Here is a 113,266-nt window from a genome sequence, read left to right as displayed (position 1 = left end):
AAAGGGATGGGTCGGACCCATCGGTTGCCGAGATTTTTCTCGATGAGGGATGGGTCGTACCCATCGGTGGTCGAGAATTTTCTCGATGAGTGATGGGTCGGACCCATCGAGATCGAGATTGGAGTCGGTCGTGATGGGTCGGACCCATCGAGATCGAGCTTGGAGCCGGTTGGGATGGGTCGGACCCATCGGGATCGAGATTGGAGTCGGTCGTGATGGGTCGGACCCATCGAGATCGAGATTGGAGTCGGTGGGGATGGGTCGGACCCATCGGGGGCTAGCGTCGAACGCGGGCTTCGTTCGCACGATCAGCGTCGTGCCCATCGACGGTCTATCGCGGGTAGCGCCGCGTCGGAGAACGGTCTCGACGACGCAGGCCACGACCGAACCGTGTACAGGCGCGCCGCAGTTCACGGGGTAGGAGGCGTTTCTGACGTATGCGAGCCCCAGAGGGTCGTGCGTGCTGAACGCTTGAGCTGCTCGCGCATCAGGCCGCCCCGTGGAAACGAGGTTCCCGACGCACCGTCGTCCTGTCCCCCGCCGGGGACGGATCGGCGCGAGTCACAGCCATTGCGGCAGATTCTTTGGTCGCGGTACGCTCGCCGCATGTCTACCGGGCCTGTTGGCATTGCGAAGCTCGCCACCGCTCCTGCCCCAGTCCTACGCGGCGACGGCGCATGTCTGAACGGGACGTTGCAAGCGCTCGGCGCCGGGCCGAAGCCGATGTCGGGCGCCGCGCTGGACAAGATCCGTCAAGACGCGCTCGCGCTACTCGGCCGTGTCGTGCAGACGTACGAGGCCGAGGTCGCGCCGGGTGAGGTCGGTGCTGACGGCTCGGTCTGCGCGAGCCCGCAGCCGCCGACGAAACCGTGCACCGGCCTGCTCTACGGTCGCATCCAGAGCGGCAAGACCGTCGCGATGATCGCGCTGGTCGCGGCTGCGATCGACAACGGCTTCCGTGTTGTCGTCGTGCTTACCTCCGACAACGTCACGCTCGTCGACCAAACGACGAAGCGGTTTGCCGCGCTCGAAGGGCCGATCCCGCTGGATGCGCTCAATCCGAGCGCGTGGTCGAGCGACCACAAGCACATCGGGAAGCACCTTGCGCAGGCAGGCGTGGTGTTCGTTTGCTCTAAGAACAAGACGCGACTGGATGCACTGATCACCTTCCTCGAGAAAATCGGTGCACCGGAGTTCCCTGCGCTGATCCTCGACGACGAGGCCGACCAGGCGACTCTGGACGCGAACCTTGCAAGGAACGTCCGGAAGCAAACCAAGGGAGAGGTGCCCGGAGACCCGACGGCGATCTATACCGCCGTCGTCGACGGACTCCGTAAGACACTTCGTCACCACGTCTTCCTTCAGGTCACCGCAACGCCGTACGCGCTGCTGCTGCAGAGCGTGGGGACCGAGTTGAGGCCGAGCTTCACACGGCTGCTCGAACCTGGCGACGGGTACACAGGCGGCGAGTACTTCTTCGAGTCACATCACGTAGACGGCCCCGAGCCACCGCTCGTGTTCGTCGATCCGAACGAGTCCGTGGAACTCGCGCAAGGCAGTTCAGATGCTCCCGACGGACTTCGGCGCGCGATCGCCTACTTCCTCGTCGCGGCTGGCGCCCAAGCTCTCACGGATCCGGCGACCGCGCGCTCCGGGCAGAATTTCCTCTGTCACACGAGCCAGCTCAGACAACAGCATCGGAACCTCGAAGAGCTGATTCGTACGTATGTGGACAGAGTCAGTGATGACATCGATGCAGGCTCGGGCGATGGGCTGAACAAGCTGCACACCGCATTCGACGAGCTGAAGCGCACCTTCCCCAGCGTCCCTTCTGTTGACAGCGTCATCACCGAAATTCGACGTCGGCTCGTCACCCGCAAAGTGATCGTCGTAAACTCCGAAGCCGACGCAGAACCCGGCCGGGGTCTGAATCTGATTATCGGGGGGAACATCCTCGGCCGCGGTGTGACGATCGATAACCTCATTGTCACCTACTATCTGCGTCAACCGAAGGTCGGCCAGATGGATACGATGCTGCAGCACGCGAGAATGTACGGTTATCGCTCCCCGCTCATGCATCTCACACGAGTGTTTCTTCCGCCACAGCTCGCCGTCCGGTTCCACGAGATTCATCGCATCGAACAGCGTTTGCGTCGACAGCTGGCCGCGGCTGACCTCGGCAAGCCGATCGTAATCGAGAGAACGGGATCCCTTCGACCAACACGCAATGCGGTCCTGGATCCGACCTACATCGATGCCTTCGACGCCGAGGACCAGGTCTATCCGATCCATCCGGATCTCACGCTCAAGCGATCCGAGTACGAGGCGATCGCCGGTCGCATCGAGGCGCTCATCGGGGACAGCCTGAGCACAGAGCCCCAACTCGTACCGATCGAGTTCGATGTCATGCTCGAGCTCGTCGAGACCTTCCCCTACAACCGGAAGGAGCTGTCGAGTAGTTGGGTTCCGGCGGCGATCGGGCGAGTACTCGAGCGACAACGCGATCGATGCAAAGGCAGAGCGTATCTGTACACGCGCAGGATGAACCGGAGGCGGAGCATGCTCACGACGGGCGCTGTCTCCGGCAAAGAACTGGAAAGGCTGCGAAATCAGGATGGGCCGGTCTTCGCTGCATTTCGCGATGATGGAAAGCAGATCGCTGACAGGCCCGCGAACGAGTTCTGGTATCCCACGGTCGTCTTCGACCGCCAGATGCCCAGCGTGATCGTCAACGTGACTTCCGATGACGCGTGAAGCGACGCAGCTACGCGCGGCCTGGCACTCGGCGGGACACGCCGGCGCAGATGCCCGGGGAGACTACATGCTTCTCGAACCGATATCCTTCGCGTACGCAGCGGTGACGAGGAAAGGCCTCCCGGCCCTCGTCCTGCCGCTTCCATCTCTCGGCGCTGGCGTGGTTGGCCGGCGCGCCTCCGGCTGCGAGCTACTCGCTCATCCCAACCTGTGCTTCGAGCACGAGCGGCGAGCGTGGACCAGCCCTGCGGCTGTGCTTGTCTGCACCGACCTGGAGTTGCTCGATGCGTTCTCCATCCTTGCGGGCGACGTTCTGCGGCGCGCGGCGTCGCATGGAACCGACTGGGCGCGTGTCCTCTTGCTCGTGGAGGAATGGCAAACACTGCTTGCGCGCCGCGGGCGGCCGAGTTCGGAGGCGGAGATTGGGCTCTGGGGCGAGCTCTGGTTCTTGGAGCACAGCAATGACGTGAATCGCGCCATCGCGTCATGGCGTGGTCCCGAGAAAGATGCAGCCGACTTCTTCGCTGACGGCGTGAGCGTCGAGGTAAAGGCGTCCCGGAACCGTCGTCAGCATTTTGTCTCGCTTTCCCAAGTCGATGCGCCTTCAGGACGACACGACGCGTGGCTGTTGTCCTTGTGGCTCAAGCCGGATCCAGACTCTCACGAGACTGTCGCGAGCCTTGTCGAACGACTGCTCGAGCGATGCGACGAGCCGCGTGAGCTGCTCGGGTGCCTACGGCGCGCGGGCTATTCGCATGCAGACCGCGCGGCGTACTGCACCGGGTACACGCTGCTTGACGAGCCCGAGTGGTACGCTGCTGCGGACGTACCCCGGGTGAGAGCGGTCGACGTGGGGATCTCACACTTACGGTATCTGGTGACGCTGGATGAGGCGCGACGAGCCGAGCACACGGTAGTCGAACGTTTGCGCCGGCACTTTTGGGGACACGAATGAGGAGGCAGAAGCGGTGAAACTCGCGGACCTGCTGGCGGGCATGCAGCCCGAGGAGATCGAGCGACTCGCCCACGAGCATGCCCGCACCGACGATCACTTGAGCGGCCCGCAGCTGCTGGAAGCGATCGGTGGCGTGTTGCGGAGCTACCGCTTCTTGCACGACTTTCTCTTCAATCGGCAGCCTCCCGCCTTCTCGATTCTCATCCTTCTGCTCGACGCACCGGACTACTCGCTTCCTACCGCGGGCTTTCGCGAGAGCGTGCTCGCTGAGACGAAACGGATCTGCGACGCTCTCGATGCGTCGGCGATACTCGCTCGCGACGACCAGCTGCGCGTCTATCGCCGCGTTCTGTACCAGGCGCGCAGCAACGACATGCAGATCGATGCCTCCGAGGCTGCGATTCTCTCCGTCTTGCGGCAAGAGCTTGGAATCGCTCAGGTCGAGCACTTTCTCATCGAACACTGTCGGGAGCTTCGCGAGTTCTGGGGTCAGGAGGGCGGATTTGCACGCGCTCTGCACGCGCTCCGCTCCGCCGGTCTTGTCTTCGTTCACGATGGCCGAACCGTCATCGCCGATGATGTCGCACCGGTGGTGAGACAGGTGTTGGGGGTCGACATGGCGAGGACCCAGGCTCGCCGGCTGTTCGGCTATCTAACTTCGGCGGAGCTCCACGAGGCACTGCAGCTCGTCCAGGCTGCCACGAGCGGTACGAAGGATGAGAAAGTCGAACGTCTGATCGCGCATCTGGCGCAGCCCCGGCTTCTGTTGCGCAGTCGTGCTTTCGGCGTCGATCGGCTGCGCGAGATCTGCCGGCAGATGGGCGCAAACACTTCGGGCGCAAAGGAGGAACTCGTCAGTAGGATCATCGCGCACGTAGCGGCGGATCGGGATGTGCGCGGAGAAGCGGAGCCGCCTCCGGCGCCTCCTATTCGAGAGCAGCGCCGTCTCCCGGAAGAGCGCTTCGGACTCTTGTTCGCACAACTGCGTGGTCACGAACTCGCCGCGATCTCCGGCGAGTTCGACCTGAGGCGTTGGGGCACGAAAGACTCGCAGGTCCGCACGCTATGGGAGTCGCATCGCGCCGAGGAGTCGCTCCTCCAGGCGCTCGGGAGCGATGACATCGAGGCGCTTCTGAAACGGCTCAAGTTGCGCAGCTCCGGCTCGAAGAAGGAGCGCATCCTGCGTGCGATCGACCACTTCGCGCAGTCGGATGAAGCGAGTCTTCGGTCCTACTCGGCAGCTTCGGCGAGCGACTTGGAAGGCGTTCCGTCGGAAGGTTGAATCGCAAGTTCCACGCCTGCGACAAGCGAACCGAGATAGCGCACGATTGCGTAGCCGAGCTTGGGCGGCACTGCATTCCCGATGCAGTGCGCCAGTGCCGCTCGGGTCGCCGCTCGTCCAAACGTGAAAGAGTCCGGAAAAAACTGAACCCGAGCCGCCTCGTGGGGAGTCAGCGTACGCAGCCGGGTTGGGTGAAGATATCTCCCCTGGCCCGGAGACCCGAAGCCAGTGGTGATCGTCTGCGCGGGCTGGTCGTACCGCATGCGTCCGTACATCGACTTGTATCGATGGTCGGGTTTGCCTCGGTGACACGTTGGACGCTTTGAGTTCGGCAGATCATAGCGATCGTGCTTGTGCAACCAGCGCACGCGAGCGAGATTCTCATCGGAGAGGCGGGCGGCCATGTCGAACGGCTGCTCCGGATCGACGGACTCCAGGTCTGCGATCGCCCAGTGCAGCGAGCGTTCGGGGCGGCGATGCGTCGCCACGAGATGGTCGACCGACGGCACGTGTGTTCGCGTCGCAAGAAGCAGGTGCCGGAAACGGCGCTGCGGCACGCCGATCTGAGACATCGCGACGACTCCGTCAGCAACGCTGTAACCGAGGCCAACGAGGCGCTCGAGCGCGCACTTCACGACATCTCCACGGTCACGCCGTACGGACGGCACGTTCTCGATGACGATCATGTGCGGTTCGAGAACCTCCGCTGCGCGAACCATTCGAGAATACAGTGCGTTCTTGGGATCCCGGCGGCGTGTATGGTTGTTAAGATTGGAGTGCCCCTGACACGGGGGGCCCCCGACCAGCAGCTCAATCGGCCCGAGCGACTTCGCGAGCATCCGCTCCCCGTCGGACAGGCGGGACCCGAGCGCAGACGGGAACAACTCGACCACATCCCCTTGCGGATGCACGTTCGCCGTCGGGAAGTTATCCCGGTACACCGCACGCACCGCCTTGTCGATCTCGGCTGCGAGCGCGATTTCCCCGACCCGTCCGATTGCCTTTGCACCCTCGACGGCACCTGCCGTCATTCCGCCGCATCCCGCGAAGAGATCGACGATGCGCAGGGGTGGGGAGTGACTGCGTTCCGGACGCGCCGGCGTACGCTGGCCGAGCAGGTACAGGAGGTCGTCGCCGCCTATCTCTGCGGCTGCGTCGAGCCCTTGCTCAGGTCCAGCTGGCGCAGTAGTCGCGGCAGCACTGCCTCGAGATCGTTCTCCAGTTCGCATTGCCAGACCGTCGCAACCTTGTACCCCAGCTCCCGCAGCGCGCGCACCTTCCGAGCATCCCGCTGCCGGTTCGCTTCGAGCTTGGCCACCCAGAACGCCGTGTTCGTCTTGGGCACGGTTGCCAGCTTGCAGTCGCGGTGTCCATGCCAGAAGCAGCCGTGGACGAAGACCGCCCACCGCCGCGACTTGTTCGCCACGTCGGGCCGTCCCGGGAGGTCGCGGGGGCAGATCCGGTAATGGACGCCGGCGCGACGGAGCAACTGACGGAGCATTCGCTCGGGCACGGTGTCCCGCTGGCGGACAGCTCGCATCCGCTGCTTCGTCCTCCATGCGTCCGAGGTGTCAGTCACGCCTGAGGACGTAGCATGTAGGAGTTGGGCCGCGGCGTGGGTCGATGGGCTGAGCAGCGGAACGTGGGCTGTCCGCCATGGCCATTTCGTCAGACACCCAAAGGACCGCATTGAAAGCGCGACTGATCATGCTGTGCGATGAGTCGGATACTTCTGTCCGCTGCAGACACGTTGACGCCATTCTGGCCGTTCTTCGTAGGGCGATCCCAGCTCTCGACCAATGCCACGAGGGCGGCATCGTCATCCTCGTCTCCCACCGAGAGCTTGAAGACTTGTTTCGTTCGGAATCGTCCCGTTCCGACATTTGCATAGCCGATAGTAACGTGAAGCTCCGGCCTTGCGGTGCTGGGCTTGAGGACCAGCCCCGAATGGACCGCGCGAAGACGAGTGGCGGTGACTTGACACTTGATCACGAGCTCCTGAGATGCGTCCCGCCCGCCCAACATGCCGTACTGGACCGAACCCGCGCCAAGACTCTCAATGCCCGCTTGAATGCTCCAGTCACACACCACGTTCAATGCCGGGGATTCTGCGAGACTGGCAACAGCGGCTCTGATTTCAAGCGGCGCTCGTACTTCCACGGCACCATCATCACCCGTCGAAGCGGGCCCGGGGTTGATCGACATGTACTCCCCGGGCTGCAGCATCACGATCGGTTTGTCTTCGAAATGGCGAGCTCGCCGCATCTCCGCAAGCTGCGCTCGGACATCGTCATTCTGCTTCCACAGTGTGACCAACACGGTCGCAAAACCCAGCGCCGAGAACAACGAGTTCAGCGCGCCGTACATGTCGCCGAACTGCCCTCGCGTCTCAGGTGAGTTCGCCTGAGTGCCGACAGCCCACGGGGTCACCAGCCAGGCCACCACGACCACGGCGTAGATCGATACTGCTGCGAGCCAAAAGTTGCGTCGGGAAGGGGGGGTGTTGAGTTCTTCTGCCATGACAGCCCTTTGTTCAGCCCCGTTGCATCTTCGCTTCTGCTTGCTGAGCGAGCAGTTTCGCGCGCTCTTTGAGCAGTTGAGAAGCGGAGTCCAGGCGCAAAGCTCGCCACGAGATCATCTGCGACTCAGCGATCGTCGAGCCGCGGGAGCCCGCTGCGAGCAGATCTTCACGCGCACCGTAGTCACGGCGACGTCGCGGCCCATTCCGCGTTGCGACCATATAGTTCGCAACCACGTCGAGTTGAGGCTCGGAGTCGACGGGGAAGATCCGTGTAGGCTCTGTCGTCGCTCCCGTCGGTGACTGGTGCACAGGAATGCCTTCCTGTGTAAGAGCGCCGTCGGTCGTCAGCATGCAACATATGCCACGCGTCAGCATCTCGTTGCGACGTCGGGAGTCCAGCATGACGTCAGGTGTGACCTCTACGCCGCCAACACTGCGCGGTTCAAGCGTAACCAGCGCCCTAGCATCGACGACGACCTGAGTATTTGCGCCCTGAGCGTAGGACTGTCGAAAGACAGACCGCCACCACCAGCGCTCAATCGCGGCGGAATCCGATGCAAGCGGGTCGCTGATGGTTGCAGTCGCTAGCGGCAGCACCATCGCGCGCGACGGGAGCAAACCAGCGCTGATAGCTCCGAACCGCTGTGAGGCGATCCGAAGGGCGTCTGCATACGCTTGAACGCATCGCGACCAGCGGGCCCGCACGATCTTTGGGCTCAGTCGCAGAACGTCCGACTGGCGGACACCTGGTCTGCCGTCCCCCAAGAGTCCATCGGCGAGTACAATCAGCTTCAGGATCTCAAGAGGATCGACAGAAAAGCGATCCAGGAGCGGATACTCGTCAGTAGCGTCGCTCCATTCCTTGCGGAGGTTGAGGCCCTCCGAGTACACCGAAGCGGTCATGAGATCGAACGTGTCAAGTCGTTCGGTGGTGCGATTCAGCGTTTCGAAGATTTTTGCGAGTGCCGCCAGTTCGATTCCGGGGGACAGATAGATGCAGGGCATTCGGTAGACGTGACGACGGAGCCCCGCGAAGTCGCGGTCCCGTGCGCGCCGGACCTGGGACTGAAAAGGTTCCGCGACATGCTTCAACCAGTCGTAGAACGAATCGTCGTCATACATGACCGAGAACGGCAGAATCAGCGCAGTCGCGAGAGCCTTCGTGTTCGGATACTGAGCGTCAAAAGAACTGCGTTTCGTAAATCGGAAGGCTTCGTCGGGTTCCTCTCCTACGAGCTTCTGTACATCGAGGAAATACACCTCTTCGGCGACGGGGCGGAGGGCGTGATAGAGGGCAGTGATCCGCTGCTGGCCGTCCAGCACCAGTATCCTTGGGCGTTTTGCGGGCGGCGGGGCGCCGTCAATCGGTCGCGTCGCGAATTGCCCGCCGTGTCCTTCAAGCAACAGAAAAGTGCCGGTGGGCCAGCGTCGCGCGATGCTCCGAAGCAGTTCAAGGACATTGCTCGGCGACCAAATGAACTCGCGCTGAAACTCGGGGAGAGCGAGTTGGCCGGCGTCCACGCCGGTGAGAAGCTCATCGATCGGGGTCTCTCTAGAATGGAAATCCATCGCGGTTCCTATTGCAGCAGATTGGAGCACGTCGGCGCGACCGTAACACGCCGCGCCGGCACGCGAATGCTGCGGACGGGGCGCGACGACGAGCTAGCGCGAACTCGGGGTCTTCCCAGTACTGCTCGAAGGTCGCGCGGAACTTGTCGAGGATGGGGCCGTTGTCGACCTGCGAGAGCCGCACGTTCCACTCGAGCCCGTCGAGCATCGCGGCGGCCGAGAGATTCGAGCTGCCGATGCACGCGGTCGAGAAGCCGGAGTCGCGGTGAAAGAGCCACGCCTTGGCGTGCAGGCGGGTGCGCGTGGTGTCGTACGAGACCTTGAGCTGCACGCCCAGCGCGGCGAGCTCGTCGAGCGCGCGGCGATCGGTCGCGCTCATGTACGCGGTCGTCAGCACGCGCACCGAGCCGGGGCGGCGCTGGAGGTGAGCGCGCAGCGCGTCCTCGACGAGGCGGTAGCCGCTCCACTTGAGGAACGAGCAGAGCAGGTCGACGCGATCCGCCGACGCGAGCTCGCGCTTCACCTCGGGCCCCAGCGAGACGTCGTGGCGGCCGTTGACGAGGAGGTCGCTGGTGGCGAGCGGGATCTCGGGGCGCGCCGGCGAGGCGGGGCGGCCGAGCGCGGTGGCCGCGGGGTCGCGCACCGCGAGGAGGCGCGCGCCGGGCGGGACGATGTGATCGTCGGCGCTGGCGCCCGAGCCCGGCACGTCTTCGAGCACCGCGAGCACTCGGTTCGTCAGCTCGAGCTGGCGCTCGAGCGCGTCGTCGCGCGAGGTGGAGAACGCCGCGAGCGCGTGGACGAGCCGCCCGTGGATCAACCGCGCGAGGGTGCGTGGGGAGTCGGCTGGGTCGAGCGGCTCGGTCTCGTGGAGGTCCGGCGGCAGCGAGGATAGCGAGCCCTGCAGCGCGGCCGTGACGGGCGCGTCGTAGACGCCGGGGACGAGTGGGCGCCGAGCTGTCACTCGAGGACAGACCGTAGCGAATCACGAACCGCGTGTACAGAGACGCTGGGCTCGTCCGCTGTCGCTGTTCGCGCCCGCCCTCCGCGATTCGATCCGCTCCGCGCGTCCGTCAGGTCCTTCCCGCGAGGAACGCGCGCAGCTCGCGCACCAGCGCGTCGGGCTGCTCCATCGCCGCGAAGTGCCCGCCGCGCTCGAGCACCGTGAAGTGCACGACGTGGTTCATCTCCTCGGCGACGCGCCGCACCGTGAGGAACCCGTCGCGCGGGAACACCGCGACACCCATCGGCACCTCGCAGCGCGCAGGCTCGCCCCACGCCGCCGAGGCCTCCGCATACACCTGCGACGACGATCCCGCGGTGTTCGTCAGCCAGTAGATCGTCGCGTTCGTCAGCATCTGATCGCGATCGACCGCTTCCTCGGGACGCGCCTCGCAGTCCGTCCACTTCTTGAAGATGTCGACGATCCACGCGAGCTGCCCGACGGGCGAGTCGGCGAGCGCGTACGCGAGCGTCTGCGGCGTCTGCGACTGCACGTACATATAGGCCGAGAGCTCGTTGTCGTAGCGCGTGCGCGCTTCGAGGCTGCGCGCCTCGTGCTCGTCCTGGGGCTCGATGTCGGGCCCGCCGAACGAGAAGATCTGCAGCACGTGCACCGCCGACACGTGCGCCGCGTCGTGCACGCCCATCTCGCGCGCGATCATCGCGCCGGTGTCGCCGCCGTGGATCGCGTAGCGCTCGTAGCCGAGGCGCCGCATCAGCACGATCATCGCGTGCGCCATCCGCGTGACGCTCCATCCCGCCTCGCGCGTCGGTCCCGAGAAGCCGAAGCCCGGCAGCGAGGGCACGATGACGTGGAACGCCGGCGAGCCTTCCGTGAGCGGGCGAATCAGCTGCGTCAGCTCCGCGATCGAGCCCGGCCAGCCGTGCAGCAGGAGCAGCGGCGTCGCGCTCGGCGCGGGCGATCGCACGTGGAGGAAGTGCACGCGCTCGCCGTCGATGCGCGTGACGAACTGCGGGAACGCGTTGAGCGCGGCCTCGTGCGCGCGCCAGTCGTAGGTCGTGCGCCAGTGCTCCACGAGCTCGCGCAGATAGTCCCCCGGCACGCCGCGCGACCAGCCCATGCCGGGCAGCTCCGAAGGCCACCGTGTGCGCGCGAGGCGCGCCCGCAGATCCGCGAGGTCCTCGTCGGGGATCGCGATCCGGAAGGGTCGGATCTGCTCGTCTACGATCGGGCTCGGTTCGCTCTTGGTCATCGCATCGTCTCCTTGGATCGCTCGTGAGGAACCTAGTCGGCATTGCGGACAGGGTGTGTCCGCGATAGTCGAGCGCGATGAAGACGAGCGCGCGCCTGCTCCGCCTCCTCACGCTCCTGCAGTCGCGTCGCGACTGGTCGGGCGCCGACCTCTCGGAGCGGCTCGCGGTCGAGGTCCGCACGCTGCGCCGCGACGTCGAGCGGCTGCGCGAGCTCGGCTACGAGATCAGCGCGTCGTCGGGCGTCGGCGGCGGCTATCGCCTCGGCGCGGGCACGACGCTCCCGCCGCTTCGTCTCGACGACGACGAAGCGGTGACGATCGAGGTCGCGCTCGGCACCGTCGCGGCGAGCATCCCGCACCTGCAGGACACCGCGCTCTCGGTGCTCGTGAAGCTCGATCAGCTCCTGCCCGCGCGCCTGCGTCGCCGCGCGCGCGCGCTGCACTCGATGACGATCGCGATGACCGGCGGACCGAAGGTCGATCCCGCGCTCCTCGCGACCATCGCCACCGCGTGCCGCGACAGCGAGCAGCTGCTCTTCACCTACGAGGACAGCCGCGGGCACACGAAGGCGCGCACCGTCGAGCCGCTCCGTCTCGCGCACACCGGACGCGTCTGGTACCTCGTCGCGTGGGATGTCGATCGCGAGGGCTGGCGCACGTTCCGCGTCGACCGCATCGCGCAGCGAGGCCTGCGCGTCGGACCGCGCTTCGTGCCGCGCGAGCCGCCCGAGGACGTCGCGACCTACGTCTCGCGATCGATCGCCGCGGCGCCGTATCGCAGCCAGGTGCGCCTGATCTTGCGCGGCAGCGCGGCGGAGATGGCGAAGGTCGTTCCTTCGTGGGTCGGCGTGATCGAGCCGCTCGACGACGAGCGCTGTGTCTTCACGACGGGCGGCGACACCGTCGAGGCGATGGTCGCGCAGATCGTGCTCGCGGGCGTCGACTTCGAGCTCCTCGAGCCGCGCGATCTCGCGCCGCGCATTCGCGAGATCGGCCAGCGGTTGGTGCGCGGAGCGCGCGTGCGTTGATCGGCTCCGACACGCGCGCTCCTTTGCTCATCCGCTCACTCCGCGGGCGGCGGCGCTTCGACGGGCGGTGCCTCCGGCGCGCTCTCGACCTCGGGCGGCGCGACCGTCTCGGCCGGCGCGACCGTCTCGGCCGGCAGCTCCACCGGCGCGATCGGCTCCTCGACGATCGCGGGCGCCTCCTCGATCGGCGTGACGGCCGGCTCCATCGCGATCGGCTCCTCGACGACCTCGGGGGGCGCGACCACGAGGCTCTCGCGTGCTCGATCCGCGAATCCGATCTCGATGCCGCCCGTCAGCGTGAGCACCTGGTCATCGCCGAAGCGCTCGAATTGAGCGCCCGACTGGATGAAGTGCGTGAATCGCAGGCTCGGACCGATCGTGACGGGGCCCGCGTCGAAGCCGTATCCCGCCGAGATCCAGTACGCGCCCACGAGCTGCTCGTCGGCGACTGCGATCGACGGCGCGAGCTCGACGTAGAGGCCCGTCGCGCGCCGCAGCGGATCGGCCACCGCCGAGGGGAACGGGCGCAGTCGCACCACCGCGCTGAGCATCACGTAGTCGAGCACGCCCGGGTGCTCGGCCTCCGCGTGGATGCGCTGGCCTTCGGCCAGGAACCCCGCGCGGAGCCGCGCGCCGAGGGCCACACCGTCGGCGAGCGAGCGATAGACGCCCACGCCGAGACTGCCGCCCGGATAGAACAGCCGGCTCATCGGCGCGTTCACCACGCCCTCGATCCCGATGTCCACCGTGCCCATCCACGGCTCGTCATCGATCGTCACCGGAGGCCTCGGCGCCTCCCCCGACTCTTGGGCGCGCGCGACGCTCCCACTCGCGCCGACGCACAGCAGCACACCGAGCACATCCATCATTCGACGAAGTCGCATGGTCTCTCTCCGCCTCAGAAGGTCAGTCGGGCGCTGAGCTGGACGCGCAGCGGCTCTTGGCGCAGTCGCGCCTGTCCGAAGGTGGGATTGACGCTCGAGACCTCGACGTCGTCGATCGACGCGCCCGGCGTGCGGTTCGGCTGGGCGACACCCGTCGTGTATTCCTGATCGAGCTCGGTCGCCTCCTGGAAATTGAAGAGGTTGAACACGGTCGCGCTCAGGTTGAGCGCCATGCCCTGCGTCAGCGGGATGTCGTAGCCGACCGACATGTCGACCTGATGGGTGAACGGAGTCCGTCCCGCCGCGCCGCGCGGCAGGATGAACACCTCACGACGCCCGTAGAGCTCGTGGCGCCCGAGGTAGCTCAGCGGCGTGCCGCTGCGCCCGATGTACTGGAGCCCGACGGTGAGCCCGCTCAGCTCCGGCATCAGACCGCCGAGCTCGTATCCACCGCTGACGCGGATGACGTGCGTGCGGTCGTTGGGGAGCGGCCCCATGCGGTTGTAGACGAGGCTCGGCAGATCGTACTGGCTGCTGATGTTCGGATCCGCCTGGCCGTTGTCGGCCGCGAACAGACCGGTGTAGTTGCCCTCGGCGCGCGACAGCGTGTACGAGGCGCGCATCATCCAGTGATCGGAGAAGTCCTTTCGCAGCGTGAAGCTGACGCCGTAATAGCGCCGAACCGGCGAGCTGAAGACCGTGCTCGTCGGGTCGTAGCTGCCGTCCGGGCCTGCGCACGCGGCGGAGAGCGGCTCGCGGTACTCCTCGGGAACATCGCAGTCGTTCACGCCGGGGTTCGCGATGAAGTAGTGCTGTCCGTCATCGGGCGAGATGTCCTCGATCGCGCGCTCGAGGTTGCGATACGTGGCCTGCGCGCCGACGACGAGGTGCGGAATCAGCTCGTACTCCGCGCCGAGGATGATCTCCGAGTGGTACTGGCCCTGGAGCTGATTGACGGTCGCGGCGTTCGCGCCGCCGAGCACGTGCGGCTCGCCGACGGGCTGCCCGTCCGCGCCGATGTCGTAGAGCGCGGTGCCTTCGGCGGAGAACGCGCGCTGGTTGATGTCGAGCGGGACGGACTCGTAGAACCAACCGTACGACGCGAAGATGCGGCTGCGGCCGACGCCCGTCGGATCGACGGTCACGCCGAGCCGGGGCGCGATCTCGTCGGGGATCGTGATCCCGGGGCGCCCCTCCGAGTCCATGATCATCTCGTAGTCCCAGCGCAGACCGCCGCTGACCGTGAGGTGCTCGTCGACCTCCCAGACGTCCTGGAGGAACGCGGAGAGCGTCACCGTGCTCGCGACCGCGCTGAACGGCGCATTGCCGTCGACGCCGTACAGATGAGGCCCGCCTTCGTCCTGTCGCGCGTAGTACTGACGCTGCCAATTGGCGCCGCCCTCCGCGTCGAACGGATCGGCAGCGAAGTGCTGCTCGAAAGAGCCGCCCGAATAGCCGCGCGTCGACGCATAACGCTTGTACTCGACGTCGACGCCGTAGCGGATCTGGTGGCCTGCGAGCAGGTGCGTGAGCCGGAGGCCCGCGGTGTAGCGATCGGTCGTCTCGTCGAACCAGCTGCCGGTGCCGCCGAAGATGTAGTCGCGCACGGGGCAGTCGACGAACGGAGTGGACGGATCGTCGGGGCACGCGCCCGGCTCGTAGTCGTCGAGCGAGACCTCGAATCCGACGTTCTGAAACGTCGCGGAGTCGACGCGCGGACGGATCACGTCGCGCTCGGTGTGCATCCCCGCGAACGCCTCGACCTGAAGGCTGCGATCGAGGAAATGACCCTGGTAGTTGAGCACGAGGTTGTGCGTGCCGACCTCGCGCTCACCGAGGTAGTAGTCCGCGGAGCCACTGACACCGTTCGCGCTGCGCGACTCCCCGACGGCGCGCCGCACCCCCGAGATGCTCCCCGGATTTCCGATGTACGAGAGCGAGAGCGTGCTCTCCGCGTCGAGCGCGAACGTCAGGCGCCCCACGACGTTGTACGTGATCACCTCGCGACCGAGCGTGCGCCGGCCGACCTCGCGGAACCGCTGATCCGCCGGATTGCCCGGCGCGATGTCCGGCAGTCCGTCCGGCGTCTCCGCGGTCACGTTGCCCTGCTCGTCCTGCGTGACCTCGTCGATGCGCGCCTGCGCGATGCGGTGCACGTCGGTGAAGGTCATCTGCGGGTTGAAGCCGACGAAGAACCAGAGGCGATCGCGGATGATCGGACCGCCCAGGCTCCCGCCGAAGTCCATGTCCATCAGCAGGCTGTCCTGCCTCAGGATGGACTCGCCCGCGCGATAGACACCCAGGCGATCCGCTTGGAGGAACCCCGGCCTGAAATTGCCGAACACGCTGCCGTGGAAGTCGTTGCCTCCGCGGCGCAGCGACAGATTGAAGATACCGCCCGTCGAGCGACCGAACTCGGGCATATACCCGCCGATCTTGAGCTCGATCGCTTCGAAGAAGTCGGGCGGCAGCGCGACCGGCTCGTTCCCGAACCCGACGCCCGTCACGTTGAGCCCGTCGATGATGTACGCGTTCTCGAGGCCGGTGGCGCCCAGCACCGAGATGCCTCGCGCGGAGCCGCGCGGCTCGACCGTCGTGCCCGGCGCGACCTGCTCGATCGCGTCGCTGAAGCGGCGCGGCTGAGGCGCGATGCGCAGCAGATCGTCGTCGAGGCTCGCGCTCGTCTGCGCGGAGCCGCGGCTGATCGTCGGCGCCTCGCTCTGCACGACGATCTCCTCGGCCTCGATGCTCGTCGGCACGAGCCCGAGCCGCACGGGCGTCGTCTGTCCGAGCCGGACCTCGACGTCGGGCACGCTCGCGGGGCGATAGCCGTCTCCCTCGAATCGCAGCACGTACGCGCCGGGCGGCAGGAGCGTGAACGTGAACGTGCCGTCCGACTCCGTCACTGCGATCTGCTCGCCCTGCAGGCTCGGGCTGACCGCATAGACGACGACGTCGGCCACCGCGGCCTCGTCGCCGGCGCGCAGCACGCGGCCGCGGATGCTGCCTCCCGTGCGCTGGGCGAGCGCTGGACCGGGGTCGAGCGCGTGGGCGGCCACGTACGACGATGCGACGAGCGCACAGAGCAGGAGTTGCTCCGTGCGTCGACTCGAGGATTCACTGTTCACGATTGGCTCCGGGGTGAAGGCACGTCGAGGGCGTGAGTCGGCGGCGACGCGCCCCCGAGCGGACTTCCGGGCACACGCCTCCTTCGACCCGAGCCCCGAGTGCGGGAATCGAGCTGGACGGGATCTCTCTCGGATCGCGCGACTCGCGCGCGCTTCGGAATCAGTGCGTGTCGCCGGCGACGGCGGCGGGACGATCGAGCACCGTGCCGACCTGCTCGGCGCCCGCCCCGCGGGCGATGTCCATCGCGGCGATCGCGTCACGGAACATCGCGTCGTCGTGCACGCGCACGAACACCGTCTTCTCGCGTGCCGCGCCCAGCAGTCCGCGCAGCGTCGACGTCGCGGCCTCACGCGCGACGGGCTGTCCGTCGATCTCGAGCGCGCCCGACTCCGTCACTTCGACCACGATCGGATTGGCGTCGGGCGGCGGCCCGTGATCGGTCGGCTCGCTCGGCAGGGTCACGTCGAGATCCGGCGTGAGCATCGGCGCGATCACCATGAAGATGATCAGCAGCACGAGGACGACGTCGACCAGCGGCGTGATGTTGATGTCGGGCGTCGGCTCGCCGCGGCGCCCGCCCCCCGACTGCATCGACATCCCCATCAGTCGGCTCCCTGCCCGTCGGTCGCGAGGGCGACCGCGCGCGCGCCGCGGGCACGCAAGGACTCGAACACCTCGCGCACGCTGCGATAGGCCACTTGCTCGTCCGCGCGCACCAGGATCGGCGCGCTCTGCGACTGCCGCAGGTGACCGTCGACCGCCGCGTGGAGCTGCGCCTCGGACACCTCGTCGCGCCCGAGGAACGTGCGTCCGTCGCGCGTGATCGAGATCGAGAGCGCTTCGTCGGTCTGATCGGCGGTCTCGGAGTGATCCGCGTCGGGCAGCTCGAGCTCGACGCCGTTCTCGAGATACGGCGTGACGACCATGAAGATGATCAGGAGGACGAGGACCACGTCCACGAGTGGAGTGATGTTGATCTCCGGACGCGGCTCGTCGGCGCGGGGTCTCATTCGGCCGCTTCCGTAAGTGAGCGGCCCTCGATCCAGCCGGCCTTGCGCACGCCGTTGATCAGCAGGCTCGACGCGTCCTCGAGCGACGACTCGATCGCGCGCAGCTTCGCCGAGAAGTAATTGAAGAACACCACCGCCGGGATCGCGACGAGGATCCCCAGCGCCGTCGCGACGAGCGCCTCCGCGATGCCCGCGGACACCGCGGTGAGCCCGCCGCCTCCCGTGGCCGCGATGCCCTCGAACGACGTGACGATGCCCGCGACCGTGCCGAAGAGCCCGACGAACGGCGCGATCGATCCGATCGTCGCGAGCGCTCCGAGCCCCTTCCGGAGCTGATCCATCTCGCGCCCGACCGTCTGTTCGAGGCGCGACCTCACGACGTCGATCAATTCGGTCGTCGAGGGCGCGTCGGCGCGCGTGTCGACGTACTCGGAGAGGCCCGCCTCGATCACGTTGCCGATCGGGCTCGGGCGCGCGGCGCGCACCGTCGCGGCCTCGTCGAGCTGGCCCCGCGCGAGGAGCGGCTTCACCTGCGCTTCGTATCCGCCGCTCGCGCGGCGTAGCCCCAGCAGCGCGATCGCGCGCTGGATCGTGATCGACATGACGACGACGGACATCAGGAGGAGAGAGACCATGACCGCTTTCGCGACCGGCCCCATCGTCTCCCAGATTTCGGCGAATCCCATTTCCACGGTTATCTCCCGGTGATCTCGAATCGAAGACGTTGAGTGAGGTAGATCGAGATCGGACGGCCCTGGTACACCGGCGGCGAGAAGCGCCACCGCGACACCGTCGCGACCACGTGCTCGGTCAAGAGCGCCAGTCCGCGCACGACCTGCACCTCTCCCACCGTCCCGTCGGGACGAATGGCGATGCGCAGGATCATCGTCCCTTCCACACGCGCGCTCAGCGCCTGCGGCGTGTGCCCCGGCTGCTCGCCCGAGACGAGGCGCGGCGGAGTCATGTCGCTCGGCATGAAGACGGGCGTGACGGGCCCCGTGCCCGCTCCTCCGACCACGCCTCCGAGCTGCCCGCCGTGCACGCCTCCGACGACGCCGCCCGCGACACCGCCGGGCGTTCCGCCGGGCACGCCGCCCGCCGCGCCGCCCTCGGCAGGCCCGATTTCCTCCGTGCTCGCGAGAGTCTCGACCGGCGCGTCGACGACGGGCTCGGGCTCCGCGGGCTGCGGCTCGGCGGGCGTCTCGCTCGGCGCGACGAGCTCGTCGGGGGCTCGCCGCGGTCGCACCGGTCGCGGCGTCTGCGGCGCTGCGCTCACCGTCGACTGCGGTGCTGGAGATCCTCCGGGCGGCGGTGGTGGAGGCGGCGGTGGGCTGGGATCGAAGAATGTCAGTGTGACCGGCTCATCCAGAGGAGGTGACGTCTGGATTCCAGTCGAAAGCCAGATTGCCGCCACGACTCCCGTCGCATGGACTGCGATCGACGTCAGTGTGCTCGTGAGATTGACGAGGTGTCGCATTCGAGCTCGCGACTCACTAACGGTATGCATTTCATCGAGCGACGAGATTCCTCACATCCGTTTTTGCTCGTGTCACCACGGTTTCGTGGTGATTGACACTGTCGCTCGAATGCGCGCTTTCACTGGAAAGCGCGTAGTCGTGACGGACGTGGTCCTGTTTTCTGGGACGTCTTCGTCGGGCGCGCTGCGCGCGTGATCAGGGCGCGCTGTGCGCGGAATTTTCGGAAACGCGAGATCCGCTTCGCGAGCATCGGTGTTCGAGGCTCCGACTCTTGCGCTGAGCGACTGCGATGCTCGATTGATTCGAGTCGTGTCGTGGTGAGTCGGAGCGCTCGAGTCTGCTCGCTCGTTCGGTGTCGAGCTGCAGCGCTCGCCGCGATGCAGTCGACGTTCACCGCGCTCCTGCGCAGGACCGACGGTACGTCGTCTCGTCCTCCATCACTCGTCCTCTGCACGCGGGCGAACGTGATCGGATCTTGACCACTCGGTGACGAAGCGGTGATCTCCAATCACATATGCGTGCTCACCGACTCGAACGCTCGATTCGTCGATCGAACCGTCGCCGCGGCGCGGCACCACTCGCGACGCTCGCGCTGCTGCTCCTCGCCGGTTGCGGCGACGAGCCGAGCACCGCGGTCGACGCGGGCGCGCCCGATAGCGGCACGCCCGACGCGGGCTCCCAGAGCGTCGATGCGGGGACCGACGGCGGCCCACCGGCGTGCGCCGAGCTGTTCGATCTCGAGCCGCCCGGCACGACGCCGTCTTCGGCGTGGGCCGACGTCGCGTCGCTCGACGCCGTCTTCACGTTCGACGTGGCGGCGCAGCGCACGACGGCCGACGTGACCTGGACGATCCGCACCGGCCCCAGCGCGGACCCGATCGTGTTCGATCTCCTCCAGCAGCCCGCCGAGCTCGAGGTCGATGGAGCCACGATCGCCGGCGACGCGATCGGCACCGCCACGCTGCCCGGCAGCACGCCGTCGACGATCAGGCTCTTGCCCGTGTCGCCGTGCAGCACGCACGTCGTCACCGCGCGCTACGAGCTCGCGCCGACCCCCGCCGGCGCGACGGATGCGCCGCGTCGCGTGCCGCGCTTCGACGCCGAGGCGGACACGGTGATCTGGGCGCCCCGGATGTCCGATCAGCGCCCGGGCATGTACCTGGAGAGCTGGCTGCCCGCGAGCCTGGTGCACGACGCGTTCGAGTCGACGATCCGCTTCGTCGTCGTCGGGGGCGCGCCGCACCGCTTGTTCGCCAACGGCGAGATCGAGACGTCGGCGGAGAACGACTGGACCGTTCGATATCCCGCGACGTTCCGCTCGAGCTCGCACTTCTGGTATCTCGCGCCGTCCGAGGGCATGCGCGTCGTCGAGAGGTCGGTCGGCGACGTCGCGATCACCGTCGTCGCGATGCCCGATCACACGGAGGCGATCGAGCCGCTCGCCGACGAGGTGGTCGCCTCGATCCCGGACTTCGAGCGCTTCCTCGGGCCCTATCCGCACCCCGCGTTCCTCGCGGTGATCACGCCCGAGAGCTACGGGATGGAGCACGCGGGCGCGACGCTCACCGTGCCGCGCCTGCTGCGCCACGAGCTCATGCACTCGTGGATCGGACGCGGCGCGTACCCGCGTCGCGCTCGGCACAACTGGATCGACGAGGCGCTCGTCACCTACTACGAGAACTACGTCGAGCCGAGGCCGCTCGGAGATCGACCGCCGACGCGGCTCGAGGGCACGGGCTGGGTGCGCGGCTGGGCCGACGACGACCACTACTTCCTCGGCGCGGATCTCTTCCGCGCGTGGGCGAACGAGCTGGGCGCGGCGCCGCTGCACCAGCTCCTCCGCGAATTCTTCGTCGCACGCCACGGGCGCGACTACACGACCGAAGAGCTCCGCACGGCGCTCTACTGCGCGTCGCGCTCGACGGAGATCCTCCGCACGTTCGACCGTCACGTGTTCGGGCTCGAGTCGCCGGGACCCGCGCCCGACTGCGAGCCCTGACCTCGAGGTGCGCGCGCTCGCGCGAGCGTCATTCCGGCTGGAAGAGCGGAAGCGCGAAGTGGAACGTGGAGCCCGGTCCGTCGTGGCTCGACACCACGAGCCTTCCGCCGTGGCTCTCGACGATCGTCTTGCAGATGGACAACCCGATCCCCATCCCGCCGGCCTTCGTCGTGTGGAAGGCGTTGAAGATGCGATCCTTGTCGTCGTCCGACACGCCGACGCCGACGTCGCTCACGTCGACTCGAACCCGCCCTGCCTCGAGCTGCGTCCGGAGCCGAACCTCGCGCGGACGATCGCTGACGTCGCGCATCGCGTCCGCCGCGTTGATCACGAGGTTCACGATGACCTGCTGGAGCTGCACGCGATCGCCGAGCGCGGGCGGTAGATCCGGCGCGAGCTCCGCTCGGATCGACGCCCCCGCATCGCGCATGCGGTCCCGCGTCAACGCGATGACCTCGGTCACCGCGTCGTTCACGTCGACGGGCACCTTCGCGCCCGAGGAATTGCCGAAGAGCTCGCGGATGCGCGTGACGACGTCGGCCGCGCGCTTCACGTCGCGCACGATCCGATCCGCGGCCGCCTGCACTTCGTCCATGTCGGGCCGCTCGGCGCGCAGCCACCGCATGAGCGCGCGCGCGCTGAGGCCCACGCCCGCCAGCGGCTGATTGAGCTCGTGCGCGATCGCGGCCGCCATCTCTCCGAGGCTCGCGACCTTGCCGAGCTCGGCGAGCGCCGCGCGCGTGTCGCGCAGCGTCTCCTCGCGCTCTGCGTCGGCCGCGCGGCGATGTGCCTCGAGCAGACGATCGCGCAGCACCTTCATGCGGTGCGCGGATCGGACCCTCGCCAGCAGATCGAGCGGGCTGAACGGCTTGCTCAGATAGTCGTCGGCGCCGCGATCGAGCCCGTCCGCGGCCGCTTCGGCGCCCGCGCGCGCGGTGAGGAGCACGACGGGGATCGTCGCGAGCGCGGGGTCGGCCTTGAGCCGTCGGACGAGCTCGAAGCCATCCATCACGGGCATCATCACGTCGGACACGACGACGTCGGGCTTCAGCTCGCGGATCACCTCGTACGCGAGCTGTCCGTTCGCGACCGCGACGACCTGGAACTCCGCGCTCAAGAGCTGCGTGAGGTACTGCCGCAGATCGCTGCTGTCCTCCGCCACGACGACGCGCGCCGCGTCCGCCGGTGCGCGCGCGGAAGTCGGCGACGCAGGCGAGTCGGCGGGCGCGTCCACGATCAGCGCGCGCGGCGTGAGATCGAGATCGCGCACCGGAGAGCGCGCGCCGCGATCGGCCGCGCGCCGCGGGATGCGCACGGTGAACGTCGCGCCTCGGCCGAGCTCGCTCTCGACGGAGATTGATCCGTCCATCGAGTCGACGAGCCCCTTCACCAACGAGAGCCCGAGCCCGACTCCTCCGTGCGCGCGCGCCGAGCCGCCTTCGATCTGCTCGAAGCGCCGGAACACGCGCTCGTGATCGGCGGGGTCGATGCCGATGCCGGTGTCGCGCACGGCGAGCACGATCGTCTCGTCGACGAGCGCTGCCGACACGGTGATCTCGCCGCCTGCGGGCGTGAACTTCAGCGCGTTCCCGAGCAGGTTGATCAGGATCTTGTCGAGCTTCGCGATGTCGACGAGCGCGACGCCGAGCGCCGGATCGAGCGTCGTCGCGCGGAGCTCGAGCCCACGCGCAGCGGCGGCGGGCGCGAGATCGAGCACGAGCTGTCCGACGTGCGCCGCGACGTCGAGAGGTCGTGGATCGAGCGCGAGGTGCCCGGCTTCTCGTCGGCTGAACTCGAGGATGTCCTCGGTGAGGATCCGCAGGCGCTGCGCGTTCCGATGGACGCTCTCCAGCGTGTCGACGACCCGCGCCGGCAGCTCCCCTCGCGCCTCGGACAGCAGCGACTCGAGCGGGCTGAGGATGAGCGTGAGCGGAGTGCGCAGCTCGTGGCTCACGACCGCGAGGAAGTCGGACTTCGCGCGCGCCGAGACCTCGGCGGCGTCCTTCGCCTGGCGGAGCTGTTGCTCGAGCTCTTTTTGCTCGGTGATGTCGGTGAAGATTCCGAGGATGCCGATGATCCGATTGGACTCGTCGCGCAGCGGGACCTTGCTCGTCAGAATCACGCGCTGACGGCCATCGGCCTGGACCTGCGTCTCTTCGATGTCGAGCTCGGCCTCGCCCGACTCCATCACACGGCGATCGACGGAGCGGAAGAACTCGGCCTCTTCCCTCGTCCACGGCATCGAGAAGTCGTCGCGACCCACGATGTCGTCGGGGCTCGCGAGGCCTCCGATCCGCGCCAGCGCCGCGTTGCATCCGAGATAGACGGAGCGGACGTCCTTCCAGAACACGACGTACGGAATGTGGTCGATGATGTTCTTGAGGACGCTCGAGCTCTCGCGGTCGTGGTCCCGCTTCGCGACTGGCGTGGACTGCGAAGCGAGCCGGGCGATCGCCTCCAGCGCCGCCGATGCCTCGGTACGACCGTCGAGCGCCGCGCGAGCGTGCTCTTCGATCCGTGTCAGCAGCTCGTGAGGATCCGAAGTCATCGATGACGGCGAGTGGGCCGCGACTCTACCATTCGGTGCTACGGCGTTCACTTCTTCCGGCGAGGGCGCGTCGCCGCGAGGTACGCGCGCCCGCGCGGCGAGATCTCGTATCCGACCTCGAAGCTCTGGGTGAGCCCGAGCTTCTTCAGCTTCCGCACGTCGGTCTTGAACGGCAGCGTCTCTCGCCGGAGCTTCTTCGCGAGCTGCGACGCCGCGACGCGCGGGTGCTTCTCGATCAGCGCGAGCGTGCGCGCCGTCCACGGGCCGCCCTCGTCCATGCGCGCGAGCTTCGCGCGGATCGTCGCGATCTCATCGGGTGTCGGCTCGGCCTCGAGCGCGAGCTCCACGCGATCGCCGTCACCGCCGTGATGGAGCTCGATGCGATAGAGCTCGCTCGTCGCGTCGAGCGTCGCGTCCCGCGCGGTCCGCACGTACTCGATCAATGCGTCGCGCGAGTCGAACCCGGCGCGCGTCGCGTCCGCTTCGGTGATCTCGGAGACCCGCACGCGCTCGATGCGATCGACCTCGAGCACGCCGATCGGATGACAGCGATAGCGCCCGCCGACCTTCACGTGCGGCTTGTCCCACCGGCGGAACGTGAGCGTGATCGCACCGCTCGTGAGGCCCTCGTGGAAGCGCTTCTGGAACAGCAGCATGCGCCGCGGAAGATGCCACGCAGCGCGCGCGACCGCCCTCGGCGCGCTCGTCGCCGGCGAGGACTGCGGACGAGAGCACCCGCAGTCCGCGCGCCGGCGTAGGCACCCGCGTCTGCTCCGTCTCGCGAACATCCCGCGGGGTGATCGCGCGCGCTCCGTCGGTCGCGCGCCCGCGCGTGCGGCCGCTCACGAGCGCGACGCTGCGTCGAGGCGGTCGTCGCCAAGAGGGCGAGCACCCGGCCGTGGGGGTCGGGACAGGAACGTTCGGAATGACGACAGGTCGCGCTCTCTCGCTCGTCTCGATCTCTTCTCTCGCGCTCTGCGCGCTCGTCGCGGGCTGCAGGCCCGCCGACAACAGCGATCTCGACGCGGACGGCGGCACCGGGGCGTGCGCATCGAGCAGCGAGTGCGACGACGGCAACGAGTGCACGCGCGACGTGTGCCTCGACGGCCGATGCGAGAACACCGCGCGCGATGCGTCGTGCGACGACGGTATCGTCTGCAACGGCACCGACGAGTGCGTCGACGGCGAGTGCGTGCACTCGGGCGATCCCTGCGAGGCGCCGCTCGAGTGCGACGAGCAGCGCGATCTCTGCGTCGGCTGCGAGCGTGACGACGACTGTCCCGCCGCCACCGAGGGCGACTGGAGCGACTGCGAGTACGCCGAGGCGTGCGACGTCGCGGGCACGCGCGAGCGCCACTCGCGCCGCTTCGTGTGCACCCAGGGCGCGTGTGTCCCCGACGAGCGCATCGAGTCCGAGGAGTGCACGCGCGACACCGACGGGACCGCGTGCGCGCCGGCCGGGTGCGGCGCGTGGTCGGAGTGCGGCGGGTTCGAGGGCGCGTGCGACGCCACCGGCGTGCAGACGCGCGTCTGCGCCGAGAGTGTCTGCGCGGGCGGCGCGTGCTCGGTGACCGAGCGCACCGAGACCCAGGAGTGCGTGCGCGACACCGAAGGCGACTCGTGCGGTGACCCCGAGTGCGACGCATTCACCGAGTGCGCGTACGACCACGCGTGCGACGACCTCGGCACGCGCTCGCGGACCTGCCGCGCCCGCGTCTGCGCGGCAGGCGCGTGCGTCGTGGGCGCGCCCTACGCCGACGCTCAGACGTGCAATCGAGTGACGGAAGGAGCCCAGTGCGCGCCCGACAATTGCGGCGCGTACGGTGAGTGCGACTACAGCGACGACTGCGACGACGACGCGAGCCGCCAGCGAACGTGCCAGTCGACGCACTGCCAGGCGGGCGCGTGCGTCCAGGTCCGCACCCGCGTCGACGTCGAGGCGTGCTCGCGCGATCAGAACGGCCGCGCGTGCGACGACGGCGACGCGTGCACGATCATCGATCGCTGCCGCAACGGCTGGTGCGAGGGGCAGGACTGCGCGAGCTGCTGCGGCGGCAATCCGTTCTGATCGCGCGCGACGTCGCCGCTGGCTCATCTCCGTCGTATGAGACGGCGATGAGCATCGAGCCGACGTCGTTCGAGTCTCGCGGCGAGCGCTGCGCAGCGACCTGGTACTGGCCCGACGGTGGTGGCGAGCGCTGGCCCTGCGTGGTGCTCGCCAACGGCTTCTCGGGCACACGCGACTGGATCCTCCCGGACTTCGGCGCGCGATTCGCCGGGGCCGGCATCGCGGCGCTGACGTTCGACTATCGCCATCTCGGTGAGAGCGGCGGAGCGCCGCGGCAGATCGTCGACGTCGGCGAGCAGCGCGCGGACCTGCGCGCGGCGCTGGCACACGCGCGGCGCGATGCGCGCATCGATCCGCGCCGCGTCGCGCTGTGGGGCACCTCGCTCGGCGGGAGCCATGCGCTCGATGCGGCGGCGGGTGATCCGGAGGTCGCGGCGTTGATCTTGAACATGCCCGCGCTCGACGCGGTGTCGGGCGGGAACGTCGAGGAGAAGCGGAAGCGCGTCGGAGTGAGCCGCGCGCGCACCGCGGCGATCACACTGCGGCTGATCGGGCTGGCGCTGCGCGACCTCGCGCGTCGCGCGCGGGGCGCGGACCCGCTGTACCTCGCGGTGTACGGCGCGCCGGGCGAGGCATTCTTCACGGACCCCGAGCTCGCGCCGCGCTTCCGCCGCGTCGCGGAGGGGAGCCCGACCTGGCAGAACCGCGTCGCCGCGCGCTTCTTGCTCGGCGCGCCGCGCTATCGCAGCGGCACGTTCGAGCGCGTGAAAGCGCCCATCCTGATCTGCCTGGCGGAGCACGACATCGAGGTCTCCACGGACTTCATCCGCGCGAAAGCGAAGGGCGCGGCGAGCGCCGATGTCCGCACGTACCCGGTGGGGCACTTCGACCTCTATCACGGCGACGCATTCGAGAAGGTCGTGAGCGACCAGGTGGCGTTCTTGCGCGCGCACTTGAAGAGCGCATGAGTCGGTGCGGTCTCGTCAGCGCTCGACCGCATGAATCGGCAGCCAGCGTCGACTCGAGGGCGCGGAGAGAGCTCGACGCGAAGCTGGTGTCTACCGCGGGCTTGTCCGACCTACGTGACAGCTCATCAACGGACGCACGCGCAACCACCGTAGCCGTCGTCTTTGCACTCCCCGCGACAACCGTTGTTCTTGCAGGTGCCACCCTCAGCGAGACAACCATTGCTCGGCATGCGGTCCGCGGTCCCTCGACGGGAAGCATGTTCTCGTATCGCCGCGTCGCGCTCGGCATCGGTTCGCGCCAGAGCTTGGACCAGCTGGGAGATCGCAGCGTTCCGCGGATCGTCCTCGCCCAGGACAATCCATACGTCAGCGTGTGTGTGTTCCTCGCAGGTCACTTCACCGACGATTTCGACCTCTGCGATCATCTGCTTCGGCAAATCGACCCAGAGGCCGCAGCGGCTCAGCGGAGCGAACGCGATGCAGTCCGCAACGTGCGACTCCTTCGCCCATCCACGAAGGCGGCGCCTCAAAGGCTTCTGACCCGCGGACAGAGCCCTATCGAACGCGTCGGCGCTCATTTTCCCAGCCATGAAGCCGGCCGCCTTCTTCTGCCTATTGTCTTCTGCCACGGTGCCTCCTGTCGTACTTGATTGTCTTCGCTACCGTAGAATGAGGCGGCGCACGACAGCAAAGAACGGGCATTGGCGGATTGCCTGCGCGCACCCCATAGCGACGTTGGCGAGTTGCGCCAGTTATCGCTGCCGCGCCCCGCCGTCGGCGTAGAGGACGAGACGGGTCGACGGACCTCGAAGACGAGCCTGCGGGCGGCGGTGGTGGCGCGAACGTCGCGCTCGTTCGTCCACCCGACGTCACGCCCCTGCCAGCACCTGGGTCGTGATCGTCGCGCCTTCCGACAGCACGCGCGTGACCGGCGTGTCCTCGCATGCGCGCTCGAGCTCGGCGCGCTGCGCGTCGTCGAGCGTCGCGTCGACGTGCACCAGGCGTCCGATGCCCGTCCTGCCGTCGCGCTCGACGTGCGAGATCTCGATCGCGACGTCGCCGAGCTCCCATGCGCGCCGTCTCGCGAGCGCCTCGATCGCCCGGCGCGTGCACGCGCCGAGCGCCGCGAGCAGCAGCTCGCGCGGGCGCGCCTCGCCGTCGGTCCAGGGCTCGTCGCCGAACAGGTGCGTTCGCACGAACGTGCGCGCCTTCATTGCAACACCGTCCTCGCGCTGCCCCCCGCGTCCTGCCGCCGGCGACGCCGCGCGATCCGCAGCGCGCGCGGCAGATCGTGATCACACGCCGGACGCGTGGTGATCGCATCCGCGAGCGCGACCTCGGGCGCGCTCACGACCGACGGATCGTCGGCGAGCAGCACGAGCCCCGGGCGTCGCCGCGCGCCCGCTGCGCGCGCATGCGCGAGCAGCTCGAGCACGTCGAGCTCCCGCATGTCTCGCTGCGCCACGAGCACGTCGGCCGCGAGCTTCGGGAGCATCCGCAGCGCGTCGAGCGGCGACGCGAACGTGAGCACGCGAGCGCCCAGCCTCCTCACCAACGTCTCCACGCGCCGCGCGCTCCACGCGTCCTCGTCGACCACCGCGACGAGCTCGCGCACCGGCGCACGGAGCACGCCTAGGCCGAACGACTCCGGCTTCATCTCGGACCACACGTTCACTTCGATCTCCTCCTCGGTTCGTCGGTGTCGAGGAGGACATCTGGTGACGCCGCGCGGCATCGCCCAACAGATAATCTGCGCCGCGCGCTTCGATTTTCTCCATGGGCCCGCGCCATCGATTTTCTCGATGGGAACCGCTCGGTCTTCGTATTGGCCGGGCGCGCCGAGCCTCCCCAGAGTGGATCTCGGGGGCAGAAGGAGGACTCATGGAGGTAGTGGTCCACGGGCACGGCGTCGACGTCAGCGAGGCGCTGCGGCTGCACTGTGAGCGGCGGATCGGCTTCGCGGTCCGCCGGTTCCAGGAGCGCGTCGATCGCATCGACGTGCACCTCACGGATCTGAACGGGCCGAAGGGCGGCGAGGATCTCGAGTGTCGCGTCGTCGCGCGCGCGCCCGGTGAGGAGACGATCGTCGTGCGCGCCGTGACGTCCGACGCGTATGCGTCGGTCGATCGTGCTGCGGCCAAGATCTCGAGCGCGACCGCGAGGCGCGTCGGACGTCTCCAGGTCGCGCGTCGCGCGCCGTGGCTGGAGGCGTGGGTGGGGGCGACTACGTGACCGAGATGGGCGTCGAACCTCGGATCAGCAACGCACCGCGGAGGCCGAGCCCTCCGCGCGACGAAGGCGAGAAGAAGCAGGCGCGCGACGTCGCGAGCGAGGCGCGGCGCGAGGAGCGGATCGACCGCATCCTCGCCGACTCGTTCCCCGCGAGCGATCCGCCGCCCTGGACGACCACCGGCGGCAGGCGCTGAGCGCAGACGACGAGAGGCGCGCGGCCCGGTGGGGCACGCGCGCCTCTCTCGTTCAGGTCTCCTCGATGAACGGGCTGGGCAGCGCGGGCCCGGGCGTCGGCGTGACGGGCTGCGTGGGCTCGCTCGGCGGATCGGTCTCCGGCTCTTCGCTCTCGACCTCACCGCTGGTGGTGCGGCGGGTGCGGAACTGATCGAAGGGGACCATCACCGCCTTCCGGAAGCGCTCGACCGACGCGGCGTCGTCGAGATCGACGTCGGCCGCGACGATGCGCGCGTAGCGACCGAGCGCGCGCGAGAAGCGTTGCATCGCGTGCTGGAGGCGAGTGGTGCTGGGCGTCTCGCGCGGCGTCTCGCCGACACCGAGCGCTTCGCGGAGCGCGGTGGTCGCCTTCTTCGCGGCCTGGAGGAAGTCGGTCCCGATGAGCGCGTCGAGCTCGGACTTCAGATCCTTCTGCGCGATCACGCGGAGCACGCGATCGCCCTCCGACCACGCGGCGTGCGCGTCCCAGCGGATGAAGCCGGCACCTTCCGGGAAGATCTGCGTGTGCATCTTCACGGCGCGCGGAGCGTTGGGGCTGTGGCGGACCGGCAGACGGCTCTTGCTGAGTAGCGCGTCGCTCATCCCGCCCCACGCGGCGCCGAAGTCCTCGAACGCCGGCTTCACCGTCGCGGCGATCTGTCGCTCCGTCAGGATGTCGTCCACGAAGATCGCGAGCGCCTCGATGCGATCGAGCTGCTCGGAGCCGGTGCGCGGGAGGTCGTGCGGCGCATGGGTGCGAAGGGTGCCCGCGATGGACTTCGCGTGGCGTGCCTGGAGGCGCGCGCCGTCGCAGTAGCTCCCGAACACGACGGGCTCGGGGTTGTAGATGATCTCGTTCGGACGAATCGGGGTGGGCATGGCTCGCTCGTGTGCAGGAAAGGGGAACTGCAGAGGGCGAGAGTCAGCGTGACCATCGCCTTGCGAGCACGGGTGTCGACCACGATGGCGAGGCGTTGCGTGCAGGACGCGAAAAAGATCGCGAAGCGGACGGCGCGCGGAGCGCGCAGAGAGAGAGGCGCGGCGCCCAGTGCTCCACCGACGGCCGGATCCGCAAGATTGCGGATCGAGAGCTTGGTGAAGCTGTCGGATCCGTAAGATTGCGGATCGAGAGCTTGGGCAAGCTGTGGGATCCGTAAGACTGCGGATCGCGAGCTTGGGCAAGCTGTGGGATCCGTAAGATTACGGATCGCGAGCTTGGGCAAGCTGTGGGATCCGCAAGATTACGGATCGAGAGCTTGGGCAAGCTGTGGGATCCGCGAGGTTGCGGATCCGGCTGCGGATCCGCCCGGCCGTAGGGGGGAGTCGCGCGGCGCGAGCTGCGCGTGTCGAGCGCACGCGCACCACCGTCGTGTTCGCCGGGCGCAGCTCGCGGATCGGAGTGGAGCTGTCACCCGTCAGGCGCTCGCGGCCCGGGGTCAGACGCTCGTGTCGCCGCAGTCCTTCGGACCTCGTTCCGAGGGCGCGCTGGGTGCCTACAACATTCGCCGATGCTGACGCTGCGCCGCGTGCGCTGCGCAGTCGATGCTCGGGCCGTGGGTACAGGCGACGGGCGCGTCCGATAAGAAGAGGTTGTCGGCCGGATGAATCGACATGCCCGGCGGCCGGCTTGCGCCCGACAAATGGGTCTTATCGTACGCGACTGAGCCGAGGATCCGTCCTAATTCGGATCGCTGGTCGAGGCCGACTATTCAGACCGCAGCTCGGCGACGGGACGCGGGGCGTCGAGACCTCCGCGCTAGTTAGCACCGAGATTTGGAAGGCGGGCGCGATCGTCTTCCGTCGCTCACGTCACTCGCCGGTCGAGAGCCGCACCGAATCGAGTACGCGCGCGCACTCGGCGCGGTGTGCGTCGAGCGTCGTCTCGGTCCCGACGCACGAGATCACGATGCCCAACCCGCCCTCGCTCGTGATGCGTTGGATCGTCGTCGTTCCGTTGTGGAATCGCGTCTCGATCTCGAGCGCGGGGCGGCCGTCGACCGAGCACTCGCGATGCCCCGTCACCGCGGCGACTTCGCGAAGCGTCGCCAGGTTCGACTCCGCGTACTCGCGGGGACGTTGGAACGTCGGCTCGAGCACGACCGAGATCGCAGCGCCGTCGGGCGCGCGGATACCGGCGATGGCGGACCCGAGTTGGCCCGTCAGCTCCCAACCTTCGACGTGCTCGAGCGACCATCGCGTGCCCACGACGCGACCGCGGTCGATGCGCGCGAGAGGACGATCGACGACGTAGCGAGCCACGTCGTCGACGCGCGTGCGACGCCGATGGCCCTCCGCGCGCGACGCGAGCAGGTCGCGGAAGAGCGCGTCCAGCGCGCTGCGCATGGTGTGGTGGAGGATCGCGCGCTGATCGTCGAAGGGCCAGGGGTCCTGGCGGTGCGTCGACGTCGCGGACGCTCCGAATAGGAGCTCGCGCGAGCGCGGGTCGATCGAGAGGAGCTCGAAGATCGATAGCGACGCGCTCAGGTGCACGCGCGCGACGTGGTAGCGCACGAAGACGACCTCGCGGGCGCCTTCGTCGGCGGCCGCCCCGAGGAGCGCGTCGACCTCCTCCGCGTGCTCGGGCGCGCGCGCACCGAGCCGTCCGATCCCGAGCGCTTGGGCGTGATGAGCGACCGCTTCACGCACCTCCGCAAGCTCCCGCTGGGCGGCGGAGCCGGGCGCCGGGAGCGCGCGGCCGCCGTCTCGCGCATCGACCACTTGGACGAAGAGCGCGCCCGTGCTCTCGGCCCGACGGGCGACGACGCCGTGGTCGTAGCGGTGCCGCGCCCCGCAGCCGAGCGCGAGCGCAGCGACGAGAAGCGCGCTCGACGCGCGGCCGCTCAGAACGTCCCCGCGAGCGTGAGCCCACCACCGCCATCGTGGAGCGCGACGTCGACGACGAGCCCGCTCTCCCGCAGCCAGCGATGCCGCTGACCGTCAGCGCCGAAGTCGTATCCGAGCGCGACCGCGAAGTACGCGACTGCCGCCACGCAGGCGACCGTTCCAATCGAGAGCGCGATCACGCCCCACACGTCCCCGTCGTCCGCATACGTCACGGCGCCCCAGATCACGGCAGGAACACCGCCTGACGCGAACACCGCCCCGCTCACGTAGAAGGCCACCGACGTGTCCTCTTTCGCGCGAATCAACTCGAGCTCGGCGCGGTCCTCGTCGTCGAGCTCGGCCACCGCGCCAGCCGCGCCGAGCGCGACGACGAGCTGCGCCTCGGCGCCAGCCGGCGCGAGAGCGGCGGCCACCATCGCCGTGACGAGTGCGAGGGCGCGCACGCGCAGAGCTTACCCAAGGAGCATACAGCGCACGAGCGGCTCCGCATCGGAGCCAGCTCCCGATCGTCACTGCGCCCTCCATCACGAGAGCAGACCCTCGGAATGCGCCAGCACGCAAACGACTCGGGCAGCGGGCGCGGCGTGCATCCGATCGACCTCGGCGCCCAGACTGTCGAAGCGGCGCCGCCGCCGTCGTTGCACACCGCAGCGAGACGGCTCAGAGCAACGCGAGCTGTCGCGAATCGCGTCCGCGAGCTGCGCGATCGGCCCCAACCTCCCGGCGCGCCTCTTCGAAGACCTCGCGGTCGGCCATGACGAGCGGTGTCTGGACCGCCGCTCGAGCAGCGCGCCGCGAGCAGCGTGAGCCCCATCCGAGCGTCGCGAACCGGAACACTTCGCATCGTCCTTCGGTCCCGACGCGACCCCAGCGACGCACGAGCTCGACGCGCTCGGCGGTCTCGCGGACCTCGATCACGAAGAACCGGAACCGATCGCGAACCGGAGCGACGCTGACGAGCGCGTCTCGCATCGCGCGCGGACGGCGAGCAGCAACACCTGCCGCGCGACTGTCCACTGCGACCAAGTCGAATACGACGGACGGCGCTTCGGAGCGGCGATCACCCACTCGTCGTCGAGTCGGTATCGGAGGAGAACTGCGCCAGGGAGCTCGCGACCATGCTTGCTGGGCATGCCCCGAGCGTGCGGGTCGGCGATGCCACGACGGCGTCGCGCACGGTAGCGGCAGCGGTTACGGGCGTGAGCAGCACGGTCGCGGTGGCGGTCAGACCGGAGCAGTCTTGCGCGCTCCTGCCTGACGGATCCGTCGTTTGCTGGGGCGCCAACGACGCAGGCGCACTCGGGACCATCGACGCCCGTCCGGTATCGGTCGAGCCGGCGACAGCGATCGCAGGTGGCAGCGGTGCCTTGCACGCGCGGCACGCTCGAGCATGTCGGACGCGGCTGCGCGCGGGCTGGCCAGAATGCGCGCGCGCGCACTTCGAGCGCAAACGACGGCTTCTCGGGGGCGAGCGCGACCGCGCGCTCGGCGTGCTCGAGCGCTCGCTCGAGCTCATCGACCGAGCCGCGCCCACGCGATCGCTGCAACGGACCCGAGTACACGCGCGTCGCTCGTGATGTTGGCGCCGGCTCGGGTGTCGATGCGCGCGCTCTCGGTGATGGTGACTGTCGATGACGTTCGTGTCGTTCCACGTCTCGACCATGCGGTCGTGGTGGTAGCGTCGGTCGAGAGGGAAGAGGCGATTGTTCTCCGCGCCGACGCGGCGGTCGACGGTGCCGCTCGACGCCCAGGTGAGACCACCTCGCCACTCGCGGTACGCTCCCCCTCATGCGAACGCTCTTCACCGTGGTCTCGGTCGCGCTCGCTCTCGGCGGGTGTGGCGATCCGAGCGAAGACTCCGAGCGCGACGCGCAGGTCGTCGACGCCGCGCGCACAGACTCGGGCGGCGAGCTCGATGCTTCGCGCGAGGACGACTCGGGCACCGACGCGTCACTCACGCACGACTCCGGCAGTGACGCCGGGCCGCCCGATCCCTGCCACATCGACGTGGAGATCCCCGCGGACTGCACGACGAGCTCGTGTCGCCAGATCGAGCGGCGGCGCGGCTCGAGCGAGTGCGTCACGCAGGGCTATCTCGAGTACACGCCGCCCGGCTACGGCGACGGCGCGCGGTATCCGCTGCTCGTGTTCTTGCACGGCATCGGAGAGAACGGCGATGGTGACGGAGAGCTCGCGAACGTCGCGCGCAACGGCATCCCACGGCTCATCGGGCGCAACGCGTGGGACCTCGAGCGTCCGTTCATCGTGCTCTCGCCGCAGCACTTCGCGCGGCCCGACACCGACTGCCACACGACCGCCGAGATCCAGGCGCTCTTCGACTACGCGAAGCGCGCGTACGACGTCGATCCGTCGCGCATCTATCTCACCGGGCTCTCGTGCGGCGCGATCGGCGGATGGAACTACCTCGCTGCGCACACCGACACGCAGGGCGTCGCGGCCGCAGTGCTCATCGCTGGCGACGGACGCGGCGCGTGGAGCCGCGCGATGTGCGACCTCGGGCGCGTTCCGATCTGGGCGTTCCACGGCGACGACGATCCGACGGTGAACGTCGCGGGGACGCGCACGCCGATCACGAACCTGATGACGATGTGCGATCCCGTGCCCGACGCGGACATGGTGATCTATCCCGGCGTGCGCCACGACTCGTGGACTCGCACCTACGACGGCTCGGCGGGCCACGACGTGTATGCGTGGCTGCTCGAGCACACGCGCTGAGCGCGCGCGGACCTTCAGCGCGCGCGCTTGATCTGCGACGGAGTCACGCCGAGCACGCGGCGCATGCAGCGCGCCATGTGGCTCTGGTGCGCGAAGCCGGTCTCGAGCGCGATCTGGCTCGTGCCCAGCTCGCCGCGCTGCAGCAGCGTGCGCGCGCGCTCGACGCGCCGGCGGATGACGTACTCGTGCACCGGGATCGACGTGGAGCGCTTGAAGAGGACGCGGAAGTGCGACGCGCTCACGCCCGCGACCTTCGCGAGCCGCACGAGCGAGAGATCGCCGTCGAGGTGCGCCTCGATCCACTCGGTGACGCGCGCGAGCTGACGCGCGGAGAGGCCGGTCGCTCGGCGCGGCGTGATCGGCGCGCGATAGCTCGCGAGGAGGTGCACCGCGAGCGCGAGGCCGAGGCTCTCGCGATAGAGCGTGGTGGATCGCGCGGCCGCGCGATGCTCCGCCTCGAGCGCCCACACGATGTGCTCGACACGCGGGTCGCGGAAGCAGAAGCGCGGCTCGAGCGCGGCGCGATCCGGATCGAGCCCGAGGTCCTCCGCGGCGAGACGGATCAACGAAGGCGGCAGGTAGAGATCGATCACGGAGCTCGGATCGTCCTGCACGCACTCGTCGAAGCCGCCGATCGGGACGAGGCTGATCTCGCCGCGCACGACGACTGCGCGTGTCGCGACGCGATGACACGAGACGCGCGCGGGCGCGCTCGCGTGGATGCTGAGGCAGTGATCGGCGATCGCCCCGAAGCGCACGGTGCCGGGCGCGAGCTGGCGGAGCTCGAGGCGTGGCTCGACCCTCGGGGAGAGCGCGGTCAGCGACACGGGAGCCTCGGGTTCGTCGTCATGAACCGACCATAGGGCGCAGAGCCGCCGAGTGACATCCGATCGTGCTCACGCGCGCAGCGGATCGTGCGCGACCCGTCGCGCCTGCAGCGGTAGCGATCCGTGCACGAGAGGAGAACGAACATGGCGAGAGTTTCGATCCTGGGCGCGGGGCGCATGGGCGCCGCGCTGGTGCGCGCGCTCGCGAAGGCGGGGCACGCGGTGACGGTGTGGAATCGGACGGAGTCGAAGGCACGAGCCCTCGAGCCCGCGGGCGCGCGGACCGCGCGCTCGCTCGTCGATGCGGTCGACGCCGATCTCGTGATCGACATCGTGAGCGACTACGACACGAGCGCGGCGCTGCTGCGCGACGCCGAGGTGCAGCGCGCGCTGCGCGGCACGACGCTGCTCGAGCTCGCGTCGGGGACGCCCGCCGAGGCGCAGCGCGCGGGCGCGTGGGCGGAGGAGCACGGCATTCGTTACCTCGACGGCGCGATCATGGCGACGCCCGACTTCATCGGTCAGCCGGGCTGCACGATCCTGTACTCGGGGCCGACGGAGCTCTTCGAGGCGCACCAGGCGACGCTGCGCGCGCTCGCGGACAACGGGCTCTATCTCGGTCGCGAGATCGGGCATGCGAACGTGCTCGACAACGCGATCCTCGTGGTGCTCTGGGGCGCGGTGCACGGTGTGCTGCACGGGGCGGCGATCTGCGAGGCGGAGCGCTTCTCGCTCGCGACGTTCCGCGGAGCGCTCCGAGGTTCGTGGCCGGTGGTCGAGCCGCTGCTCTCCTCGGCGCTCGAGCGCATCGAGGGGCGGCGCTGGGCCGCGGACGCGACGACGCAGTCGGCGCTCGCGCCCGGTCTGGCGTCGGTGCGTCACCTCCTCGCGATCAGCGAAGCGCACGGCATCGACGCCGGGCTGCCGCAGGCGTTCCATCGCGTGATCCAGCGCGCGGTCGAGCGCGGTCATCGCGACGACGACATCGCGTCGGCCTACGAAGGCATGCGCTGAGCGGGCGAGGCGCTTGTATCTACCCCAGTCATCGGCGGCTGGTTCGTGATAGCAGGCCGCCACGCGGTTTCGGGAGAGGGTCGCCGGGCATCGCTTGGGGCAACGTCCCCGTGAGTGAGATTGGCGCCCTCGACCGAGTTTCTTTGCTCGAACGGTATCCAGAGGCGTGGCTCGTCCACCGTCCTCGCATGGACAAGCATGGGCACGAAGCTCGGCTCCGAGGCTCCCGGGCACGCGATCACGGTCGAGAGGAACATGAGATTCGTCGGGATCGACATCGGTTCGGAGAAGCACGTCGTCGCAATCGTGGACGAGACGGGCAAGCCGCTGCGCAAGCCAATACCGTTCTCCGAGGACGCATCGGGCTACGAGCGACTGCGCTCGATGCTCGGTGAGGCGGCAGACGCATTCGTCGCGATGGAGGCGACCGGGCACTACTGGCAGAACCTGTTCGCGTTCCTCCACGCGGCGGGCTTCCAGATCGCGCTGCTGAACCCGACGCGCACGTCGCGGTTCGCGGCCGAGGACCTGCGCCGCGCGAAGACGGACGCGCTGGATGCGCTCGGCATCGCGCGGTTCGCGCAGCAGAAGCGGCCTGCCGCGACGCCGATGCCCGATGCAGCGACGCTCGAGCTGCGGGAGCTGATGCGTCTGCGCGACCGGCTGGTGCAGGACCTCGGTGACCGCGCGCGACAGGTCCATCGCGCGCTGGACCTGAGCTTCCCGGAGCTCACCGACCACGTGCGCGACGTGGCATCGGCCAAGGCCACTACGCTGCTCGTCGTGTGCCCGACCGCCGAGAAGTTCCGAGCAGCTGACCCGAAGGTCCTGGCCGAGCTGAAGTACGACGGGCGCCACGTCATCGGTCTCGAACTCGCAAAGGCGCTCTGCGAGGCCGCCAAGACCAGCGTGGGCCGGCACCAGGGCACGCCCTACGAGCTGCAGATCCGCTACGCGTGCGAGGACATCGCGACGCTCCGGGCGCGCATCAGGAAGCTCGACGAAGACATCAGCCAGAGCCTGGATCGGCATGAGGTCGGCAAGCTGCTGACGACCATCGACGGCATCGGAGACAACACTGCGGCGCGCATGATCGCCTCGATCGACTTCGACGGCTTCAAGAGCGCCGCCGCGCTCGCGGCGTACGTCGGCGTCGCTCCGCTCGTGAACCACTCGGGCAAACGCCAGCCGCTGCGAGGCCACGCCTGCGCGATGGGCGACGCCGACCTGCGCGCCAAGCTCTGGATGCCGACGTTGCGCGCCGTGACCCACAACCCGTGGCTGAAGGCTTTCTACGCGCGCCTGGTCGCCGCCGGCAAACCGAAGAAGCTCGCGATCATCGCCGCGATGCGCAAGCTCCTCGGCGCCATCATGAGCGTGGCGCGCACGCGCACCCCGTTCGTGCCGAAGCTCGCGGCAGCCTGACGCTGCACTTCGAGCTTGCACGGCGTCACGGTATCTCACTCGTGGAGGAGCCTCTGGGCGTGCAGAGCCCGAACGTGACGGCGGGCACCGCGAGACAGAGCGCGATGTAGACGAGCGTGAACGTCGCGTCCATGGCTCGATCACATAGGGCCCCTCGAGTGAGCGCATCGGCGCAGGACGCGCCGGGGTCGAGCTCCCGTGCTTCACAGCATCGATTGCCGAGACGAACGTCGCCGAACGACATCGAGCGTCTGCGTCTCGTTCCGATCTCGGCGTCGCCGCACCATGCCGATGCGCTTGCGTGACGCGGACGACGCGCGCCGAGCCCAGTCGAGCAGAGCTCCGGACGTGTGCGACCATCCCCGCGTGACGAGCCGTGCAGGCGTGTTGATGCTGACGATGTGCGTTGTGGGCTGTGGCGGAGGGGCCGTGTCCGCCGGGCCTGCGTCGACGCAGACTCCGCAGGTCGTGCCGCAGGTGCAGCGATTCGAGATCGCGATCGGTGACAGCATCGAAGTCGATGGCGAGACGCTCTCGTTGACGGGGTGGTCGCCGGCGGAGACGGTCGGGGGGCCGTTCGGTGCGCGTCTCTCGGGCGCCGACGGGCGCGAGATCGATCTGCGGAGCCCTGGATATCGACGCATCGGCGAGTGGGTCTGGACGCTCGACGCGGTCGACGACGATCGCGCGCGCGTGTCGCGCGTGCATGCACCGCTCGTGGCGCGCGCGCTCGTGTGGGGAGAGCGCGTCGAGCTCGGCTGCGGCGACCTGCTCGAGGGCGACGACGGGTGGCGCTTCCACGCGCGCTCGGTGCGCGGGGAGGGCGCGGTGTGGCTGCTCGAGATGATCGGCGAGCGCGGCGACGTGCGCATCGAGCAGATGATCGACGTGCAGCCCGAGCACGCGCACGAGCAGATGCTCGACGCGGATCATCACGTGCTCGCGTGGACGACCTCGGCGCTCGATGCGCACGGCTGCGCGACGACGCGCGTCGAGCTGCGCAATCCGCACGCGCAGATCGTCGACGCCGGCGACGGGTCGGACATCACGCTGCGGGTGCGCGGCCGCGCGCGCGTGGGCGACGTGCTCATCGGTTATCGCGGGTGGGGCGAGATGATCGAGAGCGATGGAGCGGGACGCGGTCTCGCGCAGATCGAGATCGAGCGCGGCGACGAGGTGGTCGCGTCGTCGCTGTGCGCGGTGGGCGACGACTGCGCGCTCGGCGAGTGGATCGTGCGTGTGATCGAGGCGCGACCGAGCGAAGCACGTGTCAGCGTGCGACGCGCGGACTGAGAACGCCGACGTCGGCTCGCGCGCTCTCTCGGCGTGGGGCGGGGGGAATGCACGTCGGAAGCACGATCGTGAGCGCCGTGCCCACGCCCGTCTCGCTCGACGCGGTCAGCGTGCCTCCGTGCGTCGCGACGATCTGGTGCGCCACGTAGAGGCCGAGGCCGAGCCCGCCGTACTTCGTCCACGAGACCCCGCGGTAGAAGCGCTCGAACGCGTGCTCGAGGACCTCGGGGCTCATGCCGATCCCGCGGTCGCGCACCTCGATCCGCGCCGCGTCGCCGTCAGGCTCGACGTCGACGTCGATGGGGCGCCCCGCGCCGAACTTGATCGCGTTCTCGAGCAAGCTCGTCAGCACCTGATCGAGGCCGAGTCGATCCCACCGCCCGATCACCGGCCCTGCGGCGTGGACCGTCACGACCGAGCCCGACCTCGCGCGCTCGGCGTCCAGCTTCGCGACCACCTCGGTCACGAGCGCCGCGAGATCGACGTCGGCGCGCTCGAGCGGGACGCTCGCCGACGCGAGCTGCGTCGTGTCGAGGAGCGACGCGACGAGCCGCTCGAGCCGTCGGATCTGTCGGTCCATGCGCTCGACGTGGGGGCCGTCGCTCGTGCGACGGAGCACCTGCGTGCCGAGCTTGAGCGACGTGAGCGGCGTGCGGAGCTCGTGCGAGGCGAGCGTGAGGAACTCGTCGCGCACGCGGGTGGCGTCCTCGGCGGCGCGACGAGCGTGCGTCTCGGCGTCGAGCGTGCGCGCGAGCTCGGCGCTCTGTTCCTTGATCCGCTGCTCGCTCGCGAGCGCACGCTGCACCATCGTGCGGTGGCCCTCGAGCACGATGTGCACGAGCGTGCCGACGAACGCGAGCCCGGCCGCCATCGCGAGCCAGAGCCGGAGCCACACGCCGGCGGTGCGCGGCGCCGACGGGGAGCGCTCCGCGATGTCCGAGATGCCTTCGAGGCTTGCCCACGCGGTCAGCGCGAAGACGACGAGCATCGCGGCGACGCTCGCGACGAGGCCGCGACGACCGAAGAAGATCGTCCACGAGGTACGCGTGGCCGCCATCGCGAGGCCGACCCCGAGCAGCGGGCCGGCGTGCAGCAGGCTGCACCAGCTCACGAGCGTGCCTCCGGCGCAGAACAGCGTGGCCTGGAGCCGCACCGGGGCCCGACGCAGGACGAAGAGCGTCAGCGCGACCGCGTAGCTCAGCGTCGTGCCGAGCACCGCCCAGATCGAGAGCGTGCCGCCGAGCCAGGCCTGCACCGAGCCGAGCGTGAGGATCGGCGCCCAGAGCGTGACGAGGAGAAGCCGCGCGCAGCTCAGGACGCGCCGCTCGATCTCCGCGAGCGGCGCGGAGCCGCTCTCGATCGAGCCACGATCCCGGTCGCGCGCGGCCACTGTTCCGACATAGCCCCACGCGGCCCGAGCGCGCGACGTGCGTCGCTCGCGGGCGGTGACTCGACCGCGCGCTGCACCGGACCTACCTCGCGCGGATGATCGAACGCGTGCTCACCGAGGTCGCCGAGGGTGTCTGGGTCGCCACCGAGCCGGTGCGCATCGTCGGGATGCGGCTGACGACGACGATGACGGTGCTCGCGCTCCGCGACGGGAGCGTGCTCGTCCACTCGCCAATCCCCGCGACGCCCGAGCGTCGCGCGGCGGTCGAAGCGCTGGGGCGCGTCGCGCACCTCTACGCGCCCAACACGTACCATCACCTGTGGCTCGGCGAGTGGGCCGCGGCGTATCCCACGGCGTGCGTGCACGGGCCGCCGGGGCTCGCGCGCAAGCGGCCCGAGCTGCGCGTCGGGCGCGTGCACGGCGCGAGCGGTGATGCCGCGTTCCACGACACGCTCGACGAGCTGCGGATCGACGGCTTCCGACTCGAGGAGAGCGCGCTCGTGCATCGGCCGACCGGGACGCTGGTCGTCACGGACCTCGTGCACAACGTCGGGCGGCCCGAGGATCGCTGGACGCGCTTCTACGCGAAGACGATGGGGTTCTACGATCGCGTCGCGCTGAGCCGCGTGATCCGGCTCGCCGCGTTCTCGGATCGATCGGCGGCGAGGCGGAGCGTCGACGCGCTGCTCGCGCGCTCGTTCGACCGCATGGTCGTCGGGCACGGCACGCCGGTCGAGCGCGGTGCGCGCGATGCGCTCGCGGCCGCGTGCACGTGGATGGGCTGAGCGTCGAGAGCGGCGGTGCCCGCGGACGCTCACCCGAGCCAGGCCTCGAACTCGGCGCGGGTGGCGTCGTCCATCTCGATCCAGGTCTCGCCTCGGCTCTCGAGGACGAAGCTCAGCGCAGGGCTCTGCATGCCCCGGCGGATGATCGTCGTCGGGTAGAGCCGCGCGACCGGCGGCGGGTCCTTCCGCAGCGCGACGATCAGCGGGTGGTCGTCGATGCCGCCGAGCTCGAGCTGCGCGCACCCGATGCCTCCGAGGCTCAGCAGCACGAGCCCGCCGGCGAACGCGAGCGGCAGGCCGATGTCGTCCATCCGGGCCGCGCCGCTGAAGAACACGCTCGCGAGGATGCCGAGCACGAAGAGGCACAACACGAGCGAGATCACCGACCACATGCGCACCCAGCGCGGCTGCGCGCCGAGCTGCTCGCGCACGAAGTCGACGAGCACGGCGCGCCGCGCGGGATCGGGCCCCGCACGCCGCTCCGGCGCCGGCGCGCGCGAAGTCGCGGGCGCGTTCCGCGGCGGACCGAACGCCGACATCAGCAGCCAGCGATTGCGCGGGCGACCGGGGTGCGGCTCGGTGCGGTGGACCGCGCCGGTCGACATGTCGAATTTGTTCGCGTCGCCGCGGTCGAGGCCGACGCCGAGCCATGCGCCCGGACCGAACGCGAGGCCCGAGATGGTGCGGTCGCCGTACTCCGCGTGACCGAGGGTCTCGCGCGATGGATACGCGAGCACGACCGCGAGCCCGTCACCGGCCTGCAGCGCGACGCGATCGCCGCGCGGGGAGCACGCGACATCGCGGATGGGCGCGCGATCCGGCGCGTTCGTGACGTGCGAGACGTCGAGCCCGTCGAGGCGATGCAGCGATCCGCCGTTCGCGACGAGGAAGAACCCACCGGCGTTCCACGCGATCGCGTGCACCGGCCCGGGCACGCGCGACGTCCCCGCCGGCGCGCCCTGCGCGTCGAAGCGATGGAGCGCGCCGTCGCGGGTGCCGACGAGGAGCGTGTCGTCGCTCGCGAACGCCGCAGCGGTCGCGCCTGGCACGTCGATCGCGCGCGGCTCGCCACCGACGAGCGAGATCACGCCGCCGGGATGCACCGCGGCGCAGCGTCCGTCGAAGTCGTGCGCGAGCGCGGTCGCGGAGACGCCGAGCGCGACCGAGCGCACCTGGGTCGCGGTCTCGTGCGACCACGTGCCGAAGACGCCGTTCGCGTCGAGGCTGACGATCGCGATCGCGTTCGAGCCGACGCCGACGAGCGGCGCGCCCACGTCGACGCGCCAGCGCGGCGCCTCGCTCGCTCCGTCGTAGACGAGGAGCTCGGCGCCGTCCGCGAGGACGATGCTGTGCCCCTCTTCGTCGTAGTCCATGCGGCTCATGGTGGGGTGGTACGCGACCGAGGGGCCGAGCTTCCCGCGAGCGCGCGCTCGCACCGAGCGGTTCACGCACGGCGCCTGCTACCGGCGTGCGCATGCGAGCGATCCGAGTGCATCGGTTCGGCGGCATCGAGGAGATGGCGCTCGAAGAGGTCCCGGTCCCGACGCCCGGCGAGGGCGAGGTCCTGGTGCGCGTCGCCGCGGCAGGCGTGGGTCCGTGGGACGCATACGTACGCAGCGGGACGAGCGTGCTCGGGCAGAAGGTGCCGCTCACGCCGGGCTCGGACATCTCGGGCGTGGTCGAGCGCGTCGGGCCCGACGTGAAGGACCTCGCGCCGGGCGACGAGGTGTATGGCGCGACCAACGGTCTCTTCACCGGCGGGTACGCGGAGCACGCGATCGCGCGCGCTTCGATGCTCGCGCCGAAGCCGACGCGCATGAGCCACGTCGAGGCCGCGGCAGTGCCGGTCGTCGGCGTGACGGCGTGGGAGATGGTGTTCGAGCACGCGCGCGTCGCGCCCGGCCAGCGCGTGCTGGTGCACGGCGGCGCCGGGAGCCTCGGCGCGATCATCGTACAGCTCGCGTCGCGCGCCGGCGCGCACGTCGTCGCGACGGCGCATGCGCGCGATCTCGACGAGGTGCTCCGGCTCGGCGCGCGCGAGGTGATCGATCCGAAGACGACGCGCTTCGAGGACCGCGCCCGCGACGTGGACGTCGTGCTCGACACGGTGGGCGGCGAAACGCTCGCGCGCTCGCTCGAGATCGTGAAGCAGGGCGGCATCGTGGTGTCCGCGGCCTCGCAGCCCGACGCCGCGCGCGCCGCCGCGCGAGGCGTGCGCGCGCTCTACTTCATCGTGAAGGTGAGCCGCGAGACGCTCTCGCGGCTCGCCGAGCGGATCGACCGCGGCGAGCTCGTCGTCCGGGTGGGCGAGGTGCTCCCGCTCGCCGAGGCGCGCGCCGCGCACGAGATGCTCGCCGGCAAGCCGCATCGCCGAGGGAAGATCGTGCTCACGACCGAGGCCGCGGCCCCGGCGTGAGCGCCGATGCCGCGGTGCACGCGCTACGACGCGCGCGCGGTGACGAGCCAGCTCGCCGCGCTGAACCGCGCAGCGCCATCTCGCAGCGACGGAGCGTACGCCGCGCGCAGCGCTTCGGTCGTGCGCGTGCGCGTCGTCTCGTCGGCGTCGCGCAGCGCGAGCCCCACCGGGCCGAGCTTCGTCACGTAGGCGATCAGATCGTGCTCCTCGATATGCGTGGGCACGTCGACCGCGCGCACGTCGACGCTCGTCCATCCGCTCGCGTCGAGGATGCGACGGATCCGCGCTCCGTCGGCGAACGCGAACTGGCCGGGCGCGTCGGGATCGGGCGCGCGCAGCGGGACGAACGGCGCCGCGGCGCGCGCCGCGAGCGTGAAGAACGAGTTCTCCGCGGGGCTCCTCCACGCGACGAACGTGAGCGACGCGTGCGGTCGCGCCGCCCGCCGGATGTTCGTGAACGCGGCGACGGGATCGTCGAAGAACATGACGCCGAAGCGCGAGATCACCGCGTCGAAGTCGTGCGGTGTGAACTCGTGGGTCTGGGCGTCGGCGCGGAGGAACACCGCGGGCGCGATCGCGCGTGCTTCGGCGGCCGCGATCAGCGGCGCGGAGATGTCGACGCCGAGACAGTGACCGCGAGGCCCGAGCCGCTTCGCCATCGCGAGCGTCGTCGCGCCCGCGCCGCAGCCGACGTCGAGCACGCGCTTTCCTTCGCCGGGGAACGCGGCGTCGACGAGGAGCGGCTCGAACGGGGCGAGCATGCGATCGAGCACGTCCTGCATCTCCGCCCACGTCTTGCCGCTCGCGTCGTTCCAGAGGGCAGCCTGATCCTGATTGCGCATGGTGGTCATGGGCAGCAGTCTGCGAGCTCAAGTCGACTTGAGGTCAAGCGGTGACGGACGATCTCGACATCTCGGAGGTCGCGCGGCGCTCCGGCGTGCCCGCCTCGACGCTGCGGTTCTACGAGGAAAAGGGGCTCATCGAGCCCACTCGGCGGCGCGGGGCACGTCGGCAATTCGACCCGGGTGTGCTGGAGCGACTGGCGCTGATCGCGCTCGGTCGTGTCGCGGGGTTCTCGCTCGACGAGATCGCTCGGATGTTCGCGTCGGACGGCGCGCCGCGCATCGAGCGCGCGATGCTGCGGGCGAAGGCCGACGAGCTGGACCAGACGATCGCGCGGCTCACCGCGCTGCGTGACGGGCTGCGCCACGCGGCCGCGTGCTCCGCGCCGAGCCACATGGAGTGTCCGCGCTTCCGACGCATCGTGCGCCTCGCCGCGACGGGTCGCCTCGAGCCCACGAAGCAGGCGCCGCCTGCGCGATCGCGGCGGCGCTGATCAGTCGTCGACGAACGCGAGATCGACCGCGAGCGCGACGAGGCCCGAGAGCAGGACTGCGATCGACACGTTGGTCATCGCGGTCATCACGTCGCCTTCGTCGCACGAGATCGCGGCGCACCCGCCGCGCTGCCACTGATCGTGCAGATCGGTGGCGCGCAGCCCGAAGCCGATCGTCCCCGCCGCGCCGACGACCGCGGCGCCGATGCCGATGCCGCCGAGCACACCGAGGTCGACGAGCGGCCCTCGCGAGGGCTCGACGACCGAAGGGGCGACCCGCTCGAGCTCCAGCACGATCGCGAGGCGCGCGCCCGAGACCGCGTGCACCCGGCGCTCCTCCGCGCGCTCGTCGACGCGATAGGAGATCGTGTGATCGCCGGGATCGATCTCGATCTCGCAGGGCGTCGCGCACGCGGCGGCGCCGTCGACCTCGACGTCGAGCACGCCGTGCGCGCTGCGGATCTCGAGCGTCGCCAGGCGCGCGCGCGCGGCCTGCGCCGATGCGGCGGCGCGGGCGCGGATGTCGTCGTCGAGCTGATGGCTGGCGGCGACGGCGTCGAACTCGACGGCCGCCTCGCGGAAGCGGCCGAGCTCCTCGAGCACGACCGCGACGTTGAAGCGCACCCGGTCGTGCGGAGCGAGCGTGTACGCGCGGCGGAACGCCTCGAGCGCCTCGTCGAAGCGCTGCGCGTCGAACGCCTCGCGACCTCGCGCGAACGCGCGCGCCGCGTCCTCGACCGGCGCGCTCGCGGCGGCGTCCTGGGCGCGCGCGAGCGCGGGGCTCGCGAGGACGGCGAGCACGAGGAGCAGGGCGCGAGCGAGCGTCATCGATCAGCCTCCACCGGGGTAGGGGCTGTCGAGGAGACGTCCTTCGAAGCGCGCGGGCGTGGCGGCGCGCTCGGTCTCCGGCGCGCTGCGCTCGCGCGAGATACGGCGCGACGACGCGCGGCGCGGGGCAGCGCGCTCCTCCGCGGGCGCGACCTCGACCGGCGCGGGATCGACGACGACCGGTGCTTCCGCGGCGGCAGGCGCGGGCACGACCGGCGACGGAGGAGAAGGAGGAACAAGAGCGGGCTCGCTCGGGGTGACCGTCGGCTCGCTCGCCTCGGCGGTCGAGCCCTCGCTCGGCGCGCCCGCGAGCGCCCACGCCACGGCGGCTGCGCCCAGCAGCGACAGCGCGATCGCGGCGATGCGCAGCGCGCGCGGCCTCGCGGAGCGCGCGACCGGCGTGCCGATCTCCACCGCGATGCTGGGCTCGTCGCTCGCGCCGGGCTCGTGCACGGTCGGCGTCGCCGTGACTTCGTCGGAGCGCTCGTCCGCGCGGCGCGCGCGTCTTCGCGGCGCGGAGGGCGTCGCGCCCTGGAGCTCGGCGCCGAACGTCTCTTCGACCCACGCGGCGAGCGCGAGCTCGGTCGCGCCCTCGCGCTCGGCGTACGCGCGGAACGGGTCCGCCACGTCCGCAGCCGTCGCGAGCCGCGCGCCGTGCTCGCGCACCAGGCACGCTGCGATCACGTCGCGCAGCGGCTCGGGCGCGCTCTCGCCGAGCGGCGGGATCGGCGCGTGGAGCACGCGCCACATCGTCTCCGCGTCGCTGTCGCCGCGGAAGAGACGCTCGCCGGTGAACGACTCCCACGCGAGCACGCCGAGCGCCCACACGTCGGCGCGGCGATCGATCTCCGCGCTCCGTGTGATCGCCTCGGGCGCCATCATCGCGATCCGCCCCTTGAGCTCGCCGTGGCGCGTCGTGGTGAGCCGTCCCACCGCGCCCGCGATGCCGAAGTCGAGCACGCGCGCGCGCCCGTCGAGCGCGACGTGCACGTTCGCCGCGCTGACGTCGCGGTGCACGACGCGCAGCCACGTCCCGTCGGAGTCGCGCACCTCGTGCGCGGCGTGCAGGCCCTCTGCGACCTGCGCGATCCACGCCGCGATCAGCGCGGGCGGAGGGCGCCGCGCGAGGCATGCCGCGAGCGTCCGGCCGCGCAGGAGCTCCATCACCATGAACGGCGAGCCGTCGTGCTCGCCCACGTCGAGGACCTGCACGACGTTCGGATGCTCGATGCGCGAGACGATCCGGATCTCGTCGAGGAACATCGAGAGGTACGACTCGTCCTCGGTGAGGTGCGGGAGCATCATCTTGAGCGCGAGCGTCCGCTCGAAGCGCCCGACGCCGCGGCGCCGCACCGCGTACACCACGGCCATGCCGCCGCGGCCGAGCAAGCCGAGCACCTCGTACCGATCGATCTGCTCGCCGGGCGCATACACGCGCGACACGCGATGCGCGCCGTCGCGCTCGGGCGCCTCGCGCGCATCGGCTACCATCGCGCCGATGGTACACGCGGCCGTCGCGCGGCGCATTGCGTTGGCGCTCGCTGCTTCGCTGTGCGTCGCGGCGTGCACGTACAGGTTCGATCGCGACTTCCGCCCGGGCGACGCGGGGTTCGACGCGCCGATGCAAGCGCTCGACGCGCACGTGCCGATGGACGCACCAGTGTCGGAGTGCGAGGGCGCGGAGGACGGGACCCCGTGCGCGTCGGGGATGTGCGCGGGCGGCGCGTGCTGCGGCGGATGTTTGTCGGCCGAAGGGTGCGAAGTGGGTGACACCGCGGACGCGTGCGGAAGCGCGGGCCGCGTGTGCCGGCGCTGCTCGAGTGACACGCCCTTCTGCGTCGCGGGGCGGTGTGGCGTCGAGCACCCGATGGCCGAGATCGCGCTGGGCTCGGCGCACTCGTGTGCGCGTGATCACGAAGGCCGCGTGTACTGCTGGGGATCGGATCGCGCGGGGCAGCTCGGTGTGCGTCCCCCCGAGGGCGCGTGCGAGACGGACGAGCCGCTGCTCGTGACGCTGCCGATGCCGGCACGCGCGATCAGCGCGGGCACCGCCGGCACGTGCGCGGTGCTGGTCGACGGAAGCGGTTGGTGCTGGGGCGCGGGGCTCGCCGGCGCGGGCGTCGACAGCCCGCCGAGCACGTGCCTCGAGCCCGGCACCGAGGTGATGCGCGCTGCGCCCGCGTCGATCGATCCGGTGCGCGTGGTGCCCGACGAGCCGCCGCTCGCGTGGCGCACCATCGCGGTCGGCGATCGTGTTCGCTACGGCGTGAACGCGGCCGGCGCTGCGTTCTTCTGGGGCGACTACGAGTACGACGACACACCGCCGCCCGATCAGCCGGTGCGCCTCACCGGCGCGATGCCCGAGCTCGTCGCGCTGCAGGTCGACGCGCAGTACGCGCTCGCGCTCGACGGTGACGGTGGGCTCTACAGCTGGGGCCGGAGCCCGGTGCCCGGCGCGCTGCGCGCCGCGCTCACCGACGCGCCGCTCGTCACCGACGTCGTCGCGATCGCCGCGGGGATCCTCCACACGTGCTGGGCCTACGCGAGCGGCGACATCGAGTGTCGCGGGCAGACGGTGCCCGACGCGTGGGCGCCCGGGCCGGCCGGCGGGCGCCTCGTTCCGCGCGCCGACGAGGGCCGGGTGACGTCGATCGCGGTGACGTACCTCTCGACCTCGATCGCGGTGTGCTGGGTGAACGAGCACCTCGAGCTGTGGTGCGCGGGTCGGACCTCGCCGGTCGCGCTCTCGACGGCGCGCGAGTTCACGTTCGTCGACGCCGGCGTCTATCAGCTCGGCGCGCTCGACGTCGCAGGGCGCCTCTGGACCTGGCACATCGCGAACGGCCCCGATCGCGCGACGGCGCGCGCGCTGCCGTGACTCACGACAGGCCGTGCTTCTTCATCAGGTCGATGAGGTAGCTGCGATCCATGCTCGCGAGGCGCGCCGCGCGCCGGACGTTCCACTCCGCGCGCTCGAGCAGCGCGCGCACGTAGCGCTGCTCGAAGTCCGCGAGCAGTCGCGCGCGCGCGTCGCGGTACGAGAGCTCGAGCAGCGCATCGACGCCCGTCGCGCCGCCGTCGACACCCGGCGCCTCGTCGATCTCGATCGCAGGTTCGCCGAGCGCGATCGACGCCTCCACCGCGTTGCGTAGCTCGCGCACGTTGCCCGGCCACGCGTGCGCCTCGAAGCGCGCGAGCGTGTCGCGGCCGAAGAGCTCCTCCGCGCTCGTCTCCACGCCCGCGCTGCGCAGGAAGTGCTCGATGAGCAGCCGCACGTCGTCGCGCCGCTCGCGCAGCGGCGGGACGCGCAGCGTCACCACCGCGAGCCGGTAGTAGAGATCGAGGCGGAACGTGTTGCGGTTCACCTCGGCGCGCAGATCGCGGTGCGTCGCGCTGACGACGCGCACGTCGATCGCGATCTCTTCCGCGCCGCCCACGCGCCGGATGCGCCCTCGCTCGAGCGCGCCGAGCAGCGCGGGCTGGAGCTCGCTCGGGAGCTCGCCGATCTCGTCGAGGAAGAGCGTGCCTCCGCGCGCGCGCTCGAACACGCCGAGGTGCCGCCGCTCCGCGCCGGTGAACGCGCCCTTCTCGTGCCCGAAGAGCTCGCTCGCGAGCAGCGCCGGGCTGATCGCGCCGCAGTCGAGCACCACGAAGGGGCCGCGGTGGCGCGGGCTCGCGTCGTGGATCGCGCGCGCGACGAGCTCCTTGCCGGTGCCCGACTCGCCGTGCACGAGCACCGGCGTCGCGCGCGCCGCGACCTTCGTCAGCGAGGCGAAGAGGCTGCGCATCGGTGGCGACGCCCCGAAGAGATCCCCGCAGCGGATCTGCGCGTGGGCCTCGCGCATCCCGAACGCGCCGTCCTCGACGCGCAGCGTGGTCGCGCCGACGACGATCTCGACCGGGAGCTCGACCTCCACCGCGGTGTCGACGAGGCGCACGCGGCCGACGCGCGTGCCGTTCGTCGAGCCGAGATCACGCACCTCGACGGCGGCGCCGGTGCGGCGGACCTCGAGGTGGAAGCGCGAGATCGTGCGATCGGCGAGCACGAGATCGTTGCCCTCGGCGGTGCCGACGCGGAGCGACTCTTCTTCGGTCGTCACCGCGACGCCCTGCTCGGGCCCTGCGATGACCACGACACGGAGCGAGCGGATCGGCAGCGCATCGCCGAGCGAGGTGCGCTCGGTCGAGTCGTTGGAGCCGTACATCGAGGGTCAGCGTAGTACGACGAGGCGCGCGCGGTCGCGCGCCGTGTGTGTGGGGTGTGTCCGACAGCGATTGTCGGATCGATCCGACCATCGCGTTCGCGGATCGCACTGCGCGCGGCGTGGCACCTCGGTTGCTGAGCGGGCCCGACGTGCTGCGCATCCACCTCCGATCGACGGCCCCGCTCGCGCTCCTGCTCGCCTCGTGCACGGGCATGGTCGGCGGTCCGCCTGCGCCGCCGACCGGCACGACGCCCCGCGACGGCGGCGCGACGTGCGACCCGGTCGCCGACGCGGGCACCCCACCGCCGCTCGACGAAGAGCCGATCCCGCCCGAGCGCGTGCTGCGCCGCATCCACCTCGTCCTGCACGGCCGCCCGCCGCTGCCGGAGGACCAGGACGCGCTCGCCGCGGCGACGACCGACGCCGAGCGCGAGGCGGTGATCGCGCGCGCGATCGACGAGGGCCTCGACTCGCCCGACTTCTACACGCGCATGCTCGACCTCGGGCACCACTGGATGCGCAACGGCAGCTTCTCCACCGGCGCACAGGGCGACGGCTACTGGGGGAACATGTCGACGCACCTCGGTCGCTGCGGCGCGGAGACGGTGCATGCGGGCGCGTGGATCATGGTGCCCGACAGCGGCTCGGATCGCGGCACCGCGTGGTGCGACGTCGCGGACGCGCCGCGCCGCGAGGTCGAGCCGTGGTGGGCGCCGGGCACGAGCGTCGTGCTCGTCGGCGACGCGGCGCTCGAGACGCGCGAGGTCGTCGACGCCGAGGGCGTCACCCACGACTGCGGGATCGCGCTCTCCGGCTACTACAACATGGCGAACGCGCGCGGCTGCGGCTGCGGCCCGCACGCGGCGTGGTGTTACCCGGGCACCGGCCTCGTGCCGAACCCGCTGCCGGGCTCGCAGAAGCGCGACATGTGGGACGAGCCCGCGCGGCTCGTCGCGCACCTCGCGTGGCACGACCGTCCGCTCTCCGATCTCGTCCTCGGCAACTACAGCGTCGGCAACAACCGCGTGCGCGCGTGGTACCTGCGCTTCGGCCGGCAGACCGGCATCGAGGCCGATCGGCTCGACGCGGACACGACGTGGTTCCGCGCGGAGGTCGGCGATCGACCGCGCGATCCGCTGCACCCCGAGCCCGCCGATCCCGAGGCATGGCGCGAGTTCGTCGTCGAAGAGCTCGCGCCGCAGCTGCTGTCCCTCTCCGATCGCGCGCGCAGCGCCGATCCGTCGCGCACGCTGCGCTGGGATCCGCGCGCCGAGACCGGCCCTGCGCCCGGCCTGCCCGCGGCGGGCGTGCTCACGATGGCGGGCACGAATTCCACGTTCCCGCGAGAGCGCCCGCGCGCCGCGCGGTTCCTCGAGATCTTCGCGTGTCGGGACTTCGATCCTCCGCCCGCGGATCAGCACTTCCCGCCGGTGTCCGAGGACCTCGCGACGAGCGGTCAGTGCATGCACTGCCACGCGCTGATGGATCCGGTCGCGATGGCGTTCCGGCGGTGGATCTTCATGGGCACTTACGTCCCGCTGCCGCGCCTCGCGGATCTCGCGGACCTCGAGGTGCCGCAAGACCTCTACGTGCCGGCGCGCCGCTATCCGAACGGGCGCTGGTTCGCGGCGGGCGCCGATCGCTGGGCGCAGAACTGGCTGCCCGGCACGACGATGACGCCGATCACCGAGGAGGATCTCGCGCGCAACACCGGCGCGCTCTTCCTCGACACGATCCCGCCCGAGTACACGATCTTCGGCGAGCACCCCGACGGCACGATGGGGCCGCTCGCGTTCGCGAAGGTGCTCGTCTCGTCGGGCGAATTCGATCGCTGCGCGGTGCGGCGGATCTACGAGCGCGTGATGGGGCGGCCGCTCGATCCCGCGCGCGAGGGTCGCTACGTCGACGCGCTCGCGCGGCAGTTCGCGGCGGATGGACGCGCGGTGCGCGCGCTGGTCCGCCGTCTCCTCGAGTCGCCCGAGATGCGGAGGGGCCTGTGAGCGCGGCAGTCCGGAATCGAGCGTGCCAGTCCGCGACTGGCACCCTCGTGATGATGACTCTGGTGCTCGGCTGCGCGGGCGAGGGCGCGCGCGCCACGACCGAGGCTCTCCCCTGCGGACCGAGCGAGGGCAACGCCGCGATGTTCGAGGCGCTCTCTCCGTCGTGCGCGGGGTGCCACGGCGCGGGCGCGTCGCGCCCGTTCTTCGCGAGCGTCGTCGCGTTCGAGGATCTGCTCGCGTACGACGAGCGCTACGTCGTCGCCGGCGATCCCGAGGCGAGCGCGCTCGTCGCGATGCTCGAGGGCCGCGGCACCGGCGCGTACCCGCAGATGCCGCTCGCGGGCGACGACTTCGCGACGCTCGCCGCGCGCGGCGAGACCGCGATCGGCATGGACGCGATCCGCGCGTGGATCACGTCGCTGCCGCCGCCCGATCCCTCGCGCAGCGGCCCGGATCGCGAGGCGGTCGCCACGCGCCGCCTCTCGGCCGACGAGGTGATCAACGCGATCGAGGTGGCGCTCGGGCAGGCGCCGAGCGCGGGTGTCCCGCCGCTGCTGCGCGTCGACGGGATGGCGCCGCTCTCGCCCGACTCGCCGAGCGGCATCGACTACAACGACGGCCAGCGCCGGCAGGTCTATCTGATGCTCGGCGGGCCGAGCTATCTCCAGCAGCGACCGCCCGAGGGCGCGTGGTCGCCCTCGTCGCTGCTCACGCTGACGCAGCTCGCGCAGGGCGCGTGCTCGCTCGCGGTCGAGCGCAGCGAGCCGCTGTTCTTCGTGCACGCGACGCGCGATGCGCGCCTGCCCGAGGCCGAGCCCGACGTGCGACGCAACCTCGAGCACCTCTATCGTCGATTCCTTCACACGCCGCCGGACGCCGCGGAGATCGACGCGCTCTTCACGCAGGTCTACGCGCCCGCCGAGGCGACGAGCCCGCGCGCCGCGTGGACCGACGTCTGCACCGCGCTGATCCGCGATCCGCTCTTCGTCACCTTCTGATCGGAGATCCGATGACCTCCAAGATGTCCCGCCGCACGCTGCTCGCCGCGTCGCTCGGCGCCGCCCAGCTCGCGCTGCTCGAGCGCTTCTCGTTCCTCGAGCCGTCGCGCGCCCGCGCGTGCACGACCGACGAGGGCCCGACTCGATTGCTCGTGCTCTACCTGCCGGGCGGCGTGCGCTTCTATCCGATCTTCGTGCCGATGAGCGACGACGAGATCACGCGCACGATCCCGCCGCCGGGGAGCGCGAGCGGTGAGCCGATCTTCTTCACGCCCTCCGAGATGGTCACCCTCGACGGCGACTCGGGCGGGTTCGCGCCGCTGCGCATGGGCCGCAACTGGAACGTCGCGGACCCCGGTGATCGCGACGGATATCGCGCGAGCCCGATGGGATACAGCTGGATCCACTACGGGCTCGGGCCCTCGACCGCGGTGATCCACGGCATCGATCAAGGCACCTTCGCGCACTCGGCCGCGTACGTCTCGGCGATGTGCGGAGTCGCGGGCGAGTCCTATCGCGCGCCCGCGATGCTCTCGACGGTCGCGAACCACCTCCACGCGCGCTTCGCGTCGACGCGGCCGATCCCGTGCGTCGCGATCAACTCGAGCGGTGTGCCGCTCGCGCCGGGCCTGCCCGCGCAAGCCGCACCCGCCGTGGTGCCGAGCATCCAGTCGCTCGCGCAGCTCTTCTCGTCGGAGGCGGATCGACACCGCCGCTGGCGCGACTGCGACGCGCGCACACCGACCGACGTGGCGACGTTCGACGGAACCGGCACGCACGGCGAGATCGGGCTCACCGGGCCCGACGCGTGGGCGCTCGAGCGCGCGCGAAGGCTCGGTGCGCGGGCGCGCGGCGCGACGGCGAGCACGCTCGAGCAGATCCACGGCAGCTACGTCGCGGTGAGCCGCACCCTCGCGAACGACGTGGTCAGCGCGGTCGAGGCGGTCACGCCGGTCACCCACGCGGTGCCCGATCACCTGCGCGCGTTCGGCCACTTCGACTTCACGTTCGGCCTCGCGAACGGGCGCATCGACATGAGCGCGAGCTGCGAGTGGATCCTGCGTCTGCTGAAGAGCAACGTGACGAGCGCGGTCTACGCGAGCCTCCCCGAGCGCTACTACGACTTCCACAACGGCGCGTCGCTCTACAGCGCAGTGGCCGCGACGCGCGCACAGCTCGACATGATCGCTCAGCTGATGGGCGAGCTGCAGGCGACGCCGTCGCCGGATCGCGCGGGGCGCTCGCTCTACGACGACACGCTCGTCGTCGTGCAGAGCGAGTTCGGCCGCACCTGGCCGCGCGGACCGAGCCAGGAGTCCGCGGACGGCTGGAGCTTCGGCGACGATCACCACTCGATGACGAGCGTGGTGCTCTCGGGCGGCGGCATCGCGGGCAATCGCCAGATCGGCGGATACGCGCTGCCGTCGACCGACGGGCTCCCTGTCGAGATCGCCGAGGAGGACGGCGCGTCCGCGATGCGCCCGCCGCGCTCCGCGGACCTGGTCGCGACCGTGTGCGACGCGTTCGGCATGCGGCCGGGCACCGACTTCTTCATCCCCGGCGGCTACGGCGTGATCCGCGGTCTCTGCGAGTGAGCGAGGGGGGCGAAAAAAAAGATCGTGCGGGTGTCGGAACGGGGCATCGTCGTTCGCTATCCGGGGGAAGGGCCGACGAGCCCCGAACGAAAGGACCCGTGATGACCAAGAAATTCCTGCTCATCTACCGCAACCCGCTGGCCCTCGAGGAGCAGCAGCCGTCCCCCGAGGAGATGCAGGCGGTGCTCGCACAGTGGCACCAGTGGAAGGAGAAGTTCCCGTCGATCCTCGACGTGGGCGACGGCCTGCTGCCCACCGGACGCAGCATCAAGTCCGGCGTCGTGACGGACGGACCGACCATCGAGTCCAAGGAGATCGTGTCCGGCTACTCGATCGTGGCCGCCGCGGACTACGACGCTGCGATGGTGGTCGCGCGCGCGTGTCCGATCCTGTTCGCGCCCGGCGCGAGCATCGAGGTCCGCGAGCTCGCGGGATACTGAGCGTCCGTGACGGAGCCGCACCAGACGATCGAGCTCGTGCTGCGACACGAGTACGGTCGTCTGGTCGCGACGCTGGTGCGCGAATTCGGCACGCACCGCATCTCGATCGTCGAGGACGGGCTCTCGCAGGCGTTGCTCGAAGGCACGATCGCGTGGCGCGCGCGCGGCATCCCGCCCAACGCGCGCGCATGGCTGCATCGCGCGGCGCGCCACCGCATCCTCGACGAGCTGCGCCGACAGCGACGGCTCACCGCCCTCGACGACTCCGCGCCCGAGGCGCTCGAAGCCGACGACGCCGAGCCGCCCGCGAGCCTCGGCGACGACATGCACGACGACGAGCTGCGCGCGCTCTTCGCGTGCGCCGAGCCGTCGATCCCGCTCGCGTCGCAGATCGTGTTCGCGCTGCGCACGCTGTGTGGCTTCTCGACGCGCGAGATCGCGACGCGGCTCGTGACCTCGGAAGAGAACGTGCAGAAGCGCTGGGAGCGCGCGCGAGAGCGGCTGCGCGAGGTCGATCTCCGGCTCGAGCTCTCGGAGGCCGAGTGGCCCGCGCGATCCGACGCCGTGCTGCGGATGATCTACGTGCTCTTCACCGAGGGGTACTTCGCGTCGAGCGGCGACCGCGTGCTCCGCCTCGAGCTCTGCCAGGAGGCGCTGCGCCTCGGGCGTCTGGTCGCCGAGCACCCGAGGTATTCGTCCGCGAGCGCCCTCGCGCTGCTCGCGCTGATGCACCTCCATCACGCGCGCCGCGACGCGCGCACCGACGACGAGGGCCTGCCGGTGCCGATCGAGGAGCAGGACCGGCGTCGCTACCATCGCGCCGATCTCGCGCTCGGGCTGCGCGCGCTCCACGCCGCGGCGCGCGACGGCCTCGCGTCGAAGTACCACGTCGAGGCGGCGATCGCGGCCGAGCACGCCTTCGCGCCGACGTTCGAGGACACACGCTGGGCCGCGATCGTCGCGCTCTACGATCGGCTCGCGCGCATGGACCCGTCGCCGCTGCACGAGCTGCACGCCGCGATCGCGCTCTCGTACGCCGAGAGCCCGCACGCGGCGCTGACGAAGCTGGATGCGCAACGCCCGCCGACGTGGCTGAGGGAGTCGCACCTGTGGCTCGCGACGTACGCGGATCTGCACCGACGCATGAGCCGCGTGGACGACGCGATCGCGTACTACGAGAAGGCCATCGCGCTGGCGCCCCCGTTCGAGCGCGCGATCCTCGAGCGCCGCCTGCACGCGTCGCTGCGAGCGCGCGACGGACGATGACTATCCGGCGCGCGCTCCGAGCGCGGCCAGGACCTTCGGGAGCTCTCGATCCCGCACGCCGAGCCAACTGCCGATCTCGTTCCGCACGTCGGGCTCGCTCTCTCGGAGCCTCGTCAACACGCGCTCGACGATGTCGACCCTCACGACGCGCGGGCCGAGCGGGAGGAGCCCCACCGCGAGATACGACTCGAACGGGACCTCTTTACGCCGCGGGATCGACACGGCGCCTCGCATCGGCGCTCTCGGCTCTTTCCCGCCGCGGTGCACGCGCACCAGGAGCGCGCGCACTCGCAGCGCTTCCGCGCTCAGCAGTCCGCGCGCGAACACCGTGCGTCGCCCGATGACGACACCGCGCTCGGCGAGCGCGCTCCGATCCTCGTCGCTCAGTGCGGCGATCTCGCCCTTCGCGCGCTCGACGTCGAGCGTCCCGAGCCCGCGCTCGAGCTGCCACAAGACACCGCGCACCAGGCCTTCGGCGTCGTGGGACGCGATCGGACGCAGCAGCTCGGCGACCAAGTCGCGCGCGTAGGCGGCCATCCTGCGCTCGATGCGCGACCTCGCGCCTGCGCCGATGGTGTCGTCGACGGCGACGACGACACGCGGCGAGAGCAGATCGCGCCCCGCGACCAGGTTGCCGAGCTCGTCGTCGCCGAACGACACGACCCCCGCGTCGTCGATCCCGAACGCGTCGTGCGGCGCATCGACGATGCGCTGCACCCACTGCTCGCGCGCGCGCTCCTCGGCGCGGCGCACGTCGTCGAGCATGTCGCCGATCTGCGCGAAGAATCCGCCTTTTCGCGCGGCCTCTTCGGCCCGCGGGATCGACGTCGCGCGCGGCGCCCGCGCGACGAAGCGCTCGACCAGGCGCTCGTGGAGCGCGTCGCCGAGGCGATCCTCGACCTCGCGCGCGCGCTCTTCGAGGCTGCCGTCGATCCACGCACGCTGATGGCTCACGTACGTCCACACGCGGATCGCGGCGAGGCGCGCGGTGAGCTCGTCGATCTCGCCCTCGACACGATCGATGCGCTCCACGTGCCGCAGGACCCAGCCCGGATCGAGGTGCCCGCGATCGACGAGCGTGACGAAGAGCTCCTCGAGCAACGACGCGTGATCGAGGATGGTGAGCTTGCGGTAATCGGGGATCTGGCAGACGTCCCAGAGCAAGCGCACCGCGTCTTCGTGCGTCGCGCGCTCGCGCACGCGCGGCCGCTCCGACAACGTGCGCAGCACGTCGAAGTCGTCGGCCTGCTCGACGCGCGAGAACACCGGGTGCGGCGCGGGCGCCGAGAGCGAACCGAGCAGCGCGTCGATCGATGCGAAGTCGAGCTCGGGGCTGCGCCACACCAGCCGCGTGACCGGCGGGAAGCGATGCTCCTCGAGCCGCGCGACGAGCTTCTCCGAGAGCCCGGGCAGCGGATTGAGCGTGCCGAACGTGCCGTCGCGCTGATAGCGCCCGGCGCGCCCCGCGATCTGACCGAGCTCCGCGGGCTCGAGCGGGCGGTGCTCACGGCCGTCGAACTTCTCGACCGCCGCGAACGCGACGTGATCGACGTCGAGGTTGAGCCCCATCCCGATCGCGTCGGTCGCGACGAGGTACTGCACCTCGCGCGCTTCGTAGAGCGCGACCTGCGCGTTGCGGGTGCGCGGCGAGAGCGCGCCGAGCACCACCGCGACGCCGCCCTTCTTCTGCCGCATGCGCGCCGCGAGCTCGTAGACCTCCGCCGCGCTGAACGCGACGATCGCGCTGCGCGGCGGGAGCCCTCCGAGCCCGCTGCGCCCCGCGTGTCGCAGCGACGAGAGGCGCGCTTGTCGCTCGAGGCGCGCGCCGGGCAGGAGCTCGCGGAGGATCGGCGCCATCGTGTCGGCGCCGAGCAGCCACGTCTCGCGCGTGCCGCGCGCGTGGAGCAGTCGATCGGTGAAGACGTGCCCGCGCTCGCGGTGCGCGGCGAGCTGGATCTCGTCGATCGCGAGGAAGTGCACCGGCACGTCGAGCGGCATCGCCTCGACGGTGCACACCCAGTAGCGCGGCGCGCGCGGGACGCGCTTCTCCTCGCCGGTCACGAGCGCGACCTGGCTCTCGCCGACCGCGCGGCTGACGCGGTCGTACACCTCGCGCGCGAGCAGCCGGAGCGGCAGACCGATCATGCCGCTCTCGTGCTCGAGCATGCGCGTGACCGCGCGGTGCGTCTTGCCGGTGTTGGTAGGGCCGAGCGCGAGGACCAGCGGCGTGTCGAGATCGTGCGCCGAAGCGCCCATCACGACGGAAGCTAGCAGCCCTCGCGCTCGGGATGACGATCACTCGACGAAGGGCGCGAAGCCTCCGTAGATCATGCGCTTGGCGTCGAACGGATACGTCTCGGGCGAGCTCTTCATGCGCGGGTCGGCCATCACCTTCGCGTTCACCTCGTCGCGGTGCTCGCGCGAGCGGTAGACGATCCACGAGAAGATCACGATCTCGTCGTCCTTCTGCTGCACGCTGCGCGGGAACGACGTGATCTCGCCCATCGGCACGTCGTCCGCGATCCACTCGCGGTAGTCGAGCGCGCCGTACTCCTTCCACACGTCGCGCGCGAGCGTCGCGAGCTCGCGATACGCATCGAGGTTCTTCTTCGGCACCGGGACCACGAATCCGTCGACGTAGCTCATCGGGAGATCCTCCGCTTTCCAGTTGGACGGCCGGCGGCGGAGGATCTCATCGGTCCCGGATCACACGACCACGAGCACGCGTTGCGTACTCACGCTCAGGGCACCGGCTCGACCTCGTCGATGCAGCTGATCGTGTCGGTCCACATCGTGAGCCGCAGCGGCATCTCCTCGGACACGACGAACCCCATGTCGACGAGCGAGATCCCCGCCGTGCCGATGTCTTCTCCGAGGCACGCGAGAGCCTCGGCGCCCGCGAGCGGGCAGATGAAATTGGACGCGCCGCCGGTCGTCACGCCCGCGTCGTCCGTGCCCATCCAGCCCCACGCGCCGACGAGCGTGCACGTGTGCGGGTCGAACTCGTCGAAGCGCACGTCGGCGCGATAGAGCTGGCAATTCGAGCGACCCGCCGAGGGATCACCCGGCGTGCGCTGGCGCAGGTGCTGACCGACGAGCGTCTGGGCGAGCGCGGCGACCGGACACGGCGCGGCCGCATCGGGCTCGACATACGCGTCCGGCTGCGATGGCGGTGTGTTGCTGGAGCATGCGGTGATGAGCGCGAAGCAGACGAGCCACGAAGAGCGAGCTTGGTGAAGCATGCGCCTTCGAACGTGACGTCGGCTTCGCGCATTCAACGGCGCGCGAGCGAGCGATCAGATCGGCGCGGCGGGGATCTTCGCGTCGGCGCCCGACGCGCGCTCGGGGGGTGCCATGAACTCGGGCCCGACGGGATCGCGGATCGTGCTGCTGAGCATCCGATCGATCGCGGAGAGCGCCTCGTCGTCGAGGTGCCAGCCCATGACGTCGATCACCGGCGACAGCTCGCTCGGGTGTCGTGCGCCCCAGAGCGCGACCGACACGCCGGGCTGATCGATCGTCCAGCGGATCGCGAGCGGGATGATGCCGCGCTGGTAGCGCTGTCGCGCGTACGCCTCGAGCTCGCGCACGGCCGCGGTGTACTGCGACACGCGCGGCGCGACGAGCTTCGGATCGACCTTGCGGAGATCGTCGCCGTCGAACTTCGTGCTCTCGTCGATCGTGCCGGTGAGGAGACCTCGACAGAGCGCGCCGTACGTGAGCGTCCCGATGCCGCGCTCGCGGCACCACGGGATGATGTCGCGCAGCGCCTCGCGCTCGAAGACGTTGAGCGGAGGCTGCGCGGCGCTGAGCGGCGTGATCGCGTGGAAGCGCTCCATCGCGGCGATCGAATAATTCGAGACCGCGACGCCGCGGATCTTGCCCGCCTTCTGCAGCGCGCCGAGCGCCGCGGCGGTCTCCTCGTACGGCGTGTCGAGATCCGGCCAGTGCACGAAGTACAGATCGATGTAGTCGGTGCGCAGCCGCGCGAGCGAGTTCTCGACCTCGGTGCGGATCACGTCGCGACGCGAGTTCCGGAAGAGCTTGTCGCCGCGTCGCTCGAGGCCGCCCTTGGTCGAGATCACGACGCGATCACGACCGCCGTACTCCGCGATCGCGCGCCCCACGACCTCTTCCGAGTGGCCGAAGCCGTAGGCCGGAGCGGTGTCGATGAGGTTGATGCCGAGATCGAGCGCTGCGTGGATCGTGCGCACCGACTCGTCGTCGTCGGTGCCGCCCCACTGATAGCCGCCCATCGCCCAGGTCCCGAGACCGATCCGGCTCGCCTTGATCGGCACGCCTCGGATGTCGACGTACTCCATGCGCCGCGAGCGCAGCGAGGGACATACCAGAGCTCACCGCGACAGGGCGCGAGCGATCGCGACCGCTCGCGACCGCTCGCGACGACCTCCGCCGCAGGGCGACGCGCAGGCGCGGCGCGCCACCTCGCCACGTGGCGCTGCGGTCGTGCTCTGCGCAGGCGGGAGTGTGCCCGGCGTGTGCATGGACGATCCGTGATGATCGAACGAATCCTGCTGCTCGGAGCGTCGGGTGATCTCACGAGCCGCTTGCTGATGCCGGCGATCGCCGAGCTCGCCGAGGCCGAGCTGTTGCCCGCAGGCCTCCGGATCGTCGGCTCGGCGCGACGCCCGTGGTCGACGGCGGACTTCCGCGAGCACATCGCCACGCAGCTGGAGCGGCACTCGAAGGTCGCGCCCGCGACGCGCGACGACGTCGTGAGGTGCCTCGAGTACGAGCCTGCCGACGTGACGCGCGCGGAGGACGTTCGACGGCTCGTCGGCGGCCCCGAGCGGCCGGGCACGCTCGTGTATCTCGCGCTGGCGCCCGCGCTCATCGAGCCGGTGCTGCACGCGCTCGCGAGCGCGGCGCTCGGGGCGCGCGACGCGGTCGCGATCGAGAAGCCGTTCGGCGTCGACCTCGCGTCGGCGCGACGGCTCAACGGCGTGTTGCGGTGCGAGCTGCCCGAGCCGTCGATCTTCCGGATCGATCACTTCCTCTCCGACGAGCTCGTGCGCCGGGTGACCGCGCTGCGGTTCCTGAACCGGATCTTCGAGCCGGTGTGGAACGCGGTGCACGTCGAGCGCGTCGAGATCTCGTGGCTCGAGAGCCTGACCCTCGAGGGACGCGCCGGGTACTACGACCAGGCGGGCGCGCTGCGAGACATGGTGCAGAGCCATCTGATGGAGGTGATGGCGCTCGTCGTGATGGAGCCGCCCTCGCGCGCCGACGCAGCCTCGTATCGCGCGGCGCGCCTCGAGGCGCTGCGCGCGGTCGCGACGCCTTCGCTCGACGAGATCCGATCGCGGACGCTGCGCGCGAGGTACACCGCGGGCGCGATCGGGACGCGGCGCGTTCCCTCGTACGTCGACGAGCCCGGCGTCGATCCGCGACGCGACACCGAGACGTACGCGTCGCTGACGCTCGGCATCGAGACCATGCGCTGGAGCGGCGTCCCGTTCACGCTGCGCTCGGGCAAGGCGTTCGCGACGAGCGCGGCGGAGATCGCGATCCACTTCCGCGCGCTGCCTCGCTACGTGCGCGACACGTGGCCCGGCGTGGAGCCGAACACGCTGCGCCTCGGGCTCACGGAGCCGTACGTGCGAGTGGCCACGACGCTCGACGGCCCCGACGGCGTCGCGGAGAGCCGTGCGCTCGAGCTGTGCGCGTCGCCGCCGCGCCGATCGGTGTACGCGAACCTGATGCTCGACATGCTGCGAGGTGACCCGGCGCTGTTCATCCTCGGCGAAGAGGCCGAGGAGGCATGGCGGGTGATCGACCCGGTGATCGACGCGTGGCACGCGGGCGAGGTGCCGATGCGCGAGTACGCAGCGGGCGCATCGGCGCCGCCGAGCGCCGAGCGGAGACGACCCACGTCGATCGGCGCCACGCCCCAGGCTCCGTGATCGTCGTCAGCGCGTGCGCAGCTCGAGACCACGGTCGCGGAGCAAGGCATCGAGGCGCGTGAGATCGGCCTCGGGATCGCAGCTCACGGACACAGCGCCATTTGCATGGACGAACGCAGTGCCGCCGATGCTCGGCAGCAGCACGGTCCACCCGCCGTCATCGTCGTCGTGGGCGATCGACTGCGCGTCGGGGTCGAGGGCGAGCAGAACGTCGTGGGTCGCGCGCGCGTCGGCGAGCCAGTCGTCTTGGTCGCCCTCGTTGCTGGTCGGGTCGTACGTGCGGTGAGCCTGGCCTTCGAGCGGTTCGGCGTAGCGGACGTGGCAGGGCGCGGCGAGCTCCCCGGACTCGCATAGCCACGCGAGCGCGTGGGTGAGGTCGCCGGGGATGCACACGATCGCGTCGTGATGGCGAGGAAGCACGAAGAGCGCATCGGGGCGCTGCGGGTCGAGGACGATCTCGTCGCCTCGGGTGGTGTCGCCGAGGACGATGCAGCGCTGGGCGCGATCGCGGTCGAGCTCGAGCGTCGTCCAGAGCCAGTACGCGTCGACGCGCGCGCGCCACTCGGCGAGTTCCTCGATGATGCGGCGCGGCGGGTAGATGCGCACGAGTCCGCACTCGAGCGCTGCGCCGAAGCGCGTGACGTACTCGCGATAGCCGCCGGGGAACGTTACGCCGAGCGCGCGCTCGGCGGCGTCGACGTCGGAGGACGCGACGCCTGCATCGGGCCGCCCGAGCCACTGGATCGACGAGATCGGCGTGGGGCTCGCGGGAGGCGGCGACCACGCGCGTGCCGGGCGCGCGCTGCGAGGGATACGCTTCTCCGTCGCCGCATGCTCTTGGAATGCCGCTGCGAGGTCCCTCGCGGCCATCGACGTGGCCTCGGCCACGGCGAAGCTGCTGGCATCGAGTCGGAGCTTCCCATCGCGCCCGCGGAAGAGCTGGAGCAGCGCGACGTTCGCCCCTCGTCCGAGACCGAACCGCTCGACGGTTCCCACGCCGTAGACGACCCAGCCCTCACCGGCATCGGCAACGCCGGCGAAGGGCGCGTCGGCCGGTGGCAGGAGTGCCAGCGCGTTCTCGCTCAGCGTCGACGCCAAGAGCACACAGTCTCGCGCGGTGGCGAGATCATCACGCGCGACCGAGTCGTGCAGGCGCGCGATGACCTCCTGCGCTTCCGTCTTCAGGTCCATCGCGCGATGGTGAGCGGCCGCGCGTGCGACGAGCAACCCGTTCGGCGAGCCCTGCGAATGGCGCCCGACGCGAGACATTTCGGCGCTACGCTTCGGCCCCCTGCATGGCTGCCTACATCCACCCCACCGCGATCGTCGACGACGGCGCCGAGCTCGGCGACGGCACCAAGGTCTGGCACTTCGTCCACGTCTCCACCGCGGCGCGCATCGGCGCACGCTGCTCGCTCGGGCAGAACGTCTTCGTCGGGCGCGGCGTGCGCATCGGCAACGGCGTGAAGATCCAGAACAACGTGTCGGTGTACGAGGGCGTCGAGATCGCCGACGACGTGTTCCTCGGTCCGAGCTGCGTGTTCACCAACGTGAACGAGCCGCGCGCGTTCGTGGAGCGCAAGAGCGAGTACCGCGCGACGAAGGTCTCGCGCGGCGCGAGCATCGGGGCCAACGCGACGATCGTTTGTGGTCATACGATCGGCGAGTACGCGTTCGTCGCGGCGGGCGCGGTGGTGACCAGCGACGTGCCGCCGTACGCGCTGGTCGCGGGCGTGCCCGCGCGCCGGATGGGCTGGGTGAGCCGCCTCGGTCGTCGTCTGCGCGGCGAGGGCGTCGTGACGTGCCCCGAGAGCGGCGAGCGATATCGCATCGAAGGAGAGCGCTGCGTGCCCCTGAGCTCCGACGAGAACGACACGAGCCCGATCCCGCTGCTCGATCTCACCGCGCAGAACGGGCCGCTGCTCCCCGAGATCCGCGCCGCGATGGATCGCGTGATCGCGAAGAACGCGTTCATCCTCGGGCCCGAGGTCGACACGTTCGAGAAGGAGGTCGCGAAGCACATCGGGGTCGCGCACACGCTCGGCGTGTCGAGCGGCACCGACGCGCTGCTGCTCGCGCTCATGGCGCTCGACGTGGGGCAGGGCGACGAGGTGGTCACCACGCCGTACTCGTTCTTCGCGACCGCGGGCTGCGTCGCGCGGCTCGGCGCGAAGCCGGTGTTCGTCGACGTCGATCCGCGCACGATGAACATGGACGTCGCGCGGGCGCGCGCCGCGATCACCCCGCGCACCAAGGCGATCCTGCCGGTGCACCTCTTCGGTCAGCCGTGTGATCCCGAGGCCCTCGTCGCGCTCGGACGCGAGACGAACATCCCGATCATCGAGGACGCGGCGCAGGCGATCGGCGCGACGACGAAGCTCGGCCCGGTCGGTGGGCTCGGGGCGATCGGGTGCTTCTCGTTCTTCCCGAGCAAGAACCTCGGCGCGTTCGGCGACGCGGGGCTCGTCACGACGAACGACGCCGCGCTCGCCGAGAAGATGAAGCGCCTGCGCGCGCACGGCGCGCACCCGAAGTACTTCCACGCGCTGATCGGCGGCAACTTCCGGCTCGACGCGATCCAGGCCGCGGTGCTGCGCGTGAAGCTGCCGCACCTCGGCGCGTGGACCGAGGGACGTCGCGCGAACGCGGCGCTCTACGATCGACTGTTCGCCGAAGCCGGCCTCTCGAGCGACGCGCTGCGCACACCGGCGCGCGTCGAGACCGGGCACATCTACAACCAGTACGTGATCCGCACCGCGCACCGCGACGCGCTGAAGAAGCACCTCGGCGAGAGCGGGATCGCGACCGAGATCTACTACCCGCGCCCACTGCACCTGCAGGAGTGCTTCGCGTACCTCGGCCACGGGAAGGGCGCGTTCCCGGAGTCGGAGCGCGCGGCCGACGACTCGCTCGCGCTGCCGGTCTACGGCGAGCTCGGCGAAGCGCGCGTGCGGCGCATCGCGCGCACCGTGATCGACTTCCTGAAGGGCCGCGCTTGAAGGCGCGCTCCGTCGTGATCGCGATCGCGATCGTGATCGCGACGGCGTGCGCGAGCGCGCACGCGCAGGAGAGCGCGCCACCGGTCGTCGAGGCGATCGCGGGCGAGAGCGCGGGGACCGCGCTGCAGCGCGAGGTGATCGAGCGTTGGGCGCGCCTCTCGGCGCTGCGCATCCGCTTCGGGGAGAACCACGCCGACGTCCTGGGCGAGCGCGCGGCGCTGCGCGAGGCGATCGCGGCGATGCGCAGGACGCGCGCCCGCGTCGATCGCGCGGCGGTCGCGCGGTGGATCCGCGACCGCATCGCCGAGGTCGACGCGCGCCTCGGCGAGCTGAGCGTGAGCTGCTCGTCGGGGCACCCCGACGTGCGCACCGGACAGGCGCGACGCGAAGCGCTGAGCGAGGCGCTGACGACGATCGAGCGGCGCGGGCTCTTCGTGCCCACGCTCGCGCTCTGACGGCGCGGGTGGCACGACTCGACGCACTCGTTTGCCCACGCGTCGTTTGGATTGGCCGGAGATCCGCTCGGCACGACGCTCGCACTCGGTGCGCCGCGGAGGTGCGTTCGTGCTCGAGAGGCTTCGGTCGGCGCCGCTGGTGCTGGTGCTCTGTGCCTGTGGTGGGGGAGGTGGCGAGCCCGGGCCGGGACCGCACGACGGCGGTCCGCTCCCATCGACCTGCGAGGATCTCTTCGAAGGAGAGCCCGAGCTCGCGCTCGAGATCGGTCGCATCACGGACGGCGCGTTCACGCGTTGGTCCGATGGTGACGAGGTCGCCTTCGCGTGGGGCCCGCAGGGCGGCACGATGATCGTTCCGACCCTCCGCGCCGACGCGTCGCTCGATCCCGACGACGAGACCCCGTGCGTGTCGGTGGAGATCGCGAACCTCGAGCCCGAGGGTGGCACCGCGTTCGAGGGGTTCCGCGGCGCGCGCGTCGCGCTCGCCGGTGCGCGCGACGGAGACCGCGTCGTCGTGCAGGACGTGTTCGATCAGCTCGGATGGATCGAGATCCCGCGCGACACGCCGCTCGAGCTCGACGTCGTGGTGCGCGGCCGTCGTGCTGCCGCGCACGGCCGCGTCGCGCTCACGATCGTCCCGCCCCGGCCGGCGATCCCGCCCGAGTGCGAGTCGCTCCCGACGACCGGCTCGGGATGTCGCTACCGCATCGTGCCGGCGACCGCGCGCGTGGTGCGCATCTCGGAGGCGTCCGAGGGGTCCGCGCAGTGCCCCGCGGCGAGCGATGCGCGCTTCGTCGAGACGGAGGTCACGATCGATCCCGCCTACGCCGCGTGCACGACGGTGACGACGCGCCCGGGGTCGGCGCTCGTGCTCCAGCAATACCTGCCGTCGAGCGCGTGCCTCGAGAGCCTCGGCGTGGTCGAGGGCTCGACGCTCGACGCGGAGCTCCGCGTGATCTTCGCGGGCACGTGCTCGCCGGTGCTCGAGCAGATCACCGGGCTCGACGCGTGCGGCGACGCGTGCGTCGGGACGCCGTGATGGCCTATCGTCGGGGGTGATGCGCCCCGAAGATCTCGCGTTCGCGCCCGACTCGTTCGCAGCGCCGACCACACGCGCGCCCATCCGGGTCACGTGGCTCGGCACCGCGGGCTTCGCGATCGAGCACGAAGGCGTGGTCGTGCTGATCGATCCGTACGTGACGCGCGCCTCGATGTGGCAGTGCGTCCGCGCGCCGCTCGTGAGCGATCTCGACGCGATCGCGCGCTACGTGCCGCGCGCCGACGCGATCGTCACCGGGCACACGCACTTCGATCACGCGCTCGACGTGCCCGCGATCGCGCGCGCGACGGGCGCGAAGGTCTACGGGTCGCGCTCGTGCGTGCACCTGTGTCGCGCGTCGGGCGTGCCCCAGGAGCAGGTCATCGACGTCGAGGGCCGCGATGCGCGCGCCGAGGTCGGGCCCTTCGAGCTGCGCTTCGTGCCGAGCGCGCACTCGGCGTTCGCGCTCGGTCGAGTCCCGTTCCCCGGCGACATCGCGGACTGCGACGAGGTGCCGCTCGCGACGCATCGCTACAAGTGCGGCGCGGTGTTCGGCGTCGACGTGCGCGTCGCGGGAAAGCGCATCTATCACCTCGGGAGCGCGAACCTCGTCGACGCCGCGCCCGAGCGCGACGTGGATCTCCTCCTGATGTGCGTCGCGGGATGGACGACCACCGAGCGCTTCGCGCCGCGCGTCATGCGCGCGCTCGCGCCGCGCGCCGTGCTTCTCTCGCACTGGGACGACTTCTTCTCGCCCATGCGCAAGGGCGCGCGCGCCCTGCCCGCGATGAAGATGCCGCGCCTGGTCGACCAGCTCGTCGCGCAGGATCGCGACGTGCGCATCGGCACCGTGCCGCTGCTCGGATCGATCGCGATCTGACGCTCGTCAGCGGTACGGGTCGAACCGGGACGGCGCCTCGAGCATCGCGTTCATGCGCGACAGCTCGTCGGGCGCGTACGCGTCGGCGTGGCCCAGGGGCAGGTTGTCGCGGATGAACGACTCGATCACCTCGCGCGCGCCACCATCGCCGCCGCTGTCGTCGACGTCGCGCCACAGCTCGAACAGCTGACGACGACGCTGCGCCGCCGGGACGTCGTCGGCCCAGACCCGTGCGAGCCGACCCCGCAGTCGCCGCAGCGCGGCCGCCATCGCGCGCTCGCGCCCCTCGCGCTCGAGCCGCTCGATGAGCTCCGCGTTGTCGTCCTCGAAGCGCTGCTTCTCGGCGGCGTAGGGATCGCGGCCCTGCGCGCGCTCGATCATGTCGTTGAAGTCGAGCGTCCCACTCGCCGAGACGCCTTCGGTGCGGATCGCGGGGGCGTCTTCGTACTGCACCTGGCCGTCCGCGGTGATCACCGCCGTGAACGCGCCGTGCTCGAACACGTACGTTCCGTCGGGTCGCGCCCGCGCGACGAGGCGCTCGCGCGCGGTGTGCTGCTTCGTCATCGCCGCCGCGCGGAGCCGCTCGTCCAGGTCGCGCTGGGCCTCGTGCTCGCTGCGCGGCGCGAGCGCTTCGAGCGGCGCCGTGGCGGGGCCGGATCTCGTCGAAGGTGCGCCCTCGACGACGAACGCGCTCCGCGCGACCGCTGCGGGATCGACGAGCCGTCGGATGCGTTCTCGGCGCTCCGCCTCGGTCTCGGTCGCGGTGGGCGGCGCCTCGCGCACCGGTGGCGCCTCGAGCGGCGCTTCGCCCGTCGACTCGCTCGGCGTCGGCACGAGCGCCGCGACGTCGCCGTGCTCGCGTACGACCCGTGGCATCGCGCGCGATCGGGCCGCGCTCGGGATGACCTCGGCGCGCGCCGCGGGATCGCGCGGCCGCTCGTCCTCGCGCTGCGCGGGTGGTGGATCCTCGGTGAGCACGAACGTGACCTCGCGCGACGCTCGCGGCTCGATGGGCGGCGCGTCCGGCGCGAGCTGCAGCGCGAGCACCGCGAGCGCATGGAGCGCCGCGGAGCCGAGGATCGCCGCGGGAATCCGCCGACGCACCGCACGCATGCGTGCTCATCGTGGCCGCGCGCGCACATGGCGCGCAACCGGGGTCAGCCCTCGAGGCCCGCGACGCCGCGCAGGTACGCGTCGATCCACGACGCGACCGAGGGCACCCGCGCGCCCGCGAAGTCGTCGTAGAAGCCGTACGGATCGACCAGCACCGCGTCGATGCCCGCGGCGTTCGCGCCCGCGACGTCGACGCCCGGGATGTCGCCGAGATAGACCGTCTCGTGCGGCGCGATCCCGAGCCGCGACAGCGCGCGCCGGAAGATCTCGGGGTCCGGCTTGCGCACGCCCTCGTGGTGCGAGTCGACGATCGTCTCGAAGCACTGCGCGAGCCCCACGTGCGCGAGCAGCTCGGGCAGACGTCCTTCGGAGTTCGACACGATCGCGAGGCGCACGCCCGCCGCGCGGATGCGATCGAGCGCGGGCGGCAGATCCGCGGGCACGCTGCGCCAGAGGTTGAGCCGATCGTGCGAGCGCCGCAGCGGCGCGATCATCGCCCGCGCGAGCGCGGGATCGAGCCCGCCTTCCTCGAGCAGCGTGACGAGGTAGAGCCCCCAGCCCTCCTCGTGCGACACCCCCTCGCGCAGCAGCGCCTCGTAGCGGCGCTTCGCGCGCCCCTCCACCTCGCGCAGCCGCGCGGGATCGACGTGGTGGCCTTCGTCGCGAACGACCTCGGCCACCCCGTGCACGTCGAGGAACGCGATCGTGTTGCCGACGTCGAGCAGCAGGACGCGGAGCATGGTCGCGCAGGTCTACGCGATCACGCGTCGCTCACAAGAGCGGAGCTCACGAGAGCGGAGCTCACAACAGCGAGATCAGCCGGCGCGCGCGCTCGTCGGCGGCCTCGAGCAGGCTCGCGGCTTCGTCGGTCGGGATGCGCAGCCGCTCCACGAGCTCTCCGACGATCTTCTTCTCCTGCTCGCTCTGCTGGCCGTCGATGTACGTGAGGATCACGGCGTGCTGCAGGAGCACACGACGATCGGAGGCCGACAGCTCGCTCAGCGGCACGTCGTCGAGCGTGCGGCGCGTCTTGGCGTACTCGCGGATCGCTTCGCGGTCCGCACCCTGGATCTCGAACGAGTCGAGCAGGGCCTCGATGACCTCGCTCTCCTCGCCCTCGACACGCCCGTCCGCCCACGCGACCGCGACGAGCGACTTGAGCATGGCCTCTTGGTAGTCCTGCATCCGCGTTCTCCCCGTGTCGTGTGGCTCGCCGCGAGGCTAACACGCGAGGAGAAAGGAGGCCGAGCGCGCCCGACGGGGATTGGGGTGGAGGTGACGGACGCGCTCGGCCCGAGTGGACGCGAACCGCTGCGCCGCTCGAAGTCGTAAGTTCAACTTCCAGCTGTCGATTGTCAAATGCCCGGCCGCACGCGGGTGAGGCGGCTCACGCGCAGCTCAGCGAACCGGCTCGATCGCGCGCAGCGCGATCTTCTCGAGCGCGCGCCCGAACGCGTCGTGCGCGGGCTTGCCCGCGAGCCTGCGCTTGGCCTCGACGTAGTCGGGGAAGTAGCGAAGCCGCTTCGGCGTGGTGCGGTACGTCGCGCGCAAGAGCGGGATCGATCGCTCGAAGATCGCCCTCTCGCGCGGGCCGAACGGCAGCTCGAGCTGCTCGCGCAGCCGCGGCGGCAGCAGCCCCGCGGTGAGCACGCGGTACCACGCGACGAACGGCGCCGCGCTCGGCCGCGGCGGCTGCAGCAAGAACGCGGCGATCTCGAGCGCGGGACGACCCACCGTGATCGTCTCGCTCGCCATCATCGCGCGCATGTACTCCTCGAGCTCCGCGAACGAGCGCGGCATCACGCGCTCGGGGATCCCGAAGAGCCCCGCGAAGAGCCGCGACTCCGCGTAGTAGCGCTCCTTCTCCTCGCGCGTGAGCGGCGCGACGCCGAGCTCGTAGAGCATCACCGCGGTGTCGACGAGCGTCGCGTGCACCCAGAAGAGCGCCTCGGGATCGTTCGCGTGGTAGCGATGCCCGTCGCGATACGCGCCGACGTCCTCGCGGATCGGGCCCTTGATGCCGGTGTGGATCCGGTGCACGCGCCGCGCGCTCTCGATCGCGTGATCGAGATCGCCGAACACCATCGCGAACACGTGCATGAACGTGCGGCGGAAACGCCCGACGGGATCGCGCCTCGTGTCCGAGTGCTGATCGACCGCGTGCGCGACGTACGGATGCGCGAGCTGCAGCAGCGCGGCGCGCCCGCCGCCGAGCATGATGATCCCCTCGCGGTTGATCCTCCACGAGATCGAGCCCGGCCCGTAGATGCCGGCGCGCGGATCCCGCGTGCGGGCGCGGACCTCGGCGATGCGTCGCTCGAGCTCGTCCCGCGTGACCGTCGCTGCCGTCATCGCTCACCTCGTGGCTGGAGCTGGGAATGCGCGCGCTGCCCGAATTCTAACGTGCTATCTCGCCCCCCGCATGACGGCCGTCATCTTCGATCTCGATGGAACGCTGATCGACAGCCTCGCGGACATCGCCGCGTCGCTCAACCACGCGCTCGCCGAGGCCGGTCTGCCGACGCACACGATCGACGAGGTGCGCGGCCTCGTGGGCTACGGCGCGTCCGAGCTCGTGCGTGGCGCGCTGCCCCCCGAGCACCGCGATGCGCGCTTCGCAGACGTGCTCGCGCGCTACCGCGCGCGGTATCGCTCGCACCTGATCGTGGAGACGCGCCCCTACGAGGGCATCGTCGAGGTGCTCGAGGCGCTCGACGCGCGCGGCATCGCGAAGGCCGTGCTCACGAACAAGCCGCACGCCGCGTCGGTCGAGCTCGTCGAGCAGCTCTTCGCGCGCTTCCGCTTCGACGCGGTGCTCGGACAGAAGGACGGCATCCCGCACAAGCCGGATCCCACCGGCGCGCTCGAGATCGCGCGCGCGCTCGGCGTGCCTCCGGCGTCGATCGTCTTCGTCGGTGACGGCGACACCGACATGCGCACCGCGCGCAGCGCGGGGATGCTCGCGGTGGGCTGCCTCTGGGGGTTCCGAGATCGCGCGGCGCTCGAGGCCGCGGGCGCGCATCACCTGATCGCGCACCCGCGCGAGCTCCTGCCGATCATCGACTCGCGCAGCTGACCGGGCGCGCGCTCGGCGCGCGCACCCGAGGCGCGTCGGGATCGAAGAACGCGCGCGACGCGAGCGTCTGCCCGCGCATCGCGCGCAGCGCATCGGCCATCGCCTCGCGGATCGGCGGATCGTCCTCGATCGTCAGCGCGCTGGGGTCGCGCTCGCGGATCGCCGCGAACGCTCCGTCGCCACCGCTCACGAGGAAGTCGCTCGCGAGCACGTCGAGCACCTCGGTGTCGCGCACGCGACGACCATCGCGCGTGAGCGACACGACGAGCTCCCCGCGCACGCACCGCGCCTCGGCGCGCACGCCGCCGAGCGAGAGATGGCCGCCGCCGCGCGCGAGGTTCTGCGCGATCATCGCCGCGAGCTCCGACGCGCGCATCCGCACCATCGCGAACCGGTTGTCGAACGGGAACGCCTCGTACAGCGCGCCGTAGCGCAGCGGCCCGGCGGGCAGATCCGCGCGCAGCCCGCCGCCGTTGATGATCGCGGCATCGGCGTCGGGGCGCGCGCGCAGCATCAGATCGACGAACAGGTTCCCGAGCGCGCTCTCGCTGCCGTACTGCTTGACGAACGCCTCGCTCAGCGTCGGTCCGAGCTCGTCGTGGCGCTGCGTGTCGGCCTGGGCGAGCGAGGGCGCGATCACGTCCGCGACGCGCGCATCGGCGACGACCGCCGCGCCTTCGTAGTCACCGGGCGCGCACGCGGCGAGATCGCCCTCCGCGCTCGCGCCCTCGGCCCTGCAGAGCCGCTGCGGCGGCAGCACCCGCACGTCGATCACGCGCCCGCTCGCGCGCTCGATCACGAGGTCCACGCGCCCGAACGCGACGCCGTACGAGTACGCCTCGATGATCGGGATCCCGTTCACGCGATGCGCGACCGCCTGGTGCGTGTGCCCCCCGACGATCGCGTCGACGGTGCCCGGCGGGAGCGCGCGCGCGACCTCGAAGATCTCCTCCTCGGGATCGCAGCTCGAGAGATCGTCGGGATCGTCGAAGCGCTCGCACTTCCCGCCCGCGTGCGCGGTGACCACGACCATCGCCGCGCCGCGCGCCCGCAGCGCGCGCGCTTCCTCGGTGATCGCGTCGGCGAGCCCGCGCATCGCGAGGTCCGCCACGTTGGTCGAGATCGTCGTCGTGAGCGTCTGCTCGGTGGTCACGCCGATCACGCCGATCGAGATGCCCGCGCGCTCGAGCAGCACCGAGGGCACGCCGAGCTCGGCGCGCGCGCCGCTCTCGCGCTGCATCAGGTTCGCGCTGAGGAACGGGAAGCGCGCCTGCTCGATGCGCGCGCGCAGCGCACCGCGCGGATCGTCGCCGGCATCGCGCGGCGTCGCGCGCGGCCCGATCGGCCCGTAGTCGAACTCGTGGTTGCCGATCGTCACCGCGTCGTAGCCGAGCACCTCGTACGCGCGCACCACGCTCGCGCCCTCTTCGAGGTTCGACTCGAGCGTGCCCTGGAACATGTCGCCGCCGTCGAGGAGCAACACCGCGCCCTGGTCGCGCGCACGCGCCGCGCGGAGGTTCGCGAGGTAGCCGGCGAAGATCGGCAGCGCGCGGATGTGACCGTGGAGATCGTTGGTGCCGACGATCGAGATCGTCGCGTTCCGCGGCGCCGCGGGCGCGGTCTCCTGCGCGACGACGGTGGGCTCGGTGGAGCGAGCGGGCGGTGGCGCGTTCCCTCCGCACGAGGCGAGGAGGGGCGCGAGGACGAGGACGAGCGAACGACGCATCGCGCGGAGCGTAGCGCGCCCACGGCACGCCTCGGCGCGTCGAGGTGTTGCTCGCGCACCACGGTCACCGCGATATCGCACGGAATTCACGGTGGTCTCGTGTTTGCGATGGGCCCCGTCCGAACATCGGCTCGCCCGCCCCGGGCCCTCCGTCCGCACGCGAGCGAGCACTCCAGCCAGGAGCCCCGTCGCATGACTCGCATCGTCTTCGCGCTGAGCACCCTCGCGCTCGTCGGGTGCACTCCGTTCGCGCTCTCGCCGCCAGCGCGCACCCTCCCGCTCGAGAGCTCCGCGACGCTCGAAGAGGGCCAGGCCTCGGTGCAGATCGCGGGCTCGTACATCGACGCGATCGACGTGCGGGGCGGGAGCGGATCGGTGCGCGGGCGCGTCGGCGTCGCGTCGCAGATCGAGCTGCAGGCCGAGGGCACGATCGCGCACCTCGACTACGGCGACGAGCGCTCGCCGCTGCTCGGCGCGGGCCGGATGGGCGTGAAATTCGCGCCCATCGAGTCGGTCGGGCTGGTCGCGGGCGTGGGCGCGGGCGGGCACTCGTACGGTCCCTTCGTCGCGCCCGACATCGGCGTGATCTTCGCGTACGAGAACCCTTACGTCGTGCCATGGGGCGCGGCCCGTGCGTTCGTCAGCCTGCCCGTCGATCCGAGCACCGTGCGCGTCACCCAGCCCGACGGCGACACCGTCGAGACGTTCGATCTCACGCCGCCGAGCACCGCGGGCTGGCAGCTCTCGACCGGCATCCGCATCCCGGTCGTGATCGACGCCGAGCTCGATCGACCGCGGCGCGGATCGCGCGTCGACATCCACCTCGGCGTCGCGTACTCGCGCCTGCACGGCCTCGAGGGCGGAGACGAGATCGGCCTCTACCAGGTCGAGGCCGGCGTCGAGATCGTGATCGATCCCAGCGTCGGCGCGCGCGCGCCCGCGGAGCTGTGATAGATCGCGGCCCATGCAGCCGTTCCTGGTGGGCGTCGCGGGGGGCACGGGGTCGGGCAAGACCACGGTGGCGCGGAAGATCGCGGGCGCGGTCCCGGCCGAGATGGTCGCGATCCTCGAGCACGACAGCTACTACCTCGATCGCCCCGACCTCACGTACGAGGATCGCTGCCAGCTCAACTTCGATCATCCCGACGCGCTCGAGTCGTCGCTGCTCCTGCACCACGTGCGCGAGCTGAAGCGCGGCCGAGCGGTCGAGATCCCGATGTACGACTTCAAGATCCACCGCCGCAGCCCGTACACGCGGCGCGTGGAGCCGACGACGATCATCGTCGTCGAGGGCATCCTCATCTTCAGCGACCCCGAGCTGCGCGCCGAGCTCGACCTCAAGCTCTTCGTCGACACCGACGCCGACATCCGCGTGCTGCGTCGCGTGCGTCGCGACATGGAGCACCGCGGTCGCAGCTTCGAGGCGGTGCGCGAGCAGTACTACTCGACGGTGCGCCCGATGCATCTGCAGTTCGTCGAGCCGAGCAAGCGCTGGGCGGACGTGATCATCCCGGAGGGCGGCGACAACCACGTCGCGCTCGACCTGATCGTCGCGAAGATCCAGTCGGTGCTCGCGAGCCGCGGCAGGATCTGAGCGGCTGCTACAGCGCGGCGATCGACTGGAGCACACGCGCGAAGAGCGCGTCCGGACGGCCGGTCACGTCGACTGGCGTCGTCATCTTCAGCATCACGAGGTGCCCTGCGTGACGGAGCTGCACGTGGACGCTCTCGGCGTCTCGCAGCTCGCCGCCGCGAATCGCGGCGCTGCTCCGGTACCGCGACACCGCCGCATCGGAGATCCCGGGGAGCGCGAGCGTGCGCGCTGGCTCCAGCATCACGAAGCCCGGCGCTCCCTCGATCGTCCGGACACCCTCTCGAGCCAGCTCGAGCACTGGTCTCTGCGTGTCCGACGGGCTCACCCACAGATGCACGACCGGCGTCACGCCCCGCTGGCGGTCGCGCACCAGCACGAGCTCGCTGACGCGTCCCGAGCGCTCCACGGTTTCCTGCGCACGCGCCGCGCGCTCGTCGATGCTCCGATCACCAGTGGTCGTCATGCGGCGAATGCAGCGGGACTCGTCCTCGCTGCGGACCTGCCAGTCCGGGAGCGCGAGGCGGACGCGCGCGGCGGTGATCTCGTACGGCACCAGCGCGTCGCTCGACGTCTGTGACTGTGCGCTCGAGCATGCCGCGCTCACGATGGCGAGCGCCGCGATCGCGACGCCGAGCGTGTCGTGGCTCCGTCTCCGTGTCTCCGCGCGCCGTCTCGTGTCGTCCATCGCTCGTCGCGCGCATCCTGAAGCGCCCGCGCGCGTTGCGCCCGCACGCCCGACCGGCTGCTCGACTCGCCACCCCTCGGCCTGACGGGCCGCCACCCGCCGTCCGCCACCCGCCGCCAGATCGCGCGAAAAACGCTGGGTAAGTGTGTGCGGAGGTAGGGCACGTCGATTGCCATCGGCTCGGGCACGAAAGGTCCGATCCGATGACCCGCACACTCCGCTGGCTCGCCCTCGTCCCCGCGCTGCTCGCCTGCCAGGCCGCTCCGGCCGACAAGGGCGTCGAAGAAGACGCGCCGCTCGAGGGCGCGGCCGACTCGTTCCGCAACCCGATCGATCACGGCGCGCTCGCGCTCGGCGGATCGGTCAGCGCGGAGATCACGCGCGACGAGTCGTTTCACGCGTGGACGTTCGAGCTCGGCGCGCAGGCGTCGATCACGCTGCGCACCGAGGGCGCGCGCGAGGTGGACACGATGCTCTACCTCTATCGCGAAGGCCCGCGCGGCTGGGGCTCGTACATCGCGCGCAACGACGACGCCGGCGGCACGCTGTGGTCGGCGCTCTCGCGCGATCTCGGCGCGGGGCGCTATCGCGTGATCGTGAAGGGCTACGATCGCCGAGTGCGCGGCGCGTTCACGCTCGTGAGCGAGTGCAGCGGCGAAGGGTGCCCGCGCGACGCGGGTGAGTGCCTCTTCGGGACGACGTACCGACAGCTGCGCGACAGCGCGCACTTCGAGCCGCTGCTCTCGACGGTGGTGCGCTCGCCCGACGGCATCTCGGCGGCGCGCGCGGCGCAGATCGTCGCGGCGGTGCGCGTCGCGTACGAGGACGCGACCGATCTCGCGAGCGCGCTCGCGGCGGTCGATCAGAACGAGGTGAACGTGCTCGAGCTCGCCGAGGTCGCGACCGGGCGCCGCTTCGTGGTGATCGAGTACGGCGCGGGCGACAACTCGTACGGCGCGGTGCTCGTCGGCGACACGACCGAGCTCGGCGCGGAGATCCACGACGGCGATCTCTACGAGTGCGTCGTGCTCGGCGCGCCCGGCGGCGCGCGCATCGGTGCGGACTGCGAGGGCTGGACCGGCAACACGTGCGCGGAAGGGCTGCGCTGCCAGGGCTTCGTGGAAGAGCAGGGCGCAGGTCGCTGTGCGCCCGAGGCGCGCGTCGAGGGCGAAGGCGCGCCGTGCTCGGCGAGCGTCGCGTGCGCCGACGAGCAGCTCGTGTGCGCGGGCCTCACGCGCGGTGACGAAGGCGTGTGCGTGCCCACTTGGCTGCGCGGCTCGTACGGCGAGGGCTACTCGATCGAGATCGGCGACGACGCGGTGCTCGAGCGCAGCGTGATCGTGTACGGCCTCGCGACGGTGGACACCGACGTGGAGATCCGCGCGCTCCTGAACCACTCGCGCCCCTCGGATCTGCGGGTGACGCTCACGAACCCCGCGGGCACCGAGGTCGTGCTGTTCGAGGGAGACGCCGAGCCCGGCTACGTCGAGCTCGACGGCCCCGTGCGCGGCTTCTCGGGCGACGAGCAGGTCAACGGCACCTGGACGCTGCGCGTCGCCGACCGCGTGAGCGGTGAGGTCGGCACGCTCGAGCGCTGGGCGATCGACGTCACGTCGCGCTGGGACTGAGTCTTCCGGGGGAGGCTGCGCCCCTCCCCTCTCGACCCCGGGCCGCTTCGCGGAGCGCGCCCGGGGCGCAGGCTCACGGCTCGTCGCCGAAGAACGTCCCGAGCGCGCGCGCGGTCTCGACCATCTCGCTCTTCGGATCGACGAGCTTCGGCTTCGCGATCGCATCGGCGATCGGCAGCGTCACGATCTGCCCGTCGCGCAGCGCGACCATCCGACCGAACTGCTTGGTCGCGACGAGGTCCGCCGCAGCGCGCCCGTACCGCGTGGCGAGGTTGCGATCGAAGCTCGACGGAGGGCCGCCGCGCTGGATGTGTCCGAGCACCGTCACGCGGATGTCGGCGCTCACGAGCTCGCGCAGCCCCTCCGCCACGCGCGATCCGGCGCCCATCAGACGCGGCATCGCGCCGGCGCGCGTCTCGCCGATGCTCCGATCGCCGCCGAGCGGCTTCGCGCCTTCGCTGACGACGATGATCGAGTACTTCTGCTTCGCCGCGCTGCGCTGCGCGATCATCTTCGCGATCGCGTCGATGCGATACGGGATCTCGGGGATGAGGATCGCGTCCGCACCGCCCGCGAGCCCCGCGTGCAGCGCGATCCACCCGGCGTCGCGCCCCATCACCTCGACGAGCATCACGCGGTCGTGGCTCGCCGCGGTGTCGCTCAGTCGATCGATCGCCTCGGTGGCGATGCAGACCGCGGTGTCGAACCCGAACGTCTGATCGGTCGCGCCGAGGTCGTTGTCGATCGTCTTCGGCACCCCGACGATCGGCATGCCCTTCTCGAAGAAGCGCTGGGCGATCCGCATCGAGCCGTCGCCGCCGATCGAGATGATCGCGTCGAGCCCGATCCTGTGCATGTTCTCGAGCACGCGATCGGAGATGTCGGTCTCGATCTCCTTGCCGCTCTCGCTCTTCACGACGTAGTGGAACGGATCGCCGCGGTTCGACGTGCCGAGGATCGTCCCGCCGCGCGTCTGGATGCCGCGCACGTCCATCTCGGTGAGCCACCGGTTCCCGTGCGGTGATTGGTATCCGAGGTCGACGAGGCCGTGGAACGCATCCTCGATGCCGAGCATCTCGAAGCCGTGCCGGGCGATCCCCGTCTTCACCGCGGCACGGATGACCGCGTTGAGCCCCGGACAGTCGCCGCCGCCCGTCAGAATGCCGACCTTCATGGCATCCAGCATATAGAACCCGCGTGCGCGCGCGCCGTGGTATGTGACCGGCGCCATGGCGACCCGCCGCAAACGACCGGCACCGACGCCCCCACCGCCCGAGCCCGAGAGCACCCCCGAGGACGAGCTCGCGCCGGCCGTCGCGGCCGACGAGATCCGCGTGCGACGCATCCATCGCCGCGATCTGAACCGCGTGTGGGAGTTCCTGAAGCTCGTCTTCCGCGACGTGAACCGTCAGACGCTCGAGTACCAGCGCCCGCGCAGCAAGCAGCGGTTCATCGAGCAGTACGAGGAGGAAGGCATCGAGCAGCTCGTGTTCGAGGTCGACGGCGACATCGTCGGGTACGCGGAGTGCGCGTTCGAGGTCACCGGCTCGGACAACTGGATCAACCCGCGCTTCTTCGAGTCGCGCGACATGCGGCCGCTCTTCGTCGAGGAGCTCGCGTCGCACCCGAGCTACCAGGGGCGCGGCGTCGGCATGTTCATGCTCGAGCAGCTGCAGCACCTCGCGCGCGTGCGCGGCTGCACGCACCTCGTGCTCGAGGTCGCGGAGAACAACGACTCGGCGCTGAAGTTCTATCGGAAGCGCAACTTCTACAAGCTCGATGCCGCGATCTTCCTCGCGCAGAAGGTCGAGAGCGAGCCCGAGCTGCTCCCGCCTCGGAAGCTCGAGAGGAAGCGCGACGAGGACGAGCCCGAGGACGGCGGGGACGGCGCGGCGGAAGCCGGCTGAGCCGAGCTTCCCGGGTGCGTCCCGCGATGCACGCGTCGTGTCTCCCCGGGAACACGACGCGCGCGGCGTGCCGCCGGATTCCCGAGCAGATTCACGGGCTCCAGCCCTGGCCACGTGCTTGCGACGACGCCTCCTCGGAGGGTCGGTCATGCGCACGGTGCTTCGCCTCGGTGTCTTCCTCGCGGTGCTCTCGAACGTCTCGGCTCCAGTCGCGCACGCGATCGTGCTGCGCGACGACGTCCAACCGACGACGAGCGACGCGTTCGCCGAGGTGATGGGCGAGCACGAGACGGCGTTCCTCGTCGACCGCGCGCACGCGGGCCGCGCGCACAACGTCGCGCTCGCGGCGTCGCTGCTCGACGGCGTGGTGCTCGCGCCGGGCGCGGAGCTCTCGTTCAACGATCGCGTCGGTCCGCGCACGCTCGAGGCGGGCTTCCGCGAGGCGCCCGAGCTGCACGACGGTCACCTCCACGAAGGCGTCGGTGGCGGCGTCTGTCAGGTCGCGACGACGCTGCACATCGCGTCGCTGCGCGCAGGGCTCGAGATCGTGGAGCATCGCGCGCACAGCATCCCGCTCTCGTACGCGCCTGCGGGCCTCGACGCGACGGTGTCGTACGGGCGCATCGACTTCCGTGTGCGGAACCCGTTCGCGCACGCGGTGCGGGTGCGCGCGGTCGCCGTCGAGGGCGAGCTCGTGGTGCGCATCGAGGGCGCGCAGGCGCACGCGCCGGCGGACGTCGAGGCGACGGTGGTGCGCACGATCGAGCGCAACGAGACGCGTGTGGTCGACGCGACGCTCGCGAGCGGCGCGCGCGTGGTGGAGGATCGCGGCCGCGACGGCGTGGTGGTGCGGGTGCGCGCGACGAGCGCGGACGGCACGCGCGTCGAGCGCACGGTCCGCTACGGCGCGTCGTCGCGCGTGGTGCGCGTCGGCGCGTGATCAGGTCCGGTCGGGGGCGAGCTCGGTGCTCGCGGCGCGCCGCTCGCGGGCTCCGCGATCGAGCATCAGCAACACGCCGCCGACCAGCGCCGGCACCTGGCCCGTCACGTAGCCGAGCAGCGCGACGAGCACCGCGTCGCTGGTGGGAACGCCCGCGCCCGCGAGCAGCATCACCGCGACGCCCTCGCGCACGCCGACGCCGCCGATCGACAGCGGCAGCAGGATCGCGATGGTGATCGCATTGCCGACCGCGAGCAGCGTCGTCGTCGAGGCCGCGACGCCGAGCGACGCGCCGGTCGCGGCGAACACCGCCGAGATCGCGAGGTGCGTCACGATGCCGAGCACGAGGGCCGACGCGATGCGCGACGCCGAGAGCTGCTGCGCCGCGAGCGCCTCCGCGATCTTCTCGACGCGCCCGCGGATCGCGCGCGGCGCGACGCGCGCCAGCGCGCGCGTGCGCGCCGGCGACGCGAGCAGGAAGAGCCCGAGCACCGAGCCCGCCGCGATCGCGAGGGCGAGCGGCAGCGCGCCTGGGCCGAGACGATCGAGCGCACCGAGCGGCGCGAGCACCGCGCACACCGCGGCCATGCCCACGAGCCCGAAGAGCTTCTCGACGAGGATCACGCCCGCGCTCCCCGGCATGTCGCCGGTGCGCCGCGCGACGTCGTAGGCGCGCCAGCCGTCGAGCCCCGCGGTCGAGGGCGTGAAGGCTCCGATGAAGCGTCCGATCAGGAACGAGCGCAGCAGCCACGGCGCGGGCTGCCCGAGGCCACGCGCGTCGAGGAGCACGCGCCAACGGGCCACGCCCGAGAGCACCGCCGCGAAGTGCAGCGCGACCGCGACGACGAGGGGAACCGCGGCGAGCTGCCCGATGCGCTCGCCGAGCGCGTCCATGCCCTCGCGCTCGGCGATCGTCATGACGAGCCACGCGAGCAGGCCGATCGAGATGGCGGCCTTCACCGCGAGCAGGAGCCGAGCGCGCTTCTGCATGGAGCCCCCTCGCTACCTTCCGGGCTCCGTGGGGTCAAGCTCTCGCCGTGTGGCGCGCCGAGCGACGTCGCGCTCTCCGCGGGAATTCGCGCCGCGCCGGGAGCATCCCGGCGCGACGCGATCAGCGGGCGTCCTTCGCGACGAAGCGCTCCGCGTCCGCGACGTCTTCCTTGCTGCCGATGAACAGCGGCACGCGCTGGTGCAGCGCCGTGGGCTCCACGTCGAGCACGCGCTGCGTCCCCGTCGACGCCGCGCCGCCCGCCGCCTCCGCGATGAACGCCATCGGCGAGCACTCGTACAGCAGCCGCAGCTTGCCCTCGGGCGCCTTGCGATCCCCCGGGTACGCGAAGACGCCGCCGCGCAGCAGCGTGCGATGGAAGTCCGCGACGAGCGATCCCACGTAGCGCATCCCGTAGGGCTTCCCGCCCGGCGCCTTGTCGCTCTTCAGCGTGTCGATCCACTCGGTCACGCCGGGCGTCCACTTGCTGCGGTTGCCCTCGTTGATCGAGTACGTGTTGCCGCGCGTCGGCATCCGCAGGTTCTCGTGCGAGAGGAAGAACTCGCCGACCAGCGGGTCGAGCGTGAAGCCGTGCACGCCGTCGCCGGTCGTGTAGACGAGCATCGTGCTCGAGCCGTAGATGATGTAGCCCGCCGCGACCTGCTTGTGCCCTGCCTGCAGGCAGTCCTGCGCGGTGCCGGGGCCGCTCGCGGTGACGCGACGGTGGATCGAGAAGATCGTCCCGATCGACACGTTCACGTCGATGTTCGAGCTGCCGTCGAGCGGATCGAACATCAGCACGTACTTGCCCTGCGGGTACTGCGGCGGGACGGGGATCGTCGTCTCGTCCTCCTCGCTCGCCATCACGCAGACGTGGCCGCCCGCTTCCACGCAGCGCACGAGGATCTTGTTGGCGAGCTCGTCGAGCTTCTGCACGGTCTCGCCCTGCACGTTCACCGCGCCGGTCGCGCCGAGGACGTCGGCGAGCCCCGCCTTCGCGACCTTGCTCGCGATGACGCGCCCCGCGAGCGCGATCGCCTGGAACAGCCCGGTGAAGTCGCCGCTCGCGCCCGGCGTGCGGCGTTGACGCTCGAGGATGTGCCGGTCGAGCGTCCAGCCGAGCTCGTCACCGCTGCTCGGGCCCACCGATTGATTCGTGCTCATCGCGTCTCTCTCGTCCTCTCGTCGAACGTCAAATCCGGCGGCGCGCCGGGCGCGTGCTCGCGGCGTGCTCGGTCGCGCCGAGCGCATCGTCGTCGTCGACCGCGACGCGCGCGCGCGGTCCACGGGTCTCGCCCTTGCCGCCGCCCGAGCCCTTCTTCGCGCCGCCGTCGTCGCTGTTGTCGAGCTCGACCAGCGACCCGTAGACCCCGGCGATCGCGGGGAGGAAGATCACCGGCAGCGCCGTCCACGCCGCGCTCCCGACCCCGGGGAAGGGCAGCTGCACCGCGCCGTAGGCCGAGCCCAGCCAGTACAGCAGCGCGCCGATGCCGACGCCGACGAGGCCCTTCAGCAGCGCCTCGATCCACGCGCCTTCCCGCCACGGCGGCTTGCCCGCGAACACGCCGGTCGTCCCCGACGTGCCCATCGCGAGCAGGTACCCGAGCAGCCCGCCCGAGGTGACGAGCAGCGGTCCGCCGGTGGCAGAGTGGAGCCCGTACTGGATGCCGGCTCCGATCGCGGCACCGAGCACGAGCCCCTTCAGCAGGCCGACCACGAGCCGCTTGAGCATGCGGCGAGGGTAATCGCCACATGTCCAGCGGCAAGCGAACCGTTCACCGCACGACGTGCGAGATCGCGCCCGCTTCGCCCGTCGTCACCTGCAGCTGACCGACCGACTGCTGCACGCAGCGCTCGCTCTGCGTGCCCTGCCACGGCGGGTCGAGCGAGAGCCGCACCATCCCGTCGCGGCCCCACTGCGCGCGGACCATCGTCAGCTCGCCGCGGGGCACGCACGCGCGGATCGCGCTGCGCCGCGCGTCGAGCTGACCGCGGATCGCCTGATCGACCGCGGGATCCGCGCGCTGCGGCACCACCACGACCGAGCTGTCCGGCGTCGACGGCGTGGGCGCCGTCACCCGACCGGGCGGCGGCGTCGCCTCCACCACGCGACCGGTCGCGCCTGCGCCCGCGGGCGGCGTCGTCATCGCCCACTCGCACTGCGACACGTCGCACGCGAGCTGGTACTGCGCGCTGCGCCCGCAGCCCGACACCTGCCGCACGTTCTCGGTCGGCGCGCTCACCACGAGGCGCTCGAGCGGGCAGACCATCTCGTTCGCCGCGCGCATGTTCACGGGCATGATCGGCTGCCACTCGGCGTAGCGCGAGCCCTGCACGAGCGCGTACTCGCGCACCACGCCGCAGCCCATCGTGGAGAACACGCGCTCCGAGACCTGACGGATGCCGATCTCGCGCGCCGGGCACGCCGTGTGGCGCGACGCGACGGCCTGCAGGTTCTCGAGCCGTCTCGCGGTCGCGACCGGAGCCGCCGGCGGATAGCCCGTCGAAGGAGTGCTGCATCCCGCCACGACGCTCGCGATCGCGAGCGCCGCGAGCATCGCTTGCTTCGTGCGCATGCCGCGATGCAGAGCATCACGCGCGCCAGCTCTCGGGAGCGGACTGCCGCGCTCTCACGCGATCGGCGCGAGAGCGCGGCCCATCACAGCATGACCAGGCCGCGACGGGCGGCGATGACCACCGCCTCGGTGCGCGTGCCCGCGCCGAGCTTCACGAGGATGCCGTTCACGTGGAACTTCGCGGTGTGCTCGCTGATCCCGAGACGGCGCGCGATGCGACGGTTGGAGAACCCGCCCGCGAGCAGCTCGAGGACCTCGTGCTCACGCGACGTGAGCTGCACCGGCGGTCCGTCCTCGCCCGTCGGCGGCGGAGGACCGAGCGTGAAGTCGAGCACCGTCAAGCCCGCCGCGACCGCGCTGAGCGCAGCCACGAGCCGAGGCCCGTCGGGACGACGCATGACCGCACCGCGCGCACCGCGCGCGAGCGCCGCGCGCGCCTGGGGCTCGCCTTCCGCGAGCACGACGCTCGGGATGTCGAGCTCCGCGACCGGCTGGAGGCCGGCGTCGAGACGTGCGCGCGACTGGCGATCACCCCCGTCGGGGTTGACCGCGCCGGGATCGAGCAACGCGACGTGCGCGTCCTCTGCGCGCTCGACGACGCGCACCGCAGTTTCCTTGGCGAGGCTGGCCGCGAGCGCTTCGCGTACCAGGGGATCGTCCGCGACCACCAGCACACGGAGCGCTTCGCCAGGGTTGGGCCGCCGGATCTTCGAATTGGCCGACACAGTTCCAGAACCTGCGGCTGGACGCCCTGGTGTCAACGGTAGGACATCGCATGGTCGCCCCTCCCCGAGCAGTCGGGCAGGGGCTGCCTCGTGGGGCGATGCGCCGCACGTGGTCGCACGCGCACCCTCGCTCGCGTGGTGGCTCTCGTATTCCCGAGCCGCCGAGGAGAGTGCGTGATGAGCAGTTCGATGCTGGAGCTCGGCGACTCGCTCGCCGTCGCGGTGGAGCGTGCGTCGGCGTCCGTGGTGCAGGTGGTGTCCCCACGCCGCGCGAGCGGCACGGTGTGGAGCGACGATCTCGTCGTCACCGCCGCGCACGTCGTGCGTCGCGACGACGCGCGCGTGCGCCTGCACGACGGGACCGAGCGCGCCGCGCAGGTGATCGGCGGCGACCCCGCGACCGACGTCGCGGTGCTGCGCGTCGATGGTGGTGGCCTCACGCCGATCACGTTCGCCGACGCGAGCGCGGTGAAGGTCGGTCACCTCGCGCTCGCGCTCGGTCGTCCGGGGCGCAGCGTGCGCGCGAGCCTGCGCATGATCGGCGTGATCGGGACCGACGTGCCGACGCGCGCGGGCGCGCGCCTGTCGCGCTGGATCGAGAGCGATCGCGCCCTGCCCGCGGGGTTCTCGGGCGGGCCGCTCGTCGACGTGACGGGCGCGGCGATCGGGATGAGCACCGACGGCCTGGTGCGCGGCGCGGACCTCGCGCTCGCGAAGGAAGAGCTCGCGCGCGTCGTCGACGAGATCGCCGCGCACGGTCAGGTGCGTCGCGGGTGGCTCGGCGTCGCGGTGCACCCGGTGCGCCTGCCCGACGTGGTCGGCGCCGAGATCCAGCAGCGCAGCGGCGCGCTGATCGTCGCGGTCGAGCCGAAGAGCCCGGCCGACGTCGCGGGGCTCGTGCTCGGCGACGTGATCTGGGCGATCGAGGGCGCGAAGGTGCGCGGGCCCGAGGACGTGATCGGCGCGCTCCGCAGCCGCGTCGATCAGTCGCTGCGCGTCAGCATCGTGCGCGCGGGCAAGCTCGAGGACCGCACGGTGACCACGGTCGCGCGCGCGGCGTGAGGGACGTGTGAGCGTGGTCCACGTCGCGATACGCTCGCGGCGTGGACGAACGGCTCGAAGGAACGACGCTCGGCCGGTATCGCGTCGGGCGTCTCCTCGGATCGGGCGGGATGGGCGCGGTGCACGCGGGGGTGCAGGAGCCGCTGGGACGCCCCGTCGCGATCAAGGTGCTGCGCCCCGAGATCTCGCGGAACGCCGACATCGTCGCGCGCTTCAAGCGCGAGGCGGAGCTCGCGGCGTCGCTCTCGCATCCCAACATCGCGCAGGTGACGGACTTCGGCGTCCACGACGCTGGTCCGAACGAGGGCCGCGCGTACCTCGTGATGGATCTGCTGGAGGGCGAGTCCCTCGCGGCGCTGCTCGCGCGCGAAGGGCGCCTGTCCGAGGGGCGCGCGCAGCGCATCACGATGCAGGTGCTGAGCGCGCTCGCGGTCGCGCACGAGCGCGGCATCGTCCATCGCGATCTGAAGCCCGAGAACGTGTTCGTGCAGCGCGTGAGCGGGATGGAGCTCGTGAAGCTGCTCGACTTCGGCATCGCGCGGATGCTCGACGACGATCACTCGATGACGCGCACCGGCGCGGTGCTCGGCACGCCCGCGTACATGAGCCCGGAGCAGGCGCGCGGCCGGCGCGTCGACGCGCGCAGCGACGTGTGGTCGATCGGCGCGGTGATGTACCAGATGCTCGCGGGGCGCCGGCCGTTCGAGAAAGACAACTACCACGAGCTCATGTTCGCGGTGGTCGAGGAGACACCGGCCTCGCTGCGCGAGCTCGATCCCGCGACGTCGCTCGCGCTCGCGAGCATCGTCGAGCGCGCGATGCACAAGACACCCGAGGCGCGCTTCGCGAGCGCGCGCGAGATGGCCGACGCGCTCGCGGCGGTCACCGGGCTGCGCGAGGACGTCGCGGGGATGCCGGTCACGCGCGTGTCGACGGGGGCCGGGTCGGATCCGGGCGCGCGAGCCGGGCGGGGACCGCGGGACGTGTCGGACGGCGCGTTCGCCGCGACGATGGCCTCGACGGGGTCGGGGTCCGGGTCCGGGACGGCTCCGGGGAAGGGAGCGGGGCAGGGGCGGGACGCGGCGCCGCGACGGGGGACGGCGGCGTGGATCGCGCTGGCGGTGATCGCGGGGATGATCGGCGCCGGTGCGTGGGCGCTCGCGGGGCGTGGAGACGACGTCGCTACGACGACGACGACGACGACGACGAGCGGCGCGGAGGCGGAAGTCGCTGCGCCGATGATGCCGATCGCGCCGACGGCGGCCGAGACCGCGACCGAGTCCGAGTCCGCGACCGAGTCCGAGTCCGAGTCCGCGACCGAGTCCGAGTCCGCGACCGAAGCTGCCGCGACCGCGACCGAAGCTGCCGCGCCCGAGACCGCGGCCGTCGCGCCGCGTGCTCCTGCCGCGCCGCACGAGATCACCGCGACGTGTGGAGGCTCGGAGGTGCAGCTCGTGATCGTCGGGCGGCGCGAGCGGGTGTGGGCCTCGAGCGCCGCCGCGATCGAGAACGTGCCCCCCGGCACCATCACGCAGCTGCGCGATCTCGTGAACGCGCGCGCCGCCGCGATGAGCGCGTGTCATCGCGGCCACGCGCTCCTCCAGGGGCAGTGGTACACGCTCAGCGTCGGCGCCGACGGACGCGTGCAGCGCGTCGAGCCGTTCGTGTTCTGCCCGATCGATCCGCCGGTCGTGCAGTGCATGGAGCGCGCGCTCGTGGGCACCGAGCTGCTGCCGAGCGAAGGCGGCTATTCGTTCAAGGTCGGCGTCGGCGTCTCGCGCTGATCGTCAATACAGCACCGTGATCGGATCGAGGTTCAGCCCCGCGGGCGACGAGTAGCTCGTGAAGCTCCCGAGGCCGTACGCGATCAGCCCGAACGGCTCCGTGCTCGAAATCGCGTGCGTGCCGCCCGCGAGCGGGATCACCGCGATCTCGCGCCCGCCCACCGTCACGAACGTCGCGCTCACCGCCGCGCCGTCGAGCGTCAGCGCCACGCCCGGCTGCCGCACCACGAGCAGGTGGTTCTGCCCGTTCGTGCCCGCGTTGTACGAGCTCGGCAGCACGAACGTGTAGTCCTCGCGGTACTGCTCCGAGGGCACCAGCACCGTCACGTCGGGATCACCCCGCTGCGCTGCGGGCTCCGTCGCGTACTGACCGCGCAGGTACTGCGCGACCATGATCGCGCTCGTCCCGGTCACCTCGAACGGGCTCGTCACGTCGAGCTCGAGGAACTCGCCGCCCCGCAGCGCGCCACCGCCCACGCCGCCCTGCGGCGGGCTCACCGTGACCGTCGTGTCCTCGTACGCGATCACCCGCAGCACGTTCGTGCCGCCGATGCTCCCGTCGCCCATCGGCGCGCCGACGAACGCGCGACCCCAGCTCTGGATCGGCGGCAGCTGCTCCTCGAGGTGATCACACGCCTCCGCGCTCGTCGGCACGTACGCGCACGCGTGACCGCCGAACACCGCGACCGGTCGATCCGCGGTGATGCGCGTGCCCGTGAGGTCGTAGTCCTGCTCGCGGCAGGTCTCCATCACGTCGCAGATCTCGCCGATCGGCGTGCTCTCGCACTCGCGGTTCTCGACGTACCCGGGGCGGCCCGGCGCGCACTCCGGCGGGATCGCCGCCGCGATGTGCACGACCTCGCCCTGCTGCAGCGTGACCACGAACGAGCCGCCGGTCGGCGTCGCGGGGAAGCGCCCCGCCGCATCGGCCGCGACCGCGCCGCGCGCCGACACCTGCACGCGCGTCGGCTCCGGCGACACGCCCACCACCGCGATGTAGCCCGGGTAGCGCAGCGCGTTGCCGTCGACGGTGCGGCTCAGCGGGTAGTACGCGAGCCCGACGTAGTCGCCGGTGAGCACGTGCGTCGGATAGAGCAACGTCGCGTCGTTGGTGAACGAATTCGCGCCGCCGCTCGAGTACTCGAACGGGTTGAACTGCATCGCGATCACCGGCACGTCGCTCGTCATGCGGTACGCGCCGCCCGCGACCGTGATCGAGCGCCAGTCGTCGGGCTGGATCCCGTCGAGGCTCTGCCCCGGGATCCACGGCAGCGGGATCTCGGCGAGCCCGTTCGCCGCGACGGTCCCGGTGTACGCGTCGACGCCGTTGCGCGTGATGCGCACGTTCGCCGCGGTGTCGTTCGGGTTCGCGACCACGACGCGGAAGTCGAACCTGCTGCCGTCGAGCGCCGGGTTCGCGAGCGGCGCGGGCCAGTACTCGCATCCCACGTTGCTGCGCGTCTGCTCGGCCTCGCCGCACGCGTCGCCGCAGTAGCCGTTGCCGCCGCAGCTCGAGCCCCACTCGCTGCAGTCGCGCCCGGTGAGCCACGCGCGTCCGTCGGTCGCGCAGACCATCGACACGGTGCCCTCGCAGCGCCGCGATCCCGGCACGCAGAGCACGCACCCGAGCCCGGGCGCGCACACGTCGCACGCGACCTCGTTCGTGCGCGACATCCCGTCGTCGCCGCAGACGAACGACGTGTTGCCCGCGCACGCGAGACGTCCCGGCGTGCAGCGCAGCCCGCCGTCGACCCCGGGCGCGACCTGCCCGTCGGCCAGCGGTCCCGCGTCGCGCGATGGACGTCCGGGCCCGTCGTCGGTGCACGACGGGAGCAGCAGCGCGAGCAGACACGTCGCGGCGAGGCAGAGAGCGAGGCGCATGCGATCGATGCTATCGACGCGACTGCGCGCGACGAGAGGGGTCGTGTGAGCGCGCGCGTGAGTTGGCCGGAGTTGACAGTCGACGCGGGGGCGACGAACGTCGCCGCGTTCGAAAGGGGGATCGAATGGCGAAGAAGAAGAGCCCGAGGATCGCGCGCCCAGCGGCCGCGCCGGACGAGGTCGCGGCGGCGTATCAGCGCACCGAGAAGGACATCGAAGCGCTCCCGAAGGAGCGGGTGGGGCGCGTCAACGCCGACGTGCCGACCGCGGTCTCGCTGGCGCTCGGCGCGCTGCCCGCGCTCGAGTCGCTGCGCGGCGAGCTGCAGGCGGCGCTGAAGCACCCGCCGCTCGCGGAGATCGCGCGCCTCCACGATCGCGCGCTCGCCGCGCTCTACGCGCACCTGCACCACGCGCCGAAGATCACGGTGAGCGAGGCCGACCTCGAGGAGGCGCGCGTGCAGCGCGAGCGCTTGCTCGCGTCGGCCGACGCGCACGTCGCGCACGGCCAGCTCGACGCGGACGCGATCGCCGCGGTGCGCGAGGGTCAGGGTCACCTCGATCGCGCCAACGATCTCATCGCGCTCGCCGCGCTGTTCCGCGGCGTGTGGAGCGAGCTCGAGGGCCACACCCAGGTGACGGACGCGCAGCTCGATCGCGCGACGGTGCTCGGCACCACGCTCGTCGCGGCGCTCGGCGCGAAGGAGCTCGGCACGGGACCGGCGACCGGCGGCGCGAGCTGGAGCGACCGCCGCAATCGCGCGTTCCGCCTGCTGATGAACGACTACGACGAGATCCGCTGGGCGGTCGAGTACGTGCGCCGCCACGAGGGCGACGCGGCGAGCTACGCGCCGCCGCTCTACCTCAACCAGCGCTCACGCCCGCGCAAGCCCGACGAGACCGACGCGCAGCGCGAGGAGGGCGGCAGTCTGGTCGGCAACGGCTGACGCGCGCGCCCGCACGAACGAGCCCTCCGAGGTCCATCGACTCGCGCCGCGGCGCGATCGGAGCCCCGGAGGGCTCGTCGTGTCTTCACGGCGCGAAGGGGGGAGGGCTCGAGGGCTCGCAAATCGCCGCGCCGCGACGTCGAGAGGGCTCGAGGGCTCGAAGATCGGCGCACCGCGACGTGGAGAGGGCTCGAGGGCTCGGAGATCGCCGCGCCGCGATGTGGAGAGGGCTCGCGGGCTCGCGAGATCGCCGCACCGCGACGTGGAGAGGGCTCGAGGGCTCGAAGATCGCCGCGGCGACCTCGAGAGAGCTCGAAGGCTCCGAGATCCGCGCACGAGCGCGCGAGGAGGGTTAGAGGGCTCGGCGATGGGCGCACCGTCGTCCCGCGGCGTGTGTGCCGCCGCGTGATAGCGTCATCTGGAATGTCCACGACCACTGACCTCGTCGTCGGCGCCGTCTTCAGCGCAGGTATGCGGGGCCAATTCGCGAGCGGCACATTCTACGTCCGATATACGCTGAGGCCGTGGAGAGCTGGCGACGGGGAGCTCCACATGAATGGGCTCCGAGTCCAACACCCGCTTCCCGGTGCCGCGAGGGAAGAGGTCGGCCGCCGCGCGTCAGCGGTGAGGTCGGGGACGCTCGTCAGAGTGCGTGTGACGCTATCGGAGGAGCTCGTTCTCGGCGACCAGGTCGCGACGCAAGAGGGTGCTCTCGAGCACGTCGAGACGAGTGACGCCGAGCTCGAAGCTGGCATGCGTGTGCTGGCCGCTCCCTACGAGGTGGACGTTCCTGCGCTCGGAACGCTCGACCTCGATCGAATCGCGAACGGGTTCCGCGGAGAGGTTCGCGTCGGGCGCCGCCGCGCCGAGTTGTTCGTTCCGCGAGGCCATCATCTCGATGACATCGACCGCGATCGGGCGCTGCTCGATGACGTCTCGCGTCGCGTCGTTCAGCTGAACGCGAGATGGTCGGACGTCTTGGGCACCGCAGTGGCGAAGATGTACCCGGTCTATGAGAGCACCTGGGCGAGTGGTAGTCCGGTGAGTCGCGAGCGCTTCACGCAGCGAGTCCGAGTCGAGTCCTTGGATGTCGACGAGGAGCGAATCACCGTCTATCTGGACTGCGCAGACCTGTTCGACGACCAAGCGATCGAGGTTCGTCTCGATCGCTCGTTGGCGGTCACGGAGGTATCGCTGTCCGGCTGACGTGTAGAGTCGCGCACGCTCTACGTCCCAGGAGAGAGCTCGCGCTCGCCTCCGCAAATGAGCGCCCCATGACAGTCCGCATCGCGAGCGCATCGAGCTACTGCGCCGACGGTCCCTCGAGCCACGTGAGGAGTCCGTCCCAGCCGTCGCGCTCGGTGATCTCCGCGACGCGGAGCGCCAATCGTCCCACGAGAGACGAGCCCTCGACGACCGTGTCCACGAGCTGCCAGCGACCATCGACCGCGTGAAATCCGTACACGACTCGACGTCCGGGCTGGCCGCGTGCGCGGGGGTCTCGCCAGACCAGCGTCACGTCGACGCCGTCTGCAGTCGGCGCTTCGGTGCTCGACACGATCTCGTAGTCGACGCTGCGAATGCACCATCGTGCGTAGTTGCGCTCGAATCGAGCGCGCAACAGCGTCGCGACGCGGCGCCGCTCCTCGGGTGTCCGCGCGTCCCAGTGCTGCCCGAGGGCCCTGCGGGCCACCGCATCGAAATCCATCAGCTCGGCCATGTCGTGCGCCGCGTCTCGCGCGCTGTGGCGCTCGTCGTCGGGACGTCCAGCGGCCTCCGTCAGCATCTGGACCACGGCGGCTCGGTGGGACAGCAGGACCTCGGTCGCCGTCGGACGCTGCGCTGCGGCGGGCGAGGGAGCCGCGAGGACGCAAGCGAGCACGAGAGACACGGTCGCGATGCGCATGACGAATACCCCCCAGAGAGTCCACTCGGCCGCAGCAGAATCGCTCATCTGGCACGAGAAGCGATCCATCGGCCGTGGTTGCGCGTCCTCATGCGCCCCGCTCGGGATCCCCGAGCTGGGCCCAGACCTGCGGCCAGCGCTCGGCGATGATCGAAGCGCCGGCCTTGCTCTCGACGGTCGAGACCCGCCCCAGCGCCGGGAAGCACCCGTCCGCGAGGCGGCGTGCGACCGGCTCGTCGGCCTCGATGAACGTCAGCATCGCGAGGCGCGGCCCGAGCACGCGCTCGAGGTCGAGCGTCGCGCCGAGCGCGCCCACCGCGAGCGTCGTCAGCTGCGGCACCAGCGGCGCCAGGAGCTCGGCGTCCTCGAGGCGAAACCCGCGCAGCTCGAGCCGTCGCAGCCGGCCGGCGAACGGCGAGCGCGCCAGCGTCGCCACGCTGTCCGGCGAGATCCACAGCCCGAGGGTCAGCTCCTCGACGGCGGCGAGCGCCGGATCGGCCGCCAGCGCGCGCACGACGCCGTCGGCGTCGGCGCTCGACACGATCTCGAGGCGGCGCACCGGCATGAGGGGCGGGAGCCGGTCGCAGTACACGAGGCGCAACGACTCGAGCGGCGCGAACGAGGGCAGCGCGGCCGGCGGGTGGACGATCGCGAGCTCGCGGAGCTGGGTGAGCCGCGCGCACGCCGCGAGCCCCGCCTCGTCGGGCCGGGGGATGCGCAGCGACAGCCGCCGTCGCGCGGTCAGGTGCGCGCAGATCGCCTCGACGTCGCCCGAGACGTTGAGGCCGAGCTCCTCGACGGCCGGCGGCACGAGCGGCAGGACGGCGAGCGGGTCGTCGCTCGAGAAGTGAAAGCTCGTGAGGCGCGGCGCGTGCGCGAACAGCGCGGGCAGCGCCTCGTGGTCCACGTCCTCGTAGAAGAAGTCGATCGCGCGCGCGCGAAGCAGGAGCGGGCTCCCGAGGAGCGCGTCGGGGACGCGCGCGTCGTACGCGTCGATCGCGACGATCGGGTGGCGCGCGAGCTCGGCATCGGCGAGCGCCACCTCGTCGATCGTCGCCCGCCAGTAGAAGCCGCGCCGCAGCCACGCGACGCGCCGTTCGCGCGGCGCGAGCCAGCGCTCGGGGTGCGCGGCGACGAGCCGGTCCTGCGTGGCGAGGAGCGCGCCGAAGCCGTCGTCGCCGAGGCGCAGGCGCGCGAGCCGGAGCTGCAGCCGGATGAGCTCGCCGTGCGGATCGCCGGCCTCGATCAGGCGAGCGGCGTACGCGGCGCGCGGCGCGTCCGCGTCGGGATCGTCGACGATCGCGCGTAGCAGCTCGTCCATCGAACCGTGCTTTCCCAACAACGATCCTCCTGATCAACCCGAGAGAATCCGGCGCGGGCTGACCCGCAGAGGAGATCGACGGAGTCGCGATGCTCGGCGCGCGTCGACGGCGGTCGCGCCTCGACGCCCCTGCGCGACCCAGCGCTCACGCCTCGCACGCACCACATCGGGGCGAGGCGCGGAGCGCGAGCCCGTCCCATTCGTCCGCGATGCCCGAAGGGCGAGCCGGTCCGCGTGACGAGCGAGGTCGCGAAGCGCCCTCGCGCGTCACGCTCTCGCCCCCACCACAGCGAGCGCCGTTCTCCCTTCGCGTGCGGCCGAAGCCTCACCAGCAGGGCGGGTGGCAGGGGGCCCGAGCGCTTCCGCAGCGACCCTCCCGACGGCAGCCACCTCTCCAAGCGGTTCGAGGCGGAGCGCGAACGCGCCCCGCCTCGAACGACTCCGCCTCCCGCGGCTCAGCGTCTCTGCTCGACGGTCGCGAGGCTTAGCGAGGGCCCCCTGCCACCCGCCCTCACCGAAGCCTCACCCCGCGCGGAGATCCGCCTCACTAGAACTGACAGGTCCCATCCCGGCAGATCAGCGCCCCATAACAGTCCAGCGGATTCGCGCAGCTCTCTCCTTCACGGCGATACGCACAGCGCCCCGAGACGCACTGCATCTCACCGCAGCAGTCGTCGTCGAGCTCGCAGCGATTGCCGCCCGAGATGCAGCACGTGTTGCCGCCCCCGACGCTCTCCGCGCCGCACTGCAGCGGATAGCAGCACTCGCTGCGGCTCCCGCACGACTCCGCCTCTCGCGTGCAGCTCGAGACGTCACGGCACGCGCCCGCGATGCACGCCAGTCCGTCGCAGCACTCCGAGTCGTTCAGACAGAGCTGGTTGACCGGCGCGCACGCGCAGTGGCCCGCGACGCACAACATCGATCCACAGCAGTCCGAGTGACGCGCACAGCGATCCTCGCGCGGATGACAGCACTCGCGCGTTCCGTCGCCCGACGTGCCGCACTCGAGGCCCTCGCAGCAGTCGTCCGTCGTCTCGCACATCGAGTTGAGGGGCTGGCCGCCGCCGGTGCACATGCCGGCATCGCCCATCGAGACGCCGCCGTCGTTGCTCGGCATCTCTCCGCACGACGCGTTCTCGTGCATCTCGCCCATGCAGTCGGTCTCCTCGGTGCAGAGCCAGCTGCCGTCGGAGCACCGGTACCACGCGCACGACGACGCGCCGCAGCCGGGATACGAGACCTGCACGCACTCGCCGTCGGGCACGGTGCGGCGCAGCGTCGACGAGTTGCACGCGCGCGGCGCGCCCGAGACGCGCACGGCGAGCGTGCCCTCGCGACCGAAGTGCGAGCCGCCCACCCGCGCCATGCGCCAGCGTCCGGTGTGCAGGCCCTCGGCCTCGGGCACCGTGACGTCGACGCGGAGCTCGATGGTGCGACCGGGCTCCACCATCGTGCCCGCGGGCAGCATCACCTCGCGCGGCGTGCCGAACGCACCGCCGGCGTGGCGCATCACGTAGCCCTCGGACGTCCAGGTCGTGGTGCCGGTGTTGCGCCACGTGAACGTCTGGGTGATGCGCGCGCCCGCGCTGCCGCGGACCTCGCCCGAGTGCGTCGCGCGCGTGACGACGGCGTCGTCGCGCTCGCTCGCGGTGCACGAGCGCATCGGCTGGCCGCCGATCCAGAGCGTCTCGGTCTGGCTCGAGCACATGCCGCCCCAGGGGTCGAGCGTGGTCGCGCTCGACGCGAAGTAGGTCGACACGTCGCGCACGTTCGCGCGCACCTCGAAGTGCAGGTGCGGGCCGCTCGAGCGACCGCTGTTGCCGCTGTTGCCGATCACGTCGCCGCACTCGACGCGCGCGCCGTTGCGCACCTGGCCGCCGCCCGGGCTGAAGTGCGCGTAGAGCGTCGCGAAGCCGCCGTCGTGCAGGATGATCACGTGGTTGCCGAAGCCGCCGCCGCAGGTGCTCGACATCGAGCCGTTCGCGGGGCAGCCGGTGGTCGAGCGGATGACCGTGCCCGCCGCGGCCGCGTGGACCGGCGTGCCGACCGCGACGCCGAAGTCGGTGCCGCGGTGGTTCGCGCGGGTGAGCGCGGTGCAGTCGTAGCGCGCCCAGCCGGTGCCGCGGCGGTTGCTGACGTACGACGTGACGCGCGGCCCTTCGATCGGCGACGCGAGCCATCCACCGCCGGCGGGCGGCGGCATCATCGGCTCCTCGCCGTACCAGAAGTCGTGGCCGAACTCGCGGTAGAGCGTGCGCGCGGCGGTGTCGTACTTCGGGTAGCGATTGCCCCAGCAGCGACCGCTCTCGGGGCAGCCGTTCCAGTAGCGCACGAGGGTGCGGATCCACGGATCCCAGCGCGCGTCGTCGATGCGGATCGCGTTGATCGCGTCGATCGCCTGCTGGCGCGTGGTGATGCCGTCGAGGTACCGCGAGGCGATCGTCTTCTGGATGATCCGCTCGATCGCGACCTGGGTGTTGCCCTGGAGCGTGAGCACGCGATCGCCGTGCGCCGCGACGGTCTGCGCCTCGGTGCCGTCGTCGATCTGGAACATGCCGAGGCCGCCCTGATTGACCGAGCACGGTCCGTCACCGCCGCCCGAGATCACGGCGCGACCACCGCAGTCCGCGGTGCCCGGCCCGGGGCACGCGGGGAACTCGCTCGCGCAGTGCGAGAGGTACGTCTCCTCTTCGGCGAGCATCGCGACGAGCAGGCCGTTGGTGATGCCCGCGGCGCGAGCGGTGTCGCGGATCAGCGTCGCGCGCTCGCGGCGCACGGCCGCGCTCACGTTCGACTCGAGGACCGCGACGTCTTCGGCTGGAGCGCACGACGCGATCGCGACACACGCGAGGACGAATGCGATGCGGCGCGTCACGGCGTACCTCCCGCCGGGTAACGAGCGGCGCAGGCAGCGCCGCCGCTCGGCTGGAGCGCGAGCACGGAGCCGTCGCTCGCGGTGCGCGGCCATGCGCCGGGGCCGACCTCGGTCGCATCGCGCGTCGCGGGGTCGAAGCGCCAGATGCGCGTGCTGCCGTCCTCCTCGTCGACGCCGTAGAAGAGCGCGCCCTCGCTCCACGCGAGCTGGCGATCGGCGACCGGGACGAAGCCGGGCCCGACCTCGTCGCGCCCGACGTTCGTGAGCTGCACCGGCTGCGAGCCCGGCGTGACGCGCCAGAAGCTCGCGAGGCCGGTCGAGGTCGAGACGAAGAGCACGTCGCGCGAGCCCGGGATCGGGCGCGGCGTGGACGCGGTCTCGTCGTCGACGAGCACGGTGCGCGCGCTCGCGTCGAGCGACTGTGTCGCGAGGACGGTGGGCACGCCGAAGTCCCACGCGTCGACGCCGTCGGGCAGGCCGACCCACATCACGTGATCGCCGTCGTCGCTGACCCACGGGTCCGACGCCCACGCCGCGAGCTCGCGCTCGATCGCGCGATCGGGGCCGAGCACGACGAGGCGCTCGTCCGCGAGCAGCGCGACCAGGCGCCCGCCGCTCGCCGGGAGCACGCGCAGCGGCGCCAGCTCGAGGTCGATCTGAGTGACCGCGCCGGTCGCCGCGGAGAGGCCGCTGCTGCACGCGACCTCGTCCTCGCCGCTGCTCGCGCAGAGCGTGAGCACGTCGCCGACCCACGTCGCGAGATCGCCGCGTTGGGCGACCGCGCAGTACGCGTCGAGCTCGGCATCGGCGGAGGGTGTGGGCGCCGGCGTGCCGCCGTCGCCATCGCCGCCGCAAGCGCTCGCGACGAGCGCGAGCGGGAGCATCCATGAACGTCGGATCCTCATCTGTCGTCCCTCAGAGGCAATTCTCGTCGACGGTGTCGTCACAGTCGTCGTCGAGGCCGTCGCACGCTTCGTCGCGCGCGACGCAGGAAGGCGCGTCGCAGCCGACGGCCGCGCGCACCCGGGTGATCTCTCCTGCGCGAAGCTGCTCGCAGGCCGCGCCGTTGAGCGCGATCGCGCCGCTGCCCGCGTCGTACGAGAAGCCCTCGTCGGGATCGGCGGCGAGCTCCTCGTCGTCGATCCACACGCGCAGCCGCTCGGGGTCGGGCGCGCCCTCGCCGATCAGCTCGAGCACGCAGTCGCCGCGCGCGTCGACGATCTCGGCGAACGCGTCCTCGAGCGCGCTCGCGCTCGTGGCCTCGACGTACTGCGTGCTGATCGCCTGGAGCGTCGGATCGGACGAGAGCGCGATCACCGCGACCTCGATGCCGAGCTCGGTGAGCGACCCGACCTGGGCCGCGAGCGTCTCGCCGGTCGCGCCGCAGCTCGGCGCGCCCGCCGCGATCACCAGCACGAGCGGGCGCTCGGTCGTGAACGGGTCGGCGTCGACCAGCGTCGCGAGCGCGCCCTCGAGCGGCAGCTCCGCGGCGCCGCTGGTGCACACCGCGAAGGGATCGACGGTGCCGTCGCGATCGAGCTCGCTCGCGATCATGTCGCGCGCGCCCGGGCCCGGCGCGACCCGCAGCACCGGCGCGTCGCACGAGGTCGGATCGTCGGGCGCGAGCACGAGGCCCCACGACGCGCCGCCACGCGCGAGGCGCGCTTCGATCTGCGCGATGGTCGCGCCCCAGCGGCCCTCGGGATCGCTCGGTCCGCTCGCCTCGCTCCCGTCGAAGCGCGCGCGCATCGCGCAGCCGCGGTCGAGCACCAGCACGATCTCGGGCTGCCTCCGCGTGACCGCGTAGCGCGCCTCGCACACGTCGGGCGCGGCGGCGTCGGCGCGCGTGCGTCCTGCGTCGGGCTGCTCGCTCGGATCGCCGTTCTCACAGGCGGCGAGCATCAGGGCGGCGGCGAGCGGAACGGCAGGGCAGCGCATCGGCCTGAAACAATTCAGCAATCGACGCGCCATCGCTCGCACGTCAGCGAAAGCGCGAGGGATTCACCCGAACGGCCGCAGAGAAGTCGCGATCTCCGCGGTCGACGTCGCGCGGGCGCATCCGTGCGTGTCGCACATCCGCGCTGAGGTCGTGAGTCCCCGTGGTGGGCGCACTCGCGCGGCGCTGGGGACGGTTCAGCCCGGGGGCGGTGTGGGCTCGTCTGCGCTCGTGATGCGCCAGAGCAGCACGAGCGCGATCACGCCAGCGAGGGTCGTCGCGACGAGGAGCGCCGGCGGCAGGTGCGCCTCGCTCTCCGCGACGTTGAAGCCGGGCACCGCGAGCACCTCCTCGGGCAGGAGGATCGGGAGCGCGTTGAACGCACCGTGGAACGCGATGCAGGGGAGCACCGATCCGGTGCGCAGCGCGATCGCGCCGAGCACGAGGCCCGCGATCATCGCGTACGTCGCGGCGAACGGCTCGACGTGGAACACGCCGAACAGCACCGACGTGAGCACGAGCGCGCCGATGCGCCCGAGCCGCGGCGTGAGCGCGGGCAGCAGCAGCCCGCGGAAGAGCAGCTCCTCGGTGCCCGCGGCGACCACGATCACGGTGAACGGCACGGTGATCGCGCGCAGCGGGCCGTCGATCCGCGTCATCTCCTCGACGCGCCGCACCGCCTCCTCGTCGAGCGCCAGCCCCGGGACCATGTCCGAGAGGACCGTCATCAGCTCCACGAGAGGGAAGTGCAGCGAGAGACCCGCGATCATCGCGAGCAGCGCGACGGGCGCGCGCACCGGCACGATGCGCAGCGCCTCGCGCAGCGATCGATCGCCGTACGCGACGCGCACGCCGATCAGGATCACGGTGCCGAGCGCGATCAGCTGCGCGAGCCCGGGACCGAAGGGCTCGCTCGTGACCTGCGCGACGCCCTCGTCGAGCGAGACGCCGTGCACCGCGGCGCGGATCGCTGCCCCGACCACGACGCCTCCGTAGAGGAGCCCGATGCCGAGCAACAGGAGCGCGACGGTCTGCGCGATCGAGAGCTGCCCGCGCGGTGCCCGCATGACGAGAGCCACTCCATGACACGCGACCTCGCTCCGCGCATCGAAGTGCCCTGCTCGGACGCGCGGGATAGACTGCCCGCGATCCGCATGAAGCAGACAGTCACGATCGCATGCGCGCTCGCGGTGACCGCGCTCCTCCACGCGTGTGGTGGCCCCTCGGGGCCCGGCTCGCGGACCGCGCTCGACGTACGCGTGGATGACGAGACCTACGCGGACGCGCGTCGGCTCTATCTCGTGCTCGCGGACGACGACGAGCGGCGCGAGGAGACGCGGCTCCGGCTGCTCGAGTACCTCGCGACGCGCACCGACGGGCTGGTGACCGAGGGCGAGTACGACCCGATGGTCTCGCACTTCGCGGAGATGACGTCGCTGCTCGCGCCGCGCGATCTCGCGGAGGGCCAGCGGGTCTCGGAGCTGATCGCGCCGGTCGCGCGCTGGATCGTGGAGCACGGATCGCGTCGCGGTGACGAGCCGCGCGTGCTCGCGGCGCTGCTGATCCTCGCGCGCATCGAGCCCGCGGACGCGTCGCACGCGCAGGAGTACGCGCGCGTGGCGGAGTGGGGGCGCGAGGCGCGCTGGGGGCGCGAGCCGCGTCCGAGCCCGGACTTCTTCGATCTCGCGCCCGAGCTCATCGCGGTGTGGGAGGAGCACGCGCGCCTCTCGCCTTCGCCCGACGTGCTCGCGCGGCTCGCCGATCTCTACGTGCAGATGCGCGACGTGGTGCTCGGTCAGTCGCTGCAGGAGGGCTTCGAGCCGGGCGAGCGCATCACGATGCCCGAGCTGCGCATGGCGCAGATGCTCGCGGAGCGGATCCCGCTCGACGTCGCGGCGGTGTACCTGCGCGTCGGCGATCTCGAGGGCGCGGCGCGCCGCGTCGGTGAGCTCGGTGATCGCGGCGGGATCGAGTGGCGGCTGCGGCGGCTGATCGAAGAGGCGGGCCAGGCGAACGAGGACGGAGCGGAGGCGCTCGGCGAGCTCGCGGGCGGGTTCGAGCGCGCGCGGCCGGACGTGTCGCTGGCGCTGTGCCGCGTGGGGCATCGACTGCACCCGCAGGACGCGCGGTTCCCGCTCTGCCTCGCGCGGCTGCACGTGGAGCTCGGTCAGCCCTCGGACGCGACGGCGTGGTACGCGGACGCGATCCGTCTCGCGCCGACGGAGCGCGAGGTCTACGACGAGGCGCTCGGCCGTCTCGCGCAGATGATCGAGGGCGGGCTCTTCTCGGCGGACGAGAGCGACATCGGCCGCATCCGCGCGATCGGGCGGCACGCCGAGGAGATCCTCGCGCAGCGCGAGACGCGGTGGCCGACCGAGGAGGCGACGGTGTCGCGCGCGGCGCTGCACTACCACCTCGGTCGCGCGGAGCTGCAGGCCGGTCAGGTGAACGAGGCGGCGCGGCACTTCGAGCGGAGCCTCGAGGCGCAGCGCACGCGCGAGGCGCTGCTCGAGCTCGCGACGCTGCGCGCGCGCACCGGCGATCCCGCGGGCGCGGTGGCGCTCTATCAGGAAGCGCTCGATCGTCTCGCGCAGCAGGGCCCGGAGGCGATGCTGCAGCGCGCGATGTTGCTCGAGCACCTCGGCGACGCGCTGCGCGCGAGCGGGCGCGCGGACGAGGCGCAGCGCGCGTACGCGCAGGCGCTCGAGCTGATGACGCCGCTCGCGGGGCAGGGCGACGAGGAGCGTCAGGCGCTCACGCGCGTGCGGCTCGGCGTGCTGCAGCGGCGCGTGGGGCAGGGCGAGCGCGCGAGCGACGAGTTCCGCGCGGCGCTCGAGACGGCGCCGAGCTGGCGCGAGCCGTACACCGAGATCCTCGCGCACCTCGTCGTGACCGAGCCGGCGCCGGAGCTCGCGGAGGAAGTCTTCCGTCGCGCGACGACTGGGCTCGCGCTCGAGCACGAGTGGCGCGTGTACTACGCGCTCTGGGTGCAGGCGGTCGCGGGGCGCGCGTCGCAGCCGCTCTCGGACGACGTGGTGCGCACGCTGAGCGGCGAGTCGGAGGAGCCGGGGTGGCACGGTCGGCTCGCGGCGTTCGCGGCGGGCACGATCGAGTACGACCAGCTGCTGCAGGCGGCGCAGAACCCCGGGCAGCGCTGCGAGGCGCACTTCTACGCGGGCACGCGCAAGCTCGCGCAGGGCGACACCGCGGGGGCGCGCGAGCAGTTCCGGGCGGCGATGGAGACCGGGATGGTCGGCTACTTCGAGTACGCGATGGCGCAGGAGCTCCTCGCGAGCCTCGGGACGAGCGAGCGCGCGATGGAGGGCGAGAGCCGCGCCCGGTAACTCGCATGCAGCGCGTGGCCTCGATAGGCTCGCTCGCATGGCAGCGACGCTCGAGGATCTCAAGGCAACGCTCGAGGATGCGACGCGCGAGCTCGCGGACGTGTCGGTGCGCAAGGCGTTCGGGTCGTTCGGGCTCTTCGTGGGCGACTCGATCTTCGCGCTCGCGTGGAAGCGCGAGCTGCGCATCGGCGTGAAGCTGCCCGACGAGGTGTCGTTCGCGTCGCTGATGGGCACCGAAGGGGCGGCGCCGTGGGCGCCGCACAAGAGCCCGATGCGCGGCTGGGTGCTGGTGCCCGAGGCGTGGCACGACGACATGACGAAGCTGCGCCCGTGGGTGCGCCGCGCCTACGAGCAGGTGCTGCGGCTGCACGCGGACGACGAGGTGCCGTCGATGGGCGAGCGCGCGCCCGCGAAGCTGCGCGCGACGAAGACGAAGAAGAAGGACGAGTCGGCGATCGCGACGCTGCACGAGGGCGCGACGCGCGCGCACCGCATCGAGAAGCCGGGCACGAAGACGGCGGCCGCGCCGGTGCGCGCGAAGACGAAGAAGAAGACGGCGAAGAAGGGCTAGCTCACTGGCCCGGCGCGCACGGTCGGAGCTCGACGTCACCGAAGCGGCTGCGCTGCACCACGCGCTCGCCCGAGATCTCGAGATCGACCGACGGCTCGTCGGTCCAGTAGACGCCGACACACGCGCGCACGCTCGGGATCGGCTGCGCGCCGTCGCGCGCGTGGACCTCGACGACGCCGCCCTCACCGGCGTTCGTCGTGAGGTCGACCTCGACTCGCTCGCCGGGCGCGATGCGCTCGAACGCTCCGAGCCCGCCGCCATGGATGCTCAGGCGGACGTCGCAGAGCGGACCCGCGCCCGCGTTCGTCACCGAGACCGGCGTCGACTCGAGCGCATCGAGGCACGTCCCGACGCAGAGCACGAAGCCGGTCACCACCGCGATCGCGATCGTTCTCCGCCGGATCGCCTGCCAGCGCGTGCGCGACGTCATCGCCGGCAGTCGACTCGGCCGGCGCGCGGATGTCAAACCCGCGCGCGCGGAGCTGATCGCGTTCGTGCGCTCGCTGTGAGCGTCAGTCGAACCGGTACCCGACGCGCAGCGACGCGCCCACCACGAACGCGCCCGGGCCGTTCGTGATCACGCCCAGCTCGGGGAGCGTCACCTCGATCTGCAGCTGACGCATCGGAGCCCAGCTCGCGACCGCGCCCACGCGCGCGAGGAAGCCCGCGTCCTGCGCGCCCGTGAACGTGAAGCTCGCGCCGATCTCGAGCAGCGGACCGATGCGGATCGGCTCGACGAACGGCGAGAATTGCCAGCTCGCGCCGAGCACGATGTTCAGCGCGCCGACCGAGCCGAGCACCGCGTCGAGCCCGCCGCGCAGCTCGAGCCCGTCGGTGCCCGCGAAGAAGCGCCCGAGTCGCGCCTGGATGGTCCCGACCCCGCCGCCGCCGCGCTCACCGCCGAACGCCGCGAGGTACCCGCCGCCACCGCCGACCATCACGAGCCACTCGCCGTCGCGCCCGTAGTAGAGCCGCGCGTCCCACGCCTCGCGCTCGCGCGCTGCGCGCTCTTCTTCCGCGCGCGCCGCTTCGTCCGCCGCGCGCTGCCGCTCCTCCTCGGCGCGCCGCGCTTCTTCTTCCTCGCGCGCGCGTCGCTCGGCGTCCTCGGCCTCCGCGGCGGCGCGCGCCTCTTCTTCGCGACGACGTCGCTCCGCGGCTTCCGCCTCGGGGTCCACGATGCCGCCGGTCAGGCGCACCGCGTCCTCGCCGAGCCCTTCGGGCCGCAGCATCGCGCCGAGCACGTCGCGCAGCCGCGCCTCTTCTTCGCTCGCGAGCACGGTCACGACGAGCTCTTCGACGCGCTGCGTGGGCTGGTACCCGACGACGAGATGCAGCCGGTACTGTCCCCGCAGGGGCTCGACCTCGGCGACCAGCACGTAGGTGGCGCCCGACGCCGTCGCGATCCCACCGAGCTCCGCCGCGGTCGAGGGGCGCGTTCCGTCGCGCAGCCCACCGGGCGGTGTGATCACCTCGTGACCGAGGGCGCGGATCACGTCGCCCATCCGGTCCTCGATCTCCTCGAGGCGATCCTCGTCGGCGCGACCCCCGACTGGATAGAGCACGACGCGATCGGCGCGCGCGACGGACGACCACGCGAGGAGCGTCACCGTGAACAGCGCGAGGGACGCGAGGCGAGAACCTGGTTTCACGCTCTCTCCGGTTCTGGAAGCGATCTCGATGGAGCCCGACCGCGGACGCAACTAGCGCGCCGCCGCCATCGCGTCGAACGCGCGAACCACCTCGGGCGGCGCCTGCACCAGCTCGATCAGCACGCCCTCACCCGAGCGCGGATGCGCCGCATCGCCGCGCGGATGCACGAAGCACACGTCGTGGCCCGACGCGCCCTTGCGGATCCCGCCGGGCGCGAAGCGCAGCCCCTGCCCCTCGAGCCACGTCACCGCCGCGCGCAGATCGTCCACCCAGAGCCCGACGTGGTTGAGCGGCGGCTCGTGCACCTTCGGCTTCTTCTCGATGTCGAGCGGCTGCATCAGGTCGACCTCGACCGCGAAGAGCCCGGTGCCCGCCATGCACACGTCCTCGTCGACGTTCTCGCGCTCGCTGGTGAACGTCTTCACCGGGGTGAGCCCGAGCAGGTCGACCCAGAGCGAGCGCAGCGCGCCCTTGTCGGGACCGCCGATCGCGATCTGTTGGATGCCCAGCACGCGGAAGGGGCGCGTCTCGGTCGTCATGGCCGCGAAGGTATACGCGGGGCTGTTGCCGCGCTCCAACTCGCGCGCCATCGTGCGCGCCAATCGCGATGGACTCGAAGCGCAAGATCTCGCTCACCGGCATCAAGCCGACGCACGTCCCGCACATCGGCAACTACTTCGGCGCGATCCGCCCCGCGCTGCGTCTGACCGAGTCGTACGACGGCATGTACTTCATCGCCGACTATCACGCGCTCACGACGGTGCGTGATCCGAAGGCGCTGCAGCAGGCGGTGTACGACGTCACCGCGACGTGGCTCGCGTGCGGGCTCGATCCGAAGAGCACGATCGTCTACCGCCAGTCGTCGGTGCCCGAGGTGTTCGAGCTCGCGTGGGTGCTCTCGTGCGTCGTCGCGACGGGCCAGCTCGAGCGCGGCCACGCCTACAAGGACGCGGTCGCGAAGGGCGACGTGCCCAACGCCGGCGTCTTCTATTACCCGGTGCTGATGGCCGCCGACATCCTGCTCTACGGCGCGCAGGTCGTCCCGATCGGACAGGACCAGAAGCAGCACCTCGAGCTCGCTCGCGACATGGCGCAGCGGCTCAACCACCACTACGGCGAGGGCACGGTCGTGGTGCCCGAGGCGCTGATCACCGAGGCGCCGCTCGTGCCCGGCTTCGACGGCCACAAGATGAGCAAGAGCCGCGGCAACGGCATCACGGTGTTCGCGCCGGCGAAGGAGCTGCGCAAGGGCGTGATGAAGTTCGTCACGGGCAGCGAGTCGCTCGAGGAGCCGAAGGATCCCGAGGGCGCGACCGTGTTCCAGCTCTACAAGCTCGTCGCGACGAACGAAGAGATCGAGACGCTCGCGTCGAAGCTGCGCGCGGGCGGCTACGGCTGGGGCCACGCGAAGCAGGATCTCTACGAGGCGCTCGAGCGCGAGCTCGGGCCCTTCCGCGAGCGCTTCGACGCGCTGCGCGCCGACGAGGCCGCGCTCGACCGCACGCTCGAGGAAGGCGCGGAGCGCGCGCGCGCGATCGCGCGTCGCACCGTCGCGCGCGTGCGCGCCGCGGTGGGCATCGATCGTCCGGCGTGATCCCGCGCGAGTGGTGATAGGCTGGCGCGCGAATGTCGGCGCGCCCGCTCCCCTGGAACCGCGTCATCCGCGTCGCGATGTTGGCCGTCATCGCGCTCGTGTGCCTCGCGAGCGCCACGGGCTGGGGGGCGGATCCCGATCTCTCGATCCCGTTCGTGTGCATCATCGCCGTGTTCGGCGTGGGCACACGCGGTGGGATGCTCGACGCGCTGCCCTTCGTGACGATCGAGGCCGCGGTCGTGCTGCTGCTCGGAGTCGCGACGTTCTCGGGGTCGCGCGACTTCGTGTGGGCCGCGTCGGTCGCGGTGAGCCTCGTCGCGGTCGGGAAGATCGCGCTGCTCGAGCTCACCAAGGAGCCGAAGGATCCCGACGGCCCTCCGCCGCCGCCCGAGCCGTGATCAGCGCATGCCCTGCGCGTCGACCGCACGCGTCGGCGACGCCTGCGCGACGGGCTCGCTCGCTTCTTCCTCGTCGCCCGACGTGATCGCGCCCTCGTCGCTGACCGCGCCCTCGGCCGCGTCGACGCGCGGAACGCCGGGCAGGAGCGCCTCGTCGCCGCTCACGATCTCCTCCGAGACCAGCACGAAGCCTTCGCTCTCGCCGCGCCAGATCTGGCGCACCGTGGTCGCGCGCAGCTCCATCGTTTGCTCGTCGATCCACGAGTAATTCACGTACGAAGCCGCGCGCCCGCCGTCGAGCCCGAGGTCCATGTTCGTCACGTCGGCGTCCGCGACGTGCACCTCGGATCCCCACGCGCGATGGCTCGCGACGAACGCCGCGCGATGGCTCGGCGCGACGCGCTGCGCCGCGAGATCGACGCGCCCCCAGCGCACCTCGTCGTTGAGCGCGTGCACCTGATCGCCCAGCCGCACCTCGGGTGAGATCGAGTCGATCATCATGCAGCCCGAGAGCGCAGCGATCGGGAGCAGCAGGGCGAGGCGCTTCATCCCGCCGACGCTATCGGTGCGCGCCGGCGGCACCAAGAAAGCGGCGATCGGCTATGCTGTGCTCGGTGCGCGCGCTGGCGATGACGTGGATCGCGTGGACGGCGCTGGCGATGGCGGGCTGCGTGCTCGCGCCGGTCGACCTCGAAGGTCGTGCGTGTCCATGCGGCGATGGCTGGGTGTGCGTCGCGGGCATCTGCCAGCGCGACGAGCTGCCGCCGGGTGACGCGGGCGGGCTGCGCGATGCCGCGATGGACGCAGCGAGCGCTGACGCCGGGCGAGCCGACGGCGGTCTCGAGCCCGACGCCGGGGCGCTCGACGGAGGGCCCGATGCGGGCGAGCTCGACGCGGGATCGCGGGACGGCGGATCGCCCGACGCCGGCCCGCCCGACGCCGGCCCGCCCGACGCCGGTCGCGACCTCACGCGTTGCGACGACGTCCACGCGGGCGCGATCTTCTGCGACGGGTTCGAGTGGCCGTACCCCGCGGGGCGCGTCCACTGGTCGTTCGATCTCCTGCAGGACGGCAACGTCACGACCGTGACGTCGCCCGCGCCGTTCTTCGGCGATCGCGCGCTGCGCGCGACCACGACCATGACCGGCGGGCGCGCCGGGATCGGCGGAAGCTTCGCCGCGATCACCAGCGGCGACCTCTGGCTGCGCGGGCTCGTGTACCTGCCGAGCGCCCTCGCCGTCGACGCGATCAGCCTGCTCTACATCGGCGCCGCCGACGGCTCGTCGGGCCTCGCGATCCAGACCTACGGCGTGACCGGCTCGGCGCGCGCGGCGACGTGGGTCGGGTCGGCCGAGTACTACGACGCGACGGGGATCAACATCCCGCGCGACCGCTGGGTGTGCCTGCAGGTCCACGCGACGGTCGCCGACACCGGCGGCACGGTCGAGCTCTTCGTCAACGACGTCGGCCTCGGTCCGCGCACCGGGCTCGACACGCTGCCCAACGGCGGCTTCGCGGTGATCACCGCGGGCATCGAGTACTCGGATCCCGCGACGCAGGGACCCGCGACGCTGTACGTCGACGAGGTCGTGCTCTCGCGCACGCGCGTGCCCTGCGACTGATCAGAAGACGCCGTCGATCGACAACGATCCCGGCCCGACGCGCAGGCTCACCGTCGCGCGCTCTTCTTCGTCGCCCGCGTTCGAGACGAGATCGATCGAGCCCCAGACCGTCCCGACCAGCGCGGCCAGCCCGCCGGTGATGAGCAGGACGTTCGCCGCGATCGCGAGCGAGTCGGCGTCCGCGCTCGCTTCGACCGCGGCGGCGTGCGTGGGCGCGCGCATCGCGTCGTTGTTGCGGGCGAGCGCGAGCCCGCCGACGACCGCGCCCGCGATCAGCACCGCCCCGCCGCTGCCCGCGATCGCCCACGGCACGACGTCGGGCCCGCGCGCGCGCGTCGTCGCGGGCGGCGTCGGATCGGGCGTCTGGCGGCCCTCGCGGCGCAGTCGCTCGCGCTCTTCTTCGAGCGCGCGCACCTCCGCGACGTGCCGCTCGAGCGACTCGAGCCGAGCGCGCACCGCGGGCGCGTCGTCGGCGCTCGGCGCTTCCTCGAGGTAGTCGCGATACGCCTCGACCGCGCCCTCGAGATCGCCCGAGCCCTCGAGCGCGCGCGCCAGGTTGTAGGAGAGCAGCGGCTCGGAGTGGAGCTCGCGCGCTTCGCGGAGGCGCGCCGCCGCGTCCGCGAAGCGCCCCTGTCGATACAGCTCCGCGCTCTCGCGGAAGAGCTCGAGCGCGCGCGCCCGCGCCGCCGCATCGCCCTGCTGTGCGCCCGCTGGAAGCGCACAGAGTGTGATGATCAGCGCCAGCACCATCGTCGCGACCCAGGTCACGATGTGCGAGACTCCTCGGTCCGCGACCCCCGTGCACGGCACATCGCCGTCGATCTCGTTCTCACCCACTGCCCGGCCCGGACGCGGAGTTCTCGAGGAGCGCATTCGTTGAGCCTTCCCGAACGGATCGGACGCTACCGGATCCTCGGGTTCCTCGCGAGCGGAGGAATGGCGGAGATCCTCCTGGCGAAGCTCATCGGGCCGGGTGGGTTCGAGCGCGCGGTGGTGGTCAAGCGGGTGCTTCCGCACCTCGCGCGACAGAGCGAGTTCCGCGACATGTTCCTCGACGAGGCGCGCATCGTCGCGCGCATCCGTCATCCGAACGTCGTCGACGTGAGCGAGCTCGGCCAGGAAGGGCGCGAGCTCTTCATGGTGATGGAGTACCTCGCGGGCGAGAGCGTCGGCGGGCTCATGCGTCGCGTCGCGGGGCGTGACTCGCGGCTCGATCCCGCCCTCGCCGCGTACGTGATCGCCGAGGCCGCGGCGGGCCTGCACGCCGCGCACGAGCTGCGCTCCGAGGACGGCATGCCGCTCGGCGTCGTGCATCGCGACGTCTCGCCGCAGAACGTGTTCCTCACGTACGACGGCGCGGTGAAGGTGCTCGACTTCGGCATCGCGAAGTTCATGGACCGCTCGGTCGAGACGCACACCGGGCAGGTCAAAGGGAAGTTCGCGTACATGTCTCCCGAGCAGTGCTGCGCCGAGAAGCTCGACGCGCGCAGCGACGTGTTCTCGCTCGGCATCTTGCTCTGGGAGCTGCTCACGGGATCGCGGCTGTTCCAGCGGCCCAACGAGCTGCTCGTGTGGAAGGCGATCGTCGAGGACGCGGTGCCGAGCGCGTCGGCGCGCCTCGAGGAGCTCGGGGCACCGCCGCTCGCGCCCGCGCTCGAGCGCATCGTCGCGAAGGCGCTCTCGCGCGACAAGAGCGCGCGCTACGCGAGCGCGGAGGCGCTGCGCCGTGATCTGCTCGCGTTCGCGCGCACGATCGATCCCGAGCAGCGCGGTCGGGAGCAGCTCGCCGCGCTGATGCGCGACGTGTTCCCCGACCGCATCCACCAGAAGGACGAGATGCTGCGGCGCGTCCGCGCGGGTGACGTGATCACCAGCGTGCCGAGCGCCGAGGTCGACATCGACGTGGTCGTCGACGTCGACGACACCGACGCCGAGGTGAACGCGCCGGGCGCGGTCGCGTCGAGGATCCTGCCGACGATCGACACCGATCCGAGCGCGAACGCGCCGGTCGAGACCGGCGTCACGCGCGGGCACGGCGCGCCCTCGTGGCGGAGCATCGCGTTCGCGTCGATGCTGCTCGTCGCGGTGGCGATCGGCGCCGTGCTCGGGCTCGGCTGGGATCGCGACCCGCCCGCGACGACGCAGCACGCGAGCACGCCGATCACCGCGACGCCGACCGCCGAGATCGGCGCCAGCGCGCCGAGCGTGACCACCACGCCGAGCGTCGAGGTCCCGCGCAGCGTGCGCGTGCAGGTCGAGACGGTGCCGCCCGGCGCGACGGTGAGCGTCGCGGGAGAGCCGCGCGGCACGACGCCGCTCGCGATCGAGCTCGAGCGGAGCGACGCGCCGACCGAGATCGCGATCCACCTCGACGGGCATCGCGATCAGGTCGAGTCGATCGTGCCCGACGTCGATCAGCGCGTCAGGCTCACGCTGCAGCGCGCCGAGCCCGATCGCGCGCGTGCGCGCGGCGGTGCTCGCCGAGGCGGCGCGGCGCGACCGAGCGGGTCGCAGCAGCCCGCGCAGTCGCAGCAGGGCGGCGACTTCTTCCGCTTCGATTAGCGGACCGGCGACACACGAGTGGAGTAGGGTTCGTTCGTCCGAGATGGCCGAGCAGACGCACGACGGATCTCTCCTCGGCGTCGCGATCCGCGACGTCGCTCGCCTGCGCAAGGTCGTCGGGGTCGTCGCGCAGCACGGCTTCGGCGAGGTGCTCACGCGCATCCCCTTCGCCGCGCAGCTGCTCGGCGCGACTCCGTCGCGGCGTGGCAAGGAGGCCGAGGGCACACCGGCCGAGCGCTTCGCGCGCCTGCTCGCGGCGCTCGGCCCGACGTACATCAAGCTCGGTCAGGTGCTCTCGATGCGCTCGGATCTGCTCCCCGCGGAGTACATCCAGGCGCTCAGCCGACTGCAGGACAAGGCGCCGCCGATCCCCTACGCCGAGGTGCAGCAGGTGATCGCGGAGGGGCTCGGCCGGCCCGCCGAGGAGATCTTCGCGGACATCGAGAAGGAGCCGATCGCGACGGCGTCGATCGGTCAGGCGCACCTCGCGCGCACGCGCGACGGCATGCGCGTCGTCGTGAAGGTGCAGCGCCCCGGGATCGGCTCGACGATGCGCGGCGATCTCGATCTGCTGTTCATCGCGGCGAAGGCGCTCGAGGCGAGCATCGACGAGATGCGGCTCGTCACGCCGAGCGCGATCGTCGCGGAGTTCGAGAAGAGCCTCCTGCGCGAGCTCAACTTCAGCGCGGAGCTCGCGAGCCTGGTGCGCATGCGCGCGCTGCTCGATCCCGATCGCCCGGTGATCGCGCCCGCGCCGCTGCCCGAGCTCAGCTGCCGCACCGTGCTGACGATGGAGTACTTCGAGGGCCGCCCGGTGCGCGCGCTGACGCCGAAGAGCCCCGAGGCGAAGCACGCGGTCGAGCAGATCCTCCACGCGATGTGCAAGGGCGTGTTCGTCGACGGCTTCTTCCACGGCGATCCGCACGCCGGGAACATCCTCGTGAACGACGAGGGCACGCTCTGCTTCCTCGACCTCGGGCTCGTCGGGACGCTCAGCGCGGAGCAGCGCGACGATCTCGTCACGCTCGTGCTCGGGACGATCATGGACGACGCGAGCACCGTCGCGCGTGTGCTCCTGAAGATCGGCACGCCGACCCAGCGCATCGACATCGGCGAGCTCAAGAGCGAGATCACGCGCGTCCGCGCGCAGTACGTGATGGTCCGCTCGGTGAAGGACCTCGACACGCGCGGCTTCATCGAGGAGTTCGCGAACGCCGCGGGCAAGTACCGCGTGAAGCTCGCGACCGAGTACTCGGTGCTCGCGAAGAGCGCGGGCACGATCGAAGGGCTCGTGCGGAGGCTCGATCCCGACGTCGACGTGATCCCGATCATCCGTCCGTACGTCGAGAAGATCTTCGGAGAGCGCTGGGCGCCCGACAAAGTCGTGCAACAAGCGCTCGGCGGCGCGACCGGGATGGCGTCGCTGCTGCGCACCGTGCCGACGCACGTCGATCAGATCCTGCACGACATGGAGACCGGCAACGTGCAGGTGCGGCCCATCATGCCGAAGCTCGATGCGCTGCCCGATCGACTGCACGACAGCGCGACGAGAGTGGCAGTCGCGGTCTTCAGCGCGTCGATGTCGATCTGCGCGGCGATCATGGTGCCCGACCGCGCCGAGCACTTCTTCGACTACGCGAAGATCACGCTCTTCTTCGTCGCGTTCACGGCCGCGGTCGCAGGCTGGTTCGTGACGTGGTGGTGGCACTGGCTGGGACGCGGGATCAACCTGCGCGTGACTCCGCTGCTCCGCTTCTTCCGACGCGGATGACGCTCGAAGAACGTGCGCGCGCGCAGCTACGAATGAGGGGCTGAACATGCGAGCATCACACTTGCGTGTGATTGCTCGTCGCGGAGCCCACCTCTAGATGCCCCGAGGGCCGCATGTCCGAAGTCCTGCCCTCGCTCGTGCGTGCCTTCGTCGCGGTGATCGAGGACGCCGACCTCGACGCGGCGGGCGCGCGCGCGGGGCTTCCAGCGATCGAGCGCGCGATGCGGGGCGAGCACGAGCGCGTGCCGTGGGACGAGTACGCGGCGATGCTGAACCGCGTCGGCGCGCGGCTGAGCCCCGTCGAGCAGGAGCTGCTCGGCGAGCGCTACACCGAATTCGTCAGTGAATTCCGCGCTCTCGCGCAGCTCGCGATGTCGCCCGAGCGCCTCTTCCGCGTCACGCTCGGCACGCTCCACGTCACGTGGCCGCACGCACGCTTCGAGCACGCGTGGGTCGGCGATCGCGAAGTGACGCTCGACGTCGAGGTGCCTCCGCCGTACCTGCCGTGCCCCATCTGGCTTCGCGCGTCGGTCGGCGTCTTCCGCGCGCTGCCGCGCTCGATGGGGCTGCCCGACGCCGAGGTGGAGCACGATCTCGGCGAGCGCGGCGGACAGTTCCGGGTGCACGTGCCGAGCTCGGGCACACTCGTCGCGCGCGCACGACGCGCGGTCGACGCACGCGAGCTGAGTCTGCTGGTCGAGCACCTCCTCGATGCGATCGTCGAGCCGCCGCGACCGTCGATCGGCGTGGTCCCCGACGTGCTCACGCTGCAGCGCGCGTGGGGGCTCACGCGCATGGAGGCGCGCGTCGCGCGGCGGCTCGCGACGGGGATGCGCCTCAAGGACGTCGCGCGGGATCTCGGGATCTCGCAGGAGACCGCGCGCACCCACCTGAAGCAGCTCTTCTCGAAGACGGAGACGAACCGCCAGGTCGCGCTCGTCGCGCTGCTGCGCGGGCTGCCGCTCGATCGCTCGGAGTGATCACTCCCAGCGCCACTGCGCCAGCCCGATCGACGCCGACGTGCCCGCGCGATCGAAGCTCCCGCCGACGTACACGCCGTCGTCGAGCGACACGATCGCCTCGACGCCGTCGCTCGTGCCGCGCCCGAGCCCGATCCACGACGTGCCGTCGAAGGCCGCGACGAACGACGACTCGCCCCCGGGCACGTCGAACACACCGCCTGCGAAGAGCACGTCGCCGACCGCGTGGAGCGCCTCGACCGCGTTCCCCACGATGCCACCGACCGGCTCCCACGCGGTGCCGTTCCACATCGCGACCTGACCGACCTCGGTGTCGCCGCTGCGCGAGAACGATCCCGCGACGACGAGCCGACCGTTCCACCACGCGAGCGCGAGCGCTCCGTCGCCGAGGCCGCCGAGGCCTTCCCCGTACGCGTGCCACGCCTCGCCGTCCCATCGCGCGATGTTGTTCACGACGAGCTCGTCCTCGCCGACCCGCTGGAAACGACCGGCGACGATCAGATCGCCGCTCTCGGGATCGACCAGCAGATCCTGCGCGATCGCGAGGGGCTCGCCCGGCTC

The 113,266-nt window shown here is 71.1% G+C and carries 103 protein-coding genes (1 of these 103 running past the window's edge); 45 read left to right on the top strand and 58 right to left on the bottom strand.

Going from position 1 to position 113,266, the window contains the following annotated elements; translation table 11 throughout:
* Positions 1 to 606: 606 nt before the first annotated feature.
* From DB32_RS34355 to DB32_RS34345, 3 genes are all read left to right on the top strand, one after another.
* The gene (locus DB32_RS34355) at positions 607 to 2,754 is read left to right on the top strand and encodes a Z1 domain-containing protein (RefSeq protein WP_083458149.1); all 2,148 of its coding nucleotides are present in this window, start codon (positions 607 to 609) and stop codon (positions 2,752 to 2,754) included.
* 67 nt (positions 2,755 to 2,821) lie between these two features.
* Positions 2,822 to 3,709: a PD-(D/E)XK motif protein gene (locus DB32_RS34350; RefSeq protein WP_169791652.1), complete on the top strand. Its 888-nt coding sequence runs from the start codon at positions 2,822 to 2,824 to the stop codon at positions 3,707 to 3,709.
* A gap of 13 nt (positions 3,710 to 3,722) precedes the next feature.
* Complete coding sequence (locus tag DB32_RS34345) at positions 3,723 to 4,991, top strand: SAP domain-containing protein (protein ID WP_053236886.1); 1,269 nt, start codon at positions 3,723 to 3,725, stop codon at positions 4,989 to 4,991.
* On the opposite strand, the gene DB32_RS44640 is transcribed toward DB32_RS34345, so the two are convergent.
* From DB32_RS44640 to DB32_RS34320, 6 genes are all read right to left on the bottom strand, one after another.
* Entirely contained in the window at positions 4,940 to 6,220 is a 1,281-nt protein-coding gene (locus DB32_RS44640) for a DNA cytosine methyltransferase (protein WP_083458600.1), read from the bottom strand. The genes DB32_RS34345 and DB32_RS44640 overlap by 52 nt on opposite strands.
* Positions 6,130 to 6,681, bottom strand: a complete 552-nt coding sequence (locus DB32_RS44635) for a very short patch repair endonuclease (protein ID WP_083458146.1) — start codon at positions 6,679 to 6,681, stop codon at positions 6,130 to 6,132. The genes DB32_RS44640 and DB32_RS44635 overlap by 91 nt, the downstream gene beginning before the upstream one ends.
* The gene (locus DB32_RS34335; protein WP_157069729.1) at positions 6,660 to 7,511 is read right to left on the bottom strand and encodes a hypothetical protein; all 852 of its coding nucleotides are present in this window, start codon (positions 7,509 to 7,511) and stop codon (positions 6,660 to 6,662) included. Before DB32_RS34335 ends, DB32_RS44635 begins: the two co-directional genes overlap by 22 nt.
* A gap of 13 nt (positions 7,512 to 7,524) precedes the next feature.
* Positions 7,525 to 9,081 (bottom strand): GmrSD restriction endonuclease domain-containing protein, encoded by a 1,557-nt coding sequence (locus DB32_RS34330; protein ID WP_053236883.1) that lies wholly within the window; start codon positions 9,079 to 9,081, stop codon positions 7,525 to 7,527.
* A complete protein-coding gene (locus DB32_RS34325; RefSeq protein ID WP_083458144.1) occupies positions 9,065 to 10,042 on the bottom strand; it encodes a phospholipase D-like domain-containing protein in 978 nt (325 codons plus the stop codon). The genes DB32_RS34330 and DB32_RS34325 overlap by 17 nt, the downstream gene beginning before the upstream one ends.
* Positions 10,043 to 10,151: 109 nt before the next feature.
* The gene (locus DB32_RS34320; protein WP_053236881.1) at positions 10,152 to 11,294 is read right to left on the bottom strand and encodes an epoxide hydrolase family protein; all 1,143 of its coding nucleotides are present in this window, start codon (positions 11,292 to 11,294) and stop codon (positions 10,152 to 10,154) included.
* A gap of 77 nt (positions 11,295 to 11,371) precedes the next feature.
* Here DB32_RS34320 and DB32_RS34315 point away from each other — a divergent pair, with 77 nt between their 5' ends.
* Positions 11,372 to 12,322: a helix-turn-helix transcriptional regulator gene (locus DB32_RS34315; RefSeq protein WP_053236880.1), complete on the top strand. Its 951-nt coding sequence runs from the start codon at positions 11,372 to 11,374 to the stop codon at positions 12,320 to 12,322.
* A 35-nt stretch (positions 12,323 to 12,357) separates the two neighbouring features.
* Here DB32_RS34315 and DB32_RS34310 read toward each other — a convergent pair whose 3' ends face one another.
* From DB32_RS34310 to DB32_RS34285, 6 genes are all read right to left on the bottom strand, one after another.
* Entirely contained in the window at positions 12,358 to 13,206 is an 849-nt protein-coding gene (locus DB32_RS34310; RefSeq protein ID WP_157069728.1) for a hypothetical protein, read from the bottom strand.
* Between the two features lie 14 nt (positions 13,207 to 13,220).
* Entirely contained in the window at positions 13,221 to 16,265 is a 3,045-nt protein-coding gene (locus tag DB32_RS34305) for a TonB-dependent receptor (RefSeq protein WP_053236878.1), read from the bottom strand.
* A 229-nt stretch (positions 16,266 to 16,494) separates the two neighbouring features.
* Entirely contained in the window at positions 16,495 to 16,938 is a 444-nt protein-coding gene (locus DB32_RS34300) for an ExbD/TolR family protein (protein ID WP_053236877.1), read from the bottom strand.
* Positions 16,938 to 17,345: an ExbD/TolR family protein gene (locus tag DB32_RS34295; protein ID WP_075097695.1), complete on the bottom strand. Its 408-nt coding sequence runs from the start codon at positions 17,343 to 17,345 to the stop codon at positions 16,938 to 16,940. The genes DB32_RS34300 and DB32_RS34295 overlap by 1 nt, the downstream gene beginning before the upstream one ends.
* The gene (locus DB32_RS34290) at positions 17,342 to 18,031 is read right to left on the bottom strand and encodes a MotA/TolQ/ExbB proton channel family protein (protein WP_053236875.1); all 690 of its coding nucleotides are present in this window, start codon (positions 18,029 to 18,031) and stop codon (positions 17,342 to 17,344) included. Before DB32_RS34290 ends, DB32_RS34295 begins: the two co-directional genes overlap by 4 nt.
* Before the next feature lie 8 nt (positions 18,032 to 18,039).
* Positions 18,040 to 18,591, bottom strand: coding sequence for an energy transducer TonB (locus tag DB32_RS34285; protein ID WP_157069727.1), 552 nt, complete (start codon positions 18,589 to 18,591; stop codon positions 18,040 to 18,042).
* 746 nt (positions 18,592 to 19,337) lie between these two features.
* Here DB32_RS34285 and DB32_RS34280 point away from each other — a divergent pair.
* Positions 19,338 to 20,822, top strand: coding sequence for a M1 aminopeptidase family protein (locus DB32_RS34280; protein WP_053236873.1), 1,485 nt, complete (start codon positions 19,338 to 19,340; stop codon positions 20,820 to 20,822).
* A gap of 28 nt (positions 20,823 to 20,850) precedes the next feature.
* Here the strand turns inward: DB32_RS34280 and DB32_RS34275 are convergent, their stop codons facing one another.
* Together DB32_RS34275 and DB32_RS34270 are read right to left on the bottom strand one after the other, a co-directional pair.
* The gene (locus DB32_RS34275; RefSeq protein WP_053236872.1) at positions 20,851 to 23,370 is read right to left on the bottom strand and encodes an ATP-binding protein; all 2,520 of its coding nucleotides are present in this window, start codon (positions 23,368 to 23,370) and stop codon (positions 20,851 to 20,853) included.
* Positions 23,371 to 23,417: 47 nt separating this feature from the next.
* Positions 23,418 to 24,026 carry an ASCH domain-containing protein gene (locus DB32_RS34270; protein ID WP_053236871.1) on the bottom strand — a complete coding sequence of 203 codons (609 nt, stop codon included), beginning with the start codon at positions 24,024 to 24,026 and terminating at the stop codon, positions 23,418 to 23,420.
* 269 nt (positions 24,027 to 24,295) lie between these two features.
* Here DB32_RS34270 and DB32_RS34265 point away from each other — a divergent pair, with 269 nt between their 5' ends.
* Together DB32_RS34265 and DB32_RS34260 are read left to right on the top strand one after the other, a co-directional pair.
* Entirely contained in the window at positions 24,296 to 25,438 is a 1,143-nt protein-coding gene (locus DB32_RS34265) for a hypothetical protein (protein ID WP_157069726.1), read from the top strand.
* Between the two features lie 47 nt (positions 25,439 to 25,485).
* Positions 25,486 to 26,406 carry an alpha/beta hydrolase gene (locus DB32_RS34260; RefSeq protein ID WP_053236869.1) on the top strand — a complete coding sequence of 307 codons (921 nt, stop codon included), beginning with the start codon at positions 25,486 to 25,488 and terminating at the stop codon, positions 26,404 to 26,406.
* Positions 26,407 to 26,531: 125 nt separating this feature from the next.
* Here the strand turns inward: DB32_RS34260 and DB32_RS47475 are convergent, their stop codons facing one another.
* The 3 genes from DB32_RS47475 to DB32_RS34250 form a co-directional block, all read right to left on the bottom strand.
* Positions 26,532 to 27,035, bottom strand: coding sequence for a hypothetical protein (locus tag DB32_RS47475; protein ID WP_157069725.1), 504 nt, complete (start codon positions 27,033 to 27,035; stop codon positions 26,532 to 26,534).
* A gap of 240 nt (positions 27,036 to 27,275) precedes the next feature.
* Positions 27,276 to 27,620 (bottom strand): OsmC family protein, encoded by a 345-nt coding sequence (locus DB32_RS34255; protein ID WP_053236868.1) that lies wholly within the window; start codon positions 27,618 to 27,620, stop codon positions 27,276 to 27,278.
* Positions 27,617 to 28,081 carry a response regulator gene (locus tag DB32_RS34250; protein WP_053236867.1) on the bottom strand — a complete coding sequence of 155 codons (465 nt, stop codon included), beginning with the start codon at positions 28,079 to 28,081 and terminating at the stop codon, positions 27,617 to 27,619. The genes DB32_RS34255 and DB32_RS34250 overlap by 4 nt, the downstream gene beginning before the upstream one ends.
* Positions 28,082 to 28,287: 206 nt before the next feature.
* Here DB32_RS34250 and DB32_RS34245 point away from each other — a divergent pair, with 206 nt between their 5' ends.
* Both DB32_RS34245 and DB32_RS34240 read left to right on the top strand, forming a co-directional pair.
* A complete protein-coding gene (locus DB32_RS34245; RefSeq protein ID WP_169791650.1) occupies positions 28,288 to 28,638 on the top strand; it encodes an HPF/RaiA family ribosome-associated protein in 351 nt (116 codons plus the stop codon).
* Between the two features lie 5 nt (positions 28,639 to 28,643).
* Complete coding sequence (locus DB32_RS34240) at positions 28,644 to 28,832, top strand: hypothetical protein (protein WP_157069724.1); 189 nt, start codon at positions 28,644 to 28,646, stop codon at positions 28,830 to 28,832.
* Positions 28,833 to 28,884: 52 nt separating this feature from the next.
* Here the strand turns inward: DB32_RS34240 and DB32_RS34235 are convergent, their stop codons facing one another.
* The 4 genes from DB32_RS34235 to DB32_RS50320 form a co-directional block, all read right to left on the bottom strand.
* Positions 28,885 to 29,730 (bottom strand): hypothetical protein, encoded by an 846-nt coding sequence (locus tag DB32_RS34235; protein WP_053236864.1) that lies wholly within the window; start codon positions 29,728 to 29,730, stop codon positions 28,885 to 28,887.
* Positions 29,731 to 30,660: 930 nt separating this feature from the next.
* Complete coding sequence (locus DB32_RS34230) at positions 30,661 to 31,497, bottom strand: hypothetical protein (RefSeq protein ID WP_157069723.1); 837 nt, start codon at positions 31,495 to 31,497, stop codon at positions 30,661 to 30,663.
* 194 nt (positions 31,498 to 31,691) lie between these two features.
* Positions 31,692 to 32,138: a hypothetical protein gene (locus tag DB32_RS34225; protein ID WP_053236862.1), complete on the bottom strand. Its 447-nt coding sequence runs from the start codon at positions 32,136 to 32,138 to the stop codon at positions 31,692 to 31,694.
* Positions 32,139 to 32,355: 217 nt separating this feature from the next.
* Positions 32,356 to 32,667, bottom strand: a complete 312-nt coding sequence (locus DB32_RS50320; RefSeq protein ID WP_053236861.1) for a WGR domain-containing protein — start codon at positions 32,665 to 32,667, stop codon at positions 32,356 to 32,358.
* Positions 32,668 to 33,483: 816 nt separating this feature from the next.
* Here DB32_RS50320 and DB32_RS47470 point away from each other — a divergent pair.
* The gene (locus DB32_RS47470) at positions 33,484 to 34,431 is read left to right on the top strand and encodes a carboxylesterase family protein (protein WP_157069722.1); all 948 of its coding nucleotides are present in this window, start codon (positions 33,484 to 33,486) and stop codon (positions 34,429 to 34,431) included.
* 14 nt (positions 34,432 to 34,445) lie between these two features.
* On the opposite strand, the gene DB32_RS34205 is transcribed toward DB32_RS47470, so the two are convergent.
* Entirely contained in the window at positions 34,446 to 35,258 is an 813-nt protein-coding gene (locus DB32_RS34205; protein ID WP_053236859.1) for an AraC family transcriptional regulator, read from the bottom strand.
* A gap of 144 nt (positions 35,259 to 35,402) precedes the next feature.
* On the opposite strand from DB32_RS34205, the gene DB32_RS34200 reads away from it, so the two are divergent.
* The 3 genes from DB32_RS34200 to DB32_RS34190 all read left to right on the top strand — a co-directional run bounded on the left by DB32_RS34200 (position 35,403) and on the right by DB32_RS34190 (position 38,990).
* Positions 35,403 to 36,272 carry an NAD(P)-dependent oxidoreductase gene (locus DB32_RS34200; RefSeq protein WP_075097693.1) on the top strand — a complete coding sequence of 290 codons (870 nt, stop codon included), beginning with the start codon at positions 35,403 to 35,405 and terminating at the stop codon, positions 36,270 to 36,272.
* A gap of 198 nt (positions 36,273 to 36,470) precedes the next feature.
* Positions 36,471 to 37,697, top strand: a complete 1,227-nt coding sequence (locus DB32_RS34195; RefSeq protein ID WP_053236857.1) for an IS110 family RNA-guided transposase — start codon at positions 36,471 to 36,473, stop codon at positions 37,695 to 37,697.
* A gap of 366 nt (positions 37,698 to 38,063) precedes the next feature.
* Positions 38,064 to 38,990 (top strand): hypothetical protein, encoded by a 927-nt coding sequence (locus tag DB32_RS34190; RefSeq protein ID WP_157069721.1) that lies wholly within the window; start codon positions 38,064 to 38,066, stop codon positions 38,988 to 38,990.
* Here DB32_RS34190 and DB32_RS34185 read toward each other — a convergent pair.
* Entirely contained in the window at positions 38,968 to 40,380 is a 1,413-nt protein-coding gene (locus DB32_RS34185; protein WP_053236855.1) for a sensor histidine kinase, read from the bottom strand. The genes DB32_RS34190 and DB32_RS34185 overlap by 23 nt on opposite strands.
* Positions 40,381 to 40,475: 95 nt before the next feature.
* Here DB32_RS34185 and DB32_RS34180 point away from each other — a divergent pair, with 95 nt between their 5' ends.
* Positions 40,476 to 41,165, top strand: a complete 690-nt coding sequence (locus DB32_RS34180) for a DUF4336 domain-containing protein (protein ID WP_053236854.1) — start codon at positions 40,476 to 40,478, stop codon at positions 41,163 to 41,165.
* Between the two features lie 29 nt (positions 41,166 to 41,194).
* On the opposite strand, the gene DB32_RS34175 is transcribed toward DB32_RS34180, so the two are convergent.
* Positions 41,195 to 42,547 carry a WD40 repeat domain-containing protein gene (locus DB32_RS34175; RefSeq protein WP_157069720.1) on the bottom strand — a complete coding sequence of 451 codons (1,353 nt, stop codon included), beginning with the start codon at positions 42,545 to 42,547 and terminating at the stop codon, positions 41,195 to 41,197.
* A 92-nt stretch (positions 42,548 to 42,639) separates the two neighbouring features.
* Between DB32_RS34175 and DB32_RS34170 the strand changes: the two genes are divergently transcribed.
* On the top strand, positions 42,640 to 43,581 hold the full coding sequence (locus tag DB32_RS34170; RefSeq protein WP_053239050.1) for an NADP-dependent oxidoreductase: 942 nt from the start codon (positions 42,640 to 42,642) through the stop codon (positions 43,579 to 43,581).
* Positions 43,582 to 43,604: 23 nt separating this feature from the next.
* Here DB32_RS34170 and DB32_RS34165 read toward each other — a convergent pair whose 3' ends face one another.
* A complete protein-coding gene (locus tag DB32_RS34165) occupies positions 43,605 to 44,438 on the bottom strand; it encodes a class I SAM-dependent methyltransferase (protein WP_420820944.1) in 834 nt (277 codons plus the stop codon).
* Positions 44,439 to 44,473: 35 nt separating this feature from the next.
* Here DB32_RS34165 and DB32_RS34160 point away from each other — a divergent pair, with 35 nt between their 5' ends.
* Complete coding sequence (locus tag DB32_RS34160) at positions 44,474 to 44,917, top strand: helix-turn-helix domain-containing protein (protein ID WP_053236851.1); 444 nt, start codon at positions 44,474 to 44,476, stop codon at positions 44,915 to 44,917.
* Here DB32_RS34160 and DB32_RS34155 read toward each other — a convergent pair whose 3' ends face one another.
* Both DB32_RS34155 and DB32_RS47465 read right to left on the bottom strand, forming a co-directional pair.
* Positions 44,918 to 45,745, bottom strand: a complete 828-nt coding sequence (locus tag DB32_RS34155) for a tetratricopeptide repeat protein (RefSeq protein ID WP_053236850.1) — start codon at positions 45,743 to 45,745, stop codon at positions 44,918 to 44,920.
* Positions 45,746 to 45,748: 3 nt separating this feature from the next.
* Complete coding sequence (locus DB32_RS47465; protein WP_169791649.1) at positions 45,749 to 47,236, bottom strand: serine/threonine-protein kinase; 1,488 nt, start codon at positions 47,234 to 47,236, stop codon at positions 45,749 to 45,751.
* A gap of 7 nt (positions 47,237 to 47,243) precedes the next feature.
* Here DB32_RS47465 and DB32_RS47460 point away from each other — a divergent pair, with 7 nt between their 5' ends.
* Positions 47,244 to 48,623: an RCC1 domain-containing protein gene (locus tag DB32_RS47460; protein ID WP_169791648.1), complete on the top strand. Its 1,380-nt coding sequence runs from the start codon at positions 47,244 to 47,246 to the stop codon at positions 48,621 to 48,623.
* Between the two features lies 1 nt (position 48,624).
* On the opposite strand, the gene DB32_RS34140 is transcribed toward DB32_RS47460, so the two are convergent.
* Complete coding sequence (locus tag DB32_RS34140) at positions 48,625 to 49,950, bottom strand: sigma 54-interacting transcriptional regulator (RefSeq protein ID WP_083458137.1); 1,326 nt, start codon at positions 49,948 to 49,950, stop codon at positions 48,625 to 48,627.
* Between the two features lie 119 nt (positions 49,951 to 50,069).
* Here DB32_RS34140 and DB32_RS34135 point away from each other — a divergent pair, with 119 nt between their 5' ends.
* From DB32_RS34135 to DB32_RS34115, 5 genes are all read left to right on the top strand, one after another.
* A complete protein-coding gene (locus DB32_RS34135) occupies positions 50,070 to 51,950 on the top strand; it encodes a hypothetical protein (protein WP_240481283.1) in 1,881 nt (626 codons plus the stop codon).
* Between the two features lie 50 nt (positions 51,951 to 52,000).
* A complete protein-coding gene (locus tag DB32_RS48730; protein ID WP_053236846.1) occupies positions 52,001 to 52,948 on the top strand; it encodes a hypothetical protein in 948 nt (315 codons plus the stop codon).
* A gap of 11 nt (positions 52,949 to 52,959) precedes the next feature.
* On the top strand, positions 52,960 to 54,543 hold the full coding sequence (locus DB32_RS48725; RefSeq protein ID WP_053236845.1) for a DUF1501 domain-containing protein: 1,584 nt from the start codon (positions 52,960 to 52,962) through the stop codon (positions 54,541 to 54,543).
* A 101-nt stretch (positions 54,544 to 54,644) separates the two neighbouring features.
* Complete coding sequence (locus DB32_RS34120; protein WP_053236844.1) at positions 54,645 to 54,983, top strand: YciI family protein; 339 nt, start codon at positions 54,645 to 54,647, stop codon at positions 54,981 to 54,983.
* A gap of 6 nt (positions 54,984 to 54,989) precedes the next feature.
* Positions 54,990 to 56,249 (top strand): RNA polymerase sigma factor, encoded by a 1,260-nt coding sequence (locus tag DB32_RS34115; RefSeq protein ID WP_053236843.1) that lies wholly within the window; start codon positions 54,990 to 54,992, stop codon positions 56,247 to 56,249.
* Here the strand turns inward: DB32_RS34115 and DB32_RS34110 are convergent, their stop codons facing one another.
* The 4 genes from DB32_RS34110 to DB32_RS34095 form a co-directional block, all read right to left on the bottom strand.
* A complete protein-coding gene (locus DB32_RS34110) occupies positions 56,250 to 58,505 on the bottom strand; it encodes a helicase-related protein (RefSeq protein ID WP_053236842.1) in 2,256 nt (751 codons plus the stop codon). It abuts the gene before it with no gap.
* 39 nt (positions 58,506 to 58,544) lie between these two features.
* Positions 58,545 to 58,895 (bottom strand): DUF1428 domain-containing protein, encoded by a 351-nt coding sequence (locus DB32_RS34105; protein ID WP_053236841.1) that lies wholly within the window; start codon positions 58,893 to 58,895, stop codon positions 58,545 to 58,547.
* A gap of 95 nt (positions 58,896 to 58,990) precedes the next feature.
* Positions 58,991 to 59,491, bottom strand: coding sequence for a hypothetical protein (locus DB32_RS34100; RefSeq protein WP_053236840.1), 501 nt, complete (start codon positions 59,489 to 59,491; stop codon positions 58,991 to 58,993).
* A gap of 54 nt (positions 59,492 to 59,545) precedes the next feature.
* Entirely contained in the window at positions 59,546 to 60,571 is a 1,026-nt protein-coding gene (locus DB32_RS34095; protein ID WP_053236839.1) for an aldo/keto reductase, read from the bottom strand.
* A 195-nt stretch (positions 60,572 to 60,766) separates the two neighbouring features.
* Between DB32_RS34095 and DB32_RS34090 the strand changes: the two genes are divergently transcribed.
* Positions 60,767 to 62,173, top strand: coding sequence for a glucose-6-phosphate dehydrogenase (locus DB32_RS34090; RefSeq protein WP_053236838.1), 1,407 nt, complete (start codon positions 60,767 to 60,769; stop codon positions 62,171 to 62,173).
* A gap of 6 nt (positions 62,174 to 62,179) precedes the next feature.
* On the opposite strand, the gene DB32_RS34085 is transcribed toward DB32_RS34090, so the two are convergent.
* Positions 62,180 to 63,364: an SMI1/KNR4 family protein gene (locus tag DB32_RS34085; protein ID WP_053236837.1), complete on the bottom strand. Its 1,185-nt coding sequence runs from the start codon at positions 63,362 to 63,364 to the stop codon at positions 62,180 to 62,182.
* A 104-nt stretch (positions 63,365 to 63,468) separates the two neighbouring features.
* Here DB32_RS34085 and DB32_RS50085 point away from each other — a divergent pair, with 104 nt between their 5' ends.
* From DB32_RS50085 to DB32_RS34065, 4 genes are all read left to right on the top strand, one after another.
* Positions 63,469 to 65,172: a DegT/DnrJ/EryC1/StrS family aminotransferase gene (locus DB32_RS50085; protein ID WP_083458136.1), complete on the top strand. Its 1,704-nt coding sequence runs from the start codon at positions 63,469 to 63,471 to the stop codon at positions 65,170 to 65,172.
* Positions 65,169 to 65,627, top strand: coding sequence for a hypothetical protein (locus DB32_RS34075; protein WP_053236836.1), 459 nt, complete (start codon positions 65,169 to 65,171; stop codon positions 65,625 to 65,627). Before DB32_RS50085 ends, DB32_RS34075 begins: the two co-directional genes overlap by 4 nt.
* 109 nt (positions 65,628 to 65,736) lie before the next feature.
* Positions 65,737 to 66,666, top strand: a complete 930-nt coding sequence (locus DB32_RS34070; RefSeq protein ID WP_157069717.1) for a hypothetical protein — start codon at positions 65,737 to 65,739, stop codon at positions 66,664 to 66,666.
* 19 nt (positions 66,667 to 66,685) lie between these two features.
* A complete protein-coding gene (locus tag DB32_RS34065) occupies positions 66,686 to 67,546 on the top strand; it encodes an MBL fold metallo-hydrolase (RefSeq protein WP_053239047.1) in 861 nt (286 codons plus the stop codon).
* 6 nt (positions 67,547 to 67,552) lie between these two features.
* Here the strand turns inward: DB32_RS34065 and DB32_RS34060 are convergent, their stop codons facing one another.
* The 4 genes from DB32_RS34060 to DB32_RS34045 form a co-directional block, all read right to left on the bottom strand.
* Positions 67,553 to 68,659 carry a hypothetical protein gene (locus tag DB32_RS34060; RefSeq protein ID WP_053236834.1) on the bottom strand — a complete coding sequence of 369 codons (1,107 nt, stop codon included), beginning with the start codon at positions 68,657 to 68,659 and terminating at the stop codon, positions 67,553 to 67,555.
* Between the two features lie 44 nt (positions 68,660 to 68,703).
* The gene (locus tag DB32_RS34055; protein ID WP_053236833.1) at positions 68,704 to 69,399 is read right to left on the bottom strand and encodes an HAD family hydrolase; all 696 of its coding nucleotides are present in this window, start codon (positions 69,397 to 69,399) and stop codon (positions 68,704 to 68,706) included.
* 61 nt (positions 69,400 to 69,460) lie between these two features.
* Entirely contained in the window at positions 69,461 to 69,844 is a 384-nt protein-coding gene (locus DB32_RS34050; protein ID WP_053236832.1) for a tellurite resistance TerB family protein, read from the bottom strand.
* Positions 69,845 to 70,057: 213 nt separating this feature from the next.
* Positions 70,058 to 71,011, bottom strand: a complete 954-nt coding sequence (locus DB32_RS34045) for an oxygenase MpaB family protein (RefSeq protein WP_053236831.1) — start codon at positions 71,009 to 71,011, stop codon at positions 70,058 to 70,060.
* A 70-nt stretch (positions 71,012 to 71,081) separates the two neighbouring features.
* Between DB32_RS34045 and DB32_RS34040 the strand changes: the two genes are divergently transcribed.
* Entirely contained in the window at positions 71,082 to 71,735 is a 654-nt protein-coding gene (locus DB32_RS34040) for an HAD family hydrolase (protein WP_053236830.1), read from the top strand.
* On the opposite strand, the gene DB32_RS47450 is transcribed toward DB32_RS34040, so the two are convergent.
* A complete protein-coding gene (locus DB32_RS47450) occupies positions 71,716 to 73,461 on the bottom strand; it encodes a bifunctional metallophosphatase/5'-nucleotidase (RefSeq protein WP_053236829.1) in 1,746 nt (581 codons plus the stop codon). The genes DB32_RS34040 and DB32_RS47450 overlap by 20 nt on opposite strands.
* 192 nt (positions 73,462 to 73,653) lie before the next feature.
* Between DB32_RS47450 and DB32_RS47445 the strand changes: the two genes are divergently transcribed.
* Complete coding sequence (locus DB32_RS47445; protein WP_053236828.1) at positions 73,654 to 74,412, top strand: hypothetical protein; 759 nt, start codon at positions 73,654 to 73,656, stop codon at positions 74,410 to 74,412.
* 13 nt (positions 74,413 to 74,425) lie between these two features.
* Entirely contained in the window at positions 74,426 to 75,055 is a 630-nt protein-coding gene (gene udk / locus DB32_RS34025) for a uridine kinase (protein WP_053236827.1), read from the top strand.
* Positions 75,056 to 75,062: 7 nt separating this feature from the next.
* Here udk and DB32_RS34020 read toward each other — a convergent pair whose 3' ends face one another.
* Positions 75,063 to 75,740 carry a hypothetical protein gene (locus DB32_RS34020; protein ID WP_053236826.1) on the bottom strand — a complete coding sequence of 226 codons (678 nt, stop codon included), beginning with the start codon at positions 75,738 to 75,740 and terminating at the stop codon, positions 75,063 to 75,065.
* A gap of 203 nt (positions 75,741 to 75,943) precedes the next feature.
* On the opposite strand from DB32_RS34020, the gene DB32_RS34015 reads away from it, so the two are divergent.
* Positions 75,944 to 77,368 (top strand): DVUA0089 family protein, encoded by a 1,425-nt coding sequence (locus tag DB32_RS34015; RefSeq protein ID WP_053236825.1) that lies wholly within the window; start codon positions 75,944 to 75,946, stop codon positions 77,366 to 77,368.
* Between the two features lie 73 nt (positions 77,369 to 77,441).
* On the opposite strand, the gene DB32_RS34010 is transcribed toward DB32_RS34015, so the two are convergent.
* Positions 77,442 to 78,542, bottom strand: coding sequence for a 6-phosphofructokinase (locus tag DB32_RS34010; protein ID WP_053236824.1), 1,101 nt, complete (start codon positions 78,540 to 78,542; stop codon positions 77,442 to 77,444).
* 55 nt (positions 78,543 to 78,597) lie between these two features.
* Here DB32_RS34010 and DB32_RS34005 point away from each other — a divergent pair, with 55 nt between their 5' ends.
* Together DB32_RS34005 and DB32_RS34000 are read left to right on the top strand one after the other, a co-directional pair.
* A complete protein-coding gene (locus DB32_RS34005) occupies positions 78,598 to 79,275 on the top strand; it encodes a GNAT family N-acetyltransferase (RefSeq protein ID WP_083458133.1) in 678 nt (225 codons plus the stop codon).
* Between the two features lie 148 nt (positions 79,276 to 79,423).
* Positions 79,424 to 80,215, top strand: a complete 792-nt coding sequence (locus tag DB32_RS34000) for a VanW family protein (protein ID WP_053236823.1) — start codon at positions 79,424 to 79,426, stop codon at positions 80,213 to 80,215.
* Here the strand turns inward: DB32_RS34000 and DB32_RS33995 are convergent, their stop codons facing one another.
* The 5 genes from DB32_RS33995 to DB32_RS49205 form a co-directional block, all read right to left on the bottom strand.
* A complete protein-coding gene (locus tag DB32_RS33995) occupies positions 80,216 to 81,205 on the bottom strand; it encodes a lysylphosphatidylglycerol synthase transmembrane domain-containing protein (protein ID WP_053236822.1) in 990 nt (329 codons plus the stop codon).
* A 121-nt stretch (positions 81,206 to 81,326) separates the two neighbouring features.
* Positions 81,327 to 82,367: a class 1 fructose-bisphosphatase gene (fbp, locus tag DB32_RS33990; protein ID WP_053236821.1), complete on the bottom strand. Its 1,041-nt coding sequence runs from the start codon at positions 82,365 to 82,367 to the stop codon at positions 81,327 to 81,329.
* A 28-nt stretch (positions 82,368 to 82,395) separates the two neighbouring features.
* Positions 82,396 to 82,935, bottom strand: a complete 540-nt coding sequence (locus DB32_RS33985) for a hypothetical protein (RefSeq protein ID WP_053236820.1) — start codon at positions 82,933 to 82,935, stop codon at positions 82,396 to 82,398.
* A 43-nt stretch (positions 82,936 to 82,978) separates the two neighbouring features.
* On the bottom strand, positions 82,979 to 83,779 hold the full coding sequence (locus DB32_RS33980) for a hypothetical protein (protein WP_053236819.1): 801 nt from the start codon (positions 83,777 to 83,779) through the stop codon (positions 82,979 to 82,981).
* Between the two features lie 83 nt (positions 83,780 to 83,862).
* Positions 83,863 to 84,384: a helix-turn-helix transcriptional regulator gene (locus tag DB32_RS49205; protein ID WP_240481282.1), complete on the bottom strand. Its 522-nt coding sequence runs from the start codon at positions 84,382 to 84,384 to the stop codon at positions 83,863 to 83,865.
* Between the two features lie 297 nt (positions 84,385 to 84,681).
* Here DB32_RS49205 and DB32_RS33970 point away from each other — a divergent pair, with 297 nt between their 5' ends.
* Positions 84,682 to 85,566 carry a S1C family serine protease gene (locus DB32_RS33970; protein ID WP_075097692.1) on the top strand — a complete coding sequence of 295 codons (885 nt, stop codon included), beginning with the start codon at positions 84,682 to 84,684 and terminating at the stop codon, positions 85,564 to 85,566.
* A gap of 41 nt (positions 85,567 to 85,607) precedes the next feature.
* Positions 85,608 to 87,350, top strand: coding sequence for a serine/threonine-protein kinase (locus DB32_RS33965; RefSeq protein WP_053236816.1), 1,743 nt, complete (start codon positions 85,608 to 85,610; stop codon positions 87,348 to 87,350).
* Between the two features lie 3 nt (positions 87,351 to 87,353).
* On the opposite strand, the gene DB32_RS33960 is transcribed toward DB32_RS33965, so the two are convergent.
* A complete protein-coding gene (locus tag DB32_RS33960) occupies positions 87,354 to 89,231 on the bottom strand; it encodes an IgGFc-binding protein (RefSeq protein ID WP_053236815.1) in 1,878 nt (625 codons plus the stop codon).
* Between the two features lie 125 nt (positions 89,232 to 89,356).
* On the opposite strand from DB32_RS33960, the gene DB32_RS33955 reads away from it, so the two are divergent.
* Together DB32_RS33955 and DB32_RS33950 are read left to right on the top strand one after the other, a co-directional pair.
* Positions 89,357 to 90,175 carry a hypothetical protein gene (locus tag DB32_RS33955; protein ID WP_053236814.1) on the top strand — a complete coding sequence of 273 codons (819 nt, stop codon included), beginning with the start codon at positions 89,357 to 89,359 and terminating at the stop codon, positions 90,173 to 90,175.
* A 423-nt stretch (positions 90,176 to 90,598) separates the two neighbouring features.
* Positions 90,599 to 91,381 (top strand): hypothetical protein, encoded by a 783-nt coding sequence (locus tag DB32_RS33950; RefSeq protein ID WP_053236813.1) that lies wholly within the window; start codon positions 90,599 to 90,601, stop codon positions 91,379 to 91,381.
* A 97-nt stretch (positions 91,382 to 91,478) separates the two neighbouring features.
* Here the strand turns inward: DB32_RS33950 and DB32_RS33945 are convergent, their stop codons facing one another.
* The 6 genes from DB32_RS33945 to DB32_RS48715 all read right to left on the bottom strand — a co-directional run bounded on the left by DB32_RS33945 (position 91,479) and on the right by DB32_RS48715 (position 99,280).
* A complete protein-coding gene (locus DB32_RS33945; RefSeq protein ID WP_053236812.1) occupies positions 91,479 to 92,150 on the bottom strand; it encodes an MlaC/ttg2D family ABC transporter substrate-binding protein in 672 nt (223 codons plus the stop codon).
* A gap of 19 nt (positions 92,151 to 92,169) precedes the next feature.
* On the bottom strand, positions 92,170 to 93,402 hold the full coding sequence (locus DB32_RS33940; RefSeq protein WP_053236811.1) for a TIGR02996 domain-containing protein: 1,233 nt from the start codon (positions 93,400 to 93,402) through the stop codon (positions 92,170 to 92,172).
* Positions 93,403 to 93,949: 547 nt separating this feature from the next.
* A complete protein-coding gene (locus DB32_RS33935; protein WP_053236810.1) occupies positions 93,950 to 96,277 on the bottom strand; it encodes a peptidoglycan DD-metalloendopeptidase family protein in 2,328 nt (775 codons plus the stop codon).
* Positions 96,274 to 97,182, bottom strand: coding sequence for a TolB-like translocation protein (locus DB32_RS47440; RefSeq protein WP_169791647.1), 909 nt, complete (start codon positions 97,180 to 97,182; stop codon positions 96,274 to 96,276). Before DB32_RS47440 ends, DB32_RS33935 begins: the two co-directional genes overlap by 4 nt.
* 10 nt (positions 97,183 to 97,192) lie before the next feature.
* On the bottom strand, positions 97,193 to 98,179 hold the full coding sequence (locus tag DB32_RS33925; protein WP_157069715.1) for a hypothetical protein: 987 nt from the start codon (positions 98,177 to 98,179) through the stop codon (positions 97,193 to 97,195).
* A 231-nt stretch (positions 98,180 to 98,410) separates the two neighbouring features.
* Positions 98,411 to 99,280: a CPBP family intramembrane glutamic endopeptidase gene (locus DB32_RS48715; RefSeq protein ID WP_169791646.1), complete on the bottom strand. Its 870-nt coding sequence runs from the start codon at positions 99,278 to 99,280 to the stop codon at positions 98,411 to 98,413.
* 87 nt (positions 99,281 to 99,367) lie between these two features.
* Between DB32_RS48715 and DB32_RS33915 the strand changes: the two genes are divergently transcribed.
* Both DB32_RS33915 and DB32_RS33910 read left to right on the top strand, forming a co-directional pair.
* The gene (locus DB32_RS33915) at positions 99,368 to 101,557 is read left to right on the top strand and encodes a tetratricopeptide repeat protein (RefSeq protein WP_053236806.1); all 2,190 of its coding nucleotides are present in this window, start codon (positions 99,368 to 99,370) and stop codon (positions 101,555 to 101,557) included.
* A 37-nt stretch (positions 101,558 to 101,594) separates the two neighbouring features.
* Positions 101,595 to 102,128: a TfoX/Sxy family protein gene (locus tag DB32_RS33910; RefSeq protein ID WP_053236805.1), complete on the top strand. Its 534-nt coding sequence runs from the start codon at positions 101,595 to 101,597 to the stop codon at positions 102,126 to 102,128.
* A 1-nt stretch (position 102,129) separates the two neighbouring features.
* Here the strand turns inward: DB32_RS33910 and DB32_RS33905 are convergent, their stop codons facing one another.
* The 3 genes from DB32_RS33905 to DB32_RS33895 all read right to left on the bottom strand — a co-directional run bounded on the left by DB32_RS33905 (position 102,130) and on the right by DB32_RS33895 (position 104,317).
* A complete protein-coding gene (locus tag DB32_RS33905) occupies positions 102,130 to 102,558 on the bottom strand; it encodes a hypothetical protein (protein ID WP_053236804.1) in 429 nt (142 codons plus the stop codon).
* Positions 102,559 to 102,640: 82 nt separating this feature from the next.
* A complete protein-coding gene (locus tag DB32_RS33900) occupies positions 102,641 to 103,777 on the bottom strand; it encodes a hypothetical protein (protein ID WP_157069713.1) in 1,137 nt (378 codons plus the stop codon).
* Between the two features lie 51 nt (positions 103,778 to 103,828).
* Positions 103,829 to 104,317 carry a VOC family protein gene (locus DB32_RS33895; RefSeq protein ID WP_083458597.1) on the bottom strand — a complete coding sequence of 163 codons (489 nt, stop codon included), beginning with the start codon at positions 104,315 to 104,317 and terminating at the stop codon, positions 103,829 to 103,831.
* Positions 104,318 to 104,385: 68 nt separating this feature from the next.
* On the opposite strand from DB32_RS33895, the gene trpS reads away from it, so the two are divergent.
* Both trpS and DB32_RS33885 read left to right on the top strand, forming a co-directional pair.
* Positions 104,386 to 105,372 carry a tryptophan--tRNA ligase gene (gene trpS, locus DB32_RS33890; RefSeq protein WP_053236802.1) on the top strand — a complete coding sequence of 329 codons (987 nt, stop codon included), beginning with the start codon at positions 104,386 to 104,388 and terminating at the stop codon, positions 105,370 to 105,372.
* A 32-nt stretch (positions 105,373 to 105,404) separates the two neighbouring features.
* Positions 105,405 to 105,770, top strand: a complete 366-nt coding sequence (locus DB32_RS33885) for a hypothetical protein (protein ID WP_053236801.1) — start codon at positions 105,405 to 105,407, stop codon at positions 105,768 to 105,770.
* On the opposite strand, the gene DB32_RS33880 is transcribed toward DB32_RS33885, so the two are convergent.
* A complete protein-coding gene (locus tag DB32_RS33880; protein WP_053236800.1) occupies positions 105,771 to 106,319 on the bottom strand; it encodes a hypothetical protein in 549 nt (182 codons plus the stop codon).
* A gap of 65 nt (positions 106,320 to 106,384) precedes the next feature.
* Here DB32_RS33880 and DB32_RS33875 point away from each other — a divergent pair, with 65 nt between their 5' ends.
* The gene (locus tag DB32_RS33875; RefSeq protein WP_157069712.1) at positions 106,385 to 107,392 is read left to right on the top strand and encodes a hypothetical protein; all 1,008 of its coding nucleotides are present in this window, start codon (positions 106,385 to 106,387) and stop codon (positions 107,390 to 107,392) included.
* Here DB32_RS33875 and DB32_RS33870 read toward each other — a convergent pair whose 3' ends face one another.
* Complete coding sequence (locus tag DB32_RS33870) at positions 107,393 to 108,160, bottom strand: tetratricopeptide repeat protein (protein ID WP_157069711.1); 768 nt, start codon at positions 108,158 to 108,160, stop codon at positions 107,393 to 107,395.
* A 108-nt stretch (positions 108,161 to 108,268) separates the two neighbouring features.
* On the opposite strand from DB32_RS33870, the gene DB32_RS33865 reads away from it, so the two are divergent.
* The 3 genes from DB32_RS33865 to DB32_RS33855 all read left to right on the top strand — a co-directional run bounded on the left by DB32_RS33865 (position 108,269) and on the right by DB32_RS33855 (position 112,705).
* Positions 108,269 to 109,954: a serine/threonine protein kinase gene (locus DB32_RS33865; protein ID WP_157069710.1), complete on the top strand. Its 1,686-nt coding sequence runs from the start codon at positions 108,269 to 108,271 to the stop codon at positions 109,952 to 109,954.
* A gap of 43 nt (positions 109,955 to 109,997) precedes the next feature.
* Positions 109,998 to 111,725 (top strand): ABC1 kinase family protein, encoded by a 1,728-nt coding sequence (locus DB32_RS33860; RefSeq protein ID WP_053236796.1) that lies wholly within the window; start codon positions 109,998 to 110,000, stop codon positions 111,723 to 111,725.
* A 113-nt stretch (positions 111,726 to 111,838) separates the two neighbouring features.
* The gene (locus tag DB32_RS33855) at positions 111,839 to 112,705 is read left to right on the top strand and encodes a helix-turn-helix transcriptional regulator (RefSeq protein ID WP_053236795.1); all 867 of its coding nucleotides are present in this window, start codon (positions 111,839 to 111,841) and stop codon (positions 112,703 to 112,705) included.
* On the opposite strand, the gene DB32_RS33850 is transcribed toward DB32_RS33855, so the two are convergent.
* A protein-coding gene (locus DB32_RS33850; protein ID WP_053236794.1) for a hypothetical protein crosses the window boundary here: on the bottom strand, positions 112,706 to 113,266 show its final stretch. 1,836 nt of this gene lie beyond the right edge of the window; the window shows 561 of its 2,397 coding nt (coding positions 1,837-2,397); its start codon lies beyond the right edge, outside the window — the gene reads right to left on this strand; it ends in the stop codon at positions 112,706 to 112,708.

This window comes from Sandaracinus amylolyticus (genome assembly GCF_000737325.1).
In the GTDB taxonomy this organism is placed as follows: domain Bacteria; phylum Myxococcota_A; class Polyangia; order Polyangiales; family Sandaracinaceae; genus Sandaracinus; species Sandaracinus amylolyticus.
Note: the sequence above shows the minus strand (reverse complement) of the source record. Positions and strands in the feature narration are given on the sequence as shown.

Excerpts from the sequence above, each read along its gene's own strand:
- DB32_RS34020 (WP_053236826.1), bottom strand. The coding sequence starts at position 75,740 with ATGGACGACACGAGACGGCGCGCGGAGACACGGAGACGGAGCCACGAC.
- DB32_RS34120 (WP_053236844.1), top strand. The coding sequence starts at position 54,645 with ATGACCAAGAAATTCCTGCTCATCTACCGCAACCCGCTGGCCCTCGAG.
- DB32_RS33950 (WP_053236813.1), top strand. The coding sequence starts at position 90,599 with ATGTCCACGACCACTGACCTCGTCGTCGGCGCCGTCTTCAGCGCAGGT.
- DB32_RS47465 (WP_169791649.1), bottom strand. The coding sequence starts at position 47,236 with ATGGTAGCCGATGCGCGCGAGGCGCCCGAGCGCGACGGCGCGCATCGC.
- DB32_RS34245 (WP_169791650.1), top strand. The coding sequence starts at position 28,288 with ATGGAGGTAGTGGTCCACGGGCACGGCGTCGACGTCAGCGAGGCGCTG.
- DB32_RS50085 (WP_083458136.1), top strand. The coding sequence starts at position 63,469 with ATGGCTGCCTACATCCACCCCACCGCGATCGTCGACGACGGCGCCGAG.
- DB32_RS34110 (WP_053236842.1), bottom strand. The coding sequence starts at position 58,505 with ATGGGCGCTTCGGCGCACGATCTCGACACGCCGCTGGTCCTCGCGCTC.
- DB32_RS34090 (WP_053236838.1), top strand. The coding sequence starts at position 60,767 with ATGATCGAACGAATCCTGCTGCTCGGAGCGTCGGGTGATCTCACGAGC.
- DB32_RS34155 (WP_053236850.1), bottom strand. The coding sequence starts at position 45,745 with ATGACGCTCGCTCGCGCCCTGCTCCTCGTGCTCGCCGTCCTCGCGAGC.
- DB32_RS47450 (WP_053236829.1), bottom strand. The coding sequence starts at position 73,461 with ATGCGTCGTTCGCTCGTCCTCGTCCTCGCGCCCCTCCTCGCCTCGTGC.
- DB32_RS34000 (WP_053236823.1), top strand. The coding sequence starts at position 79,424 with ATGCGCACGGTGCTTCGCCTCGGTGTCTTCCTCGCGGTGCTCTCGAAC.
- DB32_RS34240 (WP_157069724.1), top strand. The coding sequence starts at position 28,644 with ATGGGCGTCGAACCTCGGATCAGCAACGCACCGCGGAGGCCGAGCCCT.
- DB32_RS34105 (WP_053236841.1), bottom strand. The coding sequence starts at position 58,895 with ATGAGCTACGTCGACGGATTCGTGGTCCCGGTGCCGAAGAAGAACCTC.
- DB32_RS34060 (WP_053236834.1), bottom strand. The coding sequence starts at position 68,659 with ATGCGTGCGGTGCGTCGGCGGATTCCCGCGGCGATCCTCGGCTCCGCG.
- DB32_RS34175 (WP_157069720.1), bottom strand. The coding sequence starts at position 42,547 with ATGAGCCGCATGGACTACGACGAAGAGGGGCACAGCATCGTCCTCGCG.
- DB32_RS44635 (WP_083458146.1), bottom strand. The coding sequence starts at position 6,681 with ATGCGGTCCTTTGGGTGTCTGACGAAATGGCCATGGCGGACAGCCCAC.
- DB32_RS34010 (WP_053236824.1), bottom strand. The coding sequence starts at position 78,542 with ATGAAGGTCGGCATTCTGACGGGCGGCGGCGACTGTCCGGGGCTCAAC.
- DB32_RS33940 (WP_053236811.1), bottom strand. The coding sequence starts at position 93,402 with ATGGACGAGCTGCTACGCGCGATCGTCGACGATCCCGACGCGGACGCG.
- DB32_RS34200 (WP_075097693.1), top strand. The coding sequence starts at position 35,403 with ATGGCGAGAGTTTCGATCCTGGGCGCGGGGCGCATGGGCGCCGCGCTG.
- DB32_RS34005 (WP_083458133.1), top strand. The coding sequence starts at position 78,598 with ATGGCGACCCGCCGCAAACGACCGGCACCGACGCCCCCACCGCCCGAG.
- DB32_RS48725 (WP_053236845.1), top strand. The coding sequence starts at position 52,960 with ATGACCTCCAAGATGTCCCGCCGCACGCTGCTCGCCGCGTCGCTCGGC.
- DB32_RS33995 (WP_053236822.1), bottom strand. The coding sequence starts at position 81,205 with ATGCAGAAGCGCGCTCGGCTCCTGCTCGCGGTGAAGGCCGCCATCTCG.
- DB32_RS47440 (WP_169791647.1), bottom strand. The coding sequence starts at position 97,182 with ATGAGGATCCGACGTTCATGGATGCTCCCGCTCGCGCTCGTCGCGAGC.
- DB32_RS44640 (WP_083458600.1), bottom strand. The coding sequence starts at position 6,220 with ATGCGAACTGGAGAACGATCTCGAGGCAGTGCTGCCGCGACTACTGCG.
- DB32_RS33955 (WP_053236814.1), top strand. The coding sequence starts at position 89,357 with ATGGCGAAGAAGAAGAGCCCGAGGATCGCGCGCCCAGCGGCCGCGCCG.
- DB32_RS48730 (WP_053236846.1), top strand. The coding sequence starts at position 52,001 with ATGATGACTCTGGTGCTCGGCTGCGCGGGCGAGGGCGCGCGCGCCACG.
- DB32_RS34100 (WP_053236840.1), bottom strand. The coding sequence starts at position 59,491 with ATGCTTCACCAAGCTCGCTCTTCGTGGCTCGTCTGCTTCGCGCTCATC.
- DB32_RS34290 (WP_053236875.1), bottom strand. The coding sequence starts at position 18,031 with ATGGGATTCGCCGAAATCTGGGAGACGATGGGGCCGGTCGCGAAAGCG.
- trpS (WP_053236802.1), top strand. The coding sequence starts at position 104,386 with ATGGACTCGAAGCGCAAGATCTCGCTCACCGGCATCAAGCCGACGCAC.
- DB32_RS34275 (WP_053236872.1), bottom strand. The coding sequence starts at position 23,370 with ATGACTTCGGATCCTCACGAGCTGCTGACACGGATCGAAGAGCACGCT.
- DB32_RS33860 (WP_053236796.1), top strand. The coding sequence starts at position 109,998 with ATGGCCGAGCAGACGCACGACGGATCTCTCCTCGGCGTCGCGATCCGC.
- DB32_RS34255 (WP_053236868.1), bottom strand. The coding sequence starts at position 27,620 with ATGAAGGCGCGCACGTTCGTGCGAACGCACCTGTTCGGCGACGAGCCC.
- DB32_RS33915 (WP_053236806.1), top strand. The coding sequence starts at position 99,368 with ATGAAGCAGACAGTCACGATCGCATGCGCGCTCGCGGTGACCGCGCTC.
- DB32_RS34040 (WP_053236830.1), top strand. The coding sequence starts at position 71,082 with ATGACGGCCGTCATCTTCGATCTCGATGGAACGCTGATCGACAGCCTC.
- DB32_RS33925 (WP_157069715.1), bottom strand. The coding sequence starts at position 98,179 with ATGCTCGCCGCCTGTGAGAACGGCGATCCGAGCGAGCAGCCCGACGCA.
- DB32_RS34265 (WP_157069726.1), top strand. The coding sequence starts at position 24,296 with ATGACGACAGGTCGCGCTCTCTCGCTCGTCTCGATCTCTTCTCTCGCG.
- DB32_RS34295 (WP_075097695.1), bottom strand. The coding sequence starts at position 17,345 with ATGAGACCCCGCGCCGACGAGCCGCGTCCGGAGATCAACATCACTCCA.
- DB32_RS33980 (WP_053236819.1), bottom strand. The coding sequence starts at position 83,779 with ATGCGCACGAAGCAAGCGATGCTCGCGGCGCTCGCGATCGCGAGCGTC.
- DB32_RS34140 (WP_083458137.1), bottom strand. The coding sequence starts at position 49,950 with ATGTACGGCTCCAACGACTCGACCGAGCGCACCTCGCTCGGCGATGCG.
- DB32_RS34050 (WP_053236832.1), bottom strand. The coding sequence starts at position 69,844 with ATGCAGGACTACCAAGAGGCCATGCTCAAGTCGCTCGTCGCGGTCGCG.
- DB32_RS34310 (WP_157069728.1), bottom strand. The coding sequence starts at position 13,206 with ATGCGACTTCGTCGAATGATGGATGTGCTCGGTGTGCTGCTGTGCGTC.
- DB32_RS34065 (WP_053239047.1), top strand. The coding sequence starts at position 66,686 with ATGCGCCCCGAAGATCTCGCGTTCGCGCCCGACTCGTTCGCAGCGCCG.
- DB32_RS34355 (WP_083458149.1), top strand. The coding sequence starts at position 607 with ATGTCTACCGGGCCTGTTGGCATTGCGAAGCTCGCCACCGCTCCTGCC.
- DB32_RS34195 (WP_053236857.1), top strand. The coding sequence starts at position 36,471 with ATGGGCACGAAGCTCGGCTCCGAGGCTCCCGGGCACGCGATCACGGTC.
- DB32_RS48715 (WP_169791646.1), bottom strand. The coding sequence starts at position 99,280 with ATGCGGGCACCGCGCGGGCAGCTCTCGATCGCGCAGACCGTCGCGCTC.
- DB32_RS34015 (WP_053236825.1), top strand. The coding sequence starts at position 75,944 with ATGACCCGCACACTCCGCTGGCTCGCCCTCGTCCCCGCGCTGCTCGCC.
- DB32_RS47460 (WP_169791648.1), top strand. The coding sequence starts at position 47,244 with ATGGTACACGCGGCCGTCGCGCGGCGCATTGCGTTGGCGCTCGCTGCT.
- DB32_RS50320 (WP_053236861.1), bottom strand. The coding sequence starts at position 32,667 with ATGCGAGACGCGCTCGTCAGCGTCGCTCCGGTTCGCGATCGGTTCCGG.
- DB32_RS34330 (WP_053236883.1), bottom strand. The coding sequence starts at position 9,081 with ATGGATTTCCATTCTAGAGAGACCCCGATCGATGAGCTTCTCACCGGC.
- DB32_RS33970 (WP_075097692.1), top strand. The coding sequence starts at position 84,682 with ATGAGCAGTTCGATGCTGGAGCTCGGCGACTCGCTCGCCGTCGCGGTG.
- DB32_RS34045 (WP_053236831.1), bottom strand. The coding sequence starts at position 71,011 with ATGACGGCAGCGACGGTCACGCGGGACGAGCTCGAGCGACGCATCGCC.
- DB32_RS34280 (WP_053236873.1), top strand. The coding sequence starts at position 19,338 with ATGCGTGCTCACCGACTCGAACGCTCGATTCGTCGATCGAACCGTCGC.
- DB32_RS33880 (WP_053236800.1), bottom strand. The coding sequence starts at position 106,319 with ATGAAGCGCCTCGCCCTGCTGCTCCCGATCGCTGCGCTCTCGGGCTGC.
- DB32_RS33910 (WP_053236805.1), top strand. The coding sequence starts at position 101,595 with ATGGCAGCGACGCTCGAGGATCTCAAGGCAACGCTCGAGGATGCGACG.
- DB32_RS33960 (WP_053236815.1), bottom strand. The coding sequence starts at position 89,231 with ATGCGCCTCGCTCTCTGCCTCGCCGCGACGTGTCTGCTCGCGCTGCTG.
- DB32_RS33985 (WP_053236820.1), bottom strand. The coding sequence starts at position 82,935 with ATGCTCAAGCGGCTCGTGGTCGGCCTGCTGAAGGGGCTCGTGCTCGGT.
- DB32_RS33895 (WP_083458597.1), bottom strand. The coding sequence starts at position 104,317 with ATGACGACCGAGACGCGCCCCTTCCGCGTGCTGGGCATCCAACAGATC.
- DB32_RS34170 (WP_053239050.1), top strand. The coding sequence starts at position 42,640 with ATGCGAGCGATCCGAGTGCATCGGTTCGGCGGCATCGAGGAGATGGCG.
- DB32_RS34335 (WP_157069729.1), bottom strand. The coding sequence starts at position 7,511 with ATGGCAGAAGAACTCAACACCCCCCCTTCCCGACGCAACTTTTGGCTC.
- DB32_RS34235 (WP_053236864.1), bottom strand. The coding sequence starts at position 29,730 with ATGCCCACCCCGATTCGTCCGAACGAGATCATCTACAACCCCGAGCCC.
- DB32_RS34300 (WP_053236877.1), bottom strand. The coding sequence starts at position 16,938 with ATGGGGATGTCGATGCAGTCGGGGGGCGGGCGCCGCGGCGAGCCGACG.
- udk (WP_053236827.1), top strand. The coding sequence starts at position 74,426 with ATGCAGCCGTTCCTGGTGGGCGTCGCGGGGGGCACGGGGTCGGGCAAG.
- DB32_RS34055 (WP_053236833.1), bottom strand. The coding sequence starts at position 69,399 with ATGCTCCGCGTCCTGCTGCTCGACGTCGGCAACACGATCGCGTTCCTC.
- DB32_RS33885 (WP_053236801.1), top strand. The coding sequence starts at position 105,405 with ATGTCGGCGCGCCCGCTCCCCTGGAACCGCGTCATCCGCGTCGCGATG.
- fbp (WP_053236821.1), bottom strand. The coding sequence starts at position 82,367 with ATGAGCACGAATCAATCGGTGGGCCCGAGCAGCGGTGACGAGCTCGGC.
- DB32_RS33855 (WP_053236795.1), top strand. The coding sequence starts at position 111,839 with ATGTCCGAAGTCCTGCCCTCGCTCGTGCGTGCCTTCGTCGCGGTGATC.
- DB32_RS34085 (WP_053236837.1), bottom strand. The coding sequence starts at position 63,364 with ATGGACCTGAAGACGGAAGCGCAGGAGGTCATCGCGCGCCTGCACGAC.
- DB32_RS34270 (WP_053236871.1), bottom strand. The coding sequence starts at position 24,026 with ATGCTGCTGTTCCAGAAGCGCTTCCACGAGGGCCTCACGAGCGGTGCG.
- DB32_RS34320 (WP_053236881.1), bottom strand. The coding sequence starts at position 11,294 with ATGACCAAGAGCGAACCGAGCCCGATCGTAGACGAGCAGATCCGACCC.
- DB32_RS33905 (WP_053236804.1), bottom strand. The coding sequence starts at position 102,558 with ATGACGTCGCGCACGCGCTGGCAGGCGATCCGGCGGAGAACGATCGCG.
- DB32_RS34260 (WP_053236869.1), top strand. The coding sequence starts at position 25,486 with ATGAGCATCGAGCCGACGTCGTTCGAGTCTCGCGGCGAGCGCTGCGCA.
- DB32_RS47470 (WP_157069722.1), top strand. The coding sequence starts at position 33,484 with ATGCGAACGCTCTTCACCGTGGTCTCGGTCGCGCTCGCTCTCGGCGGG.
- DB32_RS34315 (WP_053236880.1), top strand. The coding sequence starts at position 11,372 with ATGAAGACGAGCGCGCGCCTGCTCCGCCTCCTCACGCTCCTGCAGTCG.
- DB32_RS34180 (WP_053236854.1), top strand. The coding sequence starts at position 40,476 with ATGATCGAACGCGTGCTCACCGAGGTCGCCGAGGGTGTCTGGGTCGCC.
- DB32_RS33945 (WP_053236812.1), bottom strand. The coding sequence starts at position 92,150 with ATGGATCGCTTCTCGTGCCAGATGAGCGATTCTGCTGCGGCCGAGTGG.
- DB32_RS47445 (WP_053236828.1), top strand. The coding sequence starts at position 73,654 with ATGACTCGCATCGTCTTCGCGCTGAGCACCCTCGCGCTCGTCGGGTGC.
- DB32_RS34350 (WP_169791652.1), top strand. The coding sequence starts at position 2,822 with ATGCTTCTCGAACCGATATCCTTCGCGTACGCAGCGGTGACGAGGAAA.
- DB32_RS34095 (WP_053236839.1), bottom strand. The coding sequence starts at position 60,571 with ATGGAGTACGTCGACATCCGAGGCGTGCCGATCAAGGCGAGCCGGATC.